Source organism: Bacteroides sp. AF25-5LB (genome assembly GCF_003602965.1).
Lineage (GTDB): Bacteria > Bacteroidota > Bacteroidia > Bacteroidales > Bacteroidaceae > Bacteroides > Bacteroides uniformis.
Genome location: NZ_QTMC01000003.1, coordinates 1 through 115343 on the forward strand (window position 1 = coordinate 1; position 115343 = coordinate 115343).

96 protein-coding genes and 3 tRNA genes (1 of these 99 running past the window's edge) are annotated in these 115343 nt (G+C 46.2%); 45 read left to right on the forward strand and 54 right to left on the reverse strand.

Annotated elements, in window-relative coordinates:
- Positions 1 to 39: 39 nt before the first annotated feature.
- The 10 genes from DWY57_RS04180 to DWY57_RS04225 all read right to left on the reverse strand — a co-directional run bounded on the left by DWY57_RS04180 (position 40) and on the right by DWY57_RS04225 (position 11581).
- Positions 40 to 942, reverse strand: coding sequence for a serine/threonine-protein kinase (locus DWY57_RS04180; protein WP_243634648.1), 903 nt, complete (start codon positions 940 to 942; stop codon positions 40 to 42).
- Positions 894 to 2711, reverse strand: a complete 1818-nt coding sequence (locus tag DWY57_RS04185; RefSeq protein ID WP_119961364.1) for a serine/threonine-protein kinase — start codon at positions 2709 to 2711, stop codon at positions 894 to 896. The genes DWY57_RS04180 and DWY57_RS04185 overlap by 49 nt, the downstream gene beginning before the upstream one ends.
- Positions 2712 to 2715: 4 nt before the next feature.
- Positions 2716 to 4623 (reverse strand): serine/threonine-protein kinase, encoded by a 1908-nt coding sequence (locus DWY57_RS04190; protein ID WP_119961365.1) that lies wholly within the window; start codon positions 4621 to 4623, stop codon positions 2716 to 2718.
- A gap of 52 nt (positions 4624 to 4675) precedes the next feature.
- Positions 4676 to 6265 carry a serine/threonine-protein kinase gene (locus DWY57_RS04195; protein ID WP_243634649.1) on the reverse strand — a complete coding sequence of 530 codons (1590 nt, stop codon included), beginning with the start codon at positions 6263 to 6265 and terminating at the stop codon, positions 4676 to 4678.
- A gap of 5 nt (positions 6266 to 6270) precedes the next feature.
- The gene (locus DWY57_RS04200; protein WP_129643329.1) at positions 6271 to 6639 is read right to left on the reverse strand and encodes a hypothetical protein; all 369 of its coding nucleotides are present in this window, start codon (positions 6637 to 6639) and stop codon (positions 6271 to 6273) included.
- 13 nt (positions 6640 to 6652) lie between these two features.
- On the reverse strand, positions 6653 to 7753 hold the full coding sequence (locus DWY57_RS04205; protein ID WP_119961367.1) for a leucine-rich repeat domain-containing protein: 1101 nt from the start codon (positions 7751 to 7753) through the stop codon (positions 6653 to 6655).
- A gap of 31 nt (positions 7754 to 7784) precedes the next feature.
- A complete protein-coding gene (locus DWY57_RS04210) occupies positions 7785 to 8429 on the reverse strand; it encodes a hypothetical protein (RefSeq protein WP_119961368.1) in 645 nt (214 codons plus the stop codon).
- Between the two features lie 136 nt (positions 8430 to 8565).
- Positions 8566 to 9276, reverse strand: coding sequence for an FHA domain-containing protein (locus DWY57_RS04215; RefSeq protein ID WP_119961369.1), 711 nt, complete (start codon positions 9274 to 9276; stop codon positions 8566 to 8568).
- Between the two features lie 16 nt (positions 9277 to 9292).
- Positions 9293 to 9667, reverse strand: a complete 375-nt coding sequence (locus DWY57_RS04220; protein WP_009037653.1) for a LytTR family DNA-binding domain-containing protein — start codon at positions 9665 to 9667, stop codon at positions 9293 to 9295.
- A gap of 6 nt (positions 9668 to 9673) precedes the next feature.
- Positions 9674 to 11581, reverse strand: a complete 1908-nt coding sequence (locus DWY57_RS04225; RefSeq protein WP_119961370.1) for a serine/threonine-protein kinase — start codon at positions 11579 to 11581, stop codon at positions 9674 to 9676.
- Between the two features lie 792 nt (positions 11582 to 12373).
- Between DWY57_RS04225 and DWY57_RS04230 the strand changes: the two genes are divergently transcribed.
- The 3 genes from DWY57_RS04230 to DWY57_RS04240 are packed head-to-tail and all read left to right on the forward strand — an operon-like array spanning position 12374 to position 14414.
- On the forward strand, positions 12374 to 12847 hold the full coding sequence (locus tag DWY57_RS04230) for a hypothetical protein (protein WP_119961371.1): 474 nt from the start codon (positions 12374 to 12376) through the stop codon (positions 12845 to 12847).
- A gap of 11 nt (positions 12848 to 12858) precedes the next feature.
- On the forward strand, positions 12859 to 13656 hold the full coding sequence (locus tag DWY57_RS04235; RefSeq protein WP_119961372.1) for an inositol monophosphatase family protein: 798 nt from the start codon (positions 12859 to 12861) through the stop codon (positions 13654 to 13656).
- Positions 13657 to 13709: 53 nt separating this feature from the next.
- A complete protein-coding gene (locus DWY57_RS04240) occupies positions 13710 to 14414 on the forward strand; it encodes a phosphoribosyltransferase family protein (RefSeq protein WP_119961373.1) in 705 nt (234 codons plus the stop codon).
- Position 14415: 1 nt separating this feature from the next.
- Here DWY57_RS04240 and DWY57_RS04245 read toward each other — a convergent pair whose 3' ends face one another.
- From DWY57_RS04245 to DWY57_RS04255, 3 genes are all read right to left on the reverse strand, one after another.
- A complete protein-coding gene (locus DWY57_RS04245; protein WP_119961374.1) occupies positions 14416 to 15021 on the reverse strand; it encodes an outer membrane beta-barrel protein in 606 nt (201 codons plus the stop codon).
- 186 nt (positions 15022 to 15207) lie between these two features.
- Positions 15208 to 15281: transfer RNA gene (locus DWY57_RS04250), tRNA-Asn, on the reverse strand.
- A gap of 21 nt (positions 15282 to 15302) precedes the next feature.
- Positions 15303 to 15376: transfer RNA gene (locus DWY57_RS04255), tRNA-Asn, on the reverse strand.
- An 81-nt stretch (positions 15377 to 15457) separates the two neighbouring features.
- On the opposite strand from DWY57_RS04255, the gene DWY57_RS04260 reads away from it, so the two are divergent.
- The 17 genes from DWY57_RS04260 to DWY57_RS04335 all read left to right on the forward strand — a co-directional run bounded on the left by DWY57_RS04260 (position 15458) and on the right by DWY57_RS04335 (position 42042).
- Positions 15458 to 16441, forward strand: coding sequence for an adenosine kinase (locus DWY57_RS04260; protein ID WP_119961375.1), 984 nt, complete (start codon positions 15458 to 15460; stop codon positions 16439 to 16441).
- Positions 16442 to 16463: 22 nt separating this feature from the next.
- Entirely contained in the window at positions 16464 to 18155 is a 1692-nt protein-coding gene (locus tag DWY57_RS04265) for a S41 family peptidase (RefSeq protein ID WP_119961376.1), read from the forward strand.
- 229 nt (positions 18156 to 18384) lie between these two features.
- Positions 18385 to 19785: a DUF5723 family protein gene (locus DWY57_RS04270; RefSeq protein WP_207805149.1), complete on the forward strand. Its 1401-nt coding sequence runs from the start codon at positions 18385 to 18387 to the stop codon at positions 19783 to 19785.
- A 117-nt stretch (positions 19786 to 19902) separates the two neighbouring features.
- Positions 19903 to 22737, forward strand: coding sequence for a hypothetical protein (locus DWY57_RS04275; protein ID WP_119961378.1), 2835 nt, complete (start codon positions 19903 to 19905; stop codon positions 22735 to 22737).
- A 167-nt stretch (positions 22738 to 22904) separates the two neighbouring features.
- Complete coding sequence (gene bglX / locus DWY57_RS04280) at positions 22905 to 25196, forward strand: beta-glucosidase BglX (protein ID WP_119961447.1); 2292 nt, start codon at positions 22905 to 22907, stop codon at positions 25194 to 25196.
- 438 nt (positions 25197 to 25634) lie between these two features.
- Positions 25635 to 28634, forward strand: coding sequence for a TonB-dependent receptor (locus DWY57_RS04285; RefSeq protein WP_165853587.1), 3000 nt, complete (start codon positions 25635 to 25637; stop codon positions 28632 to 28634).
- A 19-nt stretch (positions 28635 to 28653) separates the two neighbouring features.
- Positions 28654 to 30174, forward strand: a complete 1521-nt coding sequence (locus DWY57_RS04290) for a RagB/SusD family nutrient uptake outer membrane protein (protein WP_117600174.1) — start codon at positions 28654 to 28656, stop codon at positions 30172 to 30174.
- A gap of 22 nt (positions 30175 to 30196) precedes the next feature.
- Positions 30197 to 31033: a LamG domain-containing protein gene (locus tag DWY57_RS04295; RefSeq protein WP_117600175.1), complete on the forward strand. Its 837-nt coding sequence runs from the start codon at positions 30197 to 30199 to the stop codon at positions 31031 to 31033.
- Positions 31034 to 31058: 25 nt separating this feature from the next.
- Positions 31059 to 32699 carry a glucoamylase family protein gene (locus DWY57_RS04300; RefSeq protein ID WP_117600176.1) on the forward strand — a complete coding sequence of 547 codons (1641 nt, stop codon included), beginning with the start codon at positions 31059 to 31061 and terminating at the stop codon, positions 32697 to 32699.
- Between the two features lie 10 nt (positions 32700 to 32709).
- Entirely contained in the window at positions 32710 to 34026 is a 1317-nt protein-coding gene (locus DWY57_RS04305) for a glucoamylase family protein (protein WP_117600282.1), read from the forward strand.
- 55 nt (positions 34027 to 34081) lie between these two features.
- Positions 34082 to 34933, forward strand: a complete 852-nt coding sequence (locus tag DWY57_RS04310; RefSeq protein ID WP_117600177.1) for an endonuclease/exonuclease/phosphatase family protein — start codon at positions 34082 to 34084, stop codon at positions 34931 to 34933.
- A gap of 222 nt (positions 34934 to 35155) precedes the next feature.
- Positions 35156 to 36730 (forward strand): sulfatase, encoded by a 1575-nt coding sequence (locus tag DWY57_RS04315; RefSeq protein ID WP_005834483.1) that lies wholly within the window; start codon positions 35156 to 35158, stop codon positions 36728 to 36730.
- A 37-nt stretch (positions 36731 to 36767) separates the two neighbouring features.
- Positions 36768 to 36959, forward strand: coding sequence for a hypothetical protein (locus DWY57_RS20710; RefSeq protein WP_133302454.1), 192 nt, complete (start codon positions 36768 to 36770; stop codon positions 36957 to 36959).
- Entirely contained in the window at positions 36931 to 38496 is a 1566-nt protein-coding gene (locus tag DWY57_RS21235) for an alpha-L-fucosidase (protein ID WP_119961380.1), read from the forward strand. The genes DWY57_RS20710 and DWY57_RS21235 overlap by 29 nt, the downstream gene beginning before the upstream one ends.
- Before the next feature lie 41 nt (positions 38497 to 38537).
- Positions 38538 to 40265 (forward strand): family 43 glycosylhydrolase, encoded by a 1728-nt coding sequence (locus tag DWY57_RS04325; RefSeq protein ID WP_165853588.1) that lies wholly within the window; start codon positions 38538 to 38540, stop codon positions 40263 to 40265.
- A gap of 8 nt (positions 40266 to 40273) precedes the next feature.
- Positions 40274 to 41044, forward strand: a complete 771-nt coding sequence (locus DWY57_RS04330; protein ID WP_119961381.1) for a prolyl oligopeptidase family serine peptidase — start codon at positions 40274 to 40276, stop codon at positions 41042 to 41044.
- Entirely contained in the window at positions 41041 to 42042 is a 1002-nt protein-coding gene (locus DWY57_RS04335) for a metallophosphoesterase (protein ID WP_005834489.1), read from the forward strand. The genes DWY57_RS04330 and DWY57_RS04335 overlap by 4 nt, the downstream gene beginning before the upstream one ends.
- A 6-nt stretch (positions 42043 to 42048) precedes the next feature.
- On the opposite strand, the gene DWY57_RS04340 is transcribed toward DWY57_RS04335, so the two are convergent.
- From DWY57_RS04340 to rpoN, 6 genes are all read right to left on the reverse strand, one after another.
- Complete coding sequence (locus DWY57_RS04340; RefSeq protein WP_119961382.1) at positions 42049 to 42963, reverse strand: glutaminase; 915 nt, start codon at positions 42961 to 42963, stop codon at positions 42049 to 42051.
- A gap of 12 nt (positions 42964 to 42975) precedes the next feature.
- Positions 42976 to 44841 carry a 4-hydroxy-3-methylbut-2-en-1-yl diphosphate synthase gene (locus DWY57_RS04345; protein WP_117964677.1) on the reverse strand — a complete coding sequence of 622 codons (1866 nt, stop codon included), beginning with the start codon at positions 44839 to 44841 and terminating at the stop codon, positions 42976 to 42978.
- 91 nt (positions 44842 to 44932) lie between these two features.
- Entirely contained in the window at positions 44933 to 45442 is a 510-nt protein-coding gene (gene purE, locus DWY57_RS04350; protein WP_008662630.1) for a 5-(carboxyamino)imidazole ribonucleotide mutase, read from the reverse strand.
- 109 nt (positions 45443 to 45551) lie between these two features.
- Positions 45552 to 45932, reverse strand: a complete 381-nt coding sequence (gcvH, locus tag DWY57_RS04355; RefSeq protein WP_117600283.1) for a glycine cleavage system protein GcvH — start codon at positions 45930 to 45932, stop codon at positions 45552 to 45554.
- A 68-nt stretch (positions 45933 to 46000) separates the two neighbouring features.
- Complete coding sequence (locus tag DWY57_RS04360) at positions 46001 to 46663, reverse strand: hypothetical protein (RefSeq protein WP_117600180.1); 663 nt, start codon at positions 46661 to 46663, stop codon at positions 46001 to 46003.
- Positions 46664 to 46756: 93 nt separating this feature from the next.
- The gene (gene rpoN / locus DWY57_RS04365; RefSeq protein WP_119961383.1) at positions 46757 to 48247 is read right to left on the reverse strand and encodes an RNA polymerase factor sigma-54; all 1491 of its coding nucleotides are present in this window, start codon (positions 48245 to 48247) and stop codon (positions 46757 to 46759) included.
- 305 nt (positions 48248 to 48552) lie between these two features.
- Between rpoN and DWY57_RS04375 the strand changes: the two genes are divergently transcribed.
- Positions 48553 to 49926 (forward strand): aminopeptidase P family protein, encoded by a 1374-nt coding sequence (locus tag DWY57_RS04375; protein ID WP_117600183.1) that lies wholly within the window; start codon positions 48553 to 48555, stop codon positions 49924 to 49926.
- Between the two features lie 83 nt (positions 49927 to 50009).
- Here the strand turns inward: DWY57_RS04375 and DWY57_RS04380 are convergent, their stop codons facing one another.
- Both DWY57_RS04380 and DWY57_RS04385 read right to left on the reverse strand, forming a co-directional pair.
- The gene (locus DWY57_RS04380) at positions 50010 to 51515 is read right to left on the reverse strand and encodes a HAMP domain-containing sensor histidine kinase (protein WP_119961384.1); all 1506 of its coding nucleotides are present in this window, start codon (positions 51513 to 51515) and stop codon (positions 50010 to 50012) included.
- A 43-nt stretch (positions 51516 to 51558) separates the two neighbouring features.
- Positions 51559 to 53232: a nucleoside kinase gene (locus tag DWY57_RS04385; protein WP_005834505.1), complete on the reverse strand. Its 1674-nt coding sequence runs from the start codon at positions 53230 to 53232 to the stop codon at positions 51559 to 51561.
- Positions 53233 to 53315: 83 nt separating this feature from the next.
- On the opposite strand from DWY57_RS04385, the gene DWY57_RS04390 reads away from it, so the two are divergent.
- Positions 53316 to 55013, forward strand: coding sequence for a Na/Pi cotransporter family protein (locus tag DWY57_RS04390; protein ID WP_005834507.1), 1698 nt, complete (start codon positions 53316 to 53318; stop codon positions 55011 to 55013).
- Here the strand turns inward: DWY57_RS04390 and rd are convergent.
- Positions 55010 to 55171: a rubredoxin gene (gene rd, locus DWY57_RS04395; protein WP_119961385.1), complete on the reverse strand. Its 162-nt coding sequence runs from the start codon at positions 55169 to 55171 to the stop codon at positions 55010 to 55012. The genes DWY57_RS04390 and rd overlap by 4 nt on opposite strands.
- A gap of 108 nt (positions 55172 to 55279) precedes the next feature.
- Here rd and DWY57_RS04400 point away from each other — a divergent pair, with 108 nt between their 5' ends.
- From DWY57_RS04400 to DWY57_RS04455, 12 genes are all read left to right on the forward strand, one after another.
- On the forward strand, positions 55280 to 56446 hold the full coding sequence (locus DWY57_RS04400) for a HAMP domain-containing sensor histidine kinase (protein WP_119961386.1): 1167 nt from the start codon (positions 55280 to 55282) through the stop codon (positions 56444 to 56446).
- A gap of 90 nt (positions 56447 to 56536) precedes the next feature.
- On the forward strand, positions 56537 to 59221 hold the full coding sequence (locus DWY57_RS04405; protein WP_119961387.1) for a calcium-translocating P-type ATPase, PMCA-type: 2685 nt from the start codon (positions 56537 to 56539) through the stop codon (positions 59219 to 59221).
- Between the two features lie 2 nt (positions 59222 to 59223).
- Positions 59224 to 59844 carry an HAD family phosphatase gene (locus DWY57_RS04410; RefSeq protein ID WP_119961388.1) on the forward strand — a complete coding sequence of 207 codons (621 nt, stop codon included), beginning with the start codon at positions 59224 to 59226 and terminating at the stop codon, positions 59842 to 59844.
- Positions 59828 to 60769, forward strand: a complete 942-nt coding sequence (locus DWY57_RS04415; RefSeq protein WP_119961389.1) for a bifunctional riboflavin kinase/FAD synthetase — start codon at positions 59828 to 59830, stop codon at positions 60767 to 60769. The genes DWY57_RS04410 and DWY57_RS04415 overlap by 17 nt, the downstream gene beginning before the upstream one ends.
- 225 nt (positions 60770 to 60994) lie before the next feature.
- On the forward strand, positions 60995 to 61480 hold the full coding sequence (locus DWY57_RS04420) for a DUF3836 domain-containing protein (protein WP_016272428.1): 486 nt from the start codon (positions 60995 to 60997) through the stop codon (positions 61478 to 61480).
- 180 nt (positions 61481 to 61660) lie between these two features.
- On the forward strand, positions 61661 to 62455 hold the full coding sequence (locus DWY57_RS04425; RefSeq protein WP_119961390.1) for a type II CAAX endopeptidase family protein: 795 nt from the start codon (positions 61661 to 61663) through the stop codon (positions 62453 to 62455).
- A complete protein-coding gene (locus tag DWY57_RS04430) occupies positions 62452 to 63120 on the forward strand; it encodes a DUF2975 domain-containing protein (RefSeq protein ID WP_005830532.1) in 669 nt (222 codons plus the stop codon). Before DWY57_RS04425 ends, DWY57_RS04430 begins: the two co-directional genes overlap by 4 nt.
- Positions 63121 to 63137: 17 nt before the next feature.
- A complete protein-coding gene (locus tag DWY57_RS04435) occupies positions 63138 to 63740 on the forward strand; it encodes a DUF2975 domain-containing protein (RefSeq protein WP_034529397.1) in 603 nt (200 codons plus the stop codon).
- Between the two features lie 15 nt (positions 63741 to 63755).
- Entirely contained in the window at positions 63756 to 64397 is a 642-nt protein-coding gene (locus DWY57_RS04440; RefSeq protein WP_119961391.1) for a DUF2975 domain-containing protein, read from the forward strand.
- 17 nt (positions 64398 to 64414) lie between these two features.
- Positions 64415 to 64888: a DUF2975 domain-containing protein gene (locus tag DWY57_RS04445; protein ID WP_243634650.1), complete on the forward strand. Its 474-nt coding sequence runs from the start codon at positions 64415 to 64417 to the stop codon at positions 64886 to 64888.
- Positions 64889 to 64908: 20 nt separating this feature from the next.
- Positions 64909 to 65127, forward strand: coding sequence for a hypothetical protein (locus DWY57_RS04450; protein WP_005830523.1), 219 nt, complete (start codon positions 64909 to 64911; stop codon positions 65125 to 65127).
- A gap of 18 nt (positions 65128 to 65145) precedes the next feature.
- The gene (locus DWY57_RS04455; RefSeq protein ID WP_005830522.1) at positions 65146 to 65349 is read left to right on the forward strand and encodes a helix-turn-helix transcriptional regulator; all 204 of its coding nucleotides are present in this window, start codon (positions 65146 to 65148) and stop codon (positions 65347 to 65349) included.
- Between the two features lie 240 nt (positions 65350 to 65589).
- On the opposite strand, the gene DWY57_RS04460 is transcribed toward DWY57_RS04455, so the two are convergent.
- From DWY57_RS04460 to DWY57_RS04470, 3 genes are read right to left on the reverse strand one after another with little or no spacing between them, the layout of a single operon-like run.
- Positions 65590 to 66012 (reverse strand): SufE family protein, encoded by a 423-nt coding sequence (locus tag DWY57_RS04460; RefSeq protein WP_119961448.1) that lies wholly within the window; start codon positions 66010 to 66012, stop codon positions 65590 to 65592.
- Positions 66013 to 66057: 45 nt separating this feature from the next.
- Positions 66058 to 67071, reverse strand: coding sequence for a M28 family peptidase (locus tag DWY57_RS04465; protein ID WP_119961392.1), 1014 nt, complete (start codon positions 67069 to 67071; stop codon positions 66058 to 66060).
- Positions 67068 to 68006, reverse strand: a complete 939-nt coding sequence (locus DWY57_RS04470; protein ID WP_035447115.1) for an LD-carboxypeptidase — start codon at positions 68004 to 68006, stop codon at positions 67068 to 67070. Before DWY57_RS04470 ends, DWY57_RS04465 begins: the two co-directional genes overlap by 4 nt.
- Positions 68007 to 68264: 258 nt before the next feature.
- Here DWY57_RS04470 and DWY57_RS04475 point away from each other — a divergent pair, with 258 nt between their 5' ends.
- On the forward strand, positions 68265 to 69185 hold the full coding sequence (locus DWY57_RS04475; protein WP_005834523.1) for a phosphate acyltransferase: 921 nt from the start codon (positions 68265 to 68267) through the stop codon (positions 69183 to 69185).
- A gap of 44 nt (positions 69186 to 69229) precedes the next feature.
- On the forward strand, positions 69230 to 70312 hold the full coding sequence (gene buk, locus DWY57_RS04480; RefSeq protein ID WP_005830498.1) for a butyrate kinase: 1083 nt from the start codon (positions 69230 to 69232) through the stop codon (positions 70310 to 70312).
- Between the two features lie 154 nt (positions 70313 to 70466).
- On the opposite strand, the gene DWY57_RS04485 is transcribed toward buk, so the two are convergent.
- From DWY57_RS04485 to DWY57_RS04515, 7 genes are all read right to left on the reverse strand, one after another.
- Positions 70467 to 72395, reverse strand: coding sequence for a trehalase family glycosidase (locus DWY57_RS04485; RefSeq protein WP_119961393.1), 1929 nt, complete (start codon positions 72393 to 72395; stop codon positions 70467 to 70469).
- Between the two features lie 20 nt (positions 72396 to 72415).
- On the reverse strand, positions 72416 to 75559 hold the full coding sequence (locus DWY57_RS04490) for a glycoside hydrolase family 2 TIM barrel-domain containing protein (RefSeq protein ID WP_119961394.1): 3144 nt from the start codon (positions 75557 to 75559) through the stop codon (positions 72416 to 72418).
- A gap of 78 nt (positions 75560 to 75637) precedes the next feature.
- Positions 75638 to 76240 carry a lysine exporter LysO family protein gene (locus DWY57_RS04495; RefSeq protein WP_005830487.1) on the reverse strand — a complete coding sequence of 201 codons (603 nt, stop codon included), beginning with the start codon at positions 76238 to 76240 and terminating at the stop codon, positions 75638 to 75640.
- Positions 76237 to 76515, reverse strand: a complete 279-nt coding sequence (locus tag DWY57_RS04500) for a LysO family transporter (RefSeq protein ID WP_117600194.1) — start codon at positions 76513 to 76515, stop codon at positions 76237 to 76239. Before DWY57_RS04500 ends, DWY57_RS04495 begins: the two co-directional genes overlap by 4 nt.
- Positions 76516 to 76645: 130 nt before the next feature.
- The gene (locus DWY57_RS04505; protein WP_117600195.1) at positions 76646 to 78166 is read right to left on the reverse strand and encodes a RagB/SusD family nutrient uptake outer membrane protein; all 1521 of its coding nucleotides are present in this window, start codon (positions 78164 to 78166) and stop codon (positions 76646 to 76648) included.
- Between the two features lie 23 nt (positions 78167 to 78189).
- On the reverse strand, positions 78190 to 81309 hold the full coding sequence (locus DWY57_RS04510) for a TonB-dependent receptor (RefSeq protein WP_119961395.1): 3120 nt from the start codon (positions 81307 to 81309) through the stop codon (positions 78190 to 78192).
- A 219-nt stretch (positions 81310 to 81528) separates the two neighbouring features.
- Positions 81529 to 83151 carry a tetratricopeptide repeat protein gene (locus DWY57_RS04515; RefSeq protein ID WP_119961449.1) on the reverse strand — a complete coding sequence of 541 codons (1623 nt, stop codon included), beginning with the start codon at positions 83149 to 83151 and terminating at the stop codon, positions 81529 to 81531.
- A 97-nt stretch (positions 83152 to 83248) separates the two neighbouring features.
- On the opposite strand from DWY57_RS04515, the gene DWY57_RS04520 reads away from it, so the two are divergent.
- A complete protein-coding gene (locus DWY57_RS04520; RefSeq protein ID WP_117600198.1) occupies positions 83249 to 83854 on the forward strand; it encodes a ribonuclease HII in 606 nt (201 codons plus the stop codon).
- Between the two features lie 9 nt (positions 83855 to 83863).
- Here DWY57_RS04520 and DWY57_RS04525 read toward each other — a convergent pair whose 3' ends face one another.
- Positions 83864 to 84790, reverse strand: coding sequence for a magnesium transporter CorA family protein (locus DWY57_RS04525; RefSeq protein ID WP_005834540.1), 927 nt, complete (start codon positions 84788 to 84790; stop codon positions 83864 to 83866).
- Between the two features lie 269 nt (positions 84791 to 85059).
- Between DWY57_RS04525 and gpmI the strand changes: the two genes are divergently transcribed.
- Together gpmI and DWY57_RS04535 are read left to right on the forward strand one after the other, a co-directional pair.
- Positions 85060 to 86574 (forward strand): 2,3-bisphosphoglycerate-independent phosphoglycerate mutase, encoded by a 1515-nt coding sequence (gene gpmI, locus DWY57_RS04530; protein WP_005834542.1) that lies wholly within the window; start codon positions 85060 to 85062, stop codon positions 86572 to 86574.
- A 112-nt stretch (positions 86575 to 86686) separates the two neighbouring features.
- The gene (locus tag DWY57_RS04535; RefSeq protein ID WP_008662683.1) at positions 86687 to 87268 is read left to right on the forward strand and encodes a DUF3109 family protein; all 582 of its coding nucleotides are present in this window, start codon (positions 86687 to 86689) and stop codon (positions 87266 to 87268) included.
- A gap of 129 nt (positions 87269 to 87397) precedes the next feature.
- Here DWY57_RS04535 and gyrB read toward each other — a convergent pair whose 3' ends face one another.
- From gyrB to DWY57_RS04550, 3 genes are all read right to left on the reverse strand, one after another.
- Positions 87398 to 89359 (reverse strand): DNA topoisomerase (ATP-hydrolyzing) subunit B, encoded by a 1962-nt coding sequence (gene gyrB, locus DWY57_RS04540; RefSeq protein ID WP_008662686.1) that lies wholly within the window; start codon positions 89357 to 89359, stop codon positions 87398 to 87400.
- A gap of 205 nt (positions 89360 to 89564) precedes the next feature.
- A complete protein-coding gene (rpsT, locus tag DWY57_RS04545; protein WP_005830420.1) occupies positions 89565 to 89819 on the reverse strand; it encodes a 30S ribosomal protein S20 in 255 nt (84 codons plus the stop codon).
- A gap of 41 nt (positions 89820 to 89860) precedes the next feature.
- Positions 89861 to 89932, reverse strand: a tRNA-Glu gene (locus tag DWY57_RS04550).
- Between the two features lie 288 nt (positions 89933 to 90220).
- Here DWY57_RS04550 and recO point away from each other — a divergent pair.
- Complete coding sequence (recO, locus tag DWY57_RS04555; protein ID WP_117600199.1) at positions 90221 to 90949, forward strand: DNA repair protein RecO; 729 nt, start codon at positions 90221 to 90223, stop codon at positions 90947 to 90949.
- 150 nt (positions 90950 to 91099) lie between these two features.
- On the opposite strand, the gene DWY57_RS04560 is transcribed toward recO, so the two are convergent.
- From DWY57_RS04560 to mraZ, 14 genes are all read right to left on the reverse strand, one after another.
- Entirely contained in the window at positions 91100 to 91549 is a 450-nt protein-coding gene (locus DWY57_RS04560) for a GatB/YqeY domain-containing protein (RefSeq protein ID WP_005830410.1), read from the reverse strand.
- Positions 91550 to 91618: 69 nt separating this feature from the next.
- Complete coding sequence (gene ftsZ, locus DWY57_RS04565; RefSeq protein ID WP_117600200.1) at positions 91619 to 92932, reverse strand: cell division protein FtsZ; 1314 nt, start codon at positions 92930 to 92932, stop codon at positions 91619 to 91621.
- A gap of 33 nt (positions 92933 to 92965) precedes the next feature.
- The gene (gene ftsA, locus DWY57_RS04570; protein ID WP_119961396.1) at positions 92966 to 94399 is read right to left on the reverse strand and encodes a cell division protein FtsA; all 1434 of its coding nucleotides are present in this window, start codon (positions 94397 to 94399) and stop codon (positions 92966 to 92968) included.
- A gap of 62 nt (positions 94400 to 94461) precedes the next feature.
- Positions 94462 to 95199 (reverse strand): cell division protein FtsQ/DivIB, encoded by a 738-nt coding sequence (locus DWY57_RS04575; RefSeq protein ID WP_117600202.1) that lies wholly within the window; start codon positions 95197 to 95199, stop codon positions 94462 to 94464.
- Positions 95192 to 96577, reverse strand: a complete 1386-nt coding sequence (gene murC, locus DWY57_RS04580) for a UDP-N-acetylmuramate--L-alanine ligase (RefSeq protein WP_119961450.1) — start codon at positions 96575 to 96577, stop codon at positions 95192 to 95194. Before murC ends, DWY57_RS04575 begins: the two co-directional genes overlap by 8 nt.
- A gap of 26 nt (positions 96578 to 96603) precedes the next feature.
- Complete coding sequence (gene murG / locus DWY57_RS04585) at positions 96604 to 97800, reverse strand: undecaprenyldiphospho-muramoylpentapeptide beta-N-acetylglucosaminyltransferase (protein ID WP_117600285.1); 1197 nt, start codon at positions 97798 to 97800, stop codon at positions 96604 to 96606.
- A 99-nt stretch (positions 97801 to 97899) separates the two neighbouring features.
- The gene (locus tag DWY57_RS04590; RefSeq protein WP_117600203.1) at positions 97900 to 99216 is read right to left on the reverse strand and encodes an FtsW/RodA/SpoVE family cell cycle protein; all 1317 of its coding nucleotides are present in this window, start codon (positions 99214 to 99216) and stop codon (positions 97900 to 97902) included.
- Between the two features lie 67 nt (positions 99217 to 99283).
- Positions 99284 to 100618, reverse strand: a complete 1335-nt coding sequence (gene murD, locus DWY57_RS04595) for a UDP-N-acetylmuramoyl-L-alanine--D-glutamate ligase (protein ID WP_119961397.1) — start codon at positions 100616 to 100618, stop codon at positions 99284 to 99286.
- Between the two features lie 52 nt (positions 100619 to 100670).
- Positions 100671 to 101939 carry a phospho-N-acetylmuramoyl-pentapeptide-transferase gene (gene mraY / locus DWY57_RS04600; protein ID WP_117600205.1) on the reverse strand — a complete coding sequence of 423 codons (1269 nt, stop codon included), beginning with the start codon at positions 101937 to 101939 and terminating at the stop codon, positions 100671 to 100673.
- Between the two features lie 8 nt (positions 101940 to 101947).
- Positions 101948 to 103396, reverse strand: a complete 1449-nt coding sequence (locus DWY57_RS04605) for a UDP-N-acetylmuramoyl-L-alanyl-D-glutamate--2,6-diaminopimelate ligase (protein WP_119961398.1) — start codon at positions 103394 to 103396, stop codon at positions 101948 to 101950.
- A gap of 43 nt (positions 103397 to 103439) precedes the next feature.
- A complete protein-coding gene (locus DWY57_RS04610) occupies positions 103440 to 105578 on the reverse strand; it encodes a penicillin-binding protein (RefSeq protein ID WP_117600207.1) in 2139 nt (712 codons plus the stop codon).
- 87 nt (positions 105579 to 105665) lie between these two features.
- Positions 105666 to 106016, reverse strand: coding sequence for an FtsL-like putative cell division protein (locus DWY57_RS04615; protein WP_005830386.1), 351 nt, complete (start codon positions 106014 to 106016; stop codon positions 105666 to 105668).
- A 9-nt stretch (positions 106017 to 106025) separates the two neighbouring features.
- Positions 106026 to 106946, reverse strand: a complete 921-nt coding sequence (rsmH, locus tag DWY57_RS04620; RefSeq protein ID WP_117600286.1) for a 16S rRNA (cytosine(1402)-N(4))-methyltransferase RsmH — start codon at positions 106944 to 106946, stop codon at positions 106026 to 106028.
- A 10-nt stretch (positions 106947 to 106956) separates the two neighbouring features.
- Positions 106957 to 107433 (reverse strand): division/cell wall cluster transcriptional repressor MraZ, encoded by a 477-nt coding sequence (gene mraZ / locus DWY57_RS04625; protein WP_117964704.1) that lies wholly within the window; start codon positions 107431 to 107433, stop codon positions 106957 to 106959.
- Between the two features lie 123 nt (positions 107434 to 107556).
- Between mraZ and DWY57_RS04630 the strand changes: the two genes are divergently transcribed.
- Positions 107557 to 107802: a hypothetical protein gene (locus DWY57_RS04630; RefSeq protein ID WP_227204056.1), complete on the forward strand. Its 246-nt coding sequence runs from the start codon at positions 107557 to 107559 to the stop codon at positions 107800 to 107802.
- Positions 107803 to 107986: 184 nt separating this feature from the next.
- On the opposite strand, the gene DWY57_RS20850 is transcribed toward DWY57_RS04630, so the two are convergent.
- The 3 genes from DWY57_RS20850 to DWY57_RS04645 form a co-directional block, all read right to left on the reverse strand.
- The gene (locus DWY57_RS20850; protein ID WP_158562784.1) at positions 107987 to 108124 is read right to left on the reverse strand and encodes a hypothetical protein; all 138 of its coding nucleotides are present in this window, start codon (positions 108122 to 108124) and stop codon (positions 107987 to 107989) included.
- A gap of 118 nt (positions 108125 to 108242) precedes the next feature.
- Positions 108243 to 108746, reverse strand: coding sequence for an RNA polymerase sigma factor (locus DWY57_RS04635; protein WP_117964706.1), 504 nt, complete (start codon positions 108744 to 108746; stop codon positions 108243 to 108245).
- Positions 108747 to 109118: 372 nt separating this feature from the next.
- The gene (locus DWY57_RS04645) at positions 109119 to 109622 is read right to left on the reverse strand and encodes an RNA polymerase sigma factor (protein WP_119961399.1); all 504 of its coding nucleotides are present in this window, start codon (positions 109620 to 109622) and stop codon (positions 109119 to 109121) included.
- 213 nt (positions 109623 to 109835) lie between these two features.
- Between DWY57_RS04645 and DWY57_RS04650 the strand changes: the two genes are divergently transcribed.
- Positions 109836 to 110654: a 1-acyl-sn-glycerol-3-phosphate acyltransferase gene (locus DWY57_RS04650; protein WP_117600212.1), complete on the forward strand. Its 819-nt coding sequence runs from the start codon at positions 109836 to 109838 to the stop codon at positions 110652 to 110654.
- Positions 110655 to 110697: 43 nt separating this feature from the next.
- Entirely contained in the window at positions 110698 to 111675 is a 978-nt protein-coding gene (locus DWY57_RS04655; protein WP_117964712.1) for a GNAT family N-acetyltransferase, read from the forward strand.
- A 28-nt stretch (positions 111676 to 111703) separates the two neighbouring features.
- Here DWY57_RS04655 and DWY57_RS04660 read toward each other — a convergent pair whose 3' ends face one another.
- The gene (locus DWY57_RS04660; RefSeq protein WP_119961400.1) at positions 111704 to 113032 is read right to left on the reverse strand and encodes a deoxyguanosinetriphosphate triphosphohydrolase; all 1329 of its coding nucleotides are present in this window, start codon (positions 113030 to 113032) and stop codon (positions 111704 to 111706) included.
- 183 nt (positions 113033 to 113215) lie between these two features.
- On the opposite strand from DWY57_RS04660, the gene dut reads away from it, so the two are divergent.
- Entirely contained in the window at positions 113216 to 113650 is a 435-nt protein-coding gene (dut, locus tag DWY57_RS04665) for a dUTP diphosphatase (protein WP_117703874.1), read from the forward strand.
- A 47-nt stretch (positions 113651 to 113697) separates the two neighbouring features.
- Positions 113698 to 115343, forward strand: partial view of a tetratricopeptide repeat protein gene (locus DWY57_RS04670; RefSeq protein ID WP_117964716.1) — the 5' portion only. Its footprint extends 205 nt past the window's final position; 1646 of the gene's 1851 nt are visible here — the first part of the coding sequence; its start codon is at positions 113698 to 113700; its stop codon lies beyond the right edge, outside the window.

Below are 115343 nucleotides of genomic sequence, written 5' to 3' on the forward strand. Positions count from 1 at the left end.
ATGAGAGGACGTTTAGACGCAAGAAGGACGCTGAAGAGCTTAGTTGCGGATTTGAGGTTCATTATACTGCATTGATGGCTTATTGTTATTAGTCAATAACGATAAAAATTCATCAATGCTTTGTGGACGGTCTCTACGGCGCGGTTGCATGGCTTTCTCAATTGTATAGGCCGTTGATTGGGATATACTCGGTGGAAGTGGAGGAAGCCCGTCGTCATTCACATCACTGGCATCAGGTGGAGTCTCATTTGTCAAGAGCTTGTATAAAGTTGCTCCCAAAGAATAGATATCTGTTGCAGGAGAAAAGGTGCTGACGCCTCCTTGCTTATATTGTTCCATTGGAGCATACCCGGCACTGATGCCTATAGGGGTTGTACTGGTTTGATGCCCTTCACCGTCATAGCGTTTGGATAGTCCAAAGTCTATAAGGGTGGCGTTGTTATTATTGTCTAACAATACATTCCCTGGCTTTATGTCAAGGTGGTTCATTTGGTGCTGATGAATAAACTTTAAGGCATCAGCCAGCTGGTAGATATAATGGAGGGCCTTAGACTCTCTGACTGCTCCATTCCTTTTTAGATATTCTGCAAGAGAGCCATTTCCCATGTATTCCATTACATAGTAGGCTGTCTCATTTTCTTCGAACACATCAATGATACGAATGATGTGAGGATGATTCAGCCCGGCTATCATCCGGGCTTCCTTTACGAACTTCTGGCGGAAACGTGCTACTAATTCTTGACTGCCTTGTGAACCGACTGATACATGGGAAGTTGCAACGTCACGGTTGCAATGTTCCTTCATGAAGAATTCTTTAATAGCTACCTTGCGTTCTAAGGCCACTTGTGTGGCAAGATAGGTGATGCCAAAGCCGCCTTGTCCCAAGACTGTTTCTATTTTATATTTTCCTCCTTGGAGGAGAGTGCCGGATTGTAATTGCATAGCTTTTTATTTTGGTGGAAATTGAAATGGTAATCTATATACAGATGGCGATTCTTGTATGAAATAATCGTATAGAAGGAAGTACCTGCTATCTCTACGCGAACTCTATTACTCATTCTCAAGTTTGCGTAGATTTTTTGGGCAGTTTCACTTCCTTGTTCTGCTGCTTTTTGATACCATTTTATTGCTTCCGAATAATTTCGCGTAACATTAAGTCCCGTATAATACAAGTTCCCCAGTTCATTTTGGGCTTTTGCATTTCCTTGATTTGCTGCTTTTTGATACCATTTTTCAGCTTCAGTAGCATTCTTTGCGACATCCCGACCAAGAAAGTACATTCTTCCTAACTCATATTGGGCCTCTGTATTCCCTTGCTCTGCTGCTTTGGCTGTTTCCTTAAAGCCGTTCTTTTTCTTTGGAGGCATATTGGCACTCATGGCACTCAGGTTTGCTGTTTCGGTGTTTTGTTGCGCAGGGCGTTCTACATTCCCGGTCGCTGCATTTTCTTTTACATGAGAATTCGGGTTTATATTTTCAGCAGATGTGCTTGCATGTACTGTTACTGATGATGCGTTATTCGGTTCAGAATTTGTTACAGTGTCTGTTGCGGACAGCCATTCTGTTTCTGTATCTGTATCGGAGTTGGAACCTGTTCTGGAAGTAATATAGGCTATAATTCCTCCAATAGACAGAACAGCTATTAGGACAAGAATAATATATTTTAGATTTTTGGGGTGGGGCTGGGAAGATATGTCGTCACTTGAAGGCATAGTCTGTTCTTCATTGGCGGATGTTTGGATAACCGTAGCTTCCTCCAGCGTTATTCCTATATCTTCTTTGGGAGTTGTTTCCGTATCCTTATTTTTCAATATACTTAAAAATGCGGCTACACTTTGCGGTCTGTCTTTTTTCATAGCCGACATGACTTTTGCGATACTGGCTATTAACGAATCGCTTACTTGATGTTTTTGTAGCTCATATGCAGGAAAACCGTCATTCAATATTTCTGAAGCCTCTGGTGGACGGATTCCCGTCAACATCTTATACATAGTTGCACCAAGCGCATACACGTCCATCGTTGCCGGGAAGTCTTTACCTTCATGATAATTACTCTGTTCTATCGGTGCATATCCGGGGGTACCACTTCCCACTGTAGTGCTTGTTTCCGGTTTCCCATTTTCGTCATATTGCTTGGACAAGCCAAAATCGATAAGTACGGCTTCCTGATTCTTACGGAGCATAATATTTCCAGGTTTCAAGTCCAGATGAAGCATCTTATGAGCGTGCATGTAAGATAGAGCGTCTCCTATCTGTTTGGCATACATAATGCTTTCTGCTTCCGTCAAGCCTTTTTGTTGTGTGATGTATGTATCCAGATTTCCTCCATCTACATATTCCATGGCGTAGTAGACTGTGTTGTTGGCCTCGAAGTATTCCAGCACTTTAACGATATGGGGATGGTTCAGCTTACTCAGGTTTTCGGCTTCGCGCGAAAACTTCTTTTTGTAGTCATAATAGACCCCTCCTCTGCTTCCACAAGTAACAGTATTTTCTTCTCGTCCATTGATGTCTTTCATGAAGAACTCCTTGATGGCAACTTGTATGGTTGTTTCGAGTTCACCCAATGCTCCGGAAACTTTGACTTGGGTCATAGCCAAGTAGGTGATGCCGAAAGAGCCTTGACCCAATATCTTTTCTATGGTATAGGTATGTGATTTACCATATAAAATGGTATTTTGTTTAAGTGCATAATTATTTATATTACTCATATTATTAAGTAGTTGATTGTTTGTTATTATTTATGTTACAATTGTAACAAATCTCTGAATTAAATCTATCTGCTGGAGAAGATGCAAATTTGGGAACTCGTTCTTCAAGGCTCTTTCTTTTTTTCTTTCTTTGTTGCTCTTCTTTCTTTTGTTTTTCTTCTTTGGGGATAACAGGGCGAATGGGGAGTGCAACATTATTGGGCATAACCCTAACTGAATCTTTCAATAGGAAAGCGCGTCCTCTTTTGAATTTGACAAATCCCCCTCCTATTAAAGCTACGGAACCAGTCCAATAATATGCTATGGAACCGCGATTTTCTATATTTTGTCCGTTTTTGATACCGACAGCAGGCAGAAATATATTGTTGCCGTTGGGTCCGGTAATTTTGTATCCCCCTATTTTTTGGTAAGTGGTCCATGTTATCTTGCACTTATCTCTAAGTTCCATGAATTCTTTTGCTGTTGGCATACGCCAATATTTCCCTAATTGAGTTCGGGCAATATCATACTCCGAGCCACAAATATCATCAAAATCATAAATGTTAATAGAGGTAGGTCCACTGCTGGCTGTTCCCGTGGAATCTCCCCAGTAGTATAAATTCCCATATTCTTCAGGAGTTGAGGCACCGAGATTCCACCCGGCCCATCTTACACTTAAACCTAAATCTACAATTTGATCTGTTGAGATTTCATTGTGTTGAACATTGGTTCTTGTTTGCCCAATTTCTGTATTAGAGTTCTCATACCGAATAGATGAATCATGCAGAGCCGAATTATTCATAGATATAGGCGATGTAAGTATAGCACTGTCGGATACAGTACTGTCAAGCCCAATAGCTAAAGAGTTGTCTTGTGCGATATTACTCGTCTTGTTGGTTCTGCTGAGCCAAATAGTACATAATATAAGGATTAGAGCTATAACTCCCCAAAGCCATTCTTTTTTAAATAAGAAAATTCGTTGAGGCTTTGGAATGGAAGAAGGATGCTCTTTTGCTACAAATTCATTTTTAGGGGTATCTAATATTGTAGTTTCATTTTCCAAACCAGGTTTTATCCCTTCATTCAATAATGTGAGAAATTCATTAATGTTTTGCGGTCTATCTTTGCATCGAGGTTGCATTGCACCTTGTATGGCCTTTCTTATCAATGGACTTATCTTTGTTGGCAATGCTGGCAGTCCCTCGTCATTCACATCACTGGCCTCTGGCGGTTGTTGGCTTGTCAACAAATAAAACAATGTTGCTCCGAGAGAGTAAATGTCTGTACCTGGTGAGAATGTTTTTACTCCACCTTGCTTATATTGTTCCAAAGGTGCATATCCTTTGCTGATACCGATTGGCGTACTACTTGTTTGGTTACCGGTGTCATCATAACGTTTGGATATACCGAAGTCTATTAGTACAGCTTCTCCATTGTTCCGAAGCAGAATGTTGGATGGCTTTACGTCCAGGTGCATGGTTTTACGGTGATGAAGATATTCCAACGCATCAGCTATCTGGAGGACATAACTTAATGCTTCAGAATCGGACATTGCTCCATTGGTTTCAATCCGTTCTTTTAAAGAACCGCCATCTATATACTCCATTACGTAATAAGCTGTGTCATTTTCTTCAAATACATCATAGATGGATATAATGTGTGTATGCGCCAATCCTGCAATGATTTGGGCTTCTTTGATAAACTTTTGGCGGAATCGTTCTACTAACTCCCGGCTACTTTGGGTACCCATAATGATATGTGAAGTCTTCTCATTGCGTTCGCAGTAGTCTTTCATGAAGAATTCTTTGATGGCTACTTGACGGTTCAATCCGGTCTGAAGGGCTTGGTAAGTAATTCCAAAGCCACCTTGTCCCAATATGGACTCTATCTTGTATTTTCCTCCTTGAAGGAAAGAACCTGATTGTAATTGCATAGTTTTTTATTTTGGCGGAATTTAAAATTAAAATAATGCAAACTATAACAGTTTATTCTGATACGGGGCGAACGGAATTTCCCTCCTTACAATAGTCGCTGTACAACGGACTCCAGCCGTTAATACTGAAGACGAGGCTGGAGGCGCTACTAGAAGTGCTATTAGCCGTCTTTCGTGTTCCTGACCAATAGCGGCCATTTCTTCCTCGACCATATACCGTTCCACCGTAAGCGTAGCAGTATCCTGATGCAGGGAGGAAGATTCGATTTCCATTCGGTCCTGTTACCATATAGCCTGCAACTTTTTTGTATTCAGTCCATTTCCATATACATTTATCAGATAATTCTTTTAATTCTTGCTGTGTAGGTAGCCTCCATTTCTCTCCCCATTTAGCACGAGCAATGTCATATTGAGTGCCGCTGATGTTGAAAGGGGGAGTGCCACTGAGAGAATCGCTACTATTTGTTGCTTTTTTTTCTCCGGTCGGGTCCGCCCATCCATATAGTCCTCCGTATTCTTCGGGAGAAGATGCTCCGACATTATAGGCTGCCCATTTCACACTCAAGCCAAGATCTACCGGATTGTTTTCAGTTGGAATTACTTCCGTAGCAAAGGCTTCTTCTTTAAGAGGAGTGGTATCACTTGGTTTTTGAGTAAACCAGACAACTGTTGCTAACAAAAGTGCGACGACAACCCCTATAAATATGGGTAACTTGTTACTGCTGGAGGGCTGTTTTGGGGGAGGCAACTTTTCTTTCTTGGCAATGATGGTAATATCCTCTCTTTCCGGTTTATTCAACAATTCTAAAAAATCTTTTATGCTTTGTGGACGTTGTCTTTTGGGTTGCATGGCAGCACGAATCGCTCGTTCGGTAGTTGCCGATATGTTTGCGGGTAAGGCTGGTAGTCCGTCATCGAACACAATGTTGGCAGCCGGCGGTGTCGTTCCTGTCAGCAATTTATAGAGTGTAGCACCTAATGAATAAATATCTGTAGTTGGTGTGAATATTTGCACTCCTCCAGCTACATATTGTTCCATTGGTGCATATCCGGTACTGATACCTACCGGAGTAGTACTGGTCTGTTGCCCGCTTTCATCGTATCGCTTGGATAGTCCGAAGTCTATCAACACTACTTCTCCCTCTTCTCTCCGCAAAATGTTTCCAGGTTTCACATCCAGATGGCTCATCTGCCGTTGGTGGATATAGTTCAATGCTCCTGCTATTTGATGGATGTAATGCAGCGCTTCCGTTTCTTGTAGTGCACCGTATCGCGTCACATATTCTTGCAGAGAACCTCCTTCTATATATTCCATCACATAGTAAGCTGTGTCGTTTTCTTCGAACACATCATGTATACGGATAATATTAGGATGGTTAAGTCCGGCAATGGATTGTGCTTCTTTTATGAATTTTTGCTGAAAACGAGCTACGAGTTCACGGCTTCCTTCCGTCCCGATGGTAATGTGTGACGTATCGGCGTTGCGGTTGCAATACTCTTTCATAAAAAACTCTTTGATGGCTACCCTACGGTTTAGTCTTGTTTGCCATCCTAAATAGGTGATGCCAAAGCCGCCTTGCCCAAGTATTCCCTCTATTCTGTATTTACCCTCTTGTAGAAGGGTGCCCTCTATCAACTGCATATCAATCAATTCCCTTTCTTTTCCCAGTTATTCAGTACTTTTTTCAAGTTCTCTTTCTTTATTTCTGCCATTTCTAATTGTATCGTTACGAGTTGGGAACGTAAATCCAGGCAGATAGAGTCTTGCCGGTCATTTAATCTCTCCATTGTCTCAGTGGAGACATCATTGTAGGTGGCATTCCGCTTTTTGTCTTGTTCCTGTATCTTCTTCTGAAGAGACTTTTCCTGAGCACTCAAAGCTTTTAGCCTGACGGCCTGAATTGTGTCGTTATTACTGCGTACATTTTGGGGGTGGAATGTGGATGCGTGCAGATTACTCATGATACAACACATCAGTAATAGGCACGAGGCGATTATAATATTTTGCGGCTTCATTGTTTCTGTATATTTAGGGTTTATCATATTTTGAAAAATCTTTTACTCCGGATAACATGCTTTTCCCCAGCATATTAGTGGGTTCCACTATTGAAGGTATCAGGGCATATTCGGGTGGGAATCCTTCGGGAGTGTTGGCCGAAACTTCAGCATATTCTCCTTCTGTGGAGCAAAGTGCCTCTTTATAGGAACTTAGTGCTGTTTTGGGGACGAGCAGTTTGATTTTCAGCTTGCCGGCAATTTTTATCAGGAATACTTTTTGTCCGTTGAGCTCTGCGGTGGATATCGGTTCTGTTCTGCGCATGATGATTTGCTCCAGGTGTTCCATCTGGGAGAACTCCCGGTACGAGAGTATCTGTAATGAAGCAGGCAAATCGATTTGGGTTATATTGGGACAATCGATTAAAGCCTTCCAGCGTATAGCGGTGGTGCCGTCGGGAATACGTATCTTTCCTGAGCGTCCGCGGGGGCAACCTAACAGAATTGTTTTGTCTTTGTTATAGAGCATTCCGTCTATGGAAGTAAAGTTTGGATTATTGGCATCCACTTCTATGCTTTGCAACTGTTTCAATGATTTCAAATTCTGCAGGCTGATGAGCTTTGCCGGGATGACGATGGAGGTCAAACGGTCACTCCAGCGGAACATTTTGAGGTTCACTTGTGTCCAGTCGCTGCCCAACGTTACCTGCCCGATTGCTGTACACCGGAAGAATACTCCTTCACCAAAGCGGACGCTGTTGCCGGGAAATACGATTTTCTCTAATCCGCTGCAACCTTCAAAGGCAAAATCGCCTATGGACGAAAGCCCGGAAGGCAGTACAATGCCTTTTAGGGAAGCTGCATTACTGAATGCCTTCTTGCCAATGCCGACAACACGGTATATCGTGTTGTTGTGCTTTACCCTTGCCGGAACGGATATCTCACCGGTATACAGAGAGGGTTGGGGGGCAGAGATGTTCCCTTGGTAGGTAACTTCCACATGTTGTTTCTTTGCATCTACAATGTTGAAGAAGAATTTCTCTCCACTTTTTCCGGTGACGGTGAAATCGTGTGCGTAGAGCAGGGAGGTGCTTCCCAATAATAGGATGAATGTGATTATATTTGTTCGTTTCATAGCTTTAGTAAATATAGTGTGATGAATAGAATTAGGCCATGTAGCCGGTTACGTCGGCATCGTTTATATAGTCGGGTATTGGGTCATTGTCTGCCAGCAATGTAGCATCCTCGTTTACGTCGGTTGCTTGTGTGGTTGCCATAGACAATCCTTCCATGCGAATGCCTGCCTCTTCTATATTGATGACCTCATTGTCTGTAATTATTCCATTATTGTCCATATCTGCCACCATGGCATCTGCTATTCCATCCCGGTCGATGTCAACGACAAGAGTTTCTTGTCCGTTGACAATAACACCGGCTATATCCATTTGCGAGCCGTCTTCGCACGTAACCGTTTCATAGGAGACCACACTGATGGTATCTTCGTTATGCGGTTCATCGTTGCTGTTTCCGGGCATGATAGGTGTGGCAGGGGTATCAGGCTTCTGAGGGGCAATTGGCTCATTGGTTAAAGGTACTTCCGAAGTTACTGTAGGGGTATCAGTGTGGGGAGGCTGTACCGGTCCTTCGGTGACTGGCTCTGTTGCAAAAGCTGTCTGGGCCATTGAACCGGCCGCTACGCCTATTGCAGCTCCGATGGATGAGCTGGCGCCATTTTGCCAATTGTAACTTTTCTGTCCCACATTTTTCTGTGTGGAATTTGTGCTTTCCTGGTTTGTTTTTTTAGTCTTCATAGTTGCTCATTTTTAATGGTTTATAACTTATTCTGCAACAAAAATATAAAGAGAGGCATGCAATGGCAAATTTCAAAAAGTATACTACATAAACCCTGCGGTTTAAGGTATCAATCCCTCATTTTTCAAGGGATTCTTACTTCTCGGTAAATTTGGATTTACAATAGGGGCAGCTCGTCATCTTTTTCAGGTCGTCATACTGTTGATATCCCATGAAATGATGGCATTCCGGGTTGGGGCATACATAGTCCTTATGAAATTTCTTATCAAGGTCGTCCAGAAACCTGGGAAGTGTGGAAGATGACCGGTAGGTTATCACAAAGAAATAGATGGCCAATAAAAGTCCTGCAGAATATAGAATGACACGCAAAGCCGGCAGGTCGGCAATGCCCGGAATAAATCCGCAGAAAATGGCAGACATGGAAAATACGCCTGTTACAGAACGGATTGCTGCAGACTTCTTTTCTTTTATCTGTATCTGGAGTTTGGTGTCGTGAAATTCGTCCCATACTTCTTGTAGGTGACGGATAGAGAACGATTTGGGTATTGATGCTCCCAGCCCTTTTATAATGGCCGCTATATCCATGAAGTAACGGTCTGACCCCAGCTCTATGCGGTCTTTTCCGGAAATGTGCTTGGACTCGATTTGCACACCATTGACGTAAGTGACGTTTTCGGGTTTCAGATTGGTAATGATATAGCCTCCTTTGTCATCGGTCACCACTTTACAGTGCTGGCGGCTGACGGATTTGGGTACGCTGTTGGCGTTCCCCCAAAAACGGTCTTGGTTGTTTATGCTGATACGCAGGCGGGATGCACCGGCTTCTCTTCCTATGATAAGTTCCATGGCATTATTGTTTTTATTATGCAGATTTTATATTGAGGAATATTTCTTTCAGTTTTTTCAGTGCTTCTTTGGAAATCTCCAGTTGAAATGCAAATGATGAATAGTCACTTAAAACGAGTCGCTGTTTGATGACATTTATCTGGTAAACATAGTTCAGATTAATGATGAACCGTTTGCCGATACGGGCAAAGCAGCGTGCCTTTTCTTTCAGTCGCTCTTCAAGGACTTTTTCGGTCTGGGCTAAATTCAAGCAAATAATACCGCGTAGCTTGTTCGTAAGTATTATATTGGTGTAATTTCCATCAGACTCAAAATATACAATCTTGGAAATGTCCAATCTAAGAAGCTCATCGCGTGAATTGAAAAACAAGAAGTTGGTTGTCGTATCCATTGTAACTTATTTATTATTTGTTTTTAATGTATCCTCTTCTGTATAGCTGTTTGATATTAATCCGATTAGAGGAATTTTTACTCGCTTTTTGTACTTTACATCTTCGATAATGATGTCACATAAAAAGTAACTTATATCGATGGTGATTTCTATTGTTTCAGGAGAATATCCTAAATAATCCTTTAGCGGAATGATAAAACGTCTACTGTCTATTTCCATAAAGTAGGAGTCACCGTCTCCGGGAAATGTGGCGCTGCGCCTTAAAGGGAAGCTGCAGAAATTGCATAAAAAAGAGCATTCTCTGACATGATTCTCTAGTGTATACCCCGCCAATACTTTAAAAGGCAGACAATCAAGGAAGGCAAATGAACTTATCTGGCCAATAACAGATGAATACCATATAGATAGGGCTTTAGGCAAGAATTTCCAGTATAGTTCTAAATCGGTCATAGGTATGGCGGGAGATGTTACATCATATTCTTGTAAGATGTGCTCTTCAGCAGTTCCCACTCCGGAGTATTCGGCCTCATAAAGGCCTTCTCCGTATTCGGCAATGCAGTATTCCTCTTTGGAGCAGATGCAGATAGGCATGTCATTTGAATGGATGATGCAAGGTATCGCTGAGGCGATATGGATTTCTTCAGTAACCCGTATCTTTGATGTTTTATCGTTGTCAAAGTACTTGTTGATAAATCTTAATACATCAAAATAATGGCACAGATTTTTCCTATATGTTATGACCTTGAAACGGCTGTCTTGTATAGACTGGCGATTTTTCTTGATGAATGCATCCAGTGAGGTGTTGAAATGTACAATTACCGGATTTATAGGCTTTTCTATTATCTCTTCTACCTGTGTTTTTCCTTCCAGGGGCAGTTCATAAATATTGTCATTCAGAAAATAAACCAGTTTGTCGTCTTGGACGTAATAAAAGGCAATGCCTTGATATGTGGCATGCTGCTTATTGTAGGAAGTGTGTTTGGCACTTTCATCAGTATGGGAGTTCGTAGTGCTATGGGTTAAAGCCACGAACTCATTTACTGTTTGAGGGCGCTTTATCCTCATGGGGGCCATTGCTTTTTTTATGGCCGATATTGTTTGCGCGCTTATGTGCTTTTGCCGTAGCTCTTCTTCTGCAAATCCTTCATTTAGTATTTCAGAGGCTTTGGGCGGGGTCTTTCCTGTCAGCATTTTAAAGAGAGTGGCCCCTAAAGCGTAGATATCCAATGTGGGTGCGAGTATTTTCCCATATTCTTGCGAACCTTGCTCTAAGGGGGCATAACCGGGAGTACCAAGGCCAATAGTAGTGCTTGATTCCGGTTCTCCGTTTTTGTCGATTTGTTTGGATAGCCCAAAATCTATCAGAAACAAAGTGTTATCAGTACGTCGCATGATATTTTTAGGCTTTAAGTCAAGGTGCAGCATCTTTTGGGAATGCATATATTGCAATGCTTTTCCTATCTCCTCTACATATTGTAGCGCTTCTTTTTCCGGCAGCCCTCCTTTCTCCAATATATATGCATCCAGACTGCTCCCTTCGATATACTCCATTACATAGTAGTAGGTGTTGTTCTCTTCAAAAGACTCTAAAACCTTAACGATGTTTTGATGGTTGAGGCGAGCTAGGTTTAAGGCCTCTTTTTGAAATTTCTTTCCATATTTGTATGCAATGCTATTGGGAGATGGCTCATAAATATCTCCTGATGAACTTCTGGCACTTACATCTTGTAGAAAAAATTCTTTGATGGCTACGGATACATTGCTATTCAAGATGCCTAATTCGCCTTTCAGGCAAATTGAAGCCAAATAGGTTATACCGAATGCTCCATGACCTAATACACCTTTAATTTGGTAGTTGTAGGAATGGCCATGGAGTATAGTTCCACAAGATAAAGTGTGAATGCTGCTTTGCATGAATCTATATGTCTGTCTAATTGTTGCTGATACTTGCCTCTTATTTCACTGTGAAAACATATGATTGGGCAGAGTCTTAGCCGTTCAAAGTTATAGAACTTGTTAATGAATTCAAAAGCAAGAAATGTGGGAACTGTACTATTATGCATATTTTCCGGTTATGTGGCTGTAATATGATGTTAAGTGTGACAAACTTTTCTGCTCTACTCTTCTGGGACGGATATTTCCTACAGTTGAACACAAGAGGACTGTAAGCTGGAGTAAAAGGGACGGGCACTTCTTGGCTGAAATACCTGCTGTTTGTCATCCGGATATTTGTAGTTTATAGTTGCGCACAGTTGTGGAACGCTTTCTTCACAGTTGTGGAATAACTTTCTCATTAATGTGAAGAAGGCGTATCACAACTGTGCGCAACTGTTTTTGATGTGGTGTTGGCGTAGGAAAGTACTCTTCTCTGTGCAAGGAGGACCTGCTTCTTGTATAAGAGAAGCCTGCTTTTTTGTAAGAGGACACGGTTATGTAAGCAAAATCTGCTTACATACTTGCATGGTGGTTGCTTACATAACTTAATGCTCTGTGCAGTAGGTTGCTATATGTGTCTATGCAAGCATGCAAGTAGAATGTGCGATAAAGTTATAGTATAGAACTTGAATAGATTCTTGTTTGTGGATTTATCTTTTGCAAAGTCTTGGAATATACTGCCGGAGCACTGATGATAATGGAAAAGAAACTTTTTAAATTGCCGATTTGTTCTTAACTTTGTCAAGCAAAAAGCAATTAAAAAGAGAAAAGATGAATGTAAGAGGAATATCTATATGCTTGCTATGTGCCGGAGCGCTGTTTGTGGCTTGTGGTAGCAAGAAGGGAAAGACTGTGGAAGTTGCTGAACAAGCCGATACGGTACATGTCGTTGGTGGTGATAAGGATAAGCATGGTTGCATTGCATCTGCCGGATATACCTGGAGTGAGGCTCAGAAAGACTGTATCCGTCTGTGGGAAAAAGGAGTCCGTATGAACGCTGTGGATGATGCGGAGAAGGTGTTGTTTCTGGTGTTCAGTCCCGATTCTACCCAAGTGGAACTGTTCTTTTCGGAAGAGGAAATGCCGAACGAGATTCTGGAGCGCCGTGGTCTTCCTTCGGGGGGATATGCTTGGAATGTGGAAGATGATGATACAAAGAATGTGCGTTTGGAAGATGGAAGATGGACGGTCAGCCAGCGCGGTCGGCTTATTTACCGGCAGGCAGAAGAGGCTGCGGGGAACTAATATGTAGAGAAATGGAGGATTTGAAGATATTGACAGAGTCTGTCTGCTGCATAGCCCGTGAAGCCGGATATTTCTTGAAAGAAGAGTGGAAAAACTTCAGCCGGGAAGCGGTACAGAAGAAACAAGCCCATGATTATGTCTCTTATGTAGACAAGGAGTCGGAGAGACGAGTGGTGGCTGCGCTTCGGGAGCTTCTTCCCGAGGCTGGATTTATAGCAGAGGAAGGTTCTGCTGTCTATCACGATGAACCCTACTGTTGGGTAGTGGACCCGTTGGATGGGACAACGAATTATATTCATGATAATGCCCCCTATTGTGTCAGCATCGCTTTGCGCGACAAAGATTCTCTGCTGCTGGGAGTTGTTTATGACCCTTGCCGGGATGAATGTTTTTATGCCTGGCAGGGAGGTGGCGCTTATGTGAATGGAGAACGGATGGAGGTCTCGTCTGTCCAGCAGGTGGAGGATGCCTTTGTAGTGACGGAACTTCCTTATAATTCCGACCGGTATGCACGTACCGGTGAGCATTTGATTCATGAACTTTACGGGCGTGTGGCAGGCATCCGCATGACTGGTTCCGCTGCGCTTGCCATCTGCTATGTGGCTGCCGGACGTTTTGATGCCTGGCTTGAGGCGTTTATCGGCAAATGGGACTTTTCTGCGGCGGCGCTGATAGTGCTGGAGGCTGGTGGAAGAATCACTGACTTTTGCGGTAGTGACGCCTTTTTGGACGGACATCATATCATTGCCACTAACGGACTGCTGCATCCGTTATTCTTGAAGCTGGCAGGTGAGGTCTCGCCATTATAGCAAACAAGGCGATGGAGTGTATTGCTCTGTTGCCGTTTTTTTAATACTATACGATGAAAAACATAGTTAAAACCTGGTTCTTTTCTTTTGTCCATCTCTTCTTTCCGCGTCAGTGTGCCGTGTGTGGTGCTATCTTGCAAGAGGGTGAAGAGGGCATCTGCATGAAGTGCAATATGGATATGCCCCGGACAAACTATCATCTTCGTAAGGACAATCCGGTGGAACGTATGTTTTGGGGGAAGATACCTCTGGAATATGCCACATCTTGTTTCTTTTACCATAAAGGGAGTGATTTCCGCCGCATTCTCCATCAGTTGAAATATGGAGGGAGGAAAGACCTTGGCGAAGTGATGGGGCGGTTTATGGCGGCGGAGTTGTCGACTGCCGGTTTCTTCGGTGATGTGGATGTCATTGTCCCCGTTCCTCTGCATCCGCGTAAGCAGAAAATGCGCGGGTACAATCAGAGCGAATGTATAGCTCGCGGCATTTCCGCTGTCACCGGTATTCCCGTAGATACTGCTTCCGTTGCCCGTATGAAGCATACGGAAACGCAGACCCGTAAATCCTCTTATGAACGGTGGGAGAATGTGGACGGTATCTTCTGTCTGCGTCGTGCTGATGCTTTTGCAGGGAAGCATGTACTGATTATAGATGACGTATTGACTACCGGTGCCACCACTACGGCTTGTGCCGATGCGCTCAAGGAAGTGGAGGGCGTGCGCATCAGTGTATTGACACTGGCGGTGGCGGCCTCATAAGTCAGAAACGATAACGGCCGCCTGCTACGATTGTTCCGGTATATCCTACTCCGAATTCTGTGAAGAAGGCAAACCGGCTTCCGTATTCGATGCCTAGGAAACTGAATTGATAAGAGAATTTTGTCTTGTGAAAGACTTCTCCTCCAAAACTGTTCCGGAGGAAATAGGCACCGAGCCCTGCTGAGGTATACAGAGAGAATTTGGGGCGGGTAAACCAGTGCCACCGGAAGGTGGGAAGAACATACAGATACCTTCGGTTGTCTTTGGTGTTTTCATCCAAAACTTCATAAAGGCTACTGGCCGTTCCTCTATTACCGGTTATTCCTCCGGTTACGCCCAGGCTGATTTTGCGGTTGAATCTATAAATATAACTGATGTTCAGAGCGCCGTAATAGCTGGTCTTCTCGCGTGTATAGATTCCAAAACTTGCTGTCGGAGCAATAAACTCTTCGGCTATACTATTAGCATCGGTAATGGGGAGGAAGCCGTAACTGACGGATATTTCATGGTGGCGGAATTTTTCCCGCGCAGAAACAAGAGAGGTTTGTGCTTTACCTGCGGTACATAGGTTGAATCCTATGACTAAAAAGAATAAAAGAGTTTTCATTGTAGTTTGGTGCTTGGATTAAGATATGTCTTTCTAATAAATAAAGACAGGTATTTTTATGAAATTCCTTACTTTACATTTGGCAAATGTATGTTAAATCTTTGAAAATGAAATAGAAGTGTTTGTCTTTTGTGTGGGATAATGTGGGAAAACAAAAAAGGTTCGCTTGATTGACGAACCTTTTCGCTCTTCCTCTTGGACTTGAACCAAGGACCCTCTGATTAACAGTCAGATGCTCTAACCGACTGAGCTAAGGAAGAATATGCATTCAAGTTTTTTCGCTCTTCCTCTTGGACTTGAACCAAGGACCCTCTGATTAACAGTCAGATGCTCTAACCGACTGAGCTAAGGAAGAATGTTGTTTTTTCTCAAATGCGCTGCAAAAGTAATAGGATATTTTGAAATATGCAATATCTTTGCAAAAAAAATATCGAAGATGGATAAAATAATTGGGTTGGGCAATGCTTTGGTTGATGCACTGGCAATCATTGAGGATGATAATATTTTGACGGAGATGCAGCTCCCGAAAGGAAGTATGACTCTGATTGATGAAGATAAGTTCTTGAAAATTAGTGAATATTTCAGCCGGATAAAGACACATCTGGCTAACGGAGGTTCTGCCGGAAATGCGATTCGGGCAATGGCATGCCTTGGTGCAGGTACGGGATTTATCGGAAAAGTAAACAATGATTTTTACGGTAACTTTTTTCGGGATAGTCTGCTGGAACATGGGACAGAGGCGGATTTATTGCTTTCCACTACCCTTCCGTCCGGTGTAGCCTCTACGTTCATTTCTCCTGATGGAGAGCGTACTTTCGGCACTTATTTGGGGGCGGCTTCTACATTGAAAGCGGAAGATCTTTCGCTGGATATGTTCAAAGGATATGCTTATTTGTTTATAGAGGGGTATCTGGTGCAAGACCATGATATGATTCTCCGTGCCATTGAGCTGGCTAAAGAGGCCGGTTTACAAGTATGTTTGGACATGGCGAGCTACAATATAGTAGAAGGAGACCTTGAATTTTTCTCTCTGTTGGTCAACAAATATGTGGATATTGTTTTTGCCAATGAAGAAGAGGCAAAGGCCTTTACTGGTAAGGAACCGGAGGAAGCATTGGACATCATTGCCAAAATGTGTAGCATAGCCATTGTAAAGGTGGGTGCCCGTGGTTCTCTGATTCGTAAAGGTACAGAGATGGTGCAGGTACAAGCGGCTCCGGTAGAGAAAGTGGTGGACACTACAGGAGCGGGCGACTATTTTGCAGCAGGTTTCTTGTATGGACTGACGTGTGGCTATTCGCTGGAGAAATGTGGCAAGATAGGCTCCCTTCTCTCTAAAGATGTGATACAAGTGGTGGGTACGGAGCTTCAGGCAGCACAATGGGAAAAAATCAAGGAAGAAATTTTATTAATTAATTAGCATATTATCACATAGACATATTATGAGAAGAATTTTAAAGATACGCTGGATGGTTACCTTGCTGATTGTAGCGGGAGCCGTTTGTTTTTGGGGGTTTAAGAGTGGTGATAGCCGCAGTTTCCAAATAGCAAAGAATCTGGATATATTCAATTCCATTGTGAAAGAGTTGGATATGTTCTACGTGGATACGATTGATCCGAACAAGACTATCCGTGAAGGCATTGATGCCATGCTCTACTCGCTGGATCCCTACACGGAGTATTATCCGGAAGATGACCAAAGCGAACTGGAGCAGATGCTGAAGAATTCCTATGGTGGTATAGGTTCTGTGATTACTTGGAATCCGAAACTGAAACGTTCCATGATATCTGAGCCATACGAGAATATGCCTGCTGCCGATGTAGGCCTGAAAGCCGGAGATATTTTGATGGAAATTGACGGAAAAGACCTTGCCGGAAAGAACAACCAGGAAGTCAGCGAGATGCTTCGCGGACAAGTGGGTACCAGCTTCAAGCTGAAAGTGCAACGTCCCGGTACAGAGAAACCGTTGGATTTCGACATTGTGCGCCGTTCCATCCAATTGCCGTTCATACCTTATTATACGGTGCTGGATAATAATATAGGTTATATCAATCTCAGCACCTTCTCGGGAAATCCTTCCAAGGAGTTCAAGCAGGCTTTTCTGGACTTGAAGAAGCGGGGGATGACTTCGTTGGTGATTGATCTGCGTAATAATGGAGGCGGCTTGCTGGATGAGTCCATAGAGATAGCCAATTTCTTTCTGCCTCGCGGAAAAACACTTGTGACGACAAAGGGCAAGATTAAGCAAGCCAGCAATACCTACAAGACGTTGCGTGAACCGTTGGATTTGGAAATTCCTTTGGCTGTTCTGGTCAATGGCGGAACGGCTTCCTCGTCAGAAATCCTTGCGGGTTCTTTGCAGGACCTTGACCGTGCGGTCATTATCGGTAACCGTACTTTCGGTAAGGGATTGGTGCAGACCACCCGTCCGTTGCCATACGGTGGTACCATGAAGCTGACGACTTCTAAATATTATATTCCCAGCGGCCGTTGTGTGCAGGCTATCGACTACAAGCACCGGAATGAGGACGGCAGTGTGGGACGTATTCCGGACAGCCTTACTACCGTGTTCCATACGGCTGCCGGACGTGAAGTGCGTGATGGCGGAGGCGTGACTCCGGACATTGCGGTGAAGCAGGAGAAGCTGCCCAACATTCTGTTCTATCTTGTCAATGACAATCTTATTTTCAATTATGCAACGGACTATTGCCTGAAACATCCTACCATCCCTTCAGCAGAGAAGTTTGAAATTACAGATGCCGATTATGCGGACTTCAAGGCGATGGTGAAGAAGGCGGACTTCAAATACGACCAACAGACAGAGAAGATGCTGAAGAACCTGAAGGAGATGGCCGAATTTGAGGGCTATCTGACTGATGCTTCGAAAGAGTTTGAAGCGCTGGAGAAAAAATTGTCGCATAATCTGGACCGTGACCTTGACCATTTCTCCAAGGACATCAAGAGCATGATTGCGGTAGAAATCATCAAGCGTTATTATTTCCAGCGTGGAAGCATTATCCAGCAGTTGAAAGATGATGATGACTTGAAAGAGGCTGTAAAGATACTGACTGCTCCGGCAAAATACAAGGAAATGTTGAGTGCTCCGACAGTGACGTCAATGTCTCTGCAATAAAGAAAGGAGGCAGCCCCGGTTTTTCTGAGTACCGCTACGAGAGCAAATGAGAATGTTTATGATGAAATAGTATAAGGGCATTCTTAAGAGGATTCTTTTATTTGCTCCTTAATTTATACCGGATAGTCTCTGTATAAGCCTTTTATACACGGCTATTCGGTTAAGTTGTTTGTAGGGTATTAACTTGTTTTATATTTTTGCAGGTGATAATGAAAATATTGACAAGGTTATGAAACGATTGAATTCTCTGAAAGTATGGCTGTCTGTGGTATTGTTGCTTTGCTTCTCTCTTTCCGGACAAGCCCAGTTTCTGCGCACTTTCTACTTTATGGAAGGAAGTAGCCAGCGTATGCAGCTCAATCCGGCCTTGATGCCGGGACGCGGTTATCTGAATATTCCCGCGATAGGTTCGTTGAATGCTACCGTCAACTCCAGTTCCCTGGGGTATAGGGATATTATGGACATTATTGAGAACAGTGATGATAGCGACTATTTCATGAGCAATGACTTTATGAACCGACTGGATGCTATCAATAACTTGAATGTGAATTTGAGTACCGACATTCTGTCTGCCGGGTGGTATAAAGGAAAGAACTTCTGGTCAGTCAATGTGGGGTTGCGTAATGATATCGGTGCTGCCATACCGAAAACCATGTTCCAGTTTATGAATAACATGAGTAGCCTGGAGTTTGGTGACAATATTTCTGACTATTTGGGCATTAACGAAACCATTAATGGACAGAAGCTTGAGATAAATTCCTATGCAGAAGTCGGCGTTGGCTTTGCAAGGAATATAACAGACCGACTGGTTGTAGGCGGTAAGGTGAAGATGCTGCTGGGTATCGGTAACTTAAAGCTGAACATTAACCAGATTCATGTGGAAACTCCTTCTGTGGGCTCTTCAGGAGTGACGAGTAAAGCTTCCATTCAAGTGGACGCAACTTTGGAGAACTCGTCAAAGCTGTTAGAACTTCCCGAGAACGAGAATGGTGATTATATCGATGAAATCGATTTTGGCAGTTTCGGTTTTGCCGGATATGGTGGGGCTATTGATTTGGGAATATCTTACAAGTTACTGGATAAATTGACACTTTCTGCTTCAGTTCTTGATTTGGGCTTTATCAAATGGTCTAAATCGAATACCAGTATAGCGCGAGCCAATGCAGAGCAGACTTATGATCTTCTTGACCCGGCCTCGCAGCAGGAGTTCATAAATATTGTGAACAGCGGCGAGATTCTTAACTATGACATGTTGCAGCTCAAGACAGAGGAAGCTTCTGAGAAGAGCCGTACCCGTGGATTGACTTCTACAATGGTTCTTGGCGCTGAATATGCCTTGCTGAATGATTGGCTGGTAGTGGGTGCCTTGTATACCGGTCGTTTTGCCAAGCCGAAAACTTTGAATGAGCTGACTTTCTCTGCCTGCATCCGTCCGACGAATGCTTTCAATGTAGCTGCCAGCTATTCCGTACTTCAAGGAGCCGGTAAAACCTTCGGTCTGGCACTGAAACTGGGGCCTTTCTTTGCGGGAACAGACTATATGTTCTTTGGCAAGAATACGAAGAATGTCAATGCTTATTTGGGTGTTTCTATTCCTTTGGGAAAACAGAAAGCTGCTGAAATCTTATAAAGTGAGTTGTCAGTTGTCGTGGGTTATCTTTCTATAAAAGAGGATAATCTGCGATTTTGTTTTTACGAAAACGCAAAAAGCTTTATCTTTGCTGGTAAATACCTATAAACAGTACTCATGAGAATTGCAATAACGTTTCTCTTGTTTTTGGTTTTCAGTAGTTTGCTGCAAGCTTCACCCATACCTTTTTCTCCTATAGTGAGGAGCTATTCAGTGTCGGATTATAATGCTGGTATTCAGAATTGGGCCATTGCTCAGGACGAAAGAGGAGTGATGTATTTCGGTAATAACAGTGGGCTGTTGGAATTTGATGGAAGTGCTTGGCGGCTGTATGAATTACCGACAAAAGGAATTGTGCGTGCTATATATATCAGTGAAGATGGAAGAATTTATGTAGGCTCTTACGAAGAATTCGGTTATTTTGTCCGTACTCCTTATGACACTCTTCAATATCATTCATTGAAAAATAAGGTGAAAGATTTTGTGTTTCATAATGACGAAATCTGGGATATTGCTTGCGTTCAAGGAGAAATTGTATTTCAATCATTCGGTTCTCTCTTTTTTTATAATGGAAATTCGGTAGAAGGTATTCGAATGAAGAACCTTCCACTGAATTTGTTCCAGGTTGGAAATACTTTTTATTCTCAAAGAATAAACGGCGGACTTTATGTCTTTGCCGGTAGGGAAATGAAAGAACTTATTCCCAGAAAAGCATTTGGAGATAGTGATGTCCTGGCCGGGCTCCCTTATGATGATGCGGTTTTAATGTTTACCCGTAATCAGGGAGGTTTCCTGTATCGAGATGGGAGGGTAGAAAAATGGGAAACTGAATGTGATGATATATTCAGGAAGCATACCATTAATCGTGCGGTGATGACCAAAGACAGTTGCTACGTTGTTGGCACAATATCTGATGGCATATATGCGTTGGATAAAAAGGGAAAGCTGATTTGGAAGGTCAATACGGATAATAAACTACAGAACAATACTGTTTTGAGATTGTATTGTGATGATGACAACAATATATGGACAGCTTTGGATGAAGGTATTGCCTATATACACAACAATTCTTTAATCTATTATTATGAACCTCCATTTCGTAAAATAGGCATGGTATATGATGTCTTGGTAAGGGAAAATGAAGCTTATATTGCTTCTAATCAAGGACTTTATTGGCTTAAGGATGGAAAGACTGAATTAGTTCCGGGTTTGGAAGAACAAGCGTGGTTCGTCGATGAATGGGGAAAACAGATTTTCTGCGGGCACAACAAGGGGACTTTCTTTATATCAGGACTGAAATCAAAGCTGGTATCTGATGTAAAAGGAGGGATGTGTATGGAAAAGATTGAATTGAAGGAACAATCTTTTTTGTTGGAGGGAGCTTATGCGCTTCTGAATTTATATACGGAGACTGCTTCGGGAGAGTATTGCTTTACTCGGTCCTTACGTGGGTTCAGCCACATGATTCGTCATATAGAAGTGGACCATCAAGGGAATATTTGGGCGAAACATTTAAGGAATGGTTTGTATCGCTTTCGGATTGATTCGGATATGAAGCAGGTAAAGGATGTGCGGAAGTATGAGAGCTTGGGAGAAGTGAAAGGTGGGAGTTTTACTTTGTTCAAAATCAATGGTCGGGTAGTTTTTTCTAATGGGGAATATTTCTATACTTACGAAGATATGACTGATTCGATTGTTCCTTATGAAACAATGAATGAGCAATTGATGGAATTGAAAGGAATCAAGACTGTGAGTCATGCGAACGGAGATTACTATTGGTTTGTGGGCGACAGGACTGTGTTTTTGGTGAAGTGTGCGATAAATACTTTCAATATCGAACTTCGGATTCCATATTCTTTGTTTGACGGTCTGGCTGTGGAAGAACGAGGAAGCGTGGTTTATGACAAGAGAAATAATCATTCCTATCTTTGCTTGAATAATGCCATTGCCCGTATTGAAACAGATAGTTCCTCGTTATATAAATCTCAGACCAGGCGTTCTTTATGGATTTCAGAGATGCAGGTTACTGAGGAATTCAGTGATAAACGGAAGACATTGGTCGTGCAGTCGGGAGTCAAGGTCGAACATGAGTTTAATACAGTGAGTTTTACATTGTGCTATCCGGTTTATAACGATTATACTTATAAAGTAAGATACCGGTTGGAAGGGTATTCTGATCAGTGGATACCTGATGGACGCAATTTGCAGAAAAAGTATGCCCGTCTTCCTTATGGAAGTTATGTTTTTCGGGCGGAGATATATGATACTGGTAGAGTTTTGGCATCGGTGGAGTTTCCCTTTGAGATTTTGTCTCCGTGGTATTTGTCTTATTGGGCTGTGGGAAGCTACATTCTGATAGGGTTGTGCCTGCTGGCCTTGCTGCAATATATTGTTTATCGCTTTGTGAAGAAAAAGAAGGACCGTGTGATTGAGCAGCAGCGTGTAGTCCATCAGGCAGAGCTTGAACGGCAAGAGAAGAAGATTATTGAGTTGGAAAAGGAGCAGCTTGAGGCCGATTTGCGTTTTAAAAGTAAAGAATTGTCCAGCGTGGTAATGATGAATATCGCTCATCAGGAGTTTTTGACTTCATTGAAAGAGGAGATACAGAAGCAAAAGTTGTCCGGACAGCATAGTCGTAAGAATTTGGATAAACTTCTTGTTTTGGTCAACAATAATATAGTGTCTGATGAAGAGAACTGGATAATGTTTCAAGCTAATTTTGACCGTATACATGAAAATTTCTTCCGAAACCTGAAACTTCAATATACTGATTTGACTTCAGGAGATTTACGCTTTTGTGCATTGCTCCGCTTGAATATGCCGACAAAGGAGATAGCGAAGTTGCTCAACATTTCTACACGTGGGGTTGATGCTGCAAGATACCGGTTGCGCAAGAAATTCAATCTGCTTCCGGAAGAAAGTCTGACTGATTTCCTTATAAATTTTAAATAACTGTTTTACAGTGGAATATTAATGGGGGAAGTATTAATATTGTACTCCCTCTTTTGTTTTTTAGTGATGGGTGTACTTTTGTTGTAGTGCGGGATGTGGAGGTTGTCGTATGCTTTTCTTTTATTTGCAGCAAAATAATATTTCTATAAATTAAAAGCATGAAAGACATGAAGTATTTACTTTTCAAGTTACAATCATTTTTAGTCTTGTTGGTGTTTACTGCCGTTAGTGCGTATGCGCAGAAATCTCCGGTCGATATGAATCGTTTCATCGACGATTTAATGAAGAAGATGACCCTGGAAGAGAAAATAGGTCAGTTGAATCTGCCGGTTACCGGTGAGATTACGACCGGTCAGGCTAAAAGTAGTAATGTGGCCAAACGTATTCGTGCCGGTGAAGTGGGCGGGCTTTTCAATCTGAAAGGCGTGGAACGTATCCGCGATGTACAGAAGCAGGCGGTTGAAGAAAGTCGTTTGGGTATTCCTCTCTTATTTGGTATGGATGTTATTCATGGATATGAAACGGTGTTTCCCATCCCTTTGGGATTGTCGTGTACATGGGATATGAAGGCGATTGAAGAATCGGCACGTATTGCAGCCATTGAGTCCAGTGCCGACGGTATTTGCTGGACATTCAGTCCGATGGTGGATATTTGCCGTGATGCCCGTTGGGGGCGTGTGTCCGAGGGCAACGGTGAAGACCCGTTTCTGGGAGCAGCCATTGCGCAGGCCATGGTACGTGGTTATCAGGGAAAAGATATGAGCCGTAATGATGAGATTATGGCTTGTGTAAAGCATTTTGCCTTGTATGGTGCCGGTGAGGCAGGACGTGACTATAATACAGTAGATATGAGTCATCAGCGCATGTTCAATGAATACATGTTACCCTATCAAGCGGCGGTTGATGCCGGTGTGGGAAGTGCGATGGCCTCTTTCAATGAGGTCGATGGCATTCCCGCTACTGGAAACAAGTGGTTGATGACGGATGTATTGCGTAAGCAGTGGGGGTTTGGCGGTTTTGTAGTGACAGATTATACCGGAATTACAGAAATGACCGACCATGGCATGGGCGATACGCAGACTGTTGCCGCGTTGGCACTGAATGCAGGTGTGGATATGGATATGGTGAGCGATGCATTTGTAGGTACGCTCAAGAAGTCATTGACAGAAGGAAAAGTGACAGAAGAAGTAATTAATGCGGCTTGTCGCCGTATTCTGGAAGCTAAGTACAAGTTGGGCTTGTTCGATAATCCTTATAAATACTGTGATGTGAAGCGTGCCAAGAAGCAAATCTTTACCAAAGAGCATCGTGCCGTTGCGCGTAAGATTGCTTCGGAGAGTTTGGTGTTGCTGAAGAACGAGGGTAATGTGCTTCCGCTGGCCAAAAAAGGCACTATTGCTGTGGTAGGTCCGTTGGCAGACAGCCGCAGTAATATGCCGGGTACTTGGAGTGTGGCTGCTGTATTGAAGAATGCAACTTCTTTGGCTGAAGGTTTGAAGGCGGTAGCAGGCGATAAAGCCGAAATATTGACTGCGAAAGGCTGTAATTTGATGAGTGATGCCGAATATGAGAAACGTGCCACTATGTTCGGACGTTCTTTACACCGTGACAATCGTTCGGACAAGGAGTTGCTGGACGAGGCTCTTGCTGTGGCTGCCAAATCGGATGTTATTGTGGCTGCGCTCGGTGAGTCTTCGGAAATGAGTGGAGAGAGCAGTTGCCGCACGAATCTTGAAATGACCGACACCCAACGCATGCTGTTACAAGAATTATTGAAAACAGGAAAACCAGTGGTACTGGTGCTGTTTACCGGTCGTCCGCTGGTACTGAACTGGGAGCAGGCAAACGTGCCGGCCATTCTGAATGTATGGTTTGCAGGCAGTGAGGCAGGTTTTGCCATCGGTGATGTACTGTTTGGTGATGTGAATCCGAGTGGGAAGCTGACTACGACTTTCCCGAAGAACGTGGGACAGATTCCTTTGTTCTACAACCACAAGAACACGGGACGCCCTCTTGCCGACGGTGCATGGTTCCAGAAATTCCGCAGCAACTATATAGACATAGACAATGAACCGCTTTATCCTTTTGGTTTCGGCTTGAGCTATACCACATTCTCTTATAGCGACGTGGCTTTGGACAAGACTAGCATGACGGATAAGGGCGAACTGACTGCTACCGTGACTGTGACCAATACCGGCAAGAGAGACGGTGCGGAAGTGGTTCAACTTTATATTCGTGACCTTGTGGGAAGTGTAACCCGTCCGGTGAAAGAGTTGAAAGGCTTTGAGAAGATTTTTCTGAAAGCCGGCGAATCTAAAAAAGTATCTTTCAAGATTACTCCCGAATTGCTGAAGTTCTACAACTACAATCTTGATTTTGTATGCGAGTCCGGTGATTTTGAGGTGATGATTGGCAGAAATAGCCAGGACGTAAAGAAAGCAGCGTTCAAGTTACTCTAACTGATTCTCAAGACGGCAATATGCAGCATTCAAGCCACTGCGTTGAGATGGCATTGTTGCTGCATATTGTCTACATCTTCACTGCAAACGTTTTGCAGTTTTTACTTGATATATAATCTATCGTATAATGGCAATCGGTTATGGAAATCTTATGGTCGGCTTTGAGGCAGTGAAAGGTATGACGTTCTTGAATATGGGATAAAAAACTTCAGAATAGGATAAAAGCCCCCTTTGCTTTTCTATCTTCTTGCTCTATTATATGAATAGTACCTAAATATTTATTATACTTTTATATTCCTTATAATCTGTTGTTTATGTTATGCAGTAGTAGCAATGATGTACCCCTCCGGTGAACTGTGGTACTCTTGTGGTAGCTTGTTTTTTGACATATATCAACTTCTCCGGTATGTTTGCAAAAGAATTTTAAATCAATACAAAATGAAGAAAAATCTACTAATTACATGTGTGATGTTATTGTTTGCCATTACTTCGATGGCACAGAACAAAATTACGATTTCGGGTGTCGTTACGGACAAGACAGGCGAAACTGTTATCGGCGCTTCTGTTCGTGTAAAAGGGCAGGAGAGTAAAGGTAGTATTACTGATATAAATGGTAAATATCAGATTGTTGATGTGGCATCTAATGCTACCTTGATTTTTAGTTATATAGGTATGCGTGAGCAGGAGATTGCCGTAAATGGGCGTTCAACTATCAATGTGAAGATGGAAGAGGACAGCCAGCTCATTGATGAGGTGGTTGTAGTTGGTTATGGTAGTGCCAAGAAACGCGACTTGACCGGTTCTATCGTTACTGTGAAAGCGGATGAGATTGCCTCTAAGCCTTCTACCAATCCACTGGCATCCATACAGGGTAAGGTTGCCGGTGTACAGGTAGTGAATACGGGCCGTGCAGGACAAGACCCTGAAATCCGTGTTCGCGGTACGAACTCCATTAACGGTTTCAAACCCCTTTATGTGGTAGATGGACTGTTCACGGACAATATCAATTATCTGAACACTGCGGATATTGAATCTATGGAAATCTTGAAAGACCCTTCTTCTTTGGCTATTTTCGGTGTGCGTGGTGCCAATGGTGTAATCATCATTACCACTAAAAGGGCAAAAATAGGGAAGACGATGGTCAACATCAACTCCTCAGTGGGTTGGAAGGTTATTTATGACCGTGTAGGTGTGACGAATGCCGAAGAGTTTAAGATGCTGTACAACGAGCAGTTGATATCTCAAGGAAGCGACCCTTATGATTATACTCAATGGACTGGTAACACAGATTGGCAGGATGAGATATTCCAGACAGGTTTTCTGACCAATAACAATGTGAGCATTACAGGTGCAACGGATAAGAGCAAGTTTTATTTGGGTTTGGGTTACGTCATGGAAGAAGGTTCCATTAAAACGGAAAAGCTCAATAAGTTTACCGTAAACTTGAACAGTGAATATAGTGTAACCGATTTCCTGCGTTTTGGTTTCCAACTTAATGGAGTTCGTGCTAAGTATCCTGATGCAAAGGGTGTGGATGGTGCTTTGAAGGCTGCTCCTATTGCTCCTACTCATGACCTTGAATCGGGACTGATACATACGCTGCCCGACTTCCAGCGTGCACAAGTGTGGAATCCTCTTATTGAAACAGAGTTGCGCGGTGCTCACAACAAGTCTGAAAACTATCGCGTGGCAGGTAATGTGTTCGGAGAGATAGATATTCTAAAGAACCTTACGTTCAAAGCGACTTTCTCTATGGACTATGCTTCTAGCCAGGGACGTTCATATTCTCCGCTGATTTATGTTTATAATCCCGATGTGGAGGGGGAAGAACGGTTGACTGAAAGAGAAAGTGTGAACCAAAGCAAGTCTACCTCTCTTGCTGCACAGTCTGACTATGTGTTGACTTATCTCGGACAGTTTGGTAATCATGGATTGACATTGACTGCCGGTCTTACCACCAATTACAATGAGTCTTCCAGTTTGAGTGGTGGACGCAGCCAGCTTGCGGGCTACGGCATTTTGGTGGGCGACGACCCGGACAGATGGTGGCTCTCTACCATCGACGATGTATCTACGGCAACTAATGGCGGTTCTCAGAGTGACAGATTTACCATGTCTTATTTGTTCAGAGCATTGTATAACTACAAGAATCGTTATTTACTTAATGCTTCTTTCCGTAGGGACGGTTCATCTGTTTTCTATAAGACAGGTAATACTTGGGACAACTTTTACTCTTTCGGTGCCGGTTGGGTAATGACCGAAGAGAAGTTTATGCAGAACCAAAATGTAATTAACTTCTTGAAGTTGAAAGGCTCTTGGGGTGTGTTGGGCAGCCAGAATACCGGTTCCAGTTATCCGGCATACGCCACCATTGTTAGTTCGGGTTCAGCTGTGTTCGGTGACAATATCATTGCGGGTAAAGGCCCCAACAAACTGATTTCACCTACTTTGGGATGGGAACGTAATTATTCATGGGAAGTAGGTTTTGACATGCATATGTTCAATGATCGTTTGCAGCTTTCTCCGGTTTATTATAACAAAACAACAAAAGATATGTTGACTTCCATTCCGGGTATTGCAGGTACTGTTCCCGGATTACAGAATGTGGGTGAGATTCGCAATCGCGGTTTTGAACTTAGTGCTTCTTGGAACGACAAGATTGGGGAAGATTGGAGATATGGATTAGGTGCTAATTTGAGCACTATTGATAACAAGGTGCTTTCACTGGTAAACAAAGACTATAATATTATCAGTGGTCCCTCACGTGTTTCCGAAGGTTATCCGATTGGCTATTTCTATGGTTACAAGGTTGAGGGTGTATATCAGAACGAAGACGACATCCGTTTCTCTCCGATTAACTCGGTTGGTTCGGTAACACCGGGTGATTTGAAATTTGCTGATGTTGACGGTAATGGCAAAATTACTGATAATGACCGTACAATGATAGGTAATCCAACTCCTGATTTTACTTACGGTTTTAATGTTAATTTGGGATGGAAGAATCTGGACCTGACTGTTGACATGATGGGTGTTTATGGAAATGAAATTTACCGTAATTGGGGAAGCAGTAGCTATGCACAACTGAATTATCGCACAGAGCAATTGAATCGTTGGCATGGAGAGGGCACTTCCAATTGGGAGCCCTTGCTCGACCCTTCACACAAAATAAATCAGGAGGCTTCCACGTATTTCATCGAAGATGGCAGTTTCTTCAGAATCCGTAATATCGAATTGGGATATAACTTTGACAAACGACTGTTGAATCGTATCAAGGTACAGTCACTGCGTCTTTATACCAATGTGCAGAATCCCAAGACCTGGAGCCGTAACGGCGGATATACGCCGGAAGTGGGCGGAAGTGCTATTTCGTTTGGTATTGATGGTGGAGGCTATCCTATGCCTACAGTTTATACGATTGGTTTTAATTTGACTTTCTAAAATTATATAAAGGCAGACTATGAAGAAGATATTTTATTATATAGCATTTTTAGCAGTAAGCTTTGCACTAACTTCGTGTGAGGATATGTTTGATAGAAAACCGCTTGGACAGCAGACAGAGGATGATTTGACTGGTGGTACTTATGAAACGCAGGTGTTTAATATGTATGCCAAGTTGCGCGGTTTTCATTTGACAAGCGGCAATACTGCATTGGCAATCCACGGTATGCGTTCTGAGGACGCAGAGAAAGGAAGCACATTGTCCGATGGAGCAGCCACTGGCAAGATGTTCGATGACTTTGAATATTTGGCAAGTAATGGGATGATTAAGAGCTACTGGAATGAAAACTATTCATTGATACATAAGGTAAATGATTTGCTTGATGAAATGAGCCAAAACCCGTCATTGACAGAAGGTGACCTCGTCAATAAGGGGGAAGCTTTGTTTGTACGTGCTTTCTGTTATTTTAACCTTGTACGCGCTTTTGGTGAAGTGCCTTTGATTGACTTTAAAGTTTATGATGCAGCTGAGGCAAATGTTCCAAAGTCTTCTGTGGCAAAGATATATGAATTAATAGATTCTGACCTTACGGAAGCCGAAAACAGTCTGCCCAGAACGTGGGAGCAACTTTATGTAGGTCGTCTCACTTGGGGAGCTGCTCGTTCTCTTCATGCACGCACATACATGATGCGTAATGACTGGGGGAATATGAAGGCTGCCGCTGAAGAAGTGATTAACTCCGGTTTATATAATCTGAAAACACCTTATGAAGACATATTCCGGGAAAAAGGTGAAAACTGTAGTGAATCTGTTTTTGAATTGCAATGTACGGCAACAGAATCACAACCAGGTTCTAATGATATAGGAAGCCAGTTTGCTTCCGTTCAGGGTGTACGTGGCGCAGGCGAGTGGAATCTCGGTTGGGGGCAACACACCGCTACTCAAGAATTGGCAGATGCTTTTGAAGAAGGTGATCCGAGAAAAGACGAAACCCTGCTTTATTTTATACGCAACGGCAAGGACGATCCGGAGTCCATACCTGCTAACAAGCCTTATGGCGAGAAACCAGTTTCGAATGCCGATGTTATAGCTAAATACTTTAACAAAAAAGTATATACAGATCCGGCAATGCGTTTGAAATTCACAAAAGGAGGTTATTGGGTGAATATTCGTTTGATACGTTATGCTGATGTGGTATTAATGGCTTCCGAAGCTGCTTGTGAATTGGGTGATTTATCTTCTGCCCGTAACTATTTGGAGATGGTGCGCGCTCGTGCTCGTGGCAATAATATCGGAATCCTACCGGAAGTGACGACCAACAATCAGAATGAACTGCGTGAGGCCATTCGTCATGAAAGACGTGTTGAGTTAGGTATGGAGTTCGACCGTTTCTACGACTTGGTTCGTTGGGGTATTGCTAAAGAGGTACTTCATGCTGCAGGCAAGACCGGTTATCAAGACAGACATGCTTTGTTGCCCATCCCGCAAGACGAAATTGACAAGTCGAATGGTGTATTGGTTCAAAATCCCAATTATTAATCTATAAATGTACTAACTACTTATGAAAAAATATATAGTATCTGTGGCTTCTTGCCTGTTTGCATTGTGTATGCAGTCTTGTTTTCAGGATATGGATCATCCTGCTTTCGACTACCCTGAGAGTACCGGTGAAGTACCTACTACTCCTTTGAAGATGTATCTTCCTTTTGATGAAGAGGACATTCGGGATAAAGGTGAATGGGGATTTTTGGTAGCAGATAACGGGAATGCCAAGTTTGTGGAAGACGGAATCGCTGGCATGGCCTATCAAGGTGCTGAAAATGCTTACATTTTGGCCAAGACTCCTTCTATTTTGGAAAATAACATACCCACTATCGGTGATTTGACTGTAGCTTTTTGGATGAGAACCACTAAGAATACTTCTGCGCAAGGTTTGTTCTCTATCCCTAACTCTATTAAATTCTGGGGCAACTTCGACATCTTCTTGGAGAATAATAATAGCGAGACTCAGGCATTTTTCAAGGTTCATATCTTCAATCAGACAGCAAAAGAGAATGATGAAAGATGGGTTGAGGCAAAAATAGATGATATTTTTGGTAGCGAATGGGTGCATCTGGCTTTTGTGTATGATGGCAATACTTCTACCATTACTGTTTATCGTAATGGTGAGGGGGTCTTTACCAAAGAATTGCCTGATTGTGGGAAATTGAAGTTTAATAATGTAGGCGCTTCTTTGGCTGTTGGTGCATTTCAGTTCAGCACTACTCCGAGTCTTACTTCGGGTGCAGGAGCACAAACCTGGGCAAAGAACTTTCCCGGTCAGCTTGATCAGTTCCGCTTATATGACAAGGTGTTGACGGCAACCGAAATTCAGAGTATTTACTCTGGAAAAGAATGAAGCTACACTTTAATCTGATGCTAAGATGAAAGTATTATATTTCATAGTATGTCTTTTGTTGGTTGCGTGCGGTGGTGATAATCAACCTGAGGTGAATCAGCCTTTCGAGTTGAAGAATATCATTGTGGGTGACCAACAAAACCAACAGACATTTGAGAATGTTGCTCCCAATGTAGCCATTGTTTTGGAGTTCTCGGATGCTGTAGATGAGGCTTCAGCCCGTAACAATATTGCTTTGAAACATGAGGAGCTTCCTATAAGCTGCGATTATGAGTTCCTGCAAGAGAAAAAAGTATCGGTGACTCCTAAGGAGGGGTTTAAAATCTTGTCATCGTATAAATTGATTGTCAATCCGGGGGTGAAGTCCACCTCCGGGGTACTGCTTTCCAATGGCAAGGTTTGTATGATTAAGACAGGAATGGATGATACTGATAAGTTTGAGCGTATTCCTGATGAGGACTTGTTGACATTGGTACAGAAGCAGACCTTCAAGTACTTCTGGGACTTTGGGCATGAATATTCCGGAATGGCGCGCGAACGTACTACTTCGGGCGATGTCGTTACTACCGGTGGTACTGGCTTTGGCGTGATGGCCATGCTGGTAGCTGCTGAACGGGGTTTTATTACCCGTCAGCAAGCTGTTGAACGGGTGCAGAAGATAGTTACTTTTCTTGATAAGGAATGTACGGCTTATCATGGTGCTTATGCACATTGGATAAATGGCGCAACGGGAGCAACCAAACCTTTCAGTGAGAAAGACAACGGTGCCGATTTGGTTGAAACCTCCTTGTTATTTCAAGGTTTGCTTGCCGCTCGAGCCTATTTCAAGGAAAATATGGAAGTAGAAAGCAGGTTGCGTGCCGACATAACCCGTCTTTGGGAAGCTATTGACTGGACTTGGTTCCAGAAAAATGGTGAAGATGTACTATATTGGCATTGGAGTCCCGATTACGGTTTTGAGAAGAACCTGGCAATAAGAGGATGGAATGAATGTCTGATTACTTATATACTTGCTGCTTCGTCTCCAACACATGCTATCAATAAAGTTGTATATGAAGCGGGCTGGGCTAAAAATGGAGGAATCAGGAATGGAAAATCTTATTATGGCATCACTCTTCCTTTAGGTTCGGATAAAGGGGGACCGCTGTTCTTATCTCAATATTCTTTTCTGGGCATTAACCCGCAAGGACTGGAAGACCAATATGCCGATTACTGGATGCAAAATCGTAATCATACATTGATTAATTACAATTATTGTAAGGAAAATCCTAAAGGATATACGGGTTATAGCGCTTCTTGTTGGGGATTGACGGCAAGTGACGGCGATACGGGATATTCAGCTCATTCACCTACTAATGATAAAGGGGTCATTGCTCCAACAGCCGCTTTGTCTGCATTTCCTTATACTCCGGAGGAGTCAATGGAAGCGCTGCATTTTTTCTATTATAAGATGGGAGACAAACTTTGGAAGGATTATGGTTTTATAGATGCCTTTAATTTGACGGCAGATTGGTACGATACTCAGTACATAGCCATTGACCAAGGGCCGATAATCTGTATGATAGAGAATTATAGAACAGGTCTCCTTTGGAATTTATTTATGTCTATACCGGAAATCCAACAAGGACTGAAGAAGCTTGGCTTTCAGAGTCCGTGCTTAAACTAAAAGAATGATTATGATGAGAATATTGCTATATTTGATACTTTTGCTATATCCTTTTAATTTGATTTCGGGACAGAAAACGCAGAAGCAGCTTTCTGACGACGAACTTATGACCCTCGTCCAGAAGCAAACTTTCCGTTATTTTTGGGATTTTGCCCATCCTGAATCCGGATTGGCGCATGAACGGAGTAACGGTGGTGCCGAGACAGCTACCATTGGTGGGTCGGGATTCGGAGTGATGGCTATCATTGTCGGCATAGAACGTGGGTTTATCACCCGTGAACAAGGTGCTGAACGTATACTGAAGATTGTTCGTTTCTTGAGCGACAAGAATACCGACAGTTATCACGGCATGTGGGCACATTGGATGAACGGTAAAACCGGTAAGACCATTCCTTTCAGCCGTAAAGACGATGGAGCGGATATTGTAGAATCCGCTTTCATGTTCGAAGGCTTGTTGGCTGCCCATCAGTATTTTATAAAGGATAATCCGACGGAAAACCGTATCAGGGGAATGATTAATAATCTGTGGCGCCAAGCAGAGTGGAATTTTTTCACTCAGGGGCAGGATGTGATGTACTGGCATTGGTCACCCAATAACGGATGGGCGATGAATCACCAGATTAAAGGTCATAATGAGTGCCACATTGTGTATATCTTGGGTGCGTCTTCTCCTACTTATCCGATTGCTGGGAGCGTTTATCATAAAGGCTGGGCCAGTGCGAATACTTTTCTGAACGGTCGGGAGTATTATGGCATCAGGCTTCCTCTCGGGGACAATAACGGCAAGGGCGGTCCTTTGTTCTTTACTCATTACTCCTATATGGGGCTTGATCCGCATGGTTTGAAGGACCGCTATGCCAATTACGAGGAACAAATGAAGGCTCATACCTTGATTAACCGTGCCTATTGTATTGACAATCCGAAGGGATATAAGGGTTACGGTGAGAAATGCTGGGGATTGACAGCTAGTGACGGTGATAAAGGCTATTCTGCCCATAGTCCCGGAAATGATCGCGGCGTGATTACGCCTACTGCGGCCCTTTCATCCATCCCTTATGCACCGGAATATTCTTTGGAGGCCATGCGCTATTTCTATGAAGAACTGGGTGACCGTCTTTGGGGTGAATATGGTTTCAAGGATGCATTTAATCTGACTGAGGATTGGTTTGCGCCTTCGTATCTTGCCATTGACCAGGGACCGATTATCGTGATGATAGAGAACTATCGCACCGGTTTGATTTGGAAGCTTTTCATGAGTCATCCCGATGTACAGAAGGGATTGAAGAGATTAGGCTTTACGTCTCCTTATTTGAATAAGGCTGATTAGGTTTGGCTGGATTTGATTTTGGTGAATTTTATATAGATTAAAAAGGATTATAACCATGAAAAACGTGCTTTTCAATAGTGTATTGGTTGCTTTCGTATTGCTTGTCGCCTCGTGCGGCAAGCAACCGGAAGCTAAGGTGGAGGTGATGTCGTTTAATATCCGTCTGGATCATGTAGCGGACAGTATGAATAACTGGAAATACCGTAAGGATAATGCAGCACAGATGATTGCTTATTATGCTCCGGACATTGTGGGCATGCAGGAGGTGGTAAAGAATCAACTCGATGACCTGAAGGAGCGCCTTCCTCAATATACTGCCCTTGGCGTAGGTCGTGCAGATGGAAAAGAGAAAGGCGAATATTGCTCCCTTTTTTATAAGACAGATCGTTTTGAGCTTTTGAAGAACGGAGATTTCGGACTGAGCGAGACTCCCGATTCCATCGGAAAGAAAGGTTGGGATGCGGCATGCGAACGTATCGTGACTTGGGCTGTGTTGAAAGACAAGGTGAGTGGCAGGAAAATAGCTGCTTTCAACACCCACTTTGACCATGTAGGTGAGGTGGCACGTCGAGAAAGCGCTAAGTTAATACTCGAGAAGATAAAGCAAATAGCGGGAGAGCTTCCGGTAGTTATCACTGGAGACTTTAATGGAACGGTAGACTCCGAGCCGGTTACTATATTGACGGAAGGTGGAATGAGGAACGCTTGTTCCACGGCAAAGGTCGTTTACGGACCGACATGGAGCTTTCATGACTTCGGACGTATTCCGGTGGAGAAGCGCAGGCTGATAGATTTTATATTCGTAAATGCTTCTGTAGAGGTGGAGCGTTACCGCACAGTTGGCGATAAGCCGGACAATGGCTATCTTTCCGACCATGCTCCCGTATTGGTTACTTTGAAACTGTAAAGAGGCACTCGTCTAATTCTATTCTGCATTATTTACAAATCATAAGGGCTCAAGAAACACTTGTATACTGAACCTAATTCAGTCGTATAGTGAATGCCATTCAGTCGTATACTGAATAGGGTTCAGTTGTATATTGAATGCACTGCATTCTAACTGTACTGATAATCAATAAATTATAAAACGGTGTTACGCCTTTGATAAATTACAACAAATAATGAATACATGAAAAATAAACTATCCTGGGGAATTGCCTTGTTGCCCTTTGTTCCTTCGGTTTGGATGCAAGGACAAGAACAGAAACAAGGAATAGGAAACAGGCGTCCTAACATTATTTTTATCATGAGTGATGACCATGCCCGACAAGCAATGAGTATATATGGACATCCCATAGGTAAAATAGCTCCTACTCCCCATATTGACCGTATTGGGCATGAAGGGGCGGTATTTCAGAATAATTACTGTTGCAATTCCATTTCCGGTCCCAGTCGTGCAGCCATACTGACTGGTAAGCATAGTCATAAGAATGGTTTTATGAGGAATGGAAATAAAGGATTTGACGGTTCGCAGCAGACACTGCCGAAGATATTGCAAGCAAACGGTTATGAAACAGCCATTATCGGCAAGTGGCATCTTGTTTCAAAGCCTACCGGGTTTGACCATTGGATGATTTTGAATGATCAGGGAGATTATTATAATCCGTATTTTATTACCGAGGGAGATACCACTCGGCATAAAGGATATGTAACTGACCTCATCACTCAATATTGTGAAGACTGGATGAGTGGGCGCGAGGATAAGAATAAACCTTTTTTCCTGATGATGCATCACAAAGCCATTCACCGTAATTGGGTGCCTGCCGAACGGCATTATCATTTGTACGAACACACGCAGTTCCCTTTACCCGACAATTATTATGATGCATACGAAGGACGTTATGCGGCACAAATGCAGAAGATGAATATATACCGTGATATGTACGAAGGTCACGACTTGAAGATGGTTGCGGGTATGAATAGCGACAGTCTGCTATTCGACCCGTGGCCTCATGCTTTTCTTGGTACGATGGAGCCGGATGAGCGCCGCCGTTTTATGGATGCCTATCGTGAACGGAACAATGAATTTTATTCGAAACAGCGTACTTTCAAAGAGGTGGCAGAATGGAAATATCAGCGTTATTTGCAGGATTATATGGCTTGTGTGGCAAGCGTGGACGAGAGTGTAGGAGAAATATTGGATTATTTGAAGCGTACCGGATTGGATAAAAATACGATTGTCGTTTATACTACAGACCAGGGGTTCTATCTGGGCGAGCACGGTTGGTTTGATAAACGTTTTATGTACGAGGAGTCTTTCGGTATGCCGATGGTAATGAGCTGGCCGGGACATATTAAGCCTGGAACGCAGGTAACAGGATTAACTCAAAATATTGATTTCGCTCCCACTTTTCTCGATATGTGTGGAATTGAGATTCCTGAAGACATGCAGGGAGTGTCATTTCGTCGGTTGGTAGAGGGAGAAAATACTCCACGAAACTGGAGGAAGTCACTTTACTATCACTATTATGAATTCCCCGGTTTTCATAGTGTCCGTGCACATTACGGTGTCAAGATGGAGCGCTATAAATTGATGCATTTTTATGTGGATGACAAGTGGGAACTTTATGATTTGAAGGAGGACCCGGCAGAAATGCATAATTTGTATGGTGAAAAAGGGATGGAGAAGGTTGCTGCAGAATTGAAAGCGGAACTTGCCCGCCTGCAGGAAGAATATGATGTTCCTGAATCTCTGTGCAAATAATAGTGCATATTATTATGACGGATAAATGAAGTTTAGAATGAAAAGAATCTATTTATTAATCATTTTAGTAGTAGGCTGTGTAATGTTGTCTGCTCAACAAGATCCATTTACCAATCGCATACCTTGTCATTTGAAGGCTAGTCGTGTAGGTACAAATAGCGTAGAACTTATTTGGGAGAATGTAGTAGAGGCTGTAAGTTATGAGGTTTACAAGGAAGATTTTATATAAGACTGTTAAAGAAAATCGCATTACAGTGGAAGGGCTGAATTCGTTTGATATTTACTTCTTCTCAGTGAAGGCTAGGAATAGTCATGGAGAGTTCAGTCGCGAGAGCGAGAAACTTTATGTAGCTACCGCTGAGACAAAAAGGCAAAAGGATAAGCGGATGGCGTGGTGGCGTGAAGCCCGTTTTGGGATGTTTGTCCATTGGGGCCCTTATTCTGCATTAGGTGGGCATTATACAGGACCCACGTTTCTGCAGACAAATGAAAAACATCCTTGGATAGAGGCTGACGGCATGATAAAAGATTACTATTCATGCTATCGTCCTGAATGGGTATCTTCCGATGGGAGTATAAAGACAGACCCAACTACAGGCAAACCTTATAAAAGAGGGCAATATGCCGAATGGATAATGTTTGCGGCTCAAATACCCAGGGATGAGTATCTGAAGCGGGCAAAGGAGGATTTCAAAGCAGAAAAATTCGATGCTAAAGAATGGGTAAGGATGGCTAAAGAGGCAGGGATGAAATATATTGTCATTACTTCAAAGCACCATGATGGCATTGCACTTTTAAATACACCTGTGGGGCATACTATTTTTAAAGATACAGATATCCGCAGGGATATATTGAAAGAACTGGTGAATGAAGCGAGGAAGGCCGGTCTGAAAATAGGTTTTTATTATTCGCAGGCATTGGACTGGAATAATCCGGGGGGGATGGGATGGATTCCGCAAAATGACGCGCCTAATCGGGAAGCTTCCTATGCAGACAAAGCAAAATATACGGATGAAATAGTTATCCCTCATTTACACACTATCATAAATGATTATAAAGTTGATCTTATTTGGTGGGATATGGGAGCAAGCAGCGCTCCCGAATTTAAATATCGTATGATGAAAGCTATCAAGAACATACCTGGTACGGAACGTTTAATTTTTAATGACCGAATGGAGGATAAGCTGACGGGTGATTTTAAAACTCCGGAACAAAGCATACCTGATATGCCTTCCAATGGAGATGGTACAGATTGGGAGACTTGTATGACCTTGAATGACAATTGGGGATATGCTGCCCATGATATACGCTGGAAGACTACAGAGGATGTTCTTCAAAAATTGATTGATATTACCAGTAAAGGGGGGAATTATCTATTGAATATCGGTCCGAAAGCAGATGGTACTTTCCCTGCTGAAAGCATCAATTGCTTGGAGGAAGTCGGCAGTTGGATGAAGGTGAACAGTGAAGCTATTTATGGTACAATACCGAGTCCGTTTGTTAGCCAACTCGATTGGGGAAGAGCTACCAGAAAAGAAGTGGACGGTAAACAGTTTCTTTATTTGCATGTTTTTACTCAATATTGGCCGAAAGACGGCAAACTTCTTGTCCCGGATTTTGGCTCTGGGATAAAACGGGCCTATTTATTGATTGATGCGAAGAAAACTTCTTTACCTATAGACAAAATGGGAGACAATCATATATTTTCTTTACCTTTAGACGCTCCTGATAAAATCAGTACGACCATTGTTGTAGAAACTTTGTGACGTAGGTAGGGCTGTAGTATAATAATATAAATATGGATAATATGATGAAAAGATTAAGTGGTTTGGTGCTGCTGTTGTGTTTGGCGAATTTCCTTTCTGCACAAGACATGCATATGGATACTTATTGTAATCCTTTAAATATCGATTACACGTACATGATTTATAATTCGGATAAGAATATCTCCTACCGTTCTGGTGCCGATCCTGCTGTGGTGGAGTTCCGGGGTGAATATTATATGTTTGTTACCCGTTCACACGGTTATTGGCGTTCCAGGGATTTGCTGAACTGGGAGTTTGTACGTCCGGGCAGGAACTGGTATCCGCAAGGGTGTAATGCTCCGGCGGCACATAATTACAAAGATTCGGTACTTTATGTGACCGGTGATCCTTCCGGTTCCATGAGTATCCTTTATACGGATAATCCGGCTTCAGGAAACTGGGAAGCTGTTCCGGCAATTTTGCATAATCTGCAAGATCCCGATTTGTTTATTGACGATGACGGTAAAGCGTATATGTTCTGGGGTTCTTCCAATGTGTATCCTATCAGGGGAATGGAACTGGACAAGAACCGGCGTTTCATCAAGAAGGGAGAAACGAAAGAACTCTTCAATTTGGATATGCCTAAACATGGCTGGGAACGTTTCGGTGAAAACCATACGGATACTGTATTGGGCGGATATATTGAGGGGCCTTGGCTGACGAAGCATAATGGGAAATACTATATGCAATACGGTGCTCCGGGAACGGAATTCAATGTCTATGCCGATGGTGTTTATGTGGCCGATTATCCGATGGGGCCTTATACTTACCAAAAGCATAATCCGGTGTCCTACAAGCCGGGTGGTTATATGAACGGTGCCGGACATGGAAGTACCGTGCTTGGTCCTGGGGGGCAGTATTGGCATTTTGCTTCGATGTCACTCTCTATCAATGTGAATTGGGAACGTCGCCTTTGTATGTTTCCGGCAGGGTTTGATAAAGATGGCATTATGTATGTAGATACCCGTTTCGGAGACTATCCCCGTTATGCACCTGCCGTACCGGGCAAGGCTGGACAGTTCCGTGGCTGGATGTTGCTCTCGTATGGCAAGCCGGTGACGGCTTTTACTACAAAAGACGAATTTAAGGCAGATGCCCTAACGGATGAACTGACTAAAACTTTTTGGCTTGCCGAGGCTAATGACGAACGGCAGTGGGTGATGATTGATTTAGAGAAACCTGCTGATGTGTATGCTGTTCAGATAAACTATCACGATTATCAAAGTAATATGTACGGTCGCTACGAAGGACTCCATCACCGTTATCTCATCGAAGGTTCTCTTGATGGTGAGAATTGGGATATATTGGTGGACCGTAAGGAAAGTTATAGGGATACTCCGAATGATTATGTTGAACTGGCATTACCCAAGTCTGCCCGTTATATCCGTTATAAAAATATAGATATACCGACACCGAATCTGGCTATATCTGAACTTCGCGTCTTTGGATTGGGTACGGGGAAGGCACCGCAACAACCCAAAAAGTTGGTACTTGACCGCCAAGCAGACCGTCGTGACATCTCCATCCGTTGGGAGGCTGTGAAAGGTGCACAAGGTTACAACATACTTTGGGGCATTGCACCGGACAAACTTTACAGCTCTTGGATGGTCTATGATAAGACTGATTTATTGATGAAAACCCTTACTGCTGATCAGGATTATTATTTTTGTGTGGAGGCTTTCAATGAAAATGGTGTATCTTTACGTTCGGAAGTTAAACATGTAAAATAAATAATAAGATGAAACGTATAATCGGCATCCTTTGTGGATTATTCTTTTTCTTGTTTTCGTTTGCACAAGAAACCTTTCAAAAGGAAACTTATATCTCTTCCCGTGGAGATACATTGTTGTATCGTTTGTTGCGTCCAGAGGTGATGAAACCTGATGAAAAGTATCCTTTGGTGCTTTTCCTGCATGGTGCCGGAGAGCGTGGCAATGATAATGAGAAACAATTGGTTCATGGTGGGCAGATGTGGCTTAATCCTGTAAACCGCGAAAAGTGTCCGGCGTTTATTTTGGCTCCGCAGTGTCCTGAAACCGGATATTGGGCATATACGGAGCGCCCTTCATCTTTTGCTCCGGCAGATATGCCGTTGGAAGTGCCTGTTTCTCCTATTTTCCGTACGTTGAAAGAGTTGTTGGATTTCTATCTGGCCATGCCGCAGATAGACAAAGACCGTATCTATGTTATGGGACTTTCTATGGGAGGAATGGGTACATTTGACATGGCTGTCCGCTATCCGGAGATTTTTGCGGCAGCAATACCTATTTGTGGAACAGTGAATCCGGCACGGTTGAAGGCTGGCAAATCGGTCAAGTTCCGTATTTTTCATGGAGATGCGGATAATGTAGTAACTCCTGAAGGATCGCGTGCAGCATATCGGGCCTTGAAAGCTATTGGTGCCGATGTGGAATATATTGAATTTCCTGGTTGTAATCATGGTAGTTGGAATCCGGCTTTCAACTATCCTGATTTTATGGAGTGGCTGTTTAATCAGAAGAAAAAATGATGAGAATATTGTCTGTTATCGGAGCGCTCTTTTTAGGGGGCGCTTTTTTAACTTCTTGCACCACTTCCGGTCGGGTAAGTACTTTTGTGGTATTGCCGGATACGCAGACTTATCTGGAGCAATGTCCGGAGGTCTTCGATTCGCAAGTGGACTGGTTGGTTGCCAACCGTAAGAAAATAGATGCCGTGTTCCAAGTGGGAGATTTGACACAAGATAATTCTCCGGTGGAATGGGCATATATGCAGAAAGCTTTTCATCGTGTCAGCCAAGCAGGAATACCTTATTCTGTCGTATGGGGAAATCACGATATTGGCAGTAAACCCGGTAAGTTTTCGGACATACATAACACTGCAATGGCCAACAAGTATTTTCCTCTTTCCGGCTATAAGCGGAAGAGCTATTGGGGAGGTAGTGCAGATGGAAAGACATTGGATAACTATTTCATAAATTTCAGGTCGGGCGATACCGATTGGCTGGTCTTGAATCTGGAATTCGGGCCTTCTGATGAGGCTCTGCAATGGGCCGATTCCATAGTGGGTATTCATCCGGATAAGCTTGTCATATTGAATACACACGCCTATTTGTATTGTGACAGTACGTTGCATGACGGGAAAGACTGGTGGCGCCCTCAAGGATATGGCATCGGCAAAGAGTCTGGGCGCACAGTGAACGATGGTGCTGGAATCTGGGAGAAATTGCTTCTCAAACATCGCAATGTGATAGCTGTCTTTTGTGGGCATGTCTTGAAAAGCGGAGTCGGCACGCTGGTCTCTATAGGGAAAGAGGGAAATAAAGTGTATCAGATGCTGGCAAACTATCAGCGTGGTGTGGAAGGTAGTAGATTGGGAGGTGAAGGCTACTTACGTATTGTAACTTTTAACCGGAAGACAAGGGAGATAGATGTGAAAACCTATTCTACTTGGAATAAAGCCTACCACCCCTCCGAACATCATAACTTTAAGTTCAAAGAGGTGGACTTTGATAAATATCTACGCTGAAATTTTTCAGAAAATAGATTCCTGTGTCTGTGTGGTCAGCAGTTCCAAAGCCTTGATGCCCATAACGGAATTCCCTTTCTGGTTCAGTCTTGGGCTCCATACTGCGACTGAATAACGCAGTGGATAAACTGCAGCTATGCCGCCTCCTACACCACTTTTTCCAGGAAGGCCTACTAGATAAGAGAACTCTCCGGCTTCGTCATAAAAACCACATGTTTGCATGATGGCATTGATCCTTTTTACCTGAGAGGAGGTCAGAGTGATGTTTTCGAACGCAAAGGCTTGTTTATGGTTGGCGAAAGGTAAAAATGCCTTAGACAAATCATAACAGCTCATCTCTATGGAGCATTGCAGGAAATAGAAGCGGAGTACGCGTTCTATGTCATTGTTTATGTTATGATGATATTTCAACAGATTGGTAATTGTCGCATTCAGGTAGCCGTTTTCGCGTTCGGATAGGGCTACTTCTTCATTATAATCAATCTGGTTGTTTCTGCTGAGTGAACGGACAAAACGGATATATTCCTCTTTTGGATGCTTTAAATGGCTCAATAGAATGTCGGTCATCACAATGGCGCCGGCATTGATAAATGGATTTCGGGGAATACCTTTTTCTACCTCTAGTTGCACTAGCGAGTTGAAAGCAGTGCCCGAGGGTTCTTTACCCACTCTTTTCCATAGATTGTCTCCTTCAAGGCTTAGGCACATGGCAAGGGAAAATACTTTCGAAATACTTTGTATGGAGAAGCCGGTAGTAGCTTCTCCATGCATGAAGGTTTCGCCTTGTATGGTGTGAATGCACATTCCGAACTGGTCCGGATTGATTTTGGCGAGTGCCGGAATGTAATCAGCTTGCTTGCCAATAGTGGCATAAGGCTCTATTTCTTGATGAATACCTTTCAGTATTTTCTGATAATCCATATTATAGTTCTTTTATTTCTCTATATAGTCGCCATTGTCCCTAATGAGTTCTATCAGCTTTTCCACCGCCTCTTCTTCGGGAATGTTCTTTTCGATGCACTCCTTCTTCTTGTAGAGGCTGATTTTGCCTCGTCCGGCGCCTACATAGCCATAATCAGCATCGGCCATTTCTCCGGGACCGTTGACAATGCATCCCATGATTCCTATCTTGAGTCCTTTCAGATGGCCGGTGGCTGCCTTGATACGGGCAATGGTACTTTCCAGGTCGTAGAGGGTGCGTCCGCAGCCGGGACAAGAGATGTATTCGGTCTTGCTGGTACGTACACGTCCGGCTTGCAGGATACCGAAAGCAGTGGCATCCACTACTTTGCCGCTTATGGTTTCTCCTTGGTTGAAGAGAAGGATACCGTCGCACAGACCGTCGAAGATAAGTGCTCCCATGTCTGCAGCCGCTTTGATTTGCAGATTTTCCAGTTCGCTTTCTGCGTAGTGTTCAAAGAATACTACCGGGTTTTTCAGGTCTTCCTTCATCATTTGGTGTACCAGGGCGCGTTGTTCTCCCAATCGGTTGGGGTGATTGCTTTGTGAAACTAATACGACTTCCGGATGATACTTCAGGCAGGCGATGGCTTCGTCATTCAGCCCCATGTACGTGATGAAGAGGAATTTCAAAGAAGCGCCGCAGCTGCTTAGGAAAGGAAGCTGGTCTCCTTTGAAGGCGGGCCAGGCATTGTCCGGTTCCGTTCCGCCGTTACTGTGCTCCATCCAGACATCGGCATCGATGATGCATTGCATGCCTTCCGGAAGTTGCCGGGGGATGGAGCGCCCCGTATAGATATAGTCCGGCATGAATTGCGGGTTGAAGTCCATATCTCCGTCCAGGCGTGCAGCGATGACCACAGGCAGATTGTCTCCACCGATATGGTGTACGGCACCGGTCTTGCGGCGGGTGGGAGAGAGATAATTGAATTCCGGTACATCTGCTCCGGGGATGTAGGGGTGGTCGTGTCGTTGTACAATGTAATCCACCAGTTTGCGGGCTACGGGGATTTCTGCCTCCGGAGCTTCACTCAGGGAAACCCGGATAGTGTCACCCAAACCATCTGCCAGCAGGGCACCGATGCCCAGGGCTGACTTGATGCGCCCGTCTTCTCCGTCTCCGGCTTCCGTTACACCGAGATGCAGCGGGAATCGCATGCCTTCTTGTTCCATTACGGCTGCCAGCAAGCGCACTGTCTTTACCATGACCACTGTATTGGACGCCTTGATGGAAATGACTACATCCGTGAAATTCTCTTGCACGCAGATGCGCAGAAACTCCATACAAGATTCCACCATGCCTTCCGGTGTATCGCCATAGCGCGACATGATGCGGTCGGATAATGAACCGTGGTTCACGCCGATGCGGATGGCAGTATGGTTCTCCTTGCAGATATTAAGGAAGGGGACAAAGCGGTCGTGTATCTTCTGCAACTCCTGGGCATACTCTTCATCGGTATACTCCAAATGTTTGAAAGTACGTGCTGCATCCACATAGTTTCCCGGATTGATGCGTACTTTTTCTACATACTGTGCTGCCACGTCCGCTACCTTCGGGTTGAAGTGAATGTCGGCCACAAGCGGCACCATATATCCGTCCTGGCGTAGGCCTATGTTGATATTCATCAGGTTTTCAGCCTCTTTGATGCCTTGGGCCGTGAGGCGTACATACTCTCCTCCGGCGTCGACAATACGTTTGGCTTGCGCCACACTGGCTTCTGTGTCCTGCGTAGCGGTGTTCGTCATACTTTGTATGCGGATAGGATTGGAGCCGCCCATAGGGGTGGCTCCAATGTTTACTTCTGATGTTTCCCGTCGGGAATAGTTGAATAAATCCACGGTAATAAGTGATTAGCGTTTAGTGATAAATGATTAGTGATAAGGGATCAGTGACTACATATCATCTTACTAATCCCTTATCCCTAATCCCTCAATTAGTCTTGTATTCGTACTTCACCTCCTTCAAGTCCTCATTTGCCTTAACTATTTTCTTTTTCAGCCCTTCTTTATAGGCGGCGAATGTTTCAGCCAATGAGGAATCGCTCAGTGCCAGCATCTGTACGGCAAGGATGGCAGCGTTCATGGCACCATTAATGGCAACGGTGGCTACCGGTATGCCCGGAGGCATCTGGATGATAGAGTAGAGGGCGTCTACGCCATCGAGTACAGACCCTTTTACGGGAACCCCGATTACCGGCAGTGTGGTATTGGCAGCAATGACGCCGGGCAGTGCGGCAGCCATACCGGCAGCGGCAATAATCACTTTAATGCCGCGTTGGCGGGCATTCTTGGCAAATTCCTCCACTGCTTCCGGTGTGCGGTGAGCAGAGAGAGCGTTCATTTCGAACGGTACATGCAGGTCATTGAGCAATTGCGCGGCCTTCTCCATAACGGGGAGGTCGGAAGTGCTGCCCATGATGATGCTAACGATTGGAGACATGAATCTTTAAATTATTAAAGGGTTAATTTTATAAGGGTTAGGGATTAACGATTAGGGGTTAGGGACTGCGCTATCATTCCGTCCGGTGCTAATCCCTAATCCTTTCATTTCATTCGTTTATCAGCGCTTTGTAGGCTTCGGCATCCAGCAGGCTGTCGAAGTCGGCATCAGCGGCGGGTTTGATTTTGATGAGCCAGCCTTCGCCGTACGGGTCCTGGTTTACCAGTTCCGGTTGGTCAGCAAGCGCTTCGTTCTGTTCCAGAATTTCTCCGCTTACGGGCAGGAAGAGGTCTGAAATGGTTTTTACTACTTCAATGGTGCCGAACACTTCGTTGGCGGCCAACGTTTCACCTTCGGTTGGGATGTCGACAAACACAATGTCGCCCAGTTGCTCTTGTGCGTAATCGGTAATACCTACATAGGCTACATCACCTTCCAGGCGAATCCATTCGTGTTCTTTGGTGTACTTTACATTAGTCGGGAAATTCATGATCATTAGTTTTTAAGGGTTGATACTATGTAAATTAAAAGTTGAAAATTAAAAATTAAACAAGGCTCTTAAAAAAGGAAGATTCGGAACAATATGTTGCTCAGCGGGTGGAGTACCAGCAGCGAGCAGACAAGCCCTACGGCAAAGCCTCCCATAACTTCGCCCAGGGTGTGGTGTCGTAGGATGATGCGGGCGGTGCCCAGCACGCCAGCCACCAGTATAAAGAGGCATAGCCACCATACGGGATTGTAGCTGAACAAGGCACTGAAAGCTACCAGTCCGCCAATTACGGCTCCGGCGCCTGCCATGTGTTCGCTCAGTTTCCATTTTAAGTTGACAATGACGCAGATTATCATCACTACCAGGGCGGAGAGTATGATACCGGTCATGTACCACGGGATATTGAGCCGGTGCATCATGAGCAGGCAGAATACATAAGAAGTGATGGTCAGAATAAAGGGAATGTATCTCCTTTTTCGTTCCACCAGTTCTTCCGGACTGAAACCGTTGATTTTGCGGAAGATGAAGATAGTCAGTGTAGGCATCAGGATGGTGAAGCAATACACCACACCCAATACTATCAACTTGTACTGCAACGGCATGATGCGCAGGTACGAGAATATAAACAGAACCAGAAATGCCAGGAAAGGGATGGAGAACGGTGTGAATACCGCCGAAATCACTTTCGCTGTTCTGATTAAAGTTTTATCTGCTATAATATGCTCTTCCACAACCTAATTTTATTTACGATTTGACTATTTACAATTTACTATTTGAATGCACTAATCTTTAAACCTTAATCCCTAATCGCTCATCCTTTTCTCTCATCTTCTCAGTCTTGCCACGGGGATATTCATCTGTTGGCGATACTTTGCCACCGTGCGGCGGGCTATGGGATAGCCTTTCTCCTTCAGCAGCTCGGTCAGTTCGTCATCGGTCAGAGGCTTTTTCTTGTCCTCGTTGTCAATGCACTCTTTGAGTATCTTGCGTATTTCGCGTACAGACATCTCTTCGCCGTCTTCGGTTGTGTAGCCGTCGTTGAAGAAGAATTTCAGCGGGTAGATGCCGTAGTTGGTCTGTACATACTTGCTGTTGCTCACACGGGAGATGGTCGAGATGTCCAACCCGGTGCGTTCGGCAACATCTTTCAGAATCATGGGGCGGAGCAATGACTCGTCTCCTTCGAGGAAGAAAGGACGTTGCAGGTCTATGATGGCCTGCATGGTAGTCATCAGCGTATTCTGGCGTTGCTTCACGGCGTCGATGAAACCTTGTGCGGCATCCATTTTTTGTTTGAGGAACATCATGGTTTCGCGGGATTCCTTAGACTGGTTGGCCCGGTTCTTGGTGTGTTCTTCCACCATCTCGGTGAAGTCGCGGCTCATGCGCAGTTCCGGCACGTTGCGGTTGTTCAGTGTCAGGTTGATGGTGCCGTCGTCATAAGTGTCTACCAGGAAGTCGGGCACAATCTGCTGCATGTTCTTGCCGATGGCTTCGCCGAGCGAGGCACCGGGGCGGGGATTCAGCTTGCAGATTTCCTTAACGGCTTGTTGCAGGGTATCTTCGCTGATACCTAATTTCTGCATAATCTTGTCCCAATGCTTGCGGGTGAACTCTTCGTAGCACTGGGTAAGAATATCTTCTTCTATATAGTATTGTGGAGGCGAGGGCATGGGCCGTTGCGCTTCCTTACGTCGAATCTGGATGAGCAGGCACTCTTGTAGGGTGCGGGCGCCCAGACCGGCGGGGTCGAAGTCTTGTATAATCTTCAATACTTCTTCCAGCTCTTCGGGAGAAGCGTCGATACCGGTGTAGATGGCGAGTTCGTCGCTGATACTGTCCAGCGATTTGCGCAGCAGGCCATCGTCGTCCAGCGAGCCGATGAGATATTCGGCCAGTTCGCGCTGGTGCGGAGTCAAGTCCTGCTCGCCGAGCTGCTGGCGCAAGGTTTCATAGAAGGAGGTGGCGTCGGAGAAAGGAATTTCTTCTGCCTGCTCCCCTTTGCTGCGGTTGTTCTCCTGCAGCTTGTAGTCGGGGATATCGTCTTCGTTCAGATAATCGCTTAAAGAATCATAGCTGGTGTCTCCACCATCTTCTGAGCCGGTTTCCGCATCGGGTGTGTCGGGGTATTCGTCGCTGGGAGTATCCTCCTTACCCTCTTCCAGTGCCGGATTTTCCAGAAGTTCGGCACGTACGCGGTCCTCTAGTTCCACGGCGGGAAGTTCCAGCAGCTTTACCACCAGAATTTGTTGCGGCGACAGCGTTTGTATCTGCTGTTGCGCTTGGGTCTGTACTTGTCGGGAGCCTTGTGCCATATTTTTATAAATTATTCTATGCACTCATTGTGCATCTTCTTTCAGATATTTACCGCAAAAATAGTGAATAGTTCGATAACACGAAACCTCTCTGATGATATTTAACAAGAAAAGAGAAAACAAGCTTTTGCCAATAGCTTGGCAAACTTTTGCCATGCCTATGGCAAGACTTTGCCAAAGGCTTGAAAAACGTTGGCAAAATAGTCTTCTGATTATGAACTATATAGATTAATCTCCTTTTTGTATTATCTTCTTTCAAAGATTATCTATATCTTTGTCCTATAACTACTAAAACAAGGAATGTTATGTTTGCTAAAGAAACGTATGTGCAGCGCAGGGCCCAGCTGAAAAAAACGATAGGCTCCGGAGTGTTACTGTTTTTGGGTAACGATGAACAAGGTTTGAACTATGAGGACAATACTTTCCGTTACCGCCAGGATTCCACTTTTCTCTACTATTTTGGCTTGTCATTTGCCGGGCTGTCAGCTCTCATCGACATAGATGAAGATAAAGAAATCATTTTTGGCGATGAGCTGACCATCGACCATATTGTCTGGATGGGTACCCAGCCCACCCTTCACGAAAAGGCTTCTGCTGTGGGAATTTCCGAAACCCGTCCTTTTGCCGACATCGTCGGTTATCTGCACAAGGCTGTACAGAAGGGACAGACCATCCATTATTTGCCCCCTTATCGTGCCGAGCATAAGTTGAAACTGATGGACTGGCTGGGTGTTCCTCCGGCACGTCAGGAAGGGTCTGTACCGTTTATCCGTGCGGTGGTGGCACAGCGCAACTACAAGTCGGCAGAAGAAATAGCGGAAATAGAAAAGGCATGCGACGTGACTGCTGACATGCACATCACCGCAATGAAGGTGCTTCGTCCGGGCATGTACGAATACGAGGTTGTGGCCGAAATGAACCGTATCGCCGAGATGAACAACTGCGAGCTGTCTTTTGCCACGATTGCTACTATCAACGGGCAGACTTTGCACAACCACTATCATGGAAATAAAGTAAAGCCGGGTGACCTCTTCCTGATTGATGCCGGCGCCGAGCTTCCTTCGGGTTACTGTGGCGACATGTCGTCCACCGTGCCTGCGGACAAAGCTTTTACTCCACGCCAGCGTGCCGTTTACGAAATCCAGAACGCCATGCACTTAGAGTCTGTCAAAGCCCTCCGTCCGGGCATTCCTTATATGAAGGTGTACGAGCTTTCCGCCCAAGTGATGGTGGAAGGGCTGAAAGAGCTGGGCTTGATGAAGGGCAATGCTGAAGATGCCGTACGCGAAGGGGCGCATGCTTTGTTCTATCCCCACGGACTGGGACACATGATGGGCCTGGACGTGCACGATATGGAGAACCTGGGTGAGCTTTGGGTAGGCTATGACGGCCAGCCCAAGAGTACGCAGTTCGGTCGCAAGAGCCAGCGCCTTGCTATCCCTCTGGAACCGGGCTTTGTGCATACGGTTGAGCCGGGCATTTATTTCATTCCCGAGTTGATTGATTTGTGGAGAGGAGAGAAGAAGTTTATGGACTTCATTGACTATGATAAGGTGGAAGAATACCGTAATTTCGGTGGCATCCGCAATGAGGAGGATTATCTGATTACCGAAACGGGAGCGCACCGTTTGGGTAAGAAAATTCCGCTGACGCCGGAAGAGGTGGAGGCATTACGTTGACAACCACATTTTTAATATATACAGAAAGCCGTTTGTCCCGGTAATGCCGGTGACAAGCGGCTTTCAAATACAATATGTATGGTTTATGCGTGTAGTTCCAGAACGAACCGTGCTCCCTTGTTGTAGCTGCTGTCCAGTGTCAGGCTACCGTTCATCTTGGTGGCAATCAGTGAGCAGATGGGTAGTCCCAGACCGTCGCCTTGCGTCAAGTCCTTTACTTCGGTGAAAGGCTTGAAGATGTTTTCGCGTTGCTCCTCGGGGATACCGCAACCGGTGTCGCTGATGATGAACTGGTGGGTGTGCGCACCGCGTTTCTTGAAGTCCAGCCATATTTTCCCTCCAGCAGGGGTGTGCTCGGAAGCGTTCTTCAACAGGTGCAGCAAGATGCGTTCCAGTTGCTCAGGGTTGATTTTCACATTCAGTTTTGGAGCGTTCACGGTCAAGGTGACATCCTCTTGTGTCATCCCTTTGATTTTGTCCATGATGTCTTCACAGAAAGTGGAGATATTCTTTTCCTGCATTTCGTAGGGTTCGGACAAGGTAGTTTCCAACTCGGACAGTTCCTGGATATGGTTGGAGAATGCATACAGGGCTTTTACGCCCGGCTGTGAGGCGTCGAGCGTGTCCAGTGTCGGTTCCATCTGGGTGGAAATGTTCTGGATAAATTTGGTTTTCAGCTCATTGTGCTCATTGGTAGTGCTGATGGCTTTCTTCTGTTTACGGGTGAGGATGATGAAACGCAGCAATACGATGGCGCCGAATACCAGTGCGGCGGCAAGGATGGCGGCGAGTATGCAAAGCCCGATGATGATGTACTGCTTGGCGCTCAGGGAATCGTCCTTCTCCTGGATAGTAGCCAGGCTTTCATCGTATTTCTTCTTTAGGGCGTTCAGTTCCTCTTGGGAGGTAAGCGCTTTTACAGAGTCGGCCCAAATGATATACTTGTCGTATGTGCGTGCCACCAGTCCGGCATTGTTTGCCTTGTGGGCAATGCTGATGAGAGTCTTGTAGTATTCGTCTACTTTGGCGTAGTTCTTTTGTTCCTTATATTGCCCTATCAGGCGGTTGCTAGCCACATCACCTTGTGTGGTCATACCGAAGGTGTAGTAATAATTGGCTTGTGTATAAAGCAGGTCGTTACTCAGAGAGTCGTTGTGAGAAGCTTTGGCGGTCTCTTCCAGTTTGGCCAGCTGTTCCTTGGCGCGTGTGGGATTCTTCAAGTTGATATACATTTGTAGGCGCTCCTTGTTGATGCGGAAGCGCAGGTTGGGCATGGCCTTTCCTGTTTTCTGTTCGCCGGTTGCCACTACTTGCTCGGCACCGCGCAACAGTTCAAAAGCTTCTTTATAGTAATTTTCCCGGTGGTAGAGGGCGCTGGCATTGACGCCGCATTCCACTGCCTGGGCATATTTGTCTTGCGTGGCAAAGGCATTGTAGGCTTGCAAGAAAAGATAGCGAGCTTTGATATATTCCTTTTTCGTAAGATTTTCTTGCGCTTGTTTCATCAATTCGTCCGCGCGGTTTTGCGCATGGAGTTGAATAAAGATGCAGAAAGTCGCTAAGAGAAGTGTCGAAATAATTTTTTTCATATGTACGTTTGTTTTATTTACTCACAAAGTTAGAATAAAAAACTTAGTATTTGAAGCTGCTGCCTCCTAAAAATTCTCTTAGCAAGGATGTCGGCGGAATTTCTTTGTCCTGCACGGGAGTGAAATATTTGATAAATTTCAGCAACCGGTAGGCTTCTGCGTATTCCGGACAGTTCCGTGGAACGCTGGTAAGGATGGGCTCTGCGTGGCAGCGGAGCACGGCGAATTCGAATAAGAGGGCGGAGTTGAACATAACGTCGGCATTTTCCTGGTAGGGGAATATCCATTTGTCCTCGCCGGCACGTACACTGGGCCAGCGTGAAATGGTCTCTTGTGCCGAGTAGCCGCGGTAGTTGAAGTCGCGGATGATGCGGCGCAGCAGGCGGTTGTCCGTGGTGGGAATCCAGTTGTGGTCGTCCAGCGAGATGGTGGTCAGGGCGGATACATAAATCTTGTATTTGCTGGCGGCGGGAATCTGTGGTGTCAGTTCAGGGTTCAGGGCATGAATTCCTTCCAGGATGAGGATGGTATGCTCGTCGATGCGTAGTTTGTCGCCCTTGTACTCTTTCTTCCCGAGGTTGAAGTTGAAGCGGGGCAGCTCCACTTCTTCGCCACGGAGCAATGCCTGCAGCTGGGTGTTGAAGAGTTCGAGGTCGAGGGCGTAGAGTGATTCGTAGTCGTAGTTTCCGTTTTCGTCGCGTGGGGTGTCTTCACGGTCTACGAAGTAGTTGTCTAGCGAGATGGGATAGGGACGCAGGCCGTTGGTCATCAACTGCACGCTGAGCCGCTTGCTGAAAGTCGTCTTTCCGGAGGACGATGGACCGGAGATGAGTACGAGCTTCACCCGGTTTCCGTTTTCGCCGCGGTGGTAGATGTCGTCAGCTATTTGGGCTATCTTTTTCTCCTGCAGGGCTTCGGCTACGTTGATGAGGTCGGTGGCATGGCCTGTCTCGCAAGCCAGGTTGAAGTCGCCCACGTTACTCAGCCCCATGATGTAGTTCCAGCGCAGGTGTTCCTTGAATACGTCGAGCATCTTCTCCTGTTTCACCACTTCTTCCAGTACATTCGGGTTCTCCTTGTTGGGGATACGCAGCAGCAGGCCGTCGTAATACTTCACGATGTCGAACAGCCAGATGAACCCGGTACTGGGCAGCAGGTTGCCGTAGTAGTAGTCTACGGTGTCGCCCAATGTGTAATAATAGGTATATAGCGAGCCGGAGGTTTCCAGCAGCTTAACCTTGTCGTTCATGCCCCGTTCGCTAAAGATACGCACAGCCTCGGTGGTGTGGCATTCTACACGATGGTAGGGGATGTTTTCGGCGATGATTTCCTGCATCCGTTTCTTGATGGCGGTCACATCTTCCAGCTCTATGGAACGGCCGATGCGCAAGTTACAGAAGTAACCTTTGGATACCGGATGCTCTACGAACAGTTTTCCTTCCGGAAACAGCTCGCTGACAGCTTTGTAAAGAATGAAGCAGAGGGAACGGACATAAGTGCGCATGCCTGAGGAGTCACGTATGTCGAGAAACTCTACATCCTTATTGTTGTATACACGAAAATTCAGTCCTTCGGAACGGTTGTTGACTTTTGCACTGACTACCTGATAGGGGAAATTTAGATTAAAACCGTAATAAATATCCAAAAGTGAGCTCCCTATAGGGAATTCTTTAGAAATATTATTATTTTTGCAACAAATTTGTAACATGTGTTTCATGATGTCTCGTTTTTAGTGGGTTGACACGTTAAATATAGGACATTATAACACGTGAAGGAATGAAACACCTTAAATAATTAAAGATGGAATATTCTTTTTATGATTTTTTAAAGCTACTCGGCTCATTGGCACTGTTTCTTTACGGAATGAAGATTATGAGTGAGGGGCTTCAAAAATTTGCCGGTGACAGACTGCGGAAAATATTGACCGCAATGACAACCAACAGAGTGACCGGTGTGTTGACGGGCGTGCTGATTACAGCACTTGTACAATCTTCCTCTGCAACCACGGTGATGGTTGTAAGTTTTGTCAATGCGGGGCTGTTAACGCTTTCACAGTCCATAGGTGTCATAATGGGTGCTAATATCGGTACGACTGTTACGGCATGGATTATTTCAGCTTTAGGTTTCAAGGTGGACATTGCCGCCTTTGCTCTTCCTCTTCTTGCTTTCGGCATTCCTCTCCTCTTCTCTCAAAAAAGTAACCGCAAGTCTGTCGGTGAATTTATTTTCGGTTTCTCATTCTTGTTCATGGGGCTTTCCTATTTGAAAAACAATGCTCCTGACTTGAGCCAAAATCCTGATATGCTGTCATTTGTGCAGGACTATACCGACATGGGCTTTATCTCCATACTCCTTTTTGTGGGTATCGGTACGGTGTTGACCATGATTGTGCAGGCATCTGCGGCAACTATGGCCATTACGCTTATTATGTGCGCCAACGGCTGGATTAGTTTCGAATTGGGGGCAGCACTGGTTTTGGGAGAGAATATCGGTACAACCATCACGGCAAACCTTGCGGCGCTGACCGGTAATACGCAGGCGAGGAGGGCTGCTTTGGCTCATTTGGTATTCAATGTGTTTGGTGTGATATGGGTGTTGTGTCTTTTCACCCCCTTTACCGAGGCTGTGTCATGGTTCGTAGAGAACGTGATGGGTACTAAAGATCCGGCTGTGGCCGTATCCTTCAAGCTTTCGGCATTCCATACTTGCTTCAATATCTGCAACGTGCTGATATTGATATGGTTCGTGAAGTTTATCGAACGTACGGTCTGTGCCATTATTCCAATGAAGGAGCAGGACGAGGAATATCGCTTGCGTTTTATCTCGGGCGGTATGCTTTCTACGGCAGAGCTGTCCATCCTGCAGGCAAGCAAGGAAATACATCTCTTTGCCGAACGTACCCGCCGTATGTTCGGAATGGTGCAGGACTTGCTGCATACGGAGAAGGATGATGATTTCAACAAAGTGTTCAGCCGTGTGGAGAAGTACGAGAATATCAGTGACAGCATGGAGCTGGAGATTGCCAATTATCTGAATCAAGTGTCCGAAGGGCGCCTGAGTTCGGAAAGTAAGTTGCAGATACGTGCCATGCTGCGTGAAGTGACGGAGATAGAGAGCATCGGCGACAGCTGCTATAATCTGGCACGTACCATCAACCGCAAGCGCCAGACCAACCAGGATTTCACCGAGAAGCAGTACGAGCATATCCATTTCATGATGAAGCTGACGGATGATGCCTTGGAGCAGATGATTGTCGTGGTGGAACATCCGGAGCATGCAGGCGCGGATGTGAACAAGTCCTTTAATTTGGAGAACGAAATCAATAATTACCGCAATCAGCTGAAGAACCAGAATATTTTGGATGTGAACAACAAGGAATATGATTACCAGATGGGTGTTTACTATATGGACATCATTGCAGAATGTGAAAAGCTGGGCGACTATGTGGTGAATGTAGTGGAGGCCAGCAGCGATATAAAAGAAAAGAAAGCGTCTTAGGACGCTTTCTCAAATTCTTCTTTGCCTACTCCGCACAAGGGGCAAACCCAATCTTCGGGAAGGTCTTCGAAAGATGTTCCCGGTTCTATTCCATTTTCAGGGTCGCCCAATTCAGGGTTATAGACATAATCGCATACAGTGCAAATGTACTTTTCCATAAATTTCTTTTTTAGGTTTATTCTCCTATAATAACGTTTAAAAGCCCTTTTTGTTTTATTGTTGAACAAAAAAAGTCTATTTTTGCTCTCTATTAAAAACAACATCTTATGAAAATGACCGACAAGCTGTTCAGGGCGATTATGCGGAATCTACACGCCTACGTACTGCTGATAAACCGCGACTTCACTGTATTCTACACCAATTACTACGATATTACCGGAGCTGTAAAGCCTGCCGAAACCGGACGGGTTGGAGATATTCTACGCTGTAACAATGCCTTGTCGGCAGCAGGAGGTTGCGGCACTCACGATTTGTGTGGGCACTGCCCCGTGCGGAATGCCATAGAGAATGCCTTTGTGGTGCGGAAAAACTTCACGGATTTGGCGGCTATTTTGAATCTTAGGGATAGCGAAGGCAGAACTACGGAATGCAATGCTTATGTTTCCGGTGAGTATATGAAGATTGAGGACCGCGACTGCATGGTGATTACCGTGCATGACATTACCCGGTTGAAACAAGTGGAAGATGAACTGAAACTGGCACGTGAGAAGGCAGAAAATGCCGACCGTTCCAAATCGGTGTTCCTGGCGAACATGAGTCATGAAATCCGTACTCCGCTGAACGCAATTGTCGGATTCTCGGAATTGCTGGCCACTGCATCGACAGACGAGGAGAAGACACAGTTCCTGAAAATTGTGCAAAGTAACAATGAAATGCTGCAACAGCTGATTGCTGATATTCTGGACCTCTCGAAGATAGAAGCCGGAACATTGGAATTTGTATTCTCGGATGTGGACATCGACCAGATGATGTTCGATTTGGAACAACAGTTCCGTATGCGGGTGGCCGAGCTGGGCAGTGGAGTGCAGATTATTCGGGAGGCTTCTGAGAAGGAATATACCATGCATACGGACAGAAACCGGCTTGCACAAGTGGTTTCCAATTTTATGACGAATGCCCTGAAGTTTACCCAGGAAGGCAGTATTACCCTTGGGTTCAGACCCTATGAGGAAGGTCTCTATTTCTACGTAAAAGACACGGGAACAGGTATTCCCCAGGAGAAGTTGCCACATGTTTTTGAACGTTTCGTCAAGCTGAAGCAGGAAAAGAACGGTACCGGACTGGGGCTCTCCATTTGCCAGACCATTGTCCGCAAATTGGGGGGCGAAATAGGCGTGGAATCGGAAGAAGGGGCAGGTTCGACTTTCTGGTTCACATTGCCGTGGGAGCCTGCAACCAGACCGAAACTGGTGAGGGAAAAAGAGAATCAATGACAGTCAATTAATCACTAATCATTATATAGGTATTGTTTTCCCGGATTATTATTGTATTTTTGCGTTCCAAAATTAAACCTAAAGACTTGCATGACTGCAATAAAGGATGATTATTATCATGTCGGACTGACCGACGAACAAGTGCGGAAGAGCCGCGACGAACATGGAGTAAATTTATTGACGCCTCCTAAACGGCCTTCCTTATGGAAATTGTATCTGGAGAAGTTTGAGGACCCCGTAGTAAGGGTATTGCTGGTTGCCGCTCTGTTTTCTTTGATTATTTCCATTGTAGAGAATGAATATGCCGAGACTATCGGCATTATAGTAGCCATTTTGCTGGCTACCGGTATCGGTTTCTTCTTTGAATATGATGCCGGTAAGAAGTTTGACCTGCTGAATGCAGTGAACGAAGAAACTTTGGTGAAAGTAGTTCGTAACGGACATGTGCAGGAGATTCCCCGTAAAGATGTGGTGGTGGGTGATATTGTGGTGCTGGAAACCGGTGAAGAGGTTCCGGCGGACGGGGAATTGCTGGAAGCCATTTCCCTGCAAGTGAACGAATCGAATCTGACCGGTGAGCCGGTAGTGACGAAAACTACCGTAGAAGCCGACTTTGACGAAGAGGCTACGTATGCTTCCAACCGCATTTTGCGCGGTACAACGGTGGTGGACGGACATGGCACCATGCGTGTGGAGGCTGTGGGTGATGCTACGGAAATCGGTAAAGTGGCACGTCAAAGTACCGAACAGAATACGGAACCTACTCCGCTGAATATCCAGTTGACCAAATTGGCCAACCTGATTGGAAAGATTGGCTTTTCCGTGGCGGGTCTGGCTTTTTTCATTTTCTTTGTAAAGGATGTGGTACTGGTCTATGACTTTTCTTCATTCCATACCTTCCGTGATTGGCTGCCGGCCTTGCAGGCTACTTTGCAATACTTTATGATGGCAGTTACCTTGATTGTGGTGGCTGTGCCCGAAGGCTTGCCGATGAGCGTGACACTCAGTCTGGCGTTGAACATGCGCCGTATGCTCTCCACCAACAACCTGGTGCGCAAGATGCATGCATGCGAGACGATGGGAGCCATTACAGTGATTTGTACCGACAAGACCGGTACATTGACCCAAAATCTGATGCAGGTGCATGAACCCAATTTCTATGGTTTGAAGAATAACGGGCAGTTGGGGAATGATGACCTCAGCAAGCTGGTAATGGAAGGTATCAGTGCTAACTCCACTGCTTTCCTGGAAGAAGAGGTGCCTGGCGAGAAGCCGAAAGGGGTGGGTAACCCCACGGAGGTGGCACTGCTGCTTTGGCTGAACAGCCAAGGATGCGACTATCTGGCGCTGCGTGAGAAAGCTACGGTTATTGATCAGCTGACTTTCTCTACGGAAAGGAAATTCATGGCTACCCTGGTGCAATCCCCCTTGATTGGGAAGAAGGTGCTGTATGTGAAGGGAGCTCCCGAGATTGTTTTGGGTAAATGCAAGGATGTCATGTTGGACGGCAAGCGTGTGGATGCGGTGGAATACCGTTCTACAGTGGAGGCCCAGTTGCTCAACTACCAGAATATGGCCATGCGCACACTTGGCTTTGCATTCAAGATTGTGGATGATGCGGAAGCGTCTGATTGTGTGTCATTGGTTGCTGAAAATGACTTGTCGTTCCTCGGTGTGGTTGCCATCAGTGACCCTATCCGCCCGGATGTGCCTGCGGCTGTTGCCAAATGCCAGTCGGCAGGTATCGGAGTGAAGATTGTGACGGGAGATACACCGGGTACAGCTACCGAGATAGCACGTCAGATTGGTCTGTGGAAACCGGAGGATACGGAAAAGAACCGCATTACGGGAGCTGCATTTGCCGAATTGACGGATGAGGAGGCATTGGACCGTGTGATGGACTTGAAGATAATGTCGCGTGCACGCCCCACAGACAAACAGCGTCTAGTGCAACTGTTGCAGCAGAAAGGTGCGGTAGTGGCTGTGACGGGTGACGGCACGAATGATGCTCCTGCGCTGAACCATGCGCAAGTGGGACTTTCGATGGGTACCGGAACCTCCGTTGCCAAGGAGGCCAGCGACATCACGCTGCTGGATGACTCCTTCAACAGTATAGGCACGGCCGTGATGTGGGGACGTTCTTTATATAAAAATATACAGCGTTTCATTGTTTTTCAGCTGACTATCAATTTTGTGGCTTTGTTTATCGTTCTCCTGGGCTCACTGGTGGGTACGACGCTTCCTTTGACCGTCACGCAGATGTTGTGGGTGAACCTGATTATGGATACGTTTGCGGCTCTGGCCCTGGCGTCCATTCCACCCAGTGAGAGCGTGATGAAGGAAAAGCCACGTAAGAGTACGGATTTCATTATAACCAAGTCCATGAGGTATTACATTCTGGGAATGGGGACTGCCTTCCTGGTGTTACTTATGGGAATGCTCTTCTGGTTTAACAGTGAGGAGGGAGGGATGACTACCTATCGGCTGACTGTGTTCTTCACATTCTTTGTTATGCTTCAGTTCTGGAACTTGTTCAATGCGCGTGTGTTCGGCACTTCGGACTCGGCGTTCAAGGGCATTTCCAAATCTTATGGCATGGAGCTGATTATACTTGCCATTTTGGGCGGACAGATACTGATTGTACAGTTTGGTGGAGCTGTGTTCCGCACAGTGCCGCTCGATTTTATGACTTGGATGACGATTGTCGTTTCTACCTCGTTTGTTTTGTGGATAGGTGAACTGGTTCGCCTTATCCGGCGTTTAACACAGAAATAGTGATGAAAAGAAGAGGAATCAAGAACCTTATTATTGATTTTGGCGGAGTTCTGATTGATTTGGACCGCCAGCGCTGTTTAGAGAATTTCAGAAAGCTGGGATTGCCGGACGTGGAAGTCATGTTGGACCTCTATCACCAGCAGGATTTCTTCCAGAAATATGAAAAAGGGTTGATTACCAGTGCGGAGTTCCGGGAAGTGATTCGTGGAAAGATAGGGAAACCGGTGACTGATGCCCAGATAGATGACGCCTGGAACAGTTTCCTAGTGAGTATTCCTACTTTTAAATTGGATTTACTGTTGGAACTGCGCAAAAAATATGTGGTCTATCTGCTGAGCAACACCAATGAAATCCATTGGCAATGGTCGTGTCTGCACGCGTTTCGCTACAAGGCTTTCCGTGCGGAGGACTTTTTTGAGCATATCTATCTCTCTTATGAGATGAAGATGGCAAAACCGGATGCCGATATATTTCAGAAAGTACTGGATGAGACCAGTATTCTTCCCAACGAGACTCTTTTCATTGACGATTCTGAGGCCAATTGCCGGACAGCGGAGGCGTTGGGTATTTCTACCTATACGCCAAAGGCCCACGAGGATTGGAGACATGCAGTTGTTTTGTGAAACATCGGACATTGGTTCCCGTCCAAGTGTAGCCACTATCGGTTTCTTTGACGGAGTACATCGGGGACACCGCTACCTGATAGAGCAAGTGTGTGCGGTAGCTGCCGAGCGTGGGCTTGCTTCGTCGGTCGTGACTTTTCCGGTACATCCGCGTAAAGTGATGCAGGCCGATTATCATCCGAAGTTATTGACCACCTGTGATGAGAAAGTTTCCCTGCTAGCCAAGACTGGGGTGGATTATTGCATGATGCTTGATTTTACTCCTGAAATAGCCCGGCTTTCGGCACGGGAATTCATGTCCATACTGAAGGATCGCTATCAGATACAAGCTTTGGTAGTAGGATACGACCATCGTTTCGGGCATAACCGCAGCGAGGGTTTTGAAGACTATGTGCACTATGGTCGCGAATTGGGTATGGAGGTGCTTCTTGCGCGCGCGTATGCTTATAGTAAGGAAGCATCGGTAACGGAGGTTACTGTCAGCTCCTCGGCTATTCGAGGTCTGTTGCAGGAGGGAAACGTTTCGGAAGCTGCCGAGTATCTGGGATATGATTTCTTTTTGGACGGTACGGTTGTCGGCGGCTATCAGGTGGGGCGTAAGATAGGTTTTCCTACGGCTAATCTCCGTGTTTCCGATTCTGACAAGCTGATTCCCTGCGATGGTGTGTATGCCGTCCGTGTCTGTGTTGAAGGCAAGGAGTACGGCGGTATGCTAAGCATTGGCTACCGACCTACGTTGGAGAACGGTCCCGATCGCAGTATTGAGGTCCATATATTCCGGTTTGATGCTGACATTTATCAGCAGCCGATGCGTCTTTCCTTTGTGCGCCGCACCCGTCCTGAACTGAAATTCGACAGTATAGAAGAACTTATTGCCCAGCTTCACCGTGACGAGGTGGAGATTAAATCCATTCTTTCTTTATAAACATAAGGCGATAAGGTCATTTATCTCCTTGCAGTTCTATGTATTTTCCCGTTTGAAGTGTTTGTTTTCTGTATATTTATCGTAAAACGCGTTTTTTTTATTGTTTTTCGATAAATATTTTCTGTTTTTCTTTGTCATATCAAAAAAAGGTCTTTTATTTGCATATCGAAAAACGATAAATGATTATCGAAAAACAAAATAAAGAACTAATAAAACAATAACGGTATGAAAACTTTAGTAATGACAACAATCTTTGTAGTGACAGTAGTGATAAATGCTTTTGGTGGTAATATCCAGGAAAACTTTGCCTATAATGAAGTGATGAACGGAAATCAGGTGGAGTCCCAGATTGTATATAAAGTAGAGAACGGTAAGTTTCTGCAGAACCATTTGAAATACAATTTCATCTATGATGCCCAAGGGCGTACGATACAGAAGGAAGCGTTGAAATGGAACGAGATTGAGCAGGCGTTTGAACGCTTCTATTGCTTGAACTACAATTATACAGAAGCCGGTACGGATGTGGAATATGCCTTGTGGGACAACAAAACGCATGCCTACTCCGATGTGAAAGAAAAAGCAGTTTATCTGCAGGCGGGAGATGACATCAACTACTTGAGTTACAAATGGAGTAAGAAGGACAACGACTGGAATCTGTTGGTGGAACATGCCACTGCGGAGGAAGACGTATTGCTTCTGGCAGTGAAATAAATGAAGAACAATATAGAAATGAGGGAGGGGCTTAGGTTATGAGAAGAGCATTCATGAGTATTACACTATTGGTATTGTCACTTTCTACAGTGATGGTGCTGCTGATGGGACTTGTTGCCACAGCTTGACGGATTGACAGAGAAAATGTGTATCTTTGCGAACTTTTAGACGAATAGAACAATGAAAACGGCAATAAAACTAGTATTGATTTACTTTTTGATGCAGCTTATAGGAGCACTGTTTGCAGGACCTTTCTGTCTGCTGTATACGTATTTCGCTTATGGTGCTTTCGACATGGACAAGGCTGGTCAGATTGCTGTGGCGCCTACCATGCTGCTGGGCTTTGTTTTCATGGGACTGTACTTGTGGCGCAAGAACTACCTGACGGGAGACAAGCATCTGTATTCTCCGGTGTCAGTCCCTTATCTGGCATGGAGCCTGCTTGCCGGAATGACTTCCATATGTATAATAGGTCTTCTGATGTCCGAACTTACTTTTTTGCCCAATTTGTTGGACCAGACATTTGATATACTGCAATCCGGTTGGCTGGGTATTCTCTGTATTTCTGTTTTGGGACCCGTACTGGAAGAACTGCTTTTCCGTGGTGCCATTACCAAGGAGCTGCTTCGCAGATATAGCCCGGCAAAGGCTATCTTGTTTTCCGGGTTGATATTCGGTATCTTTCATCTGAATCCGGTTCAGATAATAGGTGCTTGCCTCATCGGTTTCTTGCTTGCCTGGCTTTATTATAAGACACGGAGTCTTATGGCATGTATTCTGATACATATCATGAATAACGGCTTGTCTGTCTATCTGAGCCTGAAACATCCTGAAATGGAGGATGTGACACATCTGCTGAGTAACCCGTATGTACTGGTTTGGGCAGTGGTTTTCATATTGTTGCTTCTACTCTCCTTGAAACAACTGAATAAATATAATATATCTGATACTAATACAACAACAACTGAATTATGAAAAGAAGATTGAACATTCTCTGCCTGGTGGTAATGCTTGTACTGAGTTACTCGGTATTGGAGCAGGGGTACTATATCTTTCTGGGAGCCAAGATGGGGGCGCAGACCGGACTGGAGCTGGGAAAGAAAGGGAGTGACATTGCTGCCTACAAGGAACTGATGAACCTGAAGGTTGTCAACCTGATACCTTCTTCCATGGAGTCGTTTGATTTCTTCAGGGATTCCGTCTACAATGAGAAAAGCAGGAGTTATGTGCCTGCAGCCTACTCTTCGTTGATGGTCAGCGTAGATTCTCATGATTCTGTCGGGAAAGTGGTGGCAAAGTATTTGCTGATATATCTGCATTTGGGCTTTTCCCTTTGGGCGGTAGTATTGTTTATCCGCTTGATAATCTCTATCAACAAGTCCGACATCTTCAACTGGCGGAATGTACGTCGGCTGCGTCGATTGGGAATGGCACTGGTTGTCAGCTTCTGCTGTACCTTTGCGTCATCATATCTTGATTTTATAGGTATCGATACCGTATTCTCGCTGCATGGTTACGAGCTGAGCCTCTCAGAATTGGTGAGCACTACCACGCTGGTACTTGGGCTTTGTTCGCTGATTGTAGGTGAAGTGTTTGCCATTGGATTGAAAATGAAGGAAGAGCAGGATTTGACGATTTAATGAAAGGAGATACAATAATGAAAAAGATTCAGATATTGGCAATATTAGTTATTGTAGCATTAGTATTTACTGGTTTGAAAGGTGGAATTGAAGGTGCGGTTGATGGCTGGAATCAAGCAGGAGACAGTCGGGAGTTTGACTTCTCTACTGTAAATGTTGCAGTGAAGGCTGATGAGACTTTGATAGCAGATTCTCTTTTTAATAGTGTGGCAAAGCGGAATATTCCGTATTGTATTGAAACCCTGGAGACACAAGTGGAAGAGTCCGTTTGGGGTGTTGTATTGAATATTCTGATGTTTCCTGTGGCATTTGCCGGCTTGTATGGTTTTTTCTGTTTGATAAAGATGGTTATGGCTGTAACCCGTCGGGAAGTGTTTATTCGTGATAATGTATTTCGTATGCGTGTTTTTATTTATACAATCATTCTTATGGGAATACTTCTTGAACTGAAACAGTATTGTCAATATTGTGATGTCGTTTCTCAGATTCATTTGGCCGGTTATGAAATAGAGTCTTATTGGCTTAAATATCCTTGGTTTTATTTTTTGATATTAGCTCTTTTCACCGAGATATTCGCCATCGGCGTGAAGATAAAGGAAGAGCAGGATTTAACGGTTTAATGTGGGGGGAGGATTATGAAAAAGATAAGTATATTGGGTATCCTGGCTATATTGGTCATTGTTGCAGAGTTTGCTTATGCGATGATAGCGGGCTGGGTGGATATGAAGAATAGTTTTCTTGAGGGTTACAATAGTGTAAGTGTGCATTCGGGAACTCCACAGCCGGAGTATTCCGGTTTATTTGATAAGGTATATGTGGATGTAAGACCTTTGGAAACGACAGCAGTCGATTCCTTGACGAATCGTTTTGCCGATAAGTCAGTACCTTATCAGGTAAAGAGAATAGGCACTGTGATTGTCCCCACTGTCTGGAGTTCCATAGTGAACTTCTTTGCCATGTTTGCCATCATTCCTTTCTTTGTAGGAATCTATTGTCTGATACGTTTGCTGGTATCCATCTCAAAGCGGGAAGTGTTTACTTCGGATAATGTAGCCCGGTTGCGTTTCTTTACTTATTCGTTTGCTGCATTGTACGGCTTGATGACTTTGCACGATTGGCTGAATCATCTTGAAGCAGTGAAGCAAGTGGCTCTGCTGGGCTATGAAGTGGTTGCATCGCATGATACGGATTTCACATCCCTGGTTATTATAATTCTTTTCACCGAGATATTTGCCGCCGGGGTGAAGATAAAGGAAGAACAGGACTTGACTATTTAAAAGTGAGAGGAGGGATTATGACACTTATGAAACAAAAGGAACCAAAGGAACCAAAGAGACGGATAGCGCTTATTATGAATGTGCTGTTTTATTTCTGTGGACTATGTATTGGTGGCGGCATTGTTCGTAATCTGACATTGTGCTATGAGTTGGGAAAGGATGATACTGCTAATTTTATCTGGCACATATTACTCGAATCAGTAACAATGCTGGTGATGACAATATGTGGCTTGTGTATTTTTCTCATTCTCCGCAATGTGAAGAAGGAGGAAGTGTTTGTTTATCAGAATTCATCTTTGATACAAACCATTGGGGTGCTGATAGCATTGAATGGGCTTTTTCAGGTAACTCTCTCCTGGTTTACTCCCGAAGGAGTACCGACTGATACTTCTTATCGGATATTCGTGTTATTGGGAGTTTTCATCATCTTTATGGGCTATCTTTTTAAGATGGGAGTTCGTATGCGTGAGGAACAAGAGTTGACGATTTAAATAAAAGTGAAGAGCGCGATATGAAGAAAAGTGTGAAATATGGTCTGTATTTCGTTGTCGGACTTGTGGCGGTTTTATTGTTGGCAAGTATTGTCTATTTTCTCCTCTTGTTTCCGGCCTTTGACGGGAAGTGGAAAGTCTATATTGTAATGCCGTGGATGTATCTGTGCATATATGGTTATTACCGGTTGACGAAACGGTACACTGACTGGTGGTGTGAGTGGGAAAAGAATAATTGATAAATAGAACACAATTATATGATTATAGTAAACCTTGACATAATGATGGCCCGAAGAAAGATATCTTTGGGCGAACTGGCGGAGAAGATTGATATTACGCCTGCCAATCTCTCTATTCTCAAAACCGGAAAGGCTAAGGCCATCCGTTTCTCTACACTGGAAGCAATCTGTAAGGAACTTGATTGCCAGCCGGGGGATATACTGGAGTTTAAGGAGGGATAAATAGGGAGAAGAAGGCGCAAGTAGAGGTTGAAATGCTTACCGCCTTAAGAAACTCCGTTTACGTACTACAGTAAACACCTTTACATACTACGGTAAACGCCTTTACATACTATGGTAAACGTCGTTACTTCATAATGTAAAAACCGTTACATTCTGGAGTAACGGCTTTTACATTATAGGGTAAACATCCGGTAAATATAATCTGCTGATTATTAGCTTATATATTGTCGGTCGTAACCTTTAGATGCCTTTCGCTTTGAAGGCCAGCGCATACATTCGCATCTGCTTTACCATAGACAGCAGTCCGTTGCTACGGGTGGGCGACAAGTGTTCCTTCAGTCCTATTTTATCAATGAAATAGAGGTCGGCGTTCAGTATCTCATCCGGTGTGTGCCCGGAGAGTACTTTGATAAGCAGTGAAATGATTCCTTTCACAATCAGTGCGTCGCTTTCCGCCTGGAAAATAATTTTTCCGTCCACTTCGTCTGCCTGCAGCCATACGCGGCTCTGGCAATCTTCAATCAGGTTTTGTTCCGTCTTGTATTTTTCGTCGAGCGGTTCCTGCTCGTTTCCTAAATCAATAAGAAGTTGGTACCGGTCCATCCAATCGTCGAAATCATTGAATTCGGCAATTACTTCATCTTGTACTTCGTTGATACTTATCATGGGATTTACTATTTTACTATTTACGATTTACTATTTGATGGTCTATTTCTCATTGTAGATGACTTCCAGCAAGGTCTGTCCCACTGCGTTGAGAGTGCCCTTGTCGATGATGTCCATGGTGTCGTCTATCGTGTGCCAGAAGTCACCGAAGCCGGTGTCGCAGTTCGGGTCATAGTTGATGATGTCTACGCAGGGAATCTGCCGCAGGTTGTATACATACATATGGTCGTCTGTCACTTCGGTGCCTTTTTCTTTGGGGAAGAAGTTGTCGAAGCCCAGGCGGTGGGCTGTGTTCCATATCTTGTTCACGTACTTACCGGCGGTTCTTTGAGAGAACTGTTCCTTGTAGAAGGTGGCGTTCTTTCCGCCTACCATGTCGAGCAGGATGCCGTAGCGGGCATTATAACCGTCTACATGGGGTACTCGTCCCCAATATTGCGAGCCCAGGCACCAAGTGTCGTTCTTGTATGCACCTTGATAGAAGTAGGGGATGCCATAGTCTTCAGCGTCAAAGAAGATGATGTCGATGCCGATGGCTGGAGCCTGCTGTTGCAGTTGGCGGGCCACTTCGAGCAATACGCCCACACCGCTGGCTCCATCGTTAACACCCAGGATGGGGCTGTGATGCTTCGTCTTGTCAGCATCCTGGTCGGCATAAGGACGGCTGTCCCAATGGGCACAGAGCAGTACACGCCTTTTGCTTTCCGGATTATAGGCGCCGATAACATTGCGCGCTTTCAGGATGGTGTTGTCGTAAGCCACCAGGTCGGCATGCTGGTTGTATACTTTGGCGCCGAATTCTTCCAGCTTCTTGGCAAGGAATTCTCCGCAGGCTTTGTGGGCGGCGGTGTTGGGCACGCGCGGACCAAAATCCGCTTGGGTCTGTATGTATTGATATGCACTGTCTGCACTGAACTGAGGCACTTGGACAGTCGCTTTGGTCGCATCGCCCTCACTGTCATTATCGGCTGCAGACTTGCTGCTGTTGTTGCTGCATGCCACTATCGCTACAATCAGCAACAGCAGCAACGGGATGAATGTATAATTCCGTTTCATTCTCTTTCTGTATTAAAACTTAGTTTCACTTCTTTCTTTCCAACTTCCAATGTTACCGCAGCACCGTTTATCAGCGGTACATTCATGCTGACATGTCCGACGGGAAAATCGAAACATATCGGGTAATCGTATTCCTTCACCAAATCGGCCAATGCGCCATATAGGTCTTTTCCCAGGGACTTATTCTCCTCGTATTCGGTGAATTGTCCGATGATGAGGCCGGAAAGCTTGTCGAGGACACCTCCCAGTTTGAGATTGTACATCATGCGTTCCACCGCATGCGGGCGTTCTCCCACATCTTCGATGAAGAGGATGGTGCCTTCGGCGGGAATGTCGTACGGAGTACCACGCAGCCCGTAGAACACAGACAAATTGCCGCCGCGCAACACGCCTTTTCCCTCTCCCTTATGATTTAGTTTGTGCCCCGGGCAGACATAACTGAATGCTTCGGTTCCTCCCAATGCCTGCCCGAACAGTATATCCTTCAGTGCCTGTGTACAGAAGTCGTCTTCCGGTTCTACTGTGAGATGGCGCGCCATGGGGGCGTGCAACGACGCGAAGCCATTCTGCTGGAACAGATTATGGAGGGCGGTGATATCACTGAATCCGATGAGCCATTTGGGATGCTGCCTGAACTTGGTAAAATCCAGTTTGCCTATCAGATGCACGGCTCCGTAACCGCCCCGGCTACAGAATATGACTTTGGCTTCTTCATCGTCCATGGCTTCCTGCAGGTCTTCGAGGCGTTGCCGGATATTTCCTGCATACGTTCCGTTGGAACTCCCCGCATGCTTTGCGAATACGACTTCCAGCCCCCAGGACTTCAAACGTTTGTAGGCGCCTTTCAGGAAAGATTTGTCAATCTTGCTGGAAGGGGAGAGAACAATGACACGGTCACCTTCTTGCAGATACGGAGGGAAAATAAGACTACCCATACTATATTATCAATCTATTTTGGGCAAAAGTACACAATTCACCACAGATATCACAGATTAACACGGATTTTTAACAGAAGAGAGGGAGGTTATATATGATATATAATCAACAGAGTAATTCAAATTCTGTTCAAATCCGTGTCAATCTGTGTAATCTGTGGTGAACATATCAAAATGATATTAAACATATAAAATTTCAACGGGGCAAATGCTGTATTTCTCGACATTTTTTTAGATATTTGCTAAAAATCTAACGTTATGGAACCGATACGGAACTTTGCCCAGTTAACAGCCCACCTGAAAACCTTGAATAAGAGGAAACGTATTGCGGTAGTCTGTGCCAATGACCCTAATACAGAATATGCCATATCCCGTGCCCTGGAGGAGGGGATTGCGGAATTTCTGATGATTGGCGATTCTGCCATATTGGAAAAATATCCCACCTTGAAGAAATATCCTCAATATGTCAGTACCTTGCATATAGAAGATTCCGATGAGGCTGCACGTGAGGCGGTGCGTATCGTACGCGAGGGTGGAGCGGACATCCTGATGAAAGGCATCATCAATACCGACAATTTGCTACGTGCCATTCTGGACAAGGAACATGGTTTGTTGCCTAAAGGAAAGATTCTGACCCATCTGGCCGTGATGCAGATACCTACTTACGATAAACTGCTCTTTTTCTCCGATGCTGCGGTCATTCCTCGCCCGACGCTGCAACAGCGCATTGAAATGATTTGGTATGCCATCCATACTTGCCGCCATTTCGGGATAGAGCAGCCACGTATCGCGCTGATTCATTGCACAGAGAAGGTCAGCGCCAAATTCCCCCATTCATTGGACTATGTGAATATTGTGGAACTGGCGGAAGCCGGAGAGTTCGGCAATGTCATCATCGACGGCCCGCTGGATGTGAAGACCTCTTGTGAGAAGACGAGCGGTAACATCAAAGGCATTGTATCACCGATTGACGGGGAGGCGGATGTGTTGATATTCCCAAACATCGAATCGGGCAATGCTTTTTATAAGGCTGTATCTCTGTTTTCTCATGCCGATATGGCCGGGTTGCTGCAAGGACCCTCATGTCCGGTGGTATTACCGTCGCGTAGCGATTCCGGTTTGTCCAAATATTACAGCATTGCCATGGCTTGCCTGACCAGTGGGGTGAAAGAACCTTGATTGTAATTAGTAATTTGTAGTTCGTAATTTGTAAATCGTAATCAATGAAAATACTGGCAGTAAATCCCGGTTCCACCTCGACAAAAATTGCTGTCTATGAGGATGAAACTCCCCGTCTGGTACTCAACATCCGGCATTCGGTGGAGGAGCTTTCCCAATTTCCCCGCATCATCGACCAGTTCGAATTCCGCAAGCACTTGGTGCTGGAAGCGCTGGAGGCCAATGACATTCCCTTTAAGTTCGATGCCATCGTCGGCCGTGGGGGATTGTTGAAACCCATTCCTGGCGGTGTGTATGCCGTGAACGATGCCATGTTGGACGATATGCTCCATGCCATGCGTACCCACGCCTGCAACTTAGGTTGTCTGATAGCCCACGAACTTGCCGCCATGCTGCCCGGCTGCCCCTCTTTCATAGCCGATCCCGGCGTGGTGGACGAACTGGACGATGTGGCACGCATCACCGGTTCGCCTCTGATGCCCAGCATCACCATCTGGCACGCCTTGAACCAGCGAGCCATCGCCCGGCGCTATGCTGCCGAGCGTAGTGCCCTGCAGCCCGAAGCTCCCGTGCATTACGAAGACCTCAATCTGATTGTCTGTCACTTGGGTGGAGGCGTTTCCGTAGGAGTCCACCGCCACGGCCGTGCGGTGGACGTGCCCAATGCCCTCGACGGTTTCGGTCCTTTTTCGCCCGAACGTGCAGGTACCCTGCCCGCCGGGCAACTGATAGACCTTTGTCACTCGGGGCGTTACACTACCGAAGAACTGAAGAAACGTATTTCCGGCAAGGCGGGACTTGCCGCCCATTTGGGTACTACCGACATTCCCGCCATAGAGAGGCGCATCGCTGAGGGAGACACCCATGCCGCTTTGGTGCTCGATGCCATGATTTACCGCATTGCCAAGGAGATAGGCGGTGCTGCTGTTGTGCTTTATGGCAAGGTGGACGCCATTCTGCTTACGGGAGGTATGGCGCATTCCGAGTACATCACTTCGCGGTTGCAGGAGCGTGTCTCTTTTCTTGCCCCTGTTCACGTCTATCCCGGAGAAGACGAATTGGAAGCATTGGTAATGAATGCGCTGGGAGCTTTGCGTGGAGAACTTCCGGTGCAGGTTTACCGATAATAATCATATCGCTTTTGTTCTTCATGAGAGTGTCATAACTCACCACAGATTACACAGATTCATGCAGATTTTTTTAGTTTATTGATATCTGACATATTTATCTGTGTGAATCTGTGTAATCTGTGGTGAGTTATGACATATATGGAATCCCGGTTTACTTACCGTAATCGTCGTACATCATCAACAGATGTGAGGAGCTCCAGCTGAAATGGGGAGCTTTCAGGCGTTCGCCGGTATGGGTTCCGTAGTTCTCGTGGATGGGAGCACCCTCTTTCAGCCCACTCAGGCGGTCGAAGACTTGCAGCGTATATTCATCTGCCAGCCGGTTGTAGCCGTAGTTGCGCAGTCCGCGGATGGCAAAGTAGGTTTGGTCCAGCCAGATGGGGCCACGCCAGTAGCCGCGCGGATTGTATTTGGGATTGTCGGCGGCAATGGTCGGGAAGGGGATATACGTGGAGAACTTTGCCGTATCTTGAAGCATGGGCAGCATGCTGTCCACTTGCGCTTGTGTGGCAATCCGGGTCCACAACGGAGTGTAGGCTTCGCAGCCCGGCTCTTCGATGAATGAACCGTCCTTCAGGCGGCGATCGCAGAAGAAGTTGATGTTCTTGTCAAAGAAATAGTCGGCTACCTGGCTACTGTAGTCCGGTGCGTCGAAAGGTATCTTCAGCAGGCTGGAGAATTTCTTCAGCAGTTTGCATTCCAGTGCCAGATAAGCGTTCAAGTCCACACTCTCCTGATCCATACTCCAGGCATCCTCGTAGCCTTCGTTTTTCAGCATCACGGCGCCGTCAAAACGGATGGCGTTGTCCATGCCGCTTTCCCAGGCGGCAGCTTCCAGTGTTCCGTCGGTAGCACCGTACTCGCACATGCCATTGCGGTTGTGGTCGCGCTTCTCGTACCACCATCTATAATAGGAGAGCAGTTGCGGATACATCTCGGCAACGAAGGCGGTGTCACCCGTATGGGTAAATATTTCATCGACAGCCCAGCATACCAAGGGAGGCTTGCTGTCACGGGCATTGTTCTCGGAGGGGTCGGTGTAGATACAGTCGATAATCATGCCGTCCGGTTGCTGGTAGTCGAACATGGCTCGGATGTTGTTCTTGGCCAGTTCGGGGTCGAATTTGGCGGTTCCGGCACTGAAGCGCCAGCTATCCCATGCCCAAAAGCCGACGAAATAGCCTACGGCATGGCTCGGGATGATACCTTCGTGAAGCAATCCACCGCGGTGTGTCCGCCAATTGGAGATGAGCGTGGTGACGGCTTTCACGGCGATACGGTCATATTCGGGCTTCATGTCCTTGCGCAGTATCTTGGTGAGGTAACTTTCCCAACGTTCGGCATTGGCTTGCAGGGCGGGGGCGGGATTGTTGAGCAGGCTCGGCAGGTTTTGCAGGTTGGCAGTCATCTCTTTTTCGGAAGTGAAGAAAGAGATGGCTACGTTGACAGGGTAGCGCGGAGAGCGGACGAGGGCTGTATAGTTATTGTCGGTCTTGGCCAGCTCTACATTAGGAGTGAAGGTCACGGTTACGGTTTCGCCACTGGGATGACGGGCGATGACGGAGTTCTGTTCTACGCTGACGGTGATGTCTTTGCCCCATTGGCTACCGGAGAGCAGCAGGTCTTCAGCCGTGTCGGCTTCGATGCGCAGCAAGGCGGTCGAGGCACTTGTGAAGTTGAGCCGTTGCGTGATGCTCCCGTGGGTGGAATGTGCCGACATATAGAGCTCGCCGGGGTAATAGCAAGTGGAATCCGGAACAAAAATCTCTTGTGTATCTTTGGCAAAGCTTACGACGGCGGCTGACTGTGCCATCCACTGGCGGCGGAACATATCGAGGCTGAAGGGGCCGCAGAAGCCGTTGACCCATTGTTGCCGTTCGGGCAGCGTGAAGCCCATCCACGAGCCGGCGTCGGTGAACCAACCATAGCAGCGGTGCAGGGTGTCGGGAGTGTAGGAGATGTCCAGTATGTCGGCGAAGGCATACCGTTTCTCCGTAGTGCTTTTCATGCCGGGGGTGCAGGCTGCGATGCCTGCGGCCAACAATGTGAAGCAGAGTATGCGTATAAATTTGTATTTCATATGAATGAGGTATTTAACGGTTATTTGTGCGCTTGTTCCGCTGCATCATCCTCCGGTGCGAGAGGGGCGAGCGTGAAGCTGTATTTCCATTCGTGCGGAGTGATGGTGTACTCGGGATGAACTTGTGCTCCCCAGGTATTGTCACCGCCTACGCCCATCTGCTTGTGGTCGATGTTGAGCCATATCATATCTTTCTTCTGGATGCTTCCACCGTGGCGGCGCTCCATCTGTGAGGGACGGTATTCAATGTCCTCCATCGGGAAGTTCCAGGCGCTTACGCTCAACGGTTCCTCGCCCACTACCAGCAGACCTTCACCGGCAGCATTGCGCAGGGCCACCCAGCGTACGTCACAATGATTGGCCGTCTCTTGGGCACGTACATACGGATGGAACTGTTCCCACACCGTGGCGTTGTAGAGGCCTATCAATGCTCCCGTCTTGCGGTCGGCGTACGTCTCTTGCGGACCACGGCCCAACCAGGTCATCATTTCATATTCGGCAGGGAGTATCATGCGCATGCCCAGACGAGGCATCTCGCTCAATGGCTTCTTGCCGGGGGTGAAGTGCATGGTTACCTGAACCTTGCCGTCGGGAGTGATTTTGTAGAGAGTCTGCAAATCAGCATCTTGTTCTTCCATGCGGTAGGTCGCAGTGACAGTAGCCGTTTGTCCGGCTTCTGCAACTTCGATGTTCTGCAGTTTGGCATCGCGTCCGGCGTTTCTCCAGGTGCCGCAGCGTATCAGGTGCCCATTTGGAATATCATTATCGGTCAACGGGCGCCAGAAGTTGGGTTGTAGCCCTTCTTTAATCAGATTCTTTCCGGTGTAGTTCAACTCTGTCATTTCACCGTTTCGGGTAGAGAAAGCTACCTGGAAGTTGTTGCCTTTCACGGTCAGTGTTTCGTTGTTGCGGTCTACGGTCAGCGTTCCTTCCACCGGCTGAACGGTTTTGGCTGACGGTGCAGAAGGCAATTCCCATTGTTCGATGGCAACCTCGTGTCCTTTCGGTACTAATGGCGCTTCGTGCTTGGTAAATGCACGCAGTGTGAGGAAATACTCCTTGCCGTCGGCAGGCAGCGCTTTCAGTGGCAATTCTATGTTGGCAGAGTTTCTGGGAGCAATCTTGGGGAAATCCATCTCACCGTTCTGAACGGTCTTGCCGTCGCATTCCACTGCCCAGCGGAGGGTATATCCTTCCAATCCGATGAAATCGTGCCAGTTGGTGACCTTTATCTTGTTCGGGGTGAAGGCAAGCGGTTCGAAGTGGATGTATTGCAATACCTTCTTCACTTCGTAAATGTGCGGGTGCGGGGTGCGGTCGGCAGCAACCAGGCCGTTGGCACAGAAGTTGGAGTCGTTGACGACACCTACAAATCCCATGTCGCCGCCAAAAGCCCAGATGTCGCGCTGGTTCTCGTCCTTGATGGCAAACGTCTGGTCCACCCAGTCCCAAATGAAACCGCCTTGCAGCTGGTCGTACTTGTAAATCAAGTCCCAGTAGTCCTGGAAGTTACCTACACTGTTACCCATGGCATGGGCATATTCGCAGAGAATCATGGGGCGGGCATCACGCTGGTTCACGTGTTGGCGCAACCTCCAGATGCGTGCGTACATGGGGCAATAGATGTCGCTCTTGGAGTTGTAGCCACCCCCTTCATATTGTACGGGACGGGTGGGGTCTATCTTCTTGGTATAGTCATACAGAGTTTCGAAGTGCTTGCCGTAGCCCGACTCGTTGCCCATGGACCAAGTCACGATGGCAGAGTAGTTGCGGTCGCGTGCAATCATACGGCTCATCCGCTGCATGAAAGGCACCTCCCAGTCGGGATAGTTGGCAAGGGTCTCATCCTTGTGGAACATCATGCCATGGCTCTCGATGTTGGCTTCGTCTACCATATAAAGTCCGAATTCTGTGCAAAGCTCGTACCACGCATAGTTGTTCGGGTAGTGGCAGTTGCGTACACCGTTCAGGTTGAACTGCTTCATCAGCTGGATGTCGTGTATCATGGACCCCACGGTGATGGTACGTCCCTTGTGCGGGTCGTGCTCGTGACGGTTCACCCCCTTGAAGAGGACGGCCTGGCCGTTAATCATCTGCATGCCGTTCATCATTTCCACGGTACGGAAGCCGAAAAGGTGCGTAAAGGATTCCTGCGGTTTCCCTTGTGCATCAAAGGTGCTGACTACCAGCGTGTAGGTGTTCGGTGTTTCGGCATTCCAGGCTCGTGCATTCGGGAACACTTGCTGCTGGGTAAACAAAGTGTCTGTGGCAGAGGTTATGGACTTTTTCCGGTCATAGATAACCTTGTCCTTGTCCATTACCTTGACTTCCACCGTTTCTCCGGCTTTAGGCCGATGGAGGAATACGTCCAGCTTTAGTTCGCCATCCTTGTAGTTGTTTATCAGTTCCGCTGTCATCCGGAAGTCCTTGACGCGGCTCTGGGGGCGGGCGTAGAGATAAACACTCCGTTCGATGCCGCTGTATTTCCAGTAGTCCTGGCCTTCCAGGTAGGAACCGTCGCTATAACGGAATACTTTTACTGCCAGTTTATTGTTGCCCTTCTTCAGCAGGTGGGTGATGTTGAAGTGCGACGGTAGGCGGCTGTCTTCTGCATATCCTGCCAATTCGCCGTTTACCCATACATAGTAGGCAGACTCCACCCCTTCGAAATCAAGAAAGATGTCCATGCCTCCCCAGCTAGCCGGGACGGTGAACTCGCGGATATAAGCACCTACGGGATTGTAGTCGGTAGGCACGTAGGGCGGATTGGGCGGGAACGGATAACGGGTATCTGTATAGATAGGTGCATCGAAGCCTTGCAGTTCCCAGCTTCCCGGAACTTCAATTTTACTCCACTTGCGGGTACTGAATCCGGGCTTGTGAAAGTCTTTGGGGCAGAGGTCATTGTTCTTTGAAAAAAGAAATTTCCAGGTGCCGTCCAGAGTGATACGGCGTTCCGTTGCAGAATTAACGTCGAACCGTACGTCGGCGGGCAAGGTACGTTGTTTCAATGCGTTGGCTTCATTCGTAAACGGAGTGAAGTGGGCGTGCATCGGTTCTCTGTTCATTTCGTTGACTTGCGGGTTTTGCCACGGCTCATTGTCTGCCAGGGCACCGGTGCAAAGCAGCGAAGAGAGAAGAAAGGTATAAAGTTTGGTCTTCATATTATTAATGATTAATTGGAAGTTGAAAATTGAAAATGGGAAACGGAAAATTTTCACCTTTCACCTTTCCATTTTCAGCTAAATAGAACAAAACAATGTCACTAAGAATGGGACGCTGAAGTCTACTACAAATCCATGGAAAATGGAAACTACTACAAACTGCTGTCCGGCTGTCCGTGTGATGATGGGCAGTGTGGTGTCCATCGTCGTGGCTCCTCCGGCAGAGATGGGAGCAAGGTTTCCGAACCATCGTACCAGCAACGGAGCGGCTAGCAGTGTCAGAATCTCCCGGCTGATATTGGCAAGCAGGGCGATGGTGCCCAGCTCGGCTCCCTTGTATTCGGTAATGAAGATACTGGAGAGCGAGTAATAGCCGAATCCGGAACCTACGGCCAGACAGTCCGTTATAGAACGGTGTGTCAGAATCAGGCTGACGGCTGCGGAGCCTGCTAGCGTTCCCAGTATCGTCATGATGGGCAGGAATACCAGTCGCGGATTGAGTGAACGGAAATTCTTTAGGGTTTGCGGGTCGTTACCCACGCTCAGCCCTACACTGAACATCAGCGCACAAAGCGCGTAGTAGCTGATGTTGGTTTCTGCAATATCAAAGGGCAACAGATGGCATACGCCGCAAATCGTACCCAGTACGAAAAAGCCCACTATGATAAGACTTCCTTTCATGCCCTTCCTCCTTTCTTGTTATACAAGGCTCTCCACAATGCCCAGGCGGCGATGACGCTTCCCAAGGTTCCTCCCAGGGTGAGTATCACAGCTTCAAGGCCTATGGTATGGAGTCCCTTGATGATTTGCTCGTTGCTTCCGACCTCGATGCCGAGGATAAACAGCAGCAACCAGATGAGCAGGGTGATGATTTGGTGGATTTTCTTTAAGTCCCGTTTCCGTAAGAGATAGCCCAGCAGCATTCCCGTGAGCATTAGTCCGATGATTGTAAACATATCTATGTCGTTTTTTAGTGGCAAAGATAGTATGGTCTATTTTTGCAGGTGCAAAGATAAAGCTTTCAAAGCAAACAAGGCGGCATTGCCGGGGGCGAATGCCGCCTTGATATACTATTTGGGAAAAGGATTATTCGTTTATTTTATTGTTGGTCTGAATCTCCATCAGAGGAATGGGCAGGAAGGAATGGGTAGATGCACTGAATCCGGTTCTGCCGTCAGCCTTCATGGCTTCGTCCAGTTTGCCCCAACGACGGAGGTCATAGAAGCGTGAGTTTTCCAGTGTGAATTCCACCAGACGTTCATGTTCAATCTGTGCTTTAACAGCAGCTTGGTCACTTCCGGTCATGGCAGGCAGTTTGCCGTGCACGCTACGTACTTCGTTAATCAATGGAATGGCTTTTTCTGGATGGCCTTGTTCATTGTAGATTTCAGCCTTCATCAGCAGTACATTGGCATAACGCATCAATGGCATGTTGGTACCTACGTAGTTTTGTGCATAGTCGCTCCAAGTTGAAGGCATGTATTTACGGTAATTATATCGGGTGGCAGAATTCTCATCATAGATGTCATCGTAATTGTACCCCAGAATGTGCCCGCCTTCATAGTAATACGGATCATCAAACATCATGGAACCATAGGCACGGGCATCGTACATGTTACCTTCGGCAATGCGTCCTTCTTTCAGGAATTCGTTGTACATCATGTCGCTGACACGGATTTCGTCCCAACCGGACATGCTGCCCGGAGCTACCCAGAAGTGGAGTACGTGCTTGTGGAAAGTACCGTCGGCCGTACTGTTGGTAAACTGAAGTTCCAGAATGGACTCTTTGCAATTCTTGTTGGTTCCGTCGAACATGCTTCCGTAGTCGGACTCCAGTTCGTAGCCGGTCACTTTGTTGAAAGCGGCTTCTGCCAGCCCCAGGTATTCGGCCTTTTTGTCACTTTCTTCATAAGCACGGGTTAAGTAAGCCCATCCCAGGTAAGAGTAGGCTGCTCCTTTGGTTACACGTCCCGCTTCGGAAGAAGGGCGGTCTTGTGGCAGCATGCTGCCTGCTTTGTCCAGTTCGGTACAGATAAAGTCCCATGCTTCCGTTCTGGTAGACAATGCTTTGTGAGTCTGGGATTCTCCGGTCAGATATTCATTGCGGATAATGATTTTCTCCCAGCTCATAATCAGTTTGAAATGATAGTAGGCACGCAGGAACAGAGCTTCGCCCGTAAGATGGTTCTCGTCATCGGCACTCATCTTCTCACCGCTGGTCTGTACTTTGTCAATACCGTATAATACGTTGTTGGCGTAGTTGATGCCATTGTAATTGTTCATCCAGTATTCTTTGATACTGGAGTTCTCATTGTTGTAGGTGAATCCGTACAATGCAGCCCATTCCGGATAGTTGTTGACGTCCTGGCCTTTTACCATCTCATCGCTACGGAAGGTTTCCACAACAAACTTGACTTCTGCAACCGTGTAAGAGCCGGTGCGGTTATCCAGCTGGCCATATACCGCTGATAGACCTGCCTCTACGTCGGCTTTATCTCTCCAATATTTGTCGGTAGAAAAGTCGGGGGACTCTGTCGTCAGGAAATCATCGCATCCTGCCAGTAAGGCGGCGCATAAGAAAGAGGCTATATATATAATTTTTTTCATTGTCTTCTTGTTTTTAATGGTGATTAGAATGTAACTTGCAGACCTATTACAAATGAGCGGGTGAACGGGTATACAAAGGAGTCTACACCGGTGTCCAGAATGCTTGAAGAGAATTCAGGGTCGATACCGGAATATTTGGTGATGGTAAAGAGATTCTCTCCACTGACATAGAGGCGGCATTTTTCAAGATACATTTTCTTAGCCAAAGCTCTGGACAAGCTGTATCCTAACTGCAACTGGCGAAGGCGGACGAAGTTACCGTTTTCGAGGAAGCGATCGGATTCACGGGTATTTTCATTCGGGTCACCCAGTACAGCTCTTGGCATGCTTGTTCCTGCGTTTTGCGGTGTCCATGCATTCATGGTGCTTGTGAAGTAGTTTCTACCGGCGTCCATTCCTTCATAATACAGACGGTTTACGTTGTAGAGTTTGTGCCCCCATGCACTGCCGAACTGGAAGGAAAGGTCAAAGTTCTTATAGGAACCGCTGAATGACAAGTTGGCTTCCACCTTGGGAATACCGGAACCGGAATATACCTTGTCGCCGGAGTCGATGCTTCCATTGCCGTTTACATCCTTGAAGCGGATATCACCGGCTTTGGCACTCGGCTGGAGACGTTCGCCTGCACTGTTTACGTAAGCAGCAACTTCTGCATCAGTCTGGAATATGCCGTCAGTCTGATACAGCCAGAAGCTGGCTACCGGATAACCTTTCAGTGTTTGGGTTACGAAGTGGCCGTCACCCTTCCAGGCAGAACCATAAAGTATCTGGTTCGGGTCTGCCTTCAACATTTCGTTGTGGATGGTAGAAAGGTTGAAACCGATATTATAGTCGAAACCGTTGATGTTGTCTCCATAGTTCAATTCAAGCTCGAAACCTTTGTTTACCATCTTTCCTACGTTGACAGTAGGATTGTAGATACCTGCAGAAGGCGGCATGACTTTTTCAATCAGTAAGTCTTCCGTTGTGTTGTAATAGTAGTTAAGGCTACCGCTCAACTTATTGTTGAAAAGACCGAAGTCGAAACCGATGTTTTTGGTATCGGTAGTTTCCCAACGCAAATCGTCGTTTACCAGATAGAGGTTGGACATGCCGGCCCAAGGATTGCCACCTTGTATGTAGCTCATCCATTGGGTATTGCTGTTACTCATTGTTGGCGCATAATAGTAGCCCAGTGCACTCTCGCTACCTAGGCGTCCCCAGCTGGCGCGGAACTTCAAGTTGCTGATAGGGGTGTTTTTGGGGAAGAAATCTTCCTCACTGATTCTCCATCCCACTGCTACGGAAGGGAAGGTACCCCAACGGTTGTTTTTACCGAACTTGGAAGAGCCGTCGGAACGTACAGTCACTTGCAGCAAGTAACGGCTGGCGTATGAATAGTTGAAGCGTCCGAAGAAAGAAGCGCGGTTGTAATCGTAGAAAGTACCTGTGCCGGCAAATGTACCGCCGATACCAGCATCGATTGTGGGAGATGTCGGGTCGAAGAATCCGCCGGGAACCTCGCTGGAACTCAGACTGCCGCCTACTACATCATATTCGGTTTTCTTGCCTTCCACGCTGACAGAACTTTTATCCTGATGGGCGGAAATGATGGAGTTACCTATCATGGCAGTAACGGAATGCTTGCCGAAGTCTTTCATGAAGGTCAATACATTCTCGAATGTTTGCTTGCGATAGTATGAGTTGTACTCGTAGTTATAAGGATAGAGGCTCGGCTCTTGTGCATTGGCTTCGTATTTGGCACGATGATAACGGTCGTTGTAGTAGTAACCGTCGTACGTATAGCTTGTTTTGAATGTAAGCCACGGGGCGAGGTTCATGGTCAGACCGATATTGCCGGTAATGTCGTAACCCGTATATTTTCTGTCTTTGTAATGGTCGTCTGCCATGACATTACGGTTGGTTGGGAATTCCATCTTGGTACCGTCTACCGACATGTCGGTCAGACCGTATCCGTATGTCTGGTTTTCGTCGTAAACGGGCACCAGTGGCGAAATGGAGTACATTTCTTTTAAGGAATACTGAGGCTGTTTGCTTTGTGTGACCTTGAAGTTCAAGCTCGCATCGAAATCAAAGATATATTTGTGTGCATTCAGTTTCAGACGGGCATTGTCCTGGATGTAAGAGTTACCTTTAAAGATACCCTTCTCGTCGGCATGGCCATAAGAAAGTGAATATTTAGCAACTTCAGAACCTCCGATGAGGTTTACATAATAGTTCTGTGCGATGCCGGTACGGAGCATTTCATCCTGCCAGTTTGTATCGGCACCGGTAGGGTTCTGTCCATTCTTGTACGTAAGATAAGCGGGCTTGTTTGTCCCTGCATTCTCGTACATCATGTTGTGCACTTTCAAGTAGCCGTCTGCATTGAGCATGTCGAACTTCTTGGCTACCGAGTTGACCGTCATATATGTATTAAAGGAAACTTTCAGTTCTCCTTCCTTTCCGTTCTTGGTAGAAACGATGACTACACCATTGGCGGCCACAGAACCGTAGATGGCAGCGGCGGCACCATCTTTCAGGATTTCCATGGATTCGATATCCTGCGGATTGATGGTGTTGATGTCGCCAGGATACCCGTCGATGATGTAAAGCGGCTCATTGTCACCCATAGTCTTGATACCACGGATTTTTACGGAAATGCTTGCACCTGCATTACCTCCCGATTTCAATACGCTTACACCGGCAATTTTACCTTGCAGTGCTTCGGTTGCGCTGGTAGTGGCACGCTTCATCAAATCTTCCGCTTTCACCGAAGAAATGGCACCGGTCATGTCGCTCTTCTTCATCGTACCGTAACCTACGACTACGACTTCATCCAGCATTTCAGAATCATCTTTCAATGCTATTTTGATGTTCTTCTGCCCGTTGAGGGGAATTTCCTGGGTTACATAACCCACATAAGAGATTACTATAGTTGCTTTAGGAGAGACTGTCAACGTAAAGTTGCCGTCAACGTCGGTGATGCAACCATTGCCGGTTCCTTTCTCCAAGATACTGGCACCGATAAGAGATTCTCCTTTGGTATCGGTTACGGTACCGGTTAGCTGGATGGTTTGCGCTAATGCACTTAGCGGCGCTAGACATACAAAGAGCAAAGCAAGTAGTAATGCTCTTTGCAAATACTGTTTAATTTTACCCATGTGTGATAAAGTTTTTTAAGGTTAATGCTTTGTTTTTTACAAGGGCAAAGGAAGTGATATAATTATAAGGTTGACTATGACCTTTATCTATAAAATATCTACAAAGGAGGCTGAAAGCACTATTATTTAATCTACAAGATGATTGATAAATCGTTGAATAATAATATTTTATTGTAATATAATATATCTACAAGAGAGCTTTTCTCTTCGGCTTCGTTTTTAGAAGCTCTGGAGGTATTCAACCAAGTCTTCTTCTGTGGATAAGTTCAAGGATTTGCGTAAACGATACCGGTTCATATTGATTGTTTTGGGAATGGTGCCGGTTATCATGGAGATTTCTTTGGTTGACAGATTGACGCGCAATAGAGTTGCCAAGTATTTTTCGCCTTGCGTCAGATTAGGGTGTTTTAATGCAAGTCGGTCCAGAAATTCTTTGTTCTTTTCTTCTATATTCAGCAATAAGCTGCTGTTTGTCTTATCTCCGCTTTGATATTGGCTGATGAAGGCATTCACTTTTTTTAGGTGGGGAATGAGTGTTTGGTTATCCATCTTATAACCCTCTTTAATCATCCCACGTATCTTGTCGAGTAGCTCATTGCGGCTTCTTAGGAATACGGCAAAGCTGGTGACCTCCTGGCGGCTGTCATCCAAAGCACTCTGCACGTTTTTCAGTTCCATTTCTTGCTGTTGTAGTTTCAGTTCGGATACTTCGCGTTCGGAGAGTTCCAACTGATAGCGGGTTTCAATCAGTTGCAGGTCTTTTCTGCGTTTATACCATTTATATAGGAAGATACTGACAGCTAAACCGAGAATAAGTATGCTGCCCAAGAGCCATAGATTGCGTTTCAGCAATTCTATTTCATAGGTTTGTTCCTGCATTTCAGTGGCATGCTTCTGGTCCTGGTATCTTTTATAGGAAATTTCCTGCTCGATGTTACGCAGCTTGTTGCTGCTTTGCAGCTCTTTGCTCAGGTGCTGCATTTTCTCCAGGTATTTATAGGCTTGGGCATAGTCACCTATAGCTGCATATACCATGGACGAATATTCGTAATTGTCGCAAATCAGTTCGCGGGCTCCGATATTATGGGCATACTCGTAGGCTTTATGCAAGGCTTCCAGGGCTTTGGAGTATTGCTTGTCATAGTAATACTGTTTCCCCATGTTGTTGTAGTTTTCGCCAAGAGACCATTGGGCGTCCAGATTCTTGTTGATGGTGATGGCTTCCTGGATGAAAGAAAGTTTCTCTTCCGTATTTCCCTGGTACAGACAAAGGTTGTTCAGGTTGGTTGCAATCTCTTTCAGGTTTCGTTGGGCACGGTTGATGGCCAGCGCACGTTGGAAGAAACGCTCGGCAACGGTAAATTCGTTCATGAAGTGGTGCATAACTCCACGTTCGTTATAGCATCCGGCCACAGAAGTGGAATCACCAATGGCTTTGAATATGGAGGTTGCCTTGTCGTTTAGTTCTATGGCTTTGTTGTAGTCTCCCAGTTTGCTGTAGACACGTCCCATGAGGGAGTATAGTTGGGCACTTTGTTGCTTGTTTGCGGGGGTGATGTATTTCTGAGTATCATATAGATTCTTGATACTCAGGTCAAAGTTGCCCAATAGCTGTTCTGCCTGGCAATAAAGGAACATGGCCTGCGCACGGACCTCACTGGGCTCATCTTCGGGAAACAAGGCAGAAGCCTGAGCAGCATAGTAGGAAGCTTGTTTGGGGGTGTTGTATAGGCATTTCTGTGCTTGGTCAATCAATTTCTGTGCTTGCTGCATGTCTTGAGCTTGCAGTGGGGCAAGTGCTGACAGAAGACATACAAGTAGTAGACATAGGTTTTTCTTCATGGCATCGTCTTGTTTCTGCAAATTTAATTAATTCTTCTTAGAAGTCCGGTTTCCCTCCAAAAAGATTTATCTTTGTGCCTCAAAGATAGCGATATATATGTTATTACCTTATTTGAATAAAGATTTGATAGAGGCGGGATGCGATGAGGCCGGTCGCGGCTGTCTGGCCGGTGCGGTCTATGCCGCTGCCGTTATTCTGCCAACGGACTTTAAGAATGAACTTCTGAATGACTCCAAGCAGCTGACGGAAAAACAACGCTATGCCTTGCGTGAAGTGATTGAGAAAGAGGCTTTGGCATGGGCGGTGGGCGTCGTCTCTCCTGAAGAGATTGACAAAATCAATATCCTCAATGCCTCCTTTCTTGCCATGCACCGTGCTGTTGACCAACTGAATGTCCGTCCGCAACATCTGCTGATAGACGGCAATCGCTTTAAAAAATATCGGGACTTGCCGCATACTACCGTAGTGAAAGGAGACGGGAAGTACCTTTCCATCGCTGCCGCCTCCATTTTGGCAAAGACCTATCGTGATGACTACATGAACCGTCTCCACGAAGAGTATCCTTATTATGACTGGAATCATAATAAGGGGTATCCCACCAAGAAACATCGTGCCGCCATTGCTGAGCGGGGCACTACCCCCTATCATCGCTTGACGTTCAATCTCTTGGGGGATGGGCAGTTGTCGCTGAACTTCGGGTAATGATGCTGTTTAGAACCACTTAATCCTTCTGAACCATACGAATGTCACTGCTGATAATATTGCCGACAAAAGTATGATGAAAATAAACGCGTGCGGAAAACTCTCCAGGTGGATGTCCACATTCATGCCGTAGAAACTGGCTATCAACGTGGGAATCATCAGTGTAATGCTGAGGCTTGTCATACGTTTCATGATGGCATTCACATTGTTGGAGATGATGGAGGCGAAGGCGTCCATGGTTCCCGTCAGGATATCACTGTAGATGTTTACGGTATTGTATGCCTGCTTCAACTCGATGACCACGTCTTCCAATAATTCCAAATCCAGATAATTGGTGTCTTGAAAGATGTTTTTCAGCCGTCCTATCATCACTTCATTGCCACGGATGGAAGTGTTGAAGTAGACCAGCGTCTTTTGCAGCTTCATCAGTTGCAGGAGATCTTCGTTGCGGATGCTTTTCTCCAGCTCTTTTTCGGCGGTGGCCACATCGTTGTTTATCTGTTTCAGATATTTCAGGAACCAGACGGCGGAAGAGTAGATGATTCGCAGAATCAAATCCAGTTTATTGTTGACGACTATGTTCTTCCGGCGGGTATGCTGAATGAAGTCCGGTATCAGCTCCGTGTGGTGATAGCAGACAGAAACGATGATTCCGTCATTGGTGATAATGCCGATGGGCACAGTGATGAACGGCACGCCGCGTTGGTTGCTCTGCATCGGGATGCGGAGGATGGTCAGCAGCCAGTTGTCTTCTGTTTCCGTACGTGGGCGCTCGTCCACGTCGGCTATGTCTTCCAGGAATGATTCGGGAACTTTCAGCTCTTCGGTTAGGAATTTGAAATCATCGTTGTCCGGGCATTCTACGTTGACCCAGCAGTTGGGTTGCCATTCGGCCTTTTCAGTGAAGCCATTTTCACTGTAGAGATACTTTCTCATTGTTTGCCTCCTTTCTAGTTGGAACAGAGGCATTGCAGTCAACGTCTCCGTTCGTTTTATTGGTGAATACTATTGCACGTTCGTGGGTTTGAATCGTCCATATTTCTTGTTTTTTTATTTTTTAAGCGTGGCAAAAGTACATAAATCATTTGAAACAGTACGCTTTAACGGCTGTTTTTTGTACCTTTGCAACGCAAAAAACAGGTTCCTACTATAAAAGAACGTTTGTATCATACAAAAAGATTATACAATTAAATTCGATTAATATTATGAGTAAGAAAGCCCTTTTAATGATTCTTGATGGCTGGGGCATCGGCGATCAAGGCAAAGATGATGTGATTTTCAATACACCTACTCCGTATTGGGACAGTCTGTTGGCAACTTATCCGCATTCCGAGCTTCAAGCAAGCGGTGAAAACGTTGGTTTGCCCGACGGACAGATGGGTAATTCTGAAGTAGGTCACCTCAATATCGGTGCCGGACGCATCGTTTACCAGGATTTGGTGAAGATTAACCGTGCTTGTGCCGATGGCAGCATTCTGAAGAACAAGGAAATTGTTTCTGCTTTCTCATATGCAAAGGAAAACGGCAAGAATATTCACTTTATGGGACTGACCAGCAACGGTGGCGTGCACAGCTCTTTTGACCATTTGTTCAAACTCTGCGATATTTCCAAGGAATACGGTATCGAGAATACCTTCATCCACTGTTTTATGGACGGTCGTGATACCGACCCGAAGAGTGGTAAAGGTTTCATTGAGCAGTTGACTGCTCATTGCGAGAAGTCTGCCGGCAAGATTGCTTCCATCGTGGGACGTTTCTATGCCATGGACCGCGACAAACGTTGGGAACGTGTGAAGGTTGCCTACGATTTGTTGGTAAACGGTGAAGGCAAGGTTGCTACGGATATGGTCCAGGCTATGCAGGAGTCCTACGACGAAGGCGTTACGGATGAATTCATTAAGCCGATTGTGAACGGTGGCTTCGACGGTACCATCAAGGAAGGTGATGTTGTAATCTTCTTCAACTACCGCAATGACCGTGCCAAGGAATTGACCGTTGTCCTCACCCAGCAAGATATGCCCGAACAAGGCATGCAGACCATTCCGGGCCTGCAGTTCTACTGCATGACTCCGTACGATGCCAGCTTCAAGGGTGTGCATATCCTTTTTGATAAGGAGAACGTACAGAATACCTTGGGCGAATACCTTGCTGCCAATGGCAAGACCCAGCTGCACATTGCCGAAACAGAGAAGTATGCACACGTGACTTTCTTCTTCAACGGTGGCCGCGAGACTCCTTACGATGCTGAAGAGCGCATCCTGGTTCCTTCTCCGAAGGTTGCCACTTACGACTTGAAGCCCGAAATGAGTGCGTACGAGGTGAAGGACAAGTTGGTTGAAGCTATCAAGACCCAGAAGTTCGATTTCATCGTGGTGAACTACGCCAATGGTGATATGGTGGGACATACCGGTATCTACGAAGCTATTGAGAAGGCAGTGAAAGCCATCGACGAATGTGTGAAAGATACTGTTGAAGCTGCCAAGGCAAACGATTATGAAGTAATCATCATCGCCGACCACGGTAATGCCGACCACGCTCTGAATGAGGATGGTACTCCGAATACTGCCCACTCTCTGAACCCCGTTCCTTTCGTTTACGTTACTGCAAACAAGGACGCCAAGGTTGAGAACGGTGTATTGGCTGACGTAGCTCCTTCTATCCTGCATATCTTGGGTATGGAACAGCCGGCCGAAATGACTGGTAAGGATTTGATTAAGTAAGGCGTCAAGGCCGTAACAATATTTAGACGCGGATTATACGGATTCCACGGATGCTCTTAAAGTTGAGTCTGTGCAATCCGGATAATCCGCGTCTTTTTTTAATAGAATGATTATGATACAGATTGGTGATGTTGTGGTTTCTTTCGATGTCTTGCGCGAGAAGTTCTTGTGTGACTTGGGTGCCTGCCAGGGGATTTGCTGCATTGAGGGCGATGCCGGTGCTCCCGTAGAGCTGGACGAGGTGGAGAAACTGGAAGAGGTGCTTCCGCTGATTTGGGATGAGCTTTCTCCCGAAGCCCGCACCGTGATAGAGGAGCAAGGTGTGGTCTATACCGATTGTGAAGGTGACCTGGTGACTTCTATTGTGAACAACAAGGATTGCGTCTTTACCTGCTATGATGATAAAGGCTGTTGCTATTGCGCCATCGAAAAGGCTTACCGTGAGGGTAGGACCAACTTCTACAAACCCATATCCTGTCATCTCTATCCGATAAGGGTGGGGAACTACGGACTCTATAAGGCAGTGAACTATCATCGTTGGGATGTCTGCAAAGCCGCTATGTTGTTGGGACAAAAGGAAAATCTGCCCGTGTACAAGTTCCTGAAAGAACCGCTTATCCGTAAGTTTGGTGAGGACTGGTATGCAGAGTTGGAATTGGTAGTGGAAGAGATGAAAAAACAAGGAATCCTATAGTTCTTCTGTATGGAGACGGGTCTCTTCTTTGGAAGAGAAGAGGAATAAAGGAAAAGCCCCGGTCAGCAGGATTATCCTGCCCGTCCGGGGCTTCCTCGTTGTAAGATGTGAGGTTGGTTATTAAATTAATTAAGCGTCAATATTTGCATACGTTGCATTCTTTTCGATGAAATCGCGGCGAGGGCCCACGTCTTCGCCCATCAGCATGGAGAAGATATAGTCGGCTTCGGCTGCATTTTCAAGATGCACCTGCTTCAGCATACGGTTTTCCGGATTCATGGTGGTTTCCCACAACTGTTCCGGGTTCATTTCACCCAAACCTTTGTAGCGTTGGGTGTGTACTGCGTTTTCCGAACCGCCGCCGTAAGTGTCGATGAACTTCTGGCGCTGCTGGTCTGTCCAGCAATACTCTTTCGCCTTGCCTTTGGTGCAAAGGTAAAGGGGAGGAGTGGCGATGTACAAGCAACCCTGCTGGATGACTTGTGGGAAGTAACGGAAGAAAAGCGTCATAATCAGCGTGTCGATGTGAGAACCATCGACGTCGGCATCGGTCATGATGATAATCTTCTTGTAACGCAACTTGTCAATGTTCGCTTCTTTGCTGTCTTCACCGTCCACGCCGAAACGGATGCCCAGCGCCTGGATGATATTGTTTACTTCGTCGCTCTCGAATGCCTTGTGCCACATGGCCTTTTCCACATTCAGAATCTTACCGCGAAGCGGCAGGATAGCTTGGAACGCACGGTTACGGCCTTGCTTTGCTGAACCGCCTGCCGAGTCACCCTCGACGAGGAACAATTCGCATTCTTCCGGGTCCTTGCTGGAGCAGTCGGCCAACTTACCGGGCATGCCACCGCCGGACATCGGCGATTTGCGTTGTACGGATTCGCGTGCCTTACGTGCGGCGATACGTGCCTGGGCGGCAAGAATCACCTTGTCTACAATCAGCTTGGCTTCCTTCGGGTGTTCCTCCAAGTAGTAGGTGAGGGCCTCGCCCACAGCCTGGTCTACGGCGCCCATCACTTCGTTGTTACCCAGCTTTGTCTTGGTCTGTCCTTCGAACTGAGGCTCTGCCACCTTGATGGAGATAACGGCAGTCAGTCCTTCACGGAAGTCGTCTCCTGCAATCTCTACCTTGGCTTTCTCCAGCATCTTGTTGTCTTCGGCGTATTTTTTCAACGTACGGGTCAGTGCACGGCGGAAACCTGCCAAGTGGGTACCCCCTTCAATGGTATTGATGTTGTTTACGTAAGAGTGCACATTTTCGTTATAAGAAGTGTTGTACATGATGGCTACTTCCACCGGTGTGCCTTGCTTCTCGGTATTGATGTAGATTACATCGTTCATGAAGTGCTCGCGTGAGGAGTCCACGTAGCGCACAAATTCCTTCAGGCCTTCTTCCGAGTAGAAGATTTCCTTCTTGGCATTTCCTTCTTCGTCCTTTACGCGAAGGTCGGTCAGTGAAATCTTGATGCCTGCGTTCAGATACGCCAGCTCGCGCATGCGGGTGGCAAGAATATCATAGTTGTAGACTGTCTCCGTAAAGATGGTACCGTCCGGCCAGAACTGTTGGCGTGTACCGGTAATGTCTGTTGTGCCCACTTCTTTGACGGAGTAGAGCGGATGTCCGCAGGAATATTCCTGCTGATAGATTTTTCCGTTACGGAAAACCTGGGTAGTCATGTGTGTAGACAAGGCATTTACGCAAGATACACCTACACCATGCAGACCTCCCGATACCTTATAGGAACCTTTGTCGAACTTTCCTCCGGCATGCAGTACGGTCATTACAACTTCCAGCGCGGATTTCTTTTCCTTTTCGTGATAGTCTACCGGGATACCACGTCCGTTGTCTTGTACGGTGATGGAGTTGTCCTCGTTAATGGTGACTTCGATGTGGTCGCAATAGCCGGCAAGTGCCTCGTCGATGGAGTTATCCACAACCTCGTACACCAGGTGGTGAAGTCCTTTGCTGCTAATGTCGCCAATATACATCGCGGGACGCTTTCTCACTGCTTCCAAACCTTCCAGTACCTGGATGTTTTCGGCAGAATAGCTCCCGTTATTGGAGTGAATCTGTTCTTCAGTCATAATCTTTTTTCCTTATTGTAATAACAGAGCAAATATAGTGAAAATCCTCGGGATATGGTGCTAAACAAACGGATAAATTCGGGTAGTTTACAGCTTTTTAGCACAGAAAAGAAACTTGTGTGGAAGCAGGTAAATAGAGAGGTATAAATGAGAAAGGCCGGACTAAAAAGTCCAGCCTTGTAATATCTTTTGTGTAACAGTCAACTTAAGCCAGCTTGTTGATATAGATAGCCAATTTTGACTTCAAGTTGTTAGCCTTGTTCTTGTGGATTACATTAGTCTTAGCCAATTTATCCAACAGTTTTGTGATACCCGGATACATTGCTGTTGCTGCAGCTTTGTCTGTAGTAGCACGAAGCTTACGAACAGCGTTTCTCATGGTCTTGCCATAATATCTGTTGTGAAGTCTTCTTGTTTCTTCTTGTCTGATTCTCTTCAGTGATGATTTATGATTTGCCATCTCGACTAATCTTTTTTTAATTCGTTTATTTTTTTATTTTGTAGCCCGTGGGGGAATCGAACCCCCCTTTCAAGAATGAAAATCTTGCGTCCTAACCGATAGACGAACGGGCCATCCTTTGGTGAGCGTTTCCGCTCTTGCAAAGAGTCTTTATTTCTCGTTTGCGGATGCAAAGGTAGAAACTATTTTTGAATTACCAAAACATTCGCAAGAAAAAAATATAGCTTTTTGTTGTCTTTTGTCTTAGAATGGAGCGTTATCTATTGAAAATCAGTGTAATATATGCTTTTATTTTTTTACACTCCTTACCTTGTTTTTTTATTCTTCTCCTTTTGTTTCTCTTCTTTCGGGCTTTTTTTGTAGCTTTGTTATCAGATTGAAACCAGATAAAGAAATCGGGAATGTTACAGAAAACACAGGGAATTGTACTGCATACCTTGAAATATAAGGATACATCTCTCATTGCAGACATCTATACAGAGGTGGCTGGCAGGGCTTCCTTCATGGTGTCCATACCCCGTTCGCGCAAGGCGGCGGTGAAGCCGGTACTCTTCCAGCCGCTGGCATTGGTGGAACTTGAAGCCGATTTCCGTCCTAATGCCACTATATATAAGGTGAAGGAGGCGAAGTCTCTTTATCCTTTTGCCACGCTTCCCTACGATCCCTACAAATCCGCCATCGCTTTGTTTCTTTCGGAATTCCTTTATCGCGCCGTCCGGGAGGAGGCGGAGAACCGTCCGCTGTTTGCTTATCTGTATCATTCCGTCATCTGGCTGGATGAATGCAGGGAGGGGTTTGCCAATTTTCATCTGGTCTTCCTGATGCGCCTTTCCCGTTTTCTCGGTTTGTATCCCAACCTGGAGGATTATCATGCCGGAGATTACTTCGATTTGCAGAATGCTTGTTTCACTCCCTTGCGTCCGCAGCTTCATTCCAATTACATCGCTCCCGAGGAGGCGGCCCGCCTGACACAGCTGATGCGTATGAATTATGAAACGATGCATCTTTTTACCATGAACCGGTTGGAGCGTACCCGCTGCCTGAACATTATGAATGAATATTATCGTCTGCATCTGCCGGATTTCCCGGTGCTGAAGTCTCTTGAAGTCTTGAAAGAATTGTTTGATTGAGGAGCGCCAATCTTGCTTGTCGGATGAAACAATAGCTCTTGATTGCGCGAGATGGGCATCTTATGCTGCATGAGATGTATATCTCATACAGCACGAGATGCCCATCTCATGCAATTGAACCCGAATATTTCTTATCTCCTTCGCTATACTTTATCCCAGCAGTTCCTTTACTTTGGCTGAGATGGCGCGGCCTTCGGCAAGTCCGGCAAGTTTCTTGCTGGCTACACCCATCACTTTGCCCATGTCCTTGCCGCTGGTGGCACCGACCTCGGCTATGATTTCCTTCAAGGCTGCTTCCAGTTCTTCGGCGCTCATTTGCTTGGGCAGATAGGTTTCAAGCACCTTTACTTGTGCCAGCTCATCGTCTGCCAAGTCCTGGCGACCTTGCTGTACATAGATTTCAGCGGCGTCTTTGCCTTGTTTGGTCAGTTTTTGGATAATCTTCAAAGCATCTGCATCGCTCAGGGTATCGTTGGCTCCGGGAGCGGTTTTGGCTTCAAGGAATACTTTCTTTACGTTTCTCAATGTTTCGAGAGCCACTTTGTCTTTGGCTTTCATGGCTGTTTTAATGTCTTCGCTGACTTTTTCAAATAAATCCATATTGTTATAGGTTTACTCCTGTTCTCCCGAAGGGGAGGAGGATGGTTTTACATATCGGGAACGGAAAAATCAGAAGGTGATGACTCCCCCTGCACCGCCTTCTGCTTCTTGCGCGGCTTCGGTGGCGAGCTGCCCTTCCTGCTCTGCCTTCATCTTGATGCTGTTCAGCGTACTTTTGTCACGCAGATAGGTCGGAGAATTCTCTACCATGCTGATGATGTCGGCGTTGTCCATGTCTTCGGGATTGAAGAGATAGATATGGCGACGGCGGCTGCGCTGGGAACGGGCGTTGGCATCCTTGCCGTAGTACACTTCGCGGCGGTTGCGTCTCTGTTCCTCTTCCTCCTCCAGCTCGGCAAGGCGTTGCTGTTCTTCGGCGGTGCGCTGGGTGATGCGGTCGTCCATCTCCTTCATGTGGATGTCCTGGATACCGAAACCGGTGGCAAGCAGGGTGATTTTCACTTTCTGTTCCAGTTTGTCGTCGATGGCCATACCGAATTTGGTCTCGAAGTCGCGGCTGAAACGGTTCATGAATTCCTTTACCTCGTCCATTTCGCTCATCATCAGCTTGTATTGTGAGCTGTAAGAGATGTTGAGGAGTACCTTCTTGGAATTGAAAATGTCGTTGTTGTTCAGCAACGGCGAGTGCTGCGCATTCTTGATGGCTTCGCTGACACGGTTGTCACCTTCGCCGTAGCCGGTACTCATGATGGCTACGCCGCCGTCCTTCAGCACTGTTTTCACGTCGTTGAAGTCGAGGTTCACCTTTCCATGCAGGGTGATGATTTCGGCAATACTCTTGGCGGCTACCGAAAGGGTGTCGTCGGCCTTGTCGAACGCGTCGTCCACGGACAACTCGCTGTATATCTCGCTCAGCTTTTCATTGTTGATGACCAGCAGGGCATCTACGTGCTTGCTGATTTCCTCTACGCCATCCAGTGCCTGGTCTATCTTCTTGTCGCCCTCCCAGCGGAAAGGGATGGTGACGATGCCGATGGTCAGGATATCCATTTCCTTGGCGGTCTGTGCAATGATGGGTGCGGCACCCGTACCGGTACCACCGCCCATTCCGGCAGTGATGAATACCATCTTGGTGCCGTCGTTCAGCATATTCTTGATGTCTTCGATACTCTCTTCTGCTGCCTTGCGGGCACGGGCGGGGCGGTTTCCGGCTCCCAGGCCTTCTTTTCCAAGCTGTAACTTCACGGGCACGGGAGAGTCCTTCAACGCTTGGTTGTCTGTGTTACACAGTACGAACGTCACGTCGTGTATACCTTCCCGGTACATATGGTTCACGGCATTGCCGCCACCTCCGCCTACACCGATTACTTTAATGATTTTCGGTGAATCCGTCGGGAAATCGAATTGTACTATATCTTCCATAATAACTTAATTTTCTGGCACATTATCACATTATTACTTCATATCGTCGTCCGAGAAGATTTCGTTGGAAATCTTGTTGAAAGTCTTTTCGAACCAGCTGGGGCCTTCTTTCTTTTTCTTCTTTTTCTCTTCCTTTTCGCGCAGCTCCCTTTCTTTTCGCTCACGCTCCTTGCGTTCTTTCTCTTCCCTCTCGCGCTGTGCCTTGGCGGCGCGTGCGGCAGCTTCCTGCTCTTTCAGCGCTTCGTCGTCAACGAATATGTCGACCGGTTTGGGAGGAACATTGGAGGCAGGCTGCTGCACCGGTTTCACCTCTTGCAGGCAGCAATTCTCGTTGCCGGCAGCCAGCAGGCCCAGCAGTGTGTTGTGCATGCCGTCCTTTTGGGGCTCTTCGCTGCGTGTGTGGACGGTGGTCTGTACGAACTTAGCGGTCTTTACCTTTTCAATCTTGCTCACTTTATGGAAGGCTTTCTCGAGATTCTTCAGATTGGCTCCTCCACCGGTAAATACTACACCGGAGAAAAGTTTGTCCTCGTAGCCGGAAAGCTGTAACTGGTTCCATACGTTGGCAAGGATTTCTTCTGCACGGGCTCCGATAATATTGTTCAGCAGGGCCAATTCGAAGGTACGGCCGTCTTCCGACATACATACGGCAGGAGTCTCGGCGTCTTCTTCCTCCTCGTAGAGGGCATCACCGTATTGCAGTTTCAGCTTCTCGGCATCTTCCTCTTCCATTTGCAGGGAAGTGATGTCGTGGGTAATGTTGTTTCCACCCAGCGGCAGTACGCTGAGGTAGCGCAGGATATTGTTCTTATAGACCAGCACGGTGGTGGTGTCGGCACCGAAGTCCACCAGTGCGCAGCCCGAACGCATCTCGTTTTCAGTCAGCACGGCTTTGGCCAACGCAGTGGGGGCTACGAGCAGGTCGTCGGCAATTTCCACTTTGGCTTGCTCGAAGCTGTGTTCGAGGTTCTTTTTCAGCGAGGCGCGCGCCACGATGTTGAGGAACTGTCCGGTGATGTATTTTCCGGCAACTCCTACGGGCTCCACGTGCAACGTGTTGTCTATCTTGTATTCTTGTGGGGCTACATCCAGCACACTCATGTCTACTAGGGGTACATCACGGTTCTCGTCGCAAATCTCGTCTACCAGTTCTTGCGAAATGATGCTCTCTTCCTCCAGCGTACGGCTTACCGCATTCCTCACCGTGCGCAATGATTGTCCGCCGATGCCTACATATACTTTGGCGATGGAGTTGTTCAGCTGGCCTTCCAGCTTGTTGATGATGGAAGTCAGCGCTTGTGCGGTCTTGTCAATGTTGTAGATGGTCCCTTTGTGTATAAACGGGGATGCATCTTCGCATGCATAAGCCAACACCTGGATACTTCCGTCACTGTTCTTCTTCCCTGCGATACCGGAAATCTTGGAAGAACTCAACTCGATAGCGGCGATGAAATCTGTTGTTGCCATATCTATTTATTTACTATTTTACAATTTACAATTTACTGCGCTTTGATAAGGGATAAATCTCTTTACTCCCTCTTCGTGCAGATAATCTGATTATCGAATTCAACGTTAATGCGGGAGTATTTGTTCCAGCCCACCTGGTTCAAACCTCTTTCGTAGAATGCTTTTACACGTTTCAGTTTCTTTTCAAAACCGGCCATCTTACCCAAATAGATGAGATGGTCGCCGACACGTGGCACTAATTCTATATTTTTGCCAGGCAGTACATGAATCTGTTCAATCTGTGCATTCCAAAAAGAATTCTTCTGCAAAAATACACCAAACTTATATAAATCCCTCATGGCAAACGACTTTTCTACATTTCCGGTCACTACGGCAAGGTGTGCAACGCATTTTGCATCGGGGGGCATTACAGTACCCTTGTTGTCCAGATAGTAGTTTTCGCCATTGGCGCTCATCACGCGCAGGATGGGGATTCGCTGGGTCACTTCGATGCAGAGCTTGCTGCTCGGGGTCTTGTAGCATTCCACCTGGTCGATGAGGGGATGCTTGGCAAGTTCGCGCTCCAAGGTCTTGGTGCGCACGCGTTTCAGGTCTTTCCCAATGGGGCTGATGCCTTTCTTCTCCAGCAGGGTAGCTACTTCCTTCTTCGTGATGAAGCCGGCATATACCGTGTCTTTTATCACCAGCTCCACATCATGGCACACCTGGGTGGCCGGTTTGCGGTTGAGGGCAGTGACAGCCACTACCAGATAGACAATGACAAGCAACAGGACGATAGAAAGTAGAATCCTTTTAACCATGATACTTCTCTGATAATAGTTGGGTGATTTGGGGAGCATAGTTGTCCAGGTCGCCGGCTCCCAGCACTACCACTACTTCGGTATGCTTCTGGGCGAGGAGGCTGAGGACGTCTTCTTTCCTACAAATACATTTCTCGATGCCGGGGCGGAGGTTGTCATAAATCAGCTGACTCGTCACGCCGGGAATTGGTTGCTCGCGGGCAGGGTATATCTCTGTCAGAATCACCTCATCGGATAGGGAAAGGCTGTTTGCAAAATCCTGGTAGAAGTCGCGGGTACGGGTGTACAAGTGAGGCTGGAAGATGACGGTTACCTTCTTGTCTTGGTACAGTTCACGGACGGACTTCAGACTTTGGGCTATTTCCGCCGGATGGTGGGCGTAATCGCTGAGGAATACAATTCGGTCATTCTTCAGCTTGAAGTCGAAACGGCGGTCCACTCCGCGGAAGCTTGCCATGCCTTGCTTGATTTCCTCGTCGGTGGCACCGCTGAGATGGGCGAGTGCCATGGCGGCAACGCCGTTCTCGATGTTGATGCTGACGGGAACACCTAGCTGGATATCATTGATGCGGGTGTCCGGTGCTACGAAATCGATGAAAATTTCACCGTTTCCGATACGGATGTTCTCGGCATGGAAGTCACCTTCATGGCGCGAGTAGGTATAGGTGGCTACCCCTGGCTGTACGTCGGGCTGCATCTCCAGTCCTTTGTGCAGAATCAGGGCGCCGCCTGGTTGTATAAGCGCGGTGTAGTGGCGGAAGCTTTCGAGATAGGCTTCTTTGGTGCCGTATATATCCAGGTGGTCGGGGTCGGTGGCAGTAATGACACTCATCCAGGGTGACAGCCAGTGGAAGGAACGGTCGAACTCATCTGCTTCGATAACGGTATAAGGGCTGGTGGCGGAAAGCAGCAGATTCGTACCGTAGTTCTTCGAAATACCTCCGAGGAAGGCGGTGCAGCCCACGTGTGACTGGTGCAGCAGGTGGGCAGCCATGGTGCTGGTGGTAGTCTTGCCATGCGTACCTGCCACGCACAAACCTTTGCTGCTGCGGGTGATGATGCCCAATACTTGGGAGCGCTTATATATGTCGAAACCGTTTTCACGGAAATAGGTCAGTTCTGCATGCTCTTGCGGCACGGCGGGGGTATAGACCACGAGCGTGCTTGCCTTGTCTTTGCACATCTCCGGAATAAGGTTGATATTCTCTTCGTAGTGTATCTGTACTCCTTCCGTAATCAGGCGTTCTGTCAGTTCGCTCGACGTACGGTCGTAGCCCGCTACTTTCTTTCCTTTAGAGAGGAAATAACGTATCAGCGCACTCATGCCGATACCGCCGGCACCAATGAAGTAAACGGATTTAATTGTTTCTATATTCATATCTTTCATTAAGATGCTCTCCTAATTTATTTCTTAATTAACTTCAATACCTCCTTCGCAATAATTGTTGCCGAGTCCGGTAACGCCAGCTTGGAGATATTCTTGCTTAAGTCTTGCAGCTTCTCGGAGTTGGCGATTGTCTCCAACGCCACCGGTAGCAGCTTCTCTTTCGCTTCCACATCCTTCACATAGATAGCTGCACCCTTATCCACCAGCGCCAGCGCATTCTTGGTTTGGTGGTCCTCTGCCACATTGGGTGAGGGAACCAGGATGACTGGCTTGTGCAGCAGGCAGAACTCGGAGATGGAACCGGCTCCTGCACGTGAAATCACCAGGTCGGCAGCCGCGTATGCATTTGCCATATCCTTAATGAAGTCCGTCACGTACAGATTGGGGATGGCACTAATGCGCGGGTTGCGTACGGCTTCTCCCGTTGTATTTGTAATAGCTTCTCTGACTTGGTCAATGTATATCTTCCCCGTTTGCCAGATGAATTGCACTTCGGGATTGGCGCGAATGACATCCAGTCCGGCACTCAATGTCTGATTGATGGTGCGGGCTCCGAGACTGCCGCCCAATATCAGTATTGTTTTCTTCTCCGGGTTCAGTCCGAAGTATTTCACGGCATCTTCGCGGCAGATGGAGTGGTGGAGCAGATTCTGGCGCACCGGATTACCGGTCATGATTATCTTTTCTGCCGGGAAGAATTTTTCCATACCTTCGTAAGCCACACAAATCTTGCATGCCTTCTGTGCCAGCAGCTTGTTAGTGACACCGGCGTAGGAATTCTGTTCTTGTATCAGTGTGGGAATACCCATCATTCCCGCCATTTTCAGCGTAGGACCACTGGCATAGCCACCTACACCGACAGCTACTTGCGGGCGGAACTCCTTGATGATGCTCCGTGCTTTCCACTGGCTCCGTATCAGTTTCAGCAATACGGAGACGTTCTTCCACAGATGTTTACGGTCAAATCCGGCAACGGGTAAACCTATAATCCGGTAACCAGCATCGGGAACACGCTGCATCTCCATTCTTCCTTCGGCACCTACGAAGAGAATCTCTGCGTCGGGACACAACTCTTTTATGGCGTTGGCAATGGAGATAGCCGGAAAGATATGTCCTCCGGTACCACCGCCACTGATGATAAGCCTCACTCCCTTCCCCGTAGAGAGAGGGGTAGAGTTACTTTGACTTGTATAGTTGTTTGCCTCTTTACTCATATTCTTGTTCTTCTTTATTTTTGTATTATTGGCATACTCGCCATTACTCAATCACTCTTTTCTCCCCTCCCTATAGGGGAGGGGGTGGGGGAGAGGCTGTTATTCAAACTCCGCATCACTGTTCAGTACCTTTGCTGTCGGTTCGGCGGCTGTTTGTGCCTCGCTGTCGATCGGTTGTTTCAGGTTTTCTGCATTTCCGGTATCCACCAGCATAGTCACTTGTGCATCATGCATCCGTTGTTCCTCCAGTTTGGCTGTATAGCGGCTGACGCTCAGTATCATGCCGATGTAGGCACAGTTGATGAAAGTGGATGTACCACCCTTGCTGATGAGCGGAAGCGGTTGTCCCGTGACGGGTGCCAGACCTACGGCAACCATCATGTTGAACAACGCCTGCGTGACGAGTAGCAAGGCTATTCCGGTAATGAGGAAAGCGGGGAAGGTGCGGTCGCATTTTTTGGCGATACGGCCTACTCGCACCAATAGGCAGACATAAAGGAACACAACGACTATCCCGCCTACCAGTCCCAGTTCCTCAATGATGATGGCATAGATAAAATCGGAGAATGCCTGGCTCAGAAAGTCACGTTGTACGGAGTTTCCCGGGCCCTTGCCTACAACGTTACTCGTAGCTACGGCAATACGGGCATGTGCCACTTGCCCGTCGCCGTCGATGTCGAATTTGGCAGCAGGAACTTCTTCCTTGTTGGTAAAGTCTGCAATACGGGATTTTACAGTGGTAAAACGGTGTCCCATCGGTATATTTTCCAATGTCTTGTCTGGCGTGGCCAGCAGGAAGGCAACAAAGACTGTAACGAATGCCACAATCCCTCCTCCCAGTATCAGTAGGTTCCTGGCAGATACCCGCCCGATGAACATCATTAGGTAGACCGTTCCGAAGAGCAACATTCCCGTTGAGTAGTTTTCCGGCAGGATAAGGCCACAGACTATGCAGGTAATAATCATGATGCGCTTAAAGGCTTTCGGACTTGCACCGTCTTCGTCCTGCCCTTTCGAGAGGATAAAGGCTGTAACGATGACGACGGCCATCTTCGCTATTTCCGACGGCTGGAACTGAATGCCCATGAAGGTCATCCAGCGGGCTGCGCCGTTTACGCGGTCACCGGTAATGAATCCCATCAGCATCACAAAAGCCAGCAGTCCGATGGATATCGGAAGCAAGAATACCGGGAACACCTGGAACCATTTATAGGGGATGTTGTGTACCAGTACTACAATGACGGCACCTACCATCAGGAGAATGCTGTGCTGCGTAATCGGTCCCCAGTGGTCGCCACTCTTGTAGGTCAGCGTACTGGCAGCACTGAATACCTCTGTGATGGAGATGAGGCAAAGGAAAAGGAAAATAATCCAAATCACTTTGTCGCCTTTGAATATGCTCTTTAATAAATCCAATGCTTCGCAAATTAAAAATTAATAATTAAAGAATTACAAGTTGACAGTCTCATGCAGCACTTGTCTTTTATAGTGCTCTGACACATGCTTTGAACTGTTCGCCGCGGTCTTCATAACTCTTGAAGAGGTCGAAGGAGGCACAGCAAGGGCTGAGCAACACGGTTTCACCTTTCTTTGCCAGTTTGAAGGCTGCTTCTACGGCATCCTTCATGCCGGTCTGAACATCAGCTACGGGCAATCCTAAGCGGTCGAAGAAGTCGTGCAGCTTTTCGTTGTGTAATCCCAAATATACCAGGGCAGAGCACTTTTCGCGTACAAGGTCTTCGATTTCCGTATAATCATTTCCTTTGTCCTTACCGCCGAGGATAAGTACGGTTTTGCCGGTCATGCTTTGCAGGGCATACCAGCAGGAGTTTACGTTCGTTGCCTTGGAATCATTGATGAAGCTTACGCCGCGTACGGTGGCTACTTTCTCCAATCGGTGCTCCACTCCCTTGAAGTCGGACAAAGCCTTGCGGATATATTCTTTTCGGATACCGGCCAAGTTGGCTGAGATACCAGCGGCTAATGAATTGTATAAGTTGTGTGTGCCGTGCAGCGCCAGCTCCTCTTGCTCCATATTGAAGGCTATCGGTTCGTTGATTTCCACTTCACCGTCTTCCACGTATGCGATGGCTCCGTCTTCCTTTACGGCAGCGAACGGGTAAAGATGGGCGCGCAGGCCATGCTTGTCCAGTTCGCGCTTGATGATGGGGTCGTCGTTCCAGAAGATAAAAGCGTCTTCCGGTGTCTGGTTTTGGGTGATGCGGAATTTGGCGTCCACATATTTCTGCATACAGTGGTCGTAACGGTCCAAGTGGTCCGGAGTGATGTTCATCAGTACGGCAATGTTGGCACGGAAGTTATACATATTGTCCAGTTGGAAGGAACTCAGCTCAATGACGTAGTAATCATGCTGCTCCGTGGCTACCTGCAAGGCCAGGCTGTTGCCGATGTTGCCGGCGAGGCCGACGTTCAGTCCTGCACTCTTGAAGATGTGATAAATGAGCGAGGTGGTTGTAGTCTTTCCATTTGAGCCGGTGATACAGACCATCTTTGCGTCAGTGTACCGTCCCGCAAACTCTATCTCAGAGATGATGGGCGTACCTTTTTCCTTTAATTTCACAATGAGCGGAGCGTCGTTGGGGATACCGGGGCTTTTCACCACTTCGTCAGCATTCAGAATCAGCTCTTCTGTGTGGTGTCCCTCTTCCCAGGCAATGCCGTATTTATCCAGCAGTTCCTTGTATTTGTCTTTAATGGCAGACATGTCGGAGACGAACGTGTCGAAACCTTTCACTTTGGCCAGTACAGCAGCGCCTGCGCCGCTTTCGCCAGCTCCTAATACTACAATTCTACTCATAATATTTATATACTAATATGTCAATGTGGAAACTATGCTAATGCATCCCACATTATCTAATCTTTAATGTTATAATTGTTATCGCTGCCAGTACAATCGTCACAATCCAGAAGCGGATGGTGATTTTGGATTCGTGGAACAGCTTGTCCGGTTTGGTGAATACCACGCTGCATCCCGGTTCTATCAGGCTCATGGAAGTGCGGAAGTGGTCGTGTATCGGCGTTCTTTTGAAGAGACGTTGTTTCACGCCTTTCCGCTTGCCTGTCTTGTAGTAGAGGCGTTGCAGGATGACCGAGAGGTTCTCCACCAGGAAGATACCGCAAAGGATGGGTATCAGCAGTTCCTTGTGAATAATGATGGCGTATACTGCGATGATTCCTCCAATGGTCAGACTGCCCGTATCGCCCATGAATACTTGGGCCGGATAGGCATTGTACCATAAGAAGCCGATAAGTGCACCGATGAAGGCACAGATAAAGATTACCAGTTCTTCCGAGCCGGGAATGTACATGATATTCAGGTAGCCGGCATATTCAATGTGGCTCGACACGTAGGCGAGTATTCCCAAGGTCAGTCCGATAATGGCGGAGTTCCCTGCCGCCATTCCGTCCATTCCGTCATTCAGGTTGGCTCCGTTGCTGACGGCGGTAACTACGAAAATAGTGATAATCACGAACAATATCCAACCTGCTGTTTGGGCATGTTCACCCATAAAGCTTACTAAGTCGGAATAGTCGAAGTTGTTGCTTTTGAAGAACGGGATGGTGGTCTGCGTTGCCTTGATTTCCTTGGCTGCATGTACTACTTCTATTTGTCCCCCTGGCTTCTCTATTTCTATGTTCTCGCGGATAACCACCTGCGGGCTGAGGTAGAGAGTCAATCCGACGATAAGTCCTAAACCTACTTGACCGATGATTTTGAACTTACCGTGCAGGCCTTCCTTGTCCTTTTTGAATATCTTGATGTAGTCGTCGGCAAATCCTAGCGACCCTAACCAGATTGTGGTAATCAGCATCAATATCATATAAATATTGTCTAACTTGCCCAGTAGCAAGCAAGGAATGAGTGTGGCAAAAATAATGATGACACCGCCCATGCTGGGTACTCCCACTTTGTTCACACCGAATGGATCGATACTGGCATCACGTTGCGTTTCGGTAATTTGCTTGCGCTTCAGTAGATTGATGAACTTGTCTCCCCAGATGCTCGAAATGAGCAATGCCAGAATGATTGCCATCAACGAACGGAAGGATGTATAGCCGAACATGCCCGCACCGGGGAAGTCATATTTGTCTAACCATTGAAATAAGTAGTATAACATGATGTTAATTATTTAATTATTTCATTTAATATCTCTTTGTCGTCAAAATGGTGTTTCACGCCTTTAATCTCCTGATAATTCTCATGCCCTTTGCCTGCAACGAGAATCACGTCTCCCGGCTGTGCCAGCATGCAGGCTGTCTTGATGGCTTCGCGGCGGTCGGTGATGCTGATGGTTTTCTGCATGTCGTCTTTATCCAGCCCCGCCAGCATGTCGTTGATGATGTCCTGCGGCTCTTCAAAGCGCGGGTTATCGGAGGTAATGATGACCCGGTCGCTCAAGCGGGCGGATTCTTTGGCCATGATGGGACGCTTGCCTTTGTCGCGGTTGCCGCCGGCACCTACAACGGTAATCACTTTTCCTTTTCCTTCCAGCACTCCGTGAATGGCGTTCAATACATTGACCAGGGCGTCTGGAGTATGCGCATAGTCCACAATGGCAGTGTAGCCTTTCGGTGAACGGATGGCATCGAAGCGGCCGGTTACCGGACGCAGCGTACTGAGGGCAACCAGTACATCTTCTTCTTTCTTGCCCAGCAATATGGCAGTACCGAATACCGCCAGCAGGTTGTAGGCATTGAATTTTCCGATGAAACGTACTGCCAGCTCGTGGTTGTTGAAGTCAAGTAACATTCCCTCGAAATGAGATTCCAAGACTTTGCCTTTGAAGTCGCTAAGACTGCGCAAAGAGTAGGTGTATACTTTCGAACGGGTATTCTGTGTCATCACGAGTCCGTTCTTGTCATCCAGGTTGGTCAGGCTGAAAGCTCCTTTCGGCAGTTCGTCGAAGAACTTTTTCTTGGCCTTGAGATAGTTCTCCACCGTTTTATGATAATCCAGATGGTCGCGGGTCAGATTAGTGAAAATACCGCCGGCAAACTTCAGACCGCTGATGCGCTTCTGGGCAATGGAATGGGAACTGACTTCCATGAAGGCATACTTGCAGCCGGAGTCCGCCATCTCTCCAAGTAGGCGGTTCAAGGTTATTGGGTCCGGGGTGGTATGTTCGGTCGGTACGGGCTGGTCGTCGATGTAATTACATACAGTGGAAACCAGTCCGACCTTGTAGCCGAAGTAGCGGAAAGTATTATATAATAAGGTAGCAACGGTTGTTTTTCCGTTGGTTCCGGTCACGCCGATGAGTTCCATCTTGGATGTAGGGTCACCATAGAAAGTGGTGGCCACTTTCCCTACGGCATCTTCACTGTCTTTCACCAGAATGTAGGTGGTGCCGGTCTTGAGCTCTTCCGGCAATTCTTCACACAATACTGCGACAGCCCCTTTGTCGATAGCAGCTGGGATATAGGCATGCCCGTCGGTCTGCGTACCACGCATGGCCATGAACAGATGTCCGGTTTCTATCAGGCGGGAGTCTATATTCACTCCCGTTATCTCCATGTTTGTACTTCCGGCAATCCGGACCGGCTGTATTGTTGCCAACAAATCACTTAATTTCATACCTTATTATATAATGTATATCCAAATCTTGTTTATTCTCATGTTAACGTAGTGTCAGGGCTATGGTTTGTCCTTTCACTATCCGACTGCCGCTTGCTATGGACTGGTTCCTCACCCGTCCTACGCCGTTTAGCCTTACTTTCAGTCCTTTGCTCTCTAAAAGGTAGACTGCATCTTTCGCTCCCATACCGACCACGCTGGGCACGGTGCCCGAGGCCAGTTCCTGGTCTTGCAGGATGACTGCCGACGGGGCAGCTTGTGTATGTCCCCACTGCTCCTTTTTCTTTTGTTCGGAGAACTGTTTCTGGACGGGAACTTTCAGATCGTTCAATACAAGGAGCGCCTCGTTCATCTCTCCGGCTTTCACGGGAGGAATCACATTGGTGGTACTGTCTATGGCACTGCGTATGTCAAAACGCAGGTCTTTGGCATAAACTCTTTCCGCTATTTTCCCAAAGACACTACCTGCCATCAGACCGCCTGAAGCTGGTAACCCAGGCTTCTGAATGGAAACGATGCAACTGTATTTAGGTGCTTCCGAGGGGAAATATCCGCAGAAACTTACAAGGTAGTTCACCCGTCCCGACTTATATCCGGCTGCTCCTTGAGAAATCTGTGCCGTACCCGTCTTGCCCGATACGGAGAACTGCTTGCTGCCGGCGGGTTTTGCCAGACCTTGCGATACCACTTTCCGAAGGATTTCGCGGATCTGTGTCAGGGTATGGTCGGAACATATCTTGGGATTGATTACTTCCGTAGGATATTCTTTCACTACCTCACCATCCTTTACCGCTGCTTTCACAAACTTGGGGCGTACCATGACCCCATTGTTGGCTATGGCATTGTAGAAGGTCAGTATGTTCATAGGAGGTACCTGGGTCTCGTAGCCGATACTCATCCACGGTAAAGTCGTTTTGGCAAAATAACGCTCTTTAGGTCCTTTGATGTTGGGCTTTCCTTCACCAGGAATTTGCAGATGAAGCGGCTGGTCGATGCTCATGCGCTTCAAACCGTCCACGAACTTCTGCGGATTATCCTTGTAGTGCTTGTCGATGAGGTAGGAGACGCCCACATTGGAAGAAACTTCCAGAATACGTGTCACATCTATCTTTCCATAGCCTCCCCGGTGCCAGTTGTGGTCTCTCATCTTGCTGCCGTACATATTCATAATACCGTTGCCCGTGTCTACCTCGGTATCCGGGGTTATCTTGCCGTCTTCCAGTGCCACCATAATGGAGGCTGTCTTGAAGGTGGAGCCCGGTTCCAACATATCGCTGATGGCATTACTGTTCATTTCGTAGTAATTGCCGTCTCCGGCTTTCATCATGTTGACAATGGCCTTTACTTCTCCGGTAGCCACTTCCATCAGTACGGCTACCCCGACATTGGCATTGATTTCCTTCAACTTGTCCACCAGGGCTTTTTCGCAGATGTCCTGCATGCCTACGTCGAGGGTAGATATGATGTCACAACCGTCTACCGGGGGAAGGTCTACGATATTCAGGTATTTGTTCATCACCTTCTGACGGTGGGTAATACCGTTCCGTCCTTTCAGCAGGGTGTCGAAGGCCAACTCAATGCCGTTGCGGGCTCCCATGGCTGTATCGGCATAAAGACGGCCCAGGGTTTGGGCTGCCAAAGAACCGAACGGCTTTTTACGCTGGTTGTATATCTGTTCGTGGAAACCGCCTCGGTATTTGTTCATCTTGAATACGGGTAACCGCTTGGCTTCCTTATACTGAATGTAAGAGATGCGCCGGTTGCGGTTGGGAAGAATGTTGTAGTTCCGGCTCTTCATCTCCCGCCCCTTGCGCAGATGGCTTTTGAAGGTGGCGGCACTGATGTCCGGAAAAATCTGATGAAGCCCGATACAGATGGAATCGAAATTGGCTTTCCAGATAGAATCCTTGCGCTGCTGGTCCTTTTTGCGGCGCTTCTCGTCCCTTTCGCCGGACATGAAGTCCATATATATTTTATATTCCGGCAGCGAACTTGCCATCAGTTTACCATCCGAGGACAGGATATTTCCCCGGTTGGGCTTCACCGTTACATTCTCTTTGACGAAGCGGTCGGCTACATCGTGCCAGTACTGTCGCTCGGCAAACATAATCATGGCGCCTTTCACAACAATAGCTATCCCCACCAGCCCCATGAGTAGGACGACGAAGAAGTAACGGGTCATTATGTTTTTTTTATTTACAGCCAATGTTATTTACGATTTAACGATTTACGATGTGCTATTGAAATTACTTTAATCCTCAATTCTCCATTATTTTAGTAAGTACGGTGGATTAGTGGAAGTCTGCAAATCACTTTCTTTGGTGGCGATGTATTCCTCGATGCGCGATTGGCGGCTCCGTTCCATTAATTCCGAACTGCGTGTCAAGGCATCGTACTTGATGTCTATCAACTCTTTTTTAAGGTTGTCTATCTCTATCAGTTGCAGTTGGCATTCGTAACGGTTGTTGATGTAAATAATGATAAGCACCATGATAAGGAACAACAATCCGGCTTGACGGCGGAAGAAGTCTGTGGCCAGAATGTCGCCTCCTATGATGTTTTTCAGTGAGGTGCGTTTTTTCACCTTCTCCGTATTCTTTTCTTCTTGTTTCTTTTCCATTGCTAGTCACTAATCATTCGTTACTCTTTCTGCAATTCTCAGCTTGGCGCTGCGCGAACGCGGATTGCGCTCTATCTCTTCCTCGTCCGGTACAATTACTTTGTTGTTGACCAGCCGGAACGGGGTCAATACGTTCCCGAAGAAATCTTTTTCGGCCTTGCCTTCCACGTTGCCGGTTTTCATGATATTCTTCACCATACGGTCTTCCAGGGAGTGATAGGTTATCACCACCAGACGGCCTCCCGGCTTTAGCGCTTCTGTTGCTGCATACAGCATTTCTTTCAGTGCCTCCATTTCCTGGTTTACCTCAATGCGCAATGCCTGGAATACCTTTGCTAGTTCTTTCTTCTCACGTTCGCGGCCGAAGAGTGGCTTGACGATTTCCAAAAATTCGCCGATGGTGGCAATTCTCTGCGTAGCCCGTGCTTTAACAATGACAGATGCCAGTTTCCGGCTGTTCTTCAGCTCGCCGTACAGATAAAAAATATCGGCCAGCTTTTCTTCTTCGTAGGTATTCACGATGTCGGCAGCTGTCAGGCCGGCACGCTTGTTCATACGCATATCCAGTGCTCCGTCGAAGCGGAAGGAAAATCCCCGTTCGCTGTCATCAAAGTGATGGGAAGATACGCCGAGGTCGGCAAGTATGGCATCCACTTTTTCGATGCCGTGATAGCGTAGGAAGTTGTGCAGGTAGCGGAAGTTGCTGCGTACGAATGTAAAATGCGGGTTGTTCACAATGTTGCGTTCCGCATCCTCGTCCTGGTCGAAGCTCAGCAGCCGGCCGCCGTCTTCCAGGCGGGACAGTATCTCGCGCGAATGTCCTCCTCCACCAAACGTTACGTCTACATACGTGCCGTCCGGACGGATGCTCATCGCATCTACGCTCGGCATCAGCAATACGGGGATATGATATGTTGTTTCTTCTTTCATCATCTGTTGTTTATAGCTTATTTTCGTCACAGCAAATATTTTCGTCTCCCAGCAGCTCTTCAAGAGCCTCACTGAACTCGTCAGGGTTCATGAATGGTTGTTCGGCACGTTCCTTGGCCCAGATTTCTATTGTGTTGTCCACGCCAATGAAGCGGACATCACTTTGTATACCCGCCATTTGCAGGTAACGCTTTGGGAGCAGGATGCGTCCGTTCCCGTCAGGGATCATGATTTCCGCGTCACTTACGAACTGGCGGAAAATCATTTGCTGTTTGGCGTTCCATTTATTCAGCCGGCAGCGAAGTTGGTTTTGGGTGGCAAACCATACACTTTCCGGGTAGAGCACCAGGCAATCCTGATATACGTCCTTGCGCAACACGAGCTTTTCTTCGGAAGCGGCCTGCAGCTGTTTCCGGAAGGTGGCCGGGATGAAAACTCTTCCTTTTGCATCTGCCTTCGCCTCGATATTACCTAAGAATTGTATCATTTCTCACCTTATTATAATAAGCGACGGTAAAAATACACATTTCCCCACAATTCCCCACAATCTTTTAACTAAAATCTTAGGAAGAAGTTTTCAACACCTTGTTGATAGCTTATTCATTTGATAATGAAGCTACTTTTGAAGCACTTTGCTGGTGGGGGAATTTGTGTAGTCTCTTTTGAAAAGATTCAGTTAGAGATGGCGGGTCTTTGGTTTGAAAGTCGCTTGTTGGTGGAATGGTGTCTTGGGCGGGAAACTTCTTTCCCAGCCTTGCGAATATCTAAACCAAGCCTTGGTTTTTCTATCTCAAGGCTTGGTTTGGAAAAACCAAAGTTTGGGATAAAGCTCTTTCTTAACTCTTCCTTGTTTTAGTATTAACTTCTTAACTCTTTTTTGTTAATTTCCCATCTTTTTTTGTGAACGTTACCGTTTGCCGGGAGATGATGGGGAGGAGTGATAATATTCCCCTAGGGTGGTTGATTATTATATTCATCCACAGAATCCGGTGGATAAATCTTTTTTTTACTGTATGCTGTTCAGCGAGTCAAGTTTGTCTTCATTGACCAGCTGTACGTAGTGCCATACCTGCGTACTTGACGTGCTTGCTCATGGCCGGCTGTACGACAAAAACAGCAGGAGCTTCCATTGCCATTGTTACAAATGTGCAGGCTGTAATGGTTGTCTGTTTCTTCATGTTGTTTATTAATCACTCGGTTTTTCTTTAGGTATCTTGGTTTGTATTCTATGATTGTCTGGTATATTTCTTTTTTATCCGGCCAATAAATAAACAATTCTTTGCTTGCCGTATTCTCTTATCTGAAATCCTTCAAGTCATGCTGCAGCTTCTGGCGGGTAAAAAAGATACGGCTCTTTACTGTTCCAAGTGGGAGGTTCAGCTTTTCTGCGATTTCACGGTACTTGAAACCGGAAATGTGCATGGAGAAAGGTATCTTGTACTCACGTGGCAGGGCATTGACAATGCGGTGCATTTCCTTCAGGTCGTAAGCACTTTCTGTGCTGTCAAGTGTGAGGTCATGCGGTGTATTCAGATGATAGAGATTGTCTGTGGTATCTGCAAACGTCTGGTCACGTACCACTTTACGGTAATTGTTGATGAAAATATTACGCATGATGGTATATATCCATCCTTTAAAGTTGGTATCAGGTGTATACTTCTCTTCATTGCCCAGAGCTTTTAATGATGTCTCTTGAAGCAGATCGTTGGCTTCTTCGCGGTTGGAGGTTAATTTATATGCAAAGCGTAATAAGTCGTTTTGAACTCCGAGTAGGTCTTGGGTAAATGTTCTATTATTCATAATGGATGTTTTTTTAATTATTGTTCGTTTTATTGATGATGCAAAGTTATGGATGATTCTTTTTTTGATAGACGGAAATCAAACTCTCTTTGGGGGGAAATCTAATAATTGGCAGTTTTCAGGTGGTTTTGGTTAGCTTTCAGTGCTTCGGATAGCTGGAAAGGTGGAATGTAACCAGAGGTTACTACCTGATTTTTGTAAATAATATTATCGCAAAGTGTAACGGCTTGAATATGTTCGTGCAGAAATATAAAGGCGAGACCATGAAAGGTAGACATGGGATTGTCCCGGCCTACCTTTCTCTCTTTTGATACAACTAAAATTTGTACTCTTCTTAATTTATGGAAATCACTGGTTTTATATGCTGGGTTCTTAAACAAAATCCTTCAAGTCTTGTTGTAATCTTTGGCGGGTGAAGTAAATGCGGCTCTTTACCGTACCTAAGGGTAACCCCAGCTTCTCTGCAATTTCGCGGTACTTGAAGCCGGAGATATGCATGGAGAAGGGAATCTTGTACTCCCGTGGCAGGGCGTTGACAATGCGGTGCATCTCTTTCAAATCATATGCCCTTTCTGTGCTCTCAAAAGCGGTGTCATGCGGCAGGTTCAGGTGATAGAGATTATCCGTGGTGTCCGCAAAAGTCTGGTCACGCACCACTTTGCGGTAATTGTTGATGAAGATATTACGCATGATGGTATATATCCATCCTTTGAAATTGGTATCGGGAGTATACTTCTTTTCGTTATCCAGAGCTTTCAGGGATGTTTCCTGCAGGAGGTCGTTGGCTTCTTCACGGTCGGAAGTAAGTTTGTATGCAAAACGCAATAAATCGTCTTGAACTCCGAGCAGGTCTTTTTTAAATGTTATATTGTTCATATGTGCTATGTTTTTTCGTTAATCATGATATTGCAAGTTTACGGAAGTTTTCTTTTTCAGGCAGACGGATTTCAAACACACTTTAGGGGGAAAACTGTCAATTGATAGTTTTTAGGTGTTATTTGATAGATTTCGGGTGTAGTTTTCTGTCCTTTTTTTGCGATTAATTAAAAAGATGAGTTAATTTTGCACATTCATTTCATCAAAAGAAGAATGGCTGACGACTCTTTATTTTTGATTGACATAGACAAGATACTTCGGGAAAAGGCTCCGAAGAAGTCTAAGTATATCCCCAAGTTCGTAGTTTCTTATTTGAAGCATATCGTTCATCAAGAGGAATTGAATGTCTTTTTGCGGGAGTCGAAAGATAAAGTCGGTGTGGATTTTCTGAAAGCTTGTCTGGAGTTCCTTGATGCCAATATTGTGGTAAAGGGGGAGGAGAATCTGCCTAAAGAAGGGCTTTATACTTTTGTATCCAACCATCCCCTGGGTGGGCAGGACGGAGTGGCGTTGGGTTATGTCTTGGGCTCCTTTTATGGCGGCAAGGTGAAATATATGGTCAACGACCTGCTGATGAACCTGCACGGACTGGCACCGCTCTGCATCCCCATCAACAAGACGGGAAAGCAGGCCAAAGACTTCCCGAGAATGGTGGAGGCGGGATTTGCTTCGGACAATCAGCTCATCATGTTTCCCGCAGGTCTTTGTTCACGTAGGCAGAATGGGGTCATCCGTGACTTGGATTGGAAAAAGACCTTTATCGTGAAGAGTGTCGAAGCCCACCGTGATGTAGTTCCCATCCACTTCGAAGGGCGGAACTCCAATTTCTTTTATAATCTTGCCAATCTTTGTAAGATATTGGGTGTCAAGTTCAATATCGCCATGCTTTACCTGGCAGATGAAATGCTGAAGAATCGCCATAAAACATTTACTATCACCATAGGGAAGCCTATCCCCTGGCAAACTTTCGATAAATCGAAAAGCCCGGCTGGATGGGCGCAATATGTGAAGGATATTGTATATAAATTGTAGAGAGACCGTATTTATATAAAAGAAGAACTACTAACAGAGAAATATGGAAGATGTAATTGCACCGATAAGCAAGGAGCTGTTGAAAGCGGAGTTGACTGAGGAGAAGCGCCTGCGTATGACCAATAGAAGTCATAACCAGATATATATCATTACTGCCCAAGACTCTCCGAATACCATGAAGGAGATCGGCCGTTTGCGCGAGATTGCGTTCCGCGCTGCGGGAGGAGGAACGGGCAAGTCTATGGATATTGACGAATATGACATCATGGACAATCCGTACAAGCAGTTGATTGTCTGGAATCCGGAAGCTGAAGAAATTTTGGGTGGATACCGTTATATCTTGGGTACGGATGTGCGTTTTGACGAACATGGTGCCCCTATTCTGGCAACTGCCCATATGTTTAACTTTTCGGATAAATTTTTGAAGGACTATCTTCCTACGACCATTGAGTTGGGACGTTCGTTCGTTACGTTGGAGTATCAGTCTACGCGTGCAGACAGTAAAGGTCTGTTTGCGTTGGATAATCTGTGGGATGGTTTGGGCGCACTGACCGTAGTCATGCCCAATGTGAAGTATTTCTTCGGAAAGGTGACTATGTATCCCAGCTATCATCGTCAGAGTCGTGATAAGATTCTTTATTTTCTTCGGAAACACTTTGCGGATAAGGACAACCTGATTACTCCGATGAAGCCGTTACTTCTGGAATCGGACGAGAATGAATTGGCAGCTCTCTTCTGTAAAGACTCTTTTAAGGAAGACTATAAGATTTTGAATTGTGAAATCCGTAAGGCGGGGTATAATATTCCCCCTCTGGTGAATGCCTATATGAGTCTCAGCCCTACCATGCGTATGTTCGGTACAGCCATCAATTACGGTTTCGGAGATGTGGAGGAAACGGGTATCCTGATTGCCGTGGACGAGATTTTAGCAGAAAAGCGCATTCGCCACATCGAGTCATTCATAGCGAGCGCACCGGAGGCATGCAAGCTTACGTCGGGAGCAAATAAGGTTGTATCATAGGACTATCTGGAAGAATGCTTGTCGTCTGTTATACCGCTGGCAAGCTATTCCCGTTTATTTTCCTGTATAAATCGAGTGCAAATACATCTGTCATTCCGGAGATGTAATCCAGTACCGCCTGTATTCTTTCATAGAGTGCAGGCGCTTTTATGTTGTACTGGCCCGATACGCGATTGATGAGCAGTTGCGAATATGCCTTTTCTGGAGAACGCACGGCGTCAATCATCAGTTCGAGTAGGGTACTGATGATGCGGAAACCGGCAAGTTCAATGTCCAGTACGTCGCGTGAGCGGTAAATCCTCTTCAGGGAGATGTCTGCACAGTGCTTGTAGGCATTGGCTGGTACCTCGGATATATGGTTGATGAGGCTTCCTTCAAATTCTCCTTTCAGAATCTTTTCTTCATTGTCTACAAAGGCTTGCACGCATTCGCCGATAAGCAGCCCGATAACGCTGGAACGCAGATAGGCTATTTGCTCATTGGTGTCACTTACTATCTCCATCGTTTTGAGCCGGTGTGCTTGGCGCTCTTTCGAGAAATAAGAAAGAAGCAACTCTTTGGTTTCTTGTGTAGTCAGAATTTTCAGTTTGTGAGCATCCTCAATATCCATCATCTGGTAGCAGATGTCATCGGCGGCTTCCACCAGATAGACTAGCGGGTGGCGGGCATATTTCAACGGGGCATCGTTCTGCTTCTCCATACCCAACTCTTCTGCTATGCGGCGGAAACTTTCTTCCTCTGTGATGAAGAAACCGAATTTTGACTTTTTGCCAGCAAGACTCGATGAAAAGGGATATTTCACGATGCTTGCCAAGGTGGAGTAGGTGAGTACAAATCCTCCCTGTCGCCTTCCCTCAAACTGGTGGGTAAGCAGGCGGAACGCATTTGCATTTCCTTCAAAGTGAGTAAGGTCCTCCCATTGGGCAGGTGTCAGTTGGCCCTTCAGGGACATTCCTTTTCCTTCAGAAAAAAAGGTGGAAATTGCTCGTTCTCCCGAATGTCCGAAAGGAGGATTTCCCAAGTCGTGTGCCAGGCAGGCGGCGGAAACGATGGAGCCTATTTCGGTGAGGTAGCTGTCTTGCAGTTCCGGACGGCGGGCAATGAGAGCTTTCGATACATCGTTGCCTAGTGAGCGACCTACACATGATACTTCCAGGCTGTGCGTCAATCGGTTGTGGACGAATACACTACCGGGAAGAGGGAATACCTGGGTTTTGTTCTGCAGACGGCGGAAGGGGGCGGAGAAGACAAGGCGGTCATAGTCACGTTGGAATTCCGAGCGGTTTTCATGGCGTTCCTGATGAAACTCTTCCAGTCCGAAACGTTTGGCAGATATGAGCGTATTCCAATTCATCATGATGTTATTTACGATTGAAGTTACTATTATTTAACTGCAAATGTATCACTATTTTGTATAAAAAGCCGTATTTTCGCCCAAGTTTATAGTGAAACGGAGATGAATTGCGAAACTTGAATTACTCGAATTGTAAGAATAGAAGTAGCCCTAATTGTAAATCGTCAAATCGTAAATAACATCATGTTGAACGTACAAATCATCAATAAATCAAAGCATCCGCTTCCGGCTTATGCCACTGAGCTGTCTGCAGGAATGGATATCCGTGCAAACCTTAATGAATCTATTTCGCTGGCTCCGATGCAGCGGTGTCTGGTGCCTACTGGCCTTTATATCGCTCTTCCGGAAGGATTTGAGGCGCAAGTGCGTCCGCGTAGCGGATTGGCCATTAAGAAGGGGATTACCGTGCTGAACTCCCCTGGAACGATTGATGCCGATTACCGTGGTGAAGTTTGTATTATTCTCGTCAACCTTTCTGCAGAAACCTTCGTCATCGAAGATGGGGAGAGGATTGCACAAATGGTGATAGCGCGTCACGAACAAGCTCTTTGGCAGGAAGTGGAAGTGCTGGATGAGACGGAGCGCGGTGCCGGTGGCTTCGGGCATACGGGTAAAAAATGAATGGATATTGTTCCGTTTTTACGGGCTAAGAATTTATAATTAAATAGATGAGAATCAGAGTAAAAATAATACTTGCGTTGTTGATAGGTGCCTTCTGCCTTACTACGTATGGAGTGCAGGCTGCCAATGTTCAAGCTTCTAAGGAGAAAATGAGCGGGTACGGTCGGCCTGAAAAGGCACGGAAGGAATTGAAGAAACGGAAGAAGTCGAAGAAAGCCGATGTTTCGCCCGTAAAGGAGCTTACCCCCGAACAGCAGCGCCGTTACGACTACTTCTTTCTTGAGGCCGCCCGTCTGAAAGTCCAGAAAGACTATGATGCAGCTTTTGATGTCCTGCAACATTGCCTGACGATAAACCCGAACGCATCATCGGCTTTGTATGAGATGGCCCAGTATTATATGTTCCTCAAGCAGGTGCCGCTGGGACAAGCCGCGTTGGAAAAGGCGGTGGAGAATGCTCCCGACAATTACTGGTATGCCCAGGGACTTGCCAATCTGTACATGCAGCAAAACGAAACGGAGAAAGCCGCTGTCTTGTTGGAAAATATGGCGGTACGTTTCTCGGATAAGCTGGACCCGCTATACAACTTGCTGGAGATTTACAACCGCCAGGAAGAGTATGACAAAGTTATCGGTATACTGAACAAGCTCGAGGAACGGATGGGCAAGAACGAACAGCTCAGTATGGAGAAGTTCCGCATCTATCTGCAAAAGAAGGACGACAAGAGCGCCTTTCATGAAATAGAAAGTCTGGTAGAAGAGTATCCCAACGATAGGCGCTATCAGGTGGTACTGGGGGATGTCTATATGCAGAACGGGAAAAAGCAGGAAGCTTATGAGATTTACAAGAAGGTGCTGGCCGAAGAGCCGGACAATGCAATGGCCATGTACTCATTGGCTTCTTACTACGAAGAGACCGGACAGAAGGAACTATATGAACAGCAATTGGACACGCTGTTACTGAACAAGAAAGTGGCTTCGGACACCAAACTGAATGTGATGCGGCAGTTCATCGTGCAGAATGAGCAGGCAGGCAAGGACAGCACACGTGTCATTACGCTCTTCAACCGTATCATGGAGCAGGAGCCCGATGAGGCACAATTACCTTTGCTGTATGCCCAATATCTTCTTTCCAAAGGAATGAACAAGGAGGCAGGACCGGTTCTGCGTCAGGTTCTGGCGATAGACCCTACCAACACAGCGGCTCGTATGACATTGCTGGGGGAAGCCGTGCGCCAGGAGGATTACAAGGAAATAATGAATTTGTGCGAAGCCGGTGTGGAGTCCAATCCCGATATGTTGGAGTTCTATTTCTATCTGGCCATTGCCTACAACCAGGCGGAACGGACGGATGATGCTCTTGCCATCTGTCAAAAGGCTTTGTCACACGTCAAGGACGATAGCAAGAAGGAGGTCGTATCAGATTTTTATGCCATTATCGGTGATGCTTATCACACCAAGAATCTGCATGCGGAAGCTTATGCGGCTTATGATTCCGCTTTGGTGTACAATCCTTCAAACATCGGTGCCTTGAATAACTACGCATATTATCTTTCCGTGGAGCGTCGCGACTTAGACAAGGCGGAAGAGATGAGCTACAAGACAGTGAAAGCCGAGCCGAACAATTCCACCTATCTCGATACATATGCATGGATATTGTTTGTTAAAGGTAATTATGCCGAGGCGCGTCTCTA

Bases quoted from the DNA above. Each gene is read 5' to 3' on its own strand.
- DWY57_RS04220 (WP_009037653.1), bottom strand. From the start codon at position 9,667: ATGGATACGACAACCAACTTCTTGTTTTTCAATTCACGCGATGAGCTT.
- rpoN (WP_119961383.1), bottom strand. From the start codon at position 48,247: ATGGCACAAGGCTCCCGACAAGTACAGACCCAAGCGCAACAGCAGATA.
- DWY57_RS04200 (WP_129643329.1), bottom strand. From the start codon at position 6,639: ATGAAGCCGCAAAATATTATAATCGCCTCGTGCCTATTACTGATGTGT.
- DWY57_RS04500 (WP_117600194.1), bottom strand. From the start codon at position 76,515: ATGTTTACAATCATCGGACTAATGCTCACGGGAATGCTGCTGGGCTAT.
- mraZ (WP_117964704.1), bottom strand. From the start codon at position 107,433: ATGATACAATTCTTAGGTAATATCGAGGCGAAGGCAGATGCAAAAGGA.
- DWY57_RS04385 (WP_005834505.1), bottom strand. From the start codon at position 53,232: ATGAAACACATGTTACAAATTTGTTGCAAAAATAATAATATTTCTAAA.
- DWY57_RS04440 (WP_119961391.1), top strand. From the start codon at position 63,756: ATGAAAAAGATAAGTATATTGGGTATCCTGGCTATATTGGTCATTGTT.
- DWY57_RS04560 (WP_005830410.1), bottom strand. From the start codon at position 91,549: ATGGATTTATTTGAAAAAGTCAGCGAAGACATTAAAACAGCCATGAAA.
- DWY57_RS04195 (WP_243634649.1), bottom strand. From the start codon at position 6,265: ATGCAGTTGATAGAGGGCACCCTTCTACAAGAGGGTAAATACAGAATA.
- DWY57_RS04305 (WP_117600282.1), top strand. From the start codon at position 32,710: ATGATGAGAATATTGCTATATTTGATACTTTTGCTATATCCTTTTAAT.
- DWY57_RS04425 (WP_119961390.1), top strand. From the start codon at position 61,661: ATGAAAACGGCAATAAAACTAGTATTGATTTACTTTTTGATGCAGCTT.
- DWY57_RS04225 (WP_119961370.1), bottom strand. From the start codon at position 11,581: ATGCAAAGCAGCATTCACACTTTATCTTGTGGAACTATACTCCATGGC.
- DWY57_RS04325 (WP_165853588.1), top strand. From the start codon at position 38,538: ATGATGAAAAGATTAAGTGGTTTGGTGCTGCTGTTGTGTTTGGCGAAT.
- DWY57_RS04410 (WP_119961388.1), top strand. From the start codon at position 59,224: ATGAAAAGAAGAGGAATCAAGAACCTTATTATTGATTTTGGCGGAGTT.
- murG (WP_117600285.1), bottom strand. From the start codon at position 97,800: ATGAGTAAAGAGGCAAACAACTATACAAGTCAAAGTAACTCTACCCCT.
- DWY57_RS04185 (WP_119961364.1), bottom strand. From the start codon at position 2,711: ATGAGTAATATAAATAATTATGCACTTAAACAAAATACCATTTTATAT.
- DWY57_RS04205 (WP_119961367.1), bottom strand. From the start codon at position 7,753: ATGAAACGAACAAATATAATCACATTCATCCTATTATTGGGAAGCACC.
- DWY57_RS04335 (WP_005834489.1), top strand. From the start codon at position 41,041: ATGATGAGAATATTGTCTGTTATCGGAGCGCTCTTTTTAGGGGGCGCT.
- buk (WP_005830498.1), top strand. From the start codon at position 69,230: ATGAAAATACTGGCAGTAAATCCCGGTTCCACCTCGACAAAAATTGCT.
- DWY57_RS04285 (WP_165853587.1), top strand. From the start codon at position 25,635: ATGAAGAAAAATCTACTAATTACATGTGTGATGTTATTGTTTGCCATT.
- DWY57_RS04415 (WP_119961389.1), top strand. From the start codon at position 59,828: ATGCAGTTGTTTTGTGAAACATCGGACATTGGTTCCCGTCCAAGTGTA.
- DWY57_RS04465 (WP_119961392.1), bottom strand. From the start codon at position 67,071: ATGAAACGGAATTATACATTCATCCCGTTGCTGCTGTTGCTGATTGTA.
- ftsA (WP_119961396.1), bottom strand. From the start codon at position 94,399: ATGGCAACAACAGATTTCATCGCCGCTATCGAGTTGAGTTCTTCCAAG.
- DWY57_RS04520 (WP_117600198.1), top strand. From the start codon at position 83,249: ATGTTATTACCTTATTTGAATAAAGATTTGATAGAGGCGGGATGCGAT.
- DWY57_RS04610 (WP_117600207.1), bottom strand. From the start codon at position 105,578: ATGACCCGTTACTTCTTCGTCGTCCTACTCATGGGGCTGGTGGGGATA.
- DWY57_RS04230 (WP_119961371.1), top strand. From the start codon at position 12,374: ATGAATGTAAGAGGAATATCTATATGCTTGCTATGTGCCGGAGCGCTG.
- DWY57_RS04485 (WP_119961393.1), bottom strand. From the start codon at position 72,395: ATGAAATACAAATTTATACGCATACTCTGCTTCACATTGTTGGCCGCA.
- DWY57_RS04380 (WP_119961384.1), bottom strand. From the start codon at position 51,515: ATGAAAAAAATTATTTCGACACTTCTCTTAGCGACTTTCTGCATCTTT.
- DWY57_RS04510 (WP_119961395.1), bottom strand. From the start codon at position 81,309: ATGGGTAAAATTAAACAGTATTTGCAAAGAGCATTACTACTTGCTTTG.
- DWY57_RS04295 (WP_117600175.1), top strand. From the start codon at position 30,197: ATGAAAAAATATATAGTATCTGTGGCTTCTTGCCTGTTTGCATTGTGT.
- DWY57_RS04490 (WP_119961394.1), bottom strand. From the start codon at position 75,559: ATGAAGACCAAACTTTATACCTTTCTTCTCTCTTCGCTGCTTTGCACC.
- DWY57_RS04310 (WP_117600177.1), top strand. From the start codon at position 34,082: ATGAAAAACGTGCTTTTCAATAGTGTATTGGTTGCTTTCGTATTGCTT.
- DWY57_RS04650 (WP_117600212.1), top strand. From the start codon at position 109,836: ATGGCTGACGACTCTTTATTTTTGATTGACATAGACAAGATACTTCGG.
- rsmH (WP_117600286.1), bottom strand. From the start codon at position 106,946: ATGAAAGAAGAAACAACATATCATATCCCCGTATTGCTGATGCCGAGC.
- DWY57_RS04245 (WP_119961374.1), bottom strand. From the start codon at position 15,021: ATGAAAACTCTTTTATTCTTTTTAGTCATAGGATTCAACCTATGTACC.
- DWY57_RS04605 (WP_119961398.1), bottom strand. From the start codon at position 103,396: ATGAAATTAAGTGATTTGTTGGCAACAATACAGCCGGTCCGGATTGCC.
- DWY57_RS04270 (WP_207805149.1), top strand. From the start codon at position 18,385: ATGAAACGATTGAATTCTCTGAAAGTATGGCTGTCTGTGGTATTGTTG.
- DWY57_RS04430 (WP_005830532.1), top strand. From the start codon at position 62,452: ATGAAAAGAAGATTGAACATTCTCTGCCTGGTGGTAATGCTTGTACTG.
- bglX (WP_119961447.1), top strand. From the start codon at position 22,905: ATGAAGTATTTACTTTTCAAGTTACAATCATTTTTAGTCTTGTTGGTG.
- DWY57_RS04445 (WP_243634650.1), top strand. From the start codon at position 64,415: ATGACACTTATGAAACAAAAGGAACCAAAGGAACCAAAGAGACGGATA.
- DWY57_RS04505 (WP_117600195.1), bottom strand. From the start codon at position 78,166: ATGAAAAAAATTATATATATAGCCTCTTTCTTATGCGCCGCCTTACTG.
- DWY57_RS04400 (WP_119961386.1), top strand. From the start codon at position 55,280: ATGAAAATGACCGACAAGCTGTTCAGGGCGATTATGCGGAATCTACAC.
- DWY57_RS04420 (WP_016272428.1), top strand. From the start codon at position 60,995: ATGAAAACTTTAGTAATGACAACAATCTTTGTAGTGACAGTAGTGATA.
- rpsT (WP_005830420.1), bottom strand. From the start codon at position 89,819: ATGGCAAATCATAAATCATCACTGAAGAGAATCAGACAAGAAGAAACA.
- DWY57_RS04190 (WP_119961365.1), bottom strand. From the start codon at position 4,623: ATGCAATTACAATCAGGTTCTTTCCTTCAAGGAGGAAAATACAAGATA.
- DWY57_RS04515 (WP_119961449.1), bottom strand. From the start codon at position 83,151: ATGAAGAAAAACCTATGTCTACTACTTGTATGTCTTCTGTCAGCACTT.
- DWY57_RS04475 (WP_005834523.1), top strand. From the start codon at position 68,265: ATGGAACCGATACGGAACTTTGCCCAGTTAACAGCCCACCTGAAAACC.
- rd (WP_119961385.1), bottom strand. From the start codon at position 55,171: ATGGAAAAGTACATTTGCACTGTATGCGATTATGTCTATAACCCTGAA.
- DWY57_RS04405 (WP_119961387.1), top strand. From the start codon at position 56,537: ATGACTGCAATAAAGGATGATTATTATCATGTCGGACTGACCGACGAA.
- DWY57_RS04180 (WP_243634648.1), bottom strand. From the start codon at position 942: ATGCAATTACAATCCGGCACTCTCCTCCAAGGAGGAAAATATAAAATA.
- DWY57_RS04630 (WP_227204056.1), top strand. From the start codon at position 107,557: ATGAAGCTACTTTTGAAGCACTTTGCTGGTGGGGGAATTTGTGTAGTC.
- DWY57_RS04260 (WP_119961375.1), top strand. From the start codon at position 15,458: ATGGATAAAATAATTGGGTTGGGCAATGCTTTGGTTGATGCACTGGCA.
- DWY57_RS20850 (WP_158562784.1), bottom strand. From the start codon at position 108,124: ATGAAGAAACAGACAACCATTACAGCCTGCACATTTGTAACAATGGCA.
- DWY57_RS20710 (WP_133302454.1), top strand. From the start codon at position 36,768: ATGAAAAGAATCTATTTATTAATCATTTTAGTAGTAGGCTGTGTAATG.
- ftsZ (WP_117600200.1), bottom strand. From the start codon at position 92,932: ATGGAAGATATAGTACAATTCGATTTCCCGACGGATTCACCGAAAATC.
- recO (WP_117600199.1), top strand. From the start codon at position 90,221: ATGTTACAGAAAACACAGGGAATTGTACTGCATACCTTGAAATATAAG.
- gpmI (WP_005834542.1), top strand. From the start codon at position 85,060: ATGAGTAAGAAAGCCCTTTTAATGATTCTTGATGGCTGGGGCATCGGC.
- DWY57_RS04240 (WP_119961373.1), top strand. From the start codon at position 13,710: ATGAAAAACATAGTTAAAACCTGGTTCTTTTCTTTTGTCCATCTCTTC.
- DWY57_RS04575 (WP_117600202.1), bottom strand. From the start codon at position 95,199: ATGGTTAAAAGGATTCTACTTTCTATCGTCCTGTTGCTTGTCATTGTC.
- mraY (WP_117600205.1), bottom strand. From the start codon at position 101,939: ATGTTATACTACTTATTTCAATGGTTAGACAAATATGACTTCCCCGGT.
- DWY57_RS04275 (WP_119961378.1), top strand. From the start codon at position 19,903: ATGAGAATTGCAATAACGTTTCTCTTGTTTTTGGTTTTCAGTAGTTTG.
- DWY57_RS04535 (WP_008662683.1), top strand. From the start codon at position 86,687: ATGATACAGATTGGTGATGTTGTGGTTTCTTTCGATGTCTTGCGCGAG.
- DWY57_RS04315 (WP_005834483.1), top strand. From the start codon at position 35,156: ATGAAAAATAAACTATCCTGGGGAATTGCCTTGTTGCCCTTTGTTCCT.
- DWY57_RS04340 (WP_119961382.1), bottom strand. From the start codon at position 42,963: ATGGATTATCAGAAAATACTGAAAGGTATTCATCAAGAAATAGAGCCT.
- DWY57_RS04660 (WP_119961400.1), bottom strand. From the start codon at position 113,032: ATGATGAATTGGAATACGCTCATATCTGCCAAACGTTTCGGACTGGAA.
- murD (WP_119961397.1), bottom strand. From the start codon at position 100,618: ATGAGTAGAATTGTAGTATTAGGAGCTGGCGAAAGCGGCGCAGGCGCT.
- purE (WP_008662630.1), bottom strand. From the start codon at position 45,442: ATGTCTCCAATCGTTAGCATCATCATGGGCAGCACTTCCGACCTCCCC.
- DWY57_RS04300 (WP_117600176.1), top strand. From the start codon at position 31,059: ATGAAAGTATTATATTTCATAGTATGTCTTTTGTTGGTTGCGTGCGGT.
- DWY57_RS04450 (WP_005830523.1), top strand. From the start codon at position 64,909: ATGAAGAAAAGTGTGAAATATGGTCTGTATTTCGTTGTCGGACTTGTG.
- DWY57_RS04615 (WP_005830386.1), bottom strand. From the start codon at position 106,016: ATGGAAAAGAAACAAGAAGAAAAGAATACGGAGAAGGTGAAAAAACGC.
- DWY57_RS04265 (WP_119961376.1), top strand. From the start codon at position 16,464: ATGAGAAGAATTTTAAAGATACGCTGGATGGTTACCTTGCTGATTGTA.
- DWY57_RS04390 (WP_005834507.1), top strand. From the start codon at position 53,316: ATGGAATATTCTTTTTATGATTTTTTAAAGCTACTCGGCTCATTGGCA.
- DWY57_RS04290 (WP_117600174.1), top strand. From the start codon at position 28,654: ATGAAGAAGATATTTTATTATATAGCATTTTTAGCAGTAAGCTTTGCA.
- DWY57_RS04455 (WP_005830522.1), top strand. From the start codon at position 65,146: ATGATTATAGTAAACCTTGACATAATGATGGCCCGAAGAAAGATATCT.
- DWY57_RS04655 (WP_117964712.1), top strand. From the start codon at position 110,698: ATGGAAGATGTAATTGCACCGATAAGCAAGGAGCTGTTGAAAGCGGAG.
- DWY57_RS04495 (WP_005830487.1), bottom strand. From the start codon at position 76,240: ATGAAAGGAAGTCTTATCATAGTGGGCTTTTTCGTACTGGGTACGATT.
- DWY57_RS04470 (WP_035447115.1), bottom strand. From the start codon at position 68,006: ATGGGTAGTCTTATTTTCCCTCCGTATCTGCAAGAAGGTGACCGTGTC.
- murC (WP_119961450.1), bottom strand. From the start codon at position 96,577: ATGAATATAGAAACAATTAAATCCGTTTACTTCATTGGTGCCGGCGGT.
- gyrB (WP_008662686.1), bottom strand. From the start codon at position 89,359: ATGACTGAAGAACAGATTCACTCCAATAACGGGAGCTATTCTGCCGAA.
- DWY57_RS21235 (WP_119961380.1), top strand. From the start codon at position 36,931: ATGAGGTTTACAAGGAAGATTTTATATAAGACTGTTAAAGAAAATCGC.
- DWY57_RS04635 (WP_117964706.1), bottom strand. From the start codon at position 108,746: ATGAATAATAGAACATTTACCCAAGACCTACTCGGAGTTCAAAACGAC.
- DWY57_RS04235 (WP_119961372.1), top strand. From the start codon at position 12,859: ATGGAGGATTTGAAGATATTGACAGAGTCTGTCTGCTGCATAGCCCGT.
- gcvH (WP_117600283.1), bottom strand. From the start codon at position 45,932: ATGAATTTCCCGACTAATGTAAAGTACACCAAAGAACACGAATGGATT.
- DWY57_RS04375 (WP_117600183.1), top strand. From the start codon at position 48,553: ATGTTTGCTAAAGAAACGTATGTGCAGCGCAGGGCCCAGCTGAAAAAA.
- DWY57_RS04525 (WP_005834540.1), bottom strand. From the start codon at position 84,790: ATGAGAAAGTATCTCTACAGTGAAAATGGCTTCACTGAAAAGGCCGAA.
- DWY57_RS04435 (WP_034529397.1), top strand. From the start codon at position 63,138: ATGAAAAAGATTCAGATATTGGCAATATTAGTTATTGTAGCATTAGTA.
- DWY57_RS04330 (WP_119961381.1), top strand. From the start codon at position 40,274: ATGAAACGTATAATCGGCATCCTTTGTGGATTATTCTTTTTCTTGTTT.
- DWY57_RS04645 (WP_119961399.1), bottom strand. From the start codon at position 109,622: ATGAACAATATAACATTTAAAAAAGACCTGCTCGGAGTTCAAGACGAT.
- DWY57_RS04215 (WP_119961369.1), bottom strand. From the start codon at position 9,276: ATGGAACTTATCATAGGAAGAGAAGCCGGTGCATCCCGCCTGCGTATC.
- DWY57_RS04210 (WP_119961368.1), bottom strand. From the start codon at position 8,429: ATGAAGACTAAAAAAACAAACCAGGAAAGCACAAATTCCACACAGAAA.